This is a genomic window from Streptomyces ruber (assembly GCF_014648075.1).
GTDB lineage: Bacteria > Actinomycetota > Actinomycetes > Streptomycetales > Streptomycetaceae > Streptomyces > Streptomyces ruber.
On record NZ_BMQK01000010.1, the window covers coordinates 57,672 to 171,167 of the forward strand.

At 73.4% G+C, this 113,496-nt stretch carries 97 protein-coding genes and 6 pseudogenes (1 of these 103 cut by a window edge); 38 read left to right on the top strand and 65 right to left on the bottom strand.

The genetic code is table 11. The features are described from left to right. Nucleotides 1-400 precede the first annotated feature (400 nt). Together IEZ04_RS21220 and IEZ04_RS21230 are read left to right on the top strand one after the other, a co-directional pair. Nucleotides 401-1,402, top strand: coding sequence for a DUF1259 domain-containing protein (locus IEZ04_RS21220; protein ID WP_189218517.1), 1,002 nt, complete (start codon nt 401-403; stop codon nt 1,400-1,402). A 99-nt stretch (nt 1,403-1,501) separates the two neighbouring features. Next, nucleotides 1,502-2,174 (top strand): annotated as a pseudogene (locus IEZ04_RS21230) (sigma factor-like helix-turn-helix DNA-binding protein); the annotation flags it as partial. 26 nt (nt 2,175-2,200) lie between these two features. On the opposite strand, the gene IEZ04_RS21235 reads toward IEZ04_RS21230, so the two are convergent. The 4 genes from IEZ04_RS21235 to IEZ04_RS21245 form a co-directional block, all read right to left on the bottom strand. Then, on the bottom strand, nt 2,201-2,686 hold the full coding sequence (locus IEZ04_RS21235; protein ID WP_189218518.1) for a CAP domain-containing protein: 486 nt from the start codon (nt 2,684-2,686) through the stop codon (nt 2,201-2,203). Between the two features lie 366 nt (nt 2,687-3,052). Continuing rightward, nucleotides 3,053-3,913, bottom strand: a complete 861-nt coding sequence (locus IEZ04_RS34950) for a glycoside hydrolase family protein (RefSeq protein ID WP_229821155.1) — start codon at nt 3,911-3,913, stop codon at nt 3,053-3,055. Between the two features lie 18 nt (nt 3,914-3,931). Further along, nucleotides 3,932-4,753: a thaumatin family protein gene (locus IEZ04_RS34955; RefSeq protein WP_229821156.1), complete on the bottom strand. Its 822-nt coding sequence runs from the start codon at nt 4,751-4,753 to the stop codon at nt 3,932-3,934. Nucleotides 4,754-5,029: 276 nt separating this feature from the next. Next, entirely contained in the window at nt 5,030-5,638 is a 609-nt protein-coding gene (locus IEZ04_RS21245) for a deaminase (RefSeq protein WP_189218519.1), read from the bottom strand. A gap of 144 nt (nt 5,639-5,782) precedes the next feature. Here IEZ04_RS21245 and IEZ04_RS21250 point away from each other — a divergent pair, with 144 nt between their 5' ends. After that, nucleotides 5,783-6,526: an HAD family hydrolase gene (locus IEZ04_RS21250; RefSeq protein WP_189218520.1), complete on the top strand. Its 744-nt coding sequence runs from the start codon at nt 5,783-5,785 to the stop codon at nt 6,524-6,526. Between the two features lie 343 nt (nt 6,527-6,869). Further along, the gene (locus tag IEZ04_RS21255) at nt 6,870-8,270 is read left to right on the top strand and encodes an MFS transporter (RefSeq protein ID WP_189218521.1); all 1,401 of its coding nucleotides are present in this window, start codon (nt 6,870-6,872) and stop codon (nt 8,268-8,270) included. 439 nt (nt 8,271-8,709) lie between these two features. On the opposite strand, the gene IEZ04_RS34960 is transcribed toward IEZ04_RS21255, so the two are convergent. From IEZ04_RS34960 to IEZ04_RS21265, 3 genes and pseudogenes are all read right to left on the bottom strand, one after another. Continuing rightward, complete coding sequence (locus IEZ04_RS34960; protein ID WP_229821180.1) at nt 8,710-10,074, bottom strand: NAD(P)/FAD-dependent oxidoreductase; 1,365 nt, start codon at nt 10,072-10,074, stop codon at nt 8,710-8,712. Nucleotides 10,075-10,167: 93 nt separating this feature from the next. Then, nucleotides 10,168-11,115, bottom strand: a pseudogene (gene cydB / locus IEZ04_RS34965) (cytochrome d ubiquinol oxidase subunit II); the annotation flags it as partial. 23 nt (nt 11,116-11,138) lie between these two features. Further along, nucleotides 11,139-12,680, bottom strand: a complete 1,542-nt coding sequence (locus IEZ04_RS21265; RefSeq protein WP_189218523.1) for a cytochrome ubiquinol oxidase subunit I — start codon at nt 12,678-12,680, stop codon at nt 11,139-11,141. A 341-nt stretch (nt 12,681-13,021) separates the two neighbouring features. Between IEZ04_RS21265 and IEZ04_RS21270 the strand changes: the two genes are divergently transcribed. From IEZ04_RS21270 to IEZ04_RS21285, 4 genes are all read left to right on the top strand, one after another. Next, the gene (locus IEZ04_RS21270; protein ID WP_189218524.1) at nt 13,022-14,734 is read left to right on the top strand and encodes an NAD-dependent malic enzyme; all 1,713 of its coding nucleotides are present in this window, start codon (nt 13,022-13,024) and stop codon (nt 14,732-14,734) included. Between the two features lie 256 nt (nt 14,735-14,990). Beyond that, nucleotides 14,991-16,061, top strand: coding sequence for an AEC family transporter (locus IEZ04_RS21275; protein ID WP_189218525.1), 1,071 nt, complete (start codon nt 14,991-14,993; stop codon nt 16,059-16,061). Nucleotides 16,062-16,332: 271 nt separating this feature from the next. Next, a complete protein-coding gene (locus tag IEZ04_RS21280) occupies nt 16,333-18,060 on the top strand; it encodes an FUSC family protein (RefSeq protein ID WP_229821157.1) in 1,728 nt (575 codons plus the stop codon). A gap of 4 nt (nt 18,061-18,064) precedes the next feature. Continuing rightward, nucleotides 18,065-18,985 (top strand): LysR family transcriptional regulator, encoded by a 921-nt coding sequence (locus tag IEZ04_RS21285; protein WP_189218527.1) that lies wholly within the window; start codon nt 18,065-18,067, stop codon nt 18,983-18,985. 26 nt (nt 18,986-19,011) lie between these two features. Here the strand turns inward: IEZ04_RS21285 and IEZ04_RS21290 are convergent, their stop codons facing one another. From IEZ04_RS21290 to IEZ04_RS21305, 3 genes are all read right to left on the bottom strand, one after another. Then, nucleotides 19,012-19,482 (bottom strand): TetR/AcrR family transcriptional regulator C-terminal domain-containing protein, encoded by a 471-nt coding sequence (locus IEZ04_RS21290; RefSeq protein WP_308429819.1) that lies wholly within the window; start codon nt 19,480-19,482, stop codon nt 19,012-19,014. A 609-nt stretch (nt 19,483-20,091) separates the two neighbouring features. Further along, nucleotides 20,092-23,109, bottom strand: a complete 3,018-nt coding sequence (locus IEZ04_RS21300; RefSeq protein WP_189218529.1) for a 3-keto-alpha-glucoside-1,2-lyase-like domain-containing protein — start codon at nt 23,107-23,109, stop codon at nt 20,092-20,094. A 200-nt stretch (nt 23,110-23,309) separates the two neighbouring features. After that, nucleotides 23,310-23,846 carry a DUF488 domain-containing protein gene (locus IEZ04_RS21305; RefSeq protein WP_189218530.1) on the bottom strand — a complete coding sequence of 179 codons (537 nt, stop codon included), beginning with the start codon at nt 23,844-23,846 and terminating at the stop codon, nt 23,310-23,312. A gap of 213 nt (nt 23,847-24,059) precedes the next feature. Here IEZ04_RS21305 and IEZ04_RS21310 point away from each other — a divergent pair, with 213 nt between their 5' ends. Together IEZ04_RS21310 and IEZ04_RS21315 are read left to right on the top strand one after the other, a co-directional pair. After that, the gene (locus IEZ04_RS21310; RefSeq protein WP_229821158.1) at nt 24,060-26,381 is read left to right on the top strand and encodes an AbeC-like domain-containing protein; all 2,322 of its coding nucleotides are present in this window, start codon (nt 24,060-24,062) and stop codon (nt 26,379-26,381) included. 13 nt (nt 26,382-26,394) lie between these two features. Beyond that, a complete protein-coding gene (locus IEZ04_RS21315; RefSeq protein WP_189218532.1) occupies nt 26,395-26,784 on the top strand; it encodes a DUF5955 family protein in 390 nt (129 codons plus the stop codon). Between the two features lie 135 nt (nt 26,785-26,919). Here IEZ04_RS21315 and IEZ04_RS21320 read toward each other — a convergent pair whose 3' ends face one another. Together IEZ04_RS21320 and IEZ04_RS21325 are read right to left on the bottom strand one after the other, a co-directional pair. Beyond that, nucleotides 26,920-27,141, bottom strand: a complete 222-nt coding sequence (locus IEZ04_RS21320) for a hypothetical protein (RefSeq protein WP_229821159.1) — start codon at nt 27,139-27,141, stop codon at nt 26,920-26,922. Between the two features lie 830 nt (nt 27,142-27,971). Next, the gene (locus IEZ04_RS21325) at nt 27,972-28,652 is read right to left on the bottom strand and encodes a DUF899 family protein (protein WP_189218533.1); all 681 of its coding nucleotides are present in this window, start codon (nt 28,650-28,652) and stop codon (nt 27,972-27,974) included. Nucleotides 28,653-28,844: 192 nt separating this feature from the next. Between IEZ04_RS21325 and IEZ04_RS21330 the strand changes: the two genes are divergently transcribed. Next, nucleotides 28,845-29,045 (top strand): hypothetical protein, encoded by a 201-nt coding sequence (locus IEZ04_RS21330; RefSeq protein WP_189218534.1) that lies wholly within the window; start codon nt 28,845-28,847, stop codon nt 29,043-29,045. Nucleotides 29,046-29,053: 8 nt separating this feature from the next. On the opposite strand, the gene IEZ04_RS21335 is transcribed toward IEZ04_RS21330, so the two are convergent. The 12 genes from IEZ04_RS21335 to IEZ04_RS21390 form a co-directional block, all read right to left on the bottom strand. Further along, a complete protein-coding gene (locus IEZ04_RS21335; protein ID WP_189218535.1) occupies nt 29,054-29,869 on the bottom strand; it encodes a histidinol-phosphatase in 816 nt (271 codons plus the stop codon). A gap of 4 nt (nt 29,870-29,873) precedes the next feature. Beyond that, nucleotides 29,874-30,662, bottom strand: a complete 789-nt coding sequence (locus IEZ04_RS21340; protein WP_189218536.1) for an SDR family NAD(P)-dependent oxidoreductase — start codon at nt 30,660-30,662, stop codon at nt 29,874-29,876. Further along, a complete protein-coding gene (locus tag IEZ04_RS21345; RefSeq protein ID WP_189218537.1) occupies nt 30,659-31,660 on the bottom strand; it encodes a hypothetical protein in 1,002 nt (333 codons plus the stop codon). The genes IEZ04_RS21340 and IEZ04_RS21345 overlap by 4 nt, the downstream gene beginning before the upstream one ends. Further along, complete coding sequence (locus IEZ04_RS21350; protein WP_229821160.1) at nt 31,657-32,847, bottom strand: methionine adenosyltransferase; 1,191 nt, start codon at nt 32,845-32,847, stop codon at nt 31,657-31,659. The genes IEZ04_RS21345 and IEZ04_RS21350 overlap by 4 nt, the downstream gene beginning before the upstream one ends. Nucleotides 32,848-32,886: 39 nt before the next feature. Beyond that, complete coding sequence (locus tag IEZ04_RS21355; RefSeq protein WP_189218539.1) at nt 32,887-33,903, bottom strand: NAD-dependent epimerase/dehydratase family protein; 1,017 nt, start codon at nt 33,901-33,903, stop codon at nt 32,887-32,889. Then, the gene (locus IEZ04_RS21360) at nt 33,900-34,346 is read right to left on the bottom strand and encodes a type II toxin-antitoxin system RatA family toxin (protein ID WP_189218540.1); all 447 of its coding nucleotides are present in this window, start codon (nt 34,344-34,346) and stop codon (nt 33,900-33,902) included. Before IEZ04_RS21360 ends, IEZ04_RS21355 begins: the two co-directional genes overlap by 4 nt. 67 nt (nt 34,347-34,413) lie before the next feature. Continuing rightward, nucleotides 34,414-35,589 carry an acyl-CoA dehydrogenase family protein gene (locus IEZ04_RS21365; protein ID WP_189218541.1) on the bottom strand — a complete coding sequence of 392 codons (1,176 nt, stop codon included), beginning with the start codon at nt 35,587-35,589 and terminating at the stop codon, nt 34,414-34,416. Between the two features lie 189 nt (nt 35,590-35,778). Further along, complete coding sequence (locus tag IEZ04_RS21370; protein WP_189218542.1) at nt 35,779-36,432, bottom strand: HAD family hydrolase; 654 nt, start codon at nt 36,430-36,432, stop codon at nt 35,779-35,781. A 43-nt stretch (nt 36,433-36,475) separates the two neighbouring features. Further along, nucleotides 36,476-37,261: an ABC transporter permease gene (locus IEZ04_RS21375; RefSeq protein WP_189218543.1), complete on the bottom strand. Its 786-nt coding sequence runs from the start codon at nt 37,259-37,261 to the stop codon at nt 36,476-36,478. Next, on the bottom strand, nt 37,254-38,267 hold the full coding sequence (locus IEZ04_RS21380; RefSeq protein ID WP_189218544.1) for an ABC transporter ATP-binding protein: 1,014 nt from the start codon (nt 38,265-38,267) through the stop codon (nt 37,254-37,256). Before IEZ04_RS21380 ends, IEZ04_RS21375 begins: the two co-directional genes overlap by 8 nt. Continuing rightward, on the bottom strand, nt 38,257-38,817 hold the full coding sequence (locus tag IEZ04_RS21385) for a hypothetical protein (RefSeq protein WP_229821161.1): 561 nt from the start codon (nt 38,815-38,817) through the stop codon (nt 38,257-38,259). The genes IEZ04_RS21380 and IEZ04_RS21385 overlap by 11 nt, the downstream gene beginning before the upstream one ends. After that, the gene (locus IEZ04_RS21390; RefSeq protein ID WP_189218546.1) at nt 38,814-39,854 is read right to left on the bottom strand and encodes a hypothetical protein; all 1,041 of its coding nucleotides are present in this window, start codon (nt 39,852-39,854) and stop codon (nt 38,814-38,816) included. Before IEZ04_RS21390 ends, IEZ04_RS21385 begins: the two co-directional genes overlap by 4 nt. A 239-nt stretch (nt 39,855-40,093) precedes the next feature. Between IEZ04_RS21390 and IEZ04_RS34970 the strand changes: the two genes are divergently transcribed. Then, entirely contained in the window at nt 40,094-41,377 is a 1,284-nt protein-coding gene (locus tag IEZ04_RS34970) for an aspartate aminotransferase family protein (RefSeq protein WP_229821162.1), read from the top strand. Between the two features lie 68 nt (nt 41,378-41,445). Beyond that, nucleotides 41,446-42,387, top strand: coding sequence for a class I SAM-dependent methyltransferase (locus tag IEZ04_RS34975; RefSeq protein WP_229821163.1), 942 nt, complete (start codon nt 41,446-41,448; stop codon nt 42,385-42,387). Nucleotides 42,388-42,394: 7 nt separating this feature from the next. Here IEZ04_RS34975 and IEZ04_RS21400 read toward each other — a convergent pair whose 3' ends face one another. The 12 genes from IEZ04_RS21400 to rpmG form a co-directional block, all read right to left on the bottom strand. Next, nucleotides 42,395-43,123 carry a helix-turn-helix domain-containing protein gene (locus tag IEZ04_RS21400; RefSeq protein WP_229821164.1) on the bottom strand — a complete coding sequence of 243 codons (729 nt, stop codon included), beginning with the start codon at nt 43,121-43,123 and terminating at the stop codon, nt 42,395-42,397. Nucleotides 43,124-43,225: 102 nt separating this feature from the next. Then, complete coding sequence (locus IEZ04_RS21405) at nt 43,226-44,512, bottom strand: DegT/DnrJ/EryC1/StrS family aminotransferase (RefSeq protein WP_189218547.1); 1,287 nt, start codon at nt 44,510-44,512, stop codon at nt 43,226-43,228. Next, entirely contained in the window at nt 44,509-45,036 is a 528-nt protein-coding gene (locus IEZ04_RS21410) for a P-loop NTPase family protein (protein WP_189218548.1), read from the bottom strand. The genes IEZ04_RS21405 and IEZ04_RS21410 overlap by 4 nt, the downstream gene beginning before the upstream one ends. After that, on the bottom strand, nt 45,033-46,025 hold the full coding sequence (locus IEZ04_RS21415; RefSeq protein ID WP_189218549.1) for a phosphoenolpyruvate carboxykinase (ATP): 993 nt from the start codon (nt 46,023-46,025) through the stop codon (nt 45,033-45,035). The genes IEZ04_RS21410 and IEZ04_RS21415 overlap by 4 nt, the downstream gene beginning before the upstream one ends. Further along, a complete protein-coding gene (locus tag IEZ04_RS21420) occupies nt 46,022-47,056 on the bottom strand; it encodes a phosphotransferase enzyme family protein (protein WP_189218550.1) in 1,035 nt (344 codons plus the stop codon). Before IEZ04_RS21420 ends, IEZ04_RS21415 begins: the two co-directional genes overlap by 4 nt. After that, nucleotides 47,049-48,161, bottom strand: a complete 1,113-nt coding sequence (locus IEZ04_RS21425; protein WP_189218551.1) for an inositol-3-phosphate synthase — start codon at nt 48,159-48,161, stop codon at nt 47,049-47,051. The genes IEZ04_RS21420 and IEZ04_RS21425 overlap by 8 nt, the downstream gene beginning before the upstream one ends. A 581-nt stretch (nt 48,162-48,742) precedes the next feature. Next, the gene (locus IEZ04_RS21430) at nt 48,743-49,522 is read right to left on the bottom strand and encodes an SDR family NAD(P)-dependent oxidoreductase (protein WP_189218552.1); all 780 of its coding nucleotides are present in this window, start codon (nt 49,520-49,522) and stop codon (nt 48,743-48,745) included. Between the two features lie 24 nt (nt 49,523-49,546). Beyond that, nucleotides 49,547-50,029: an NUDIX hydrolase gene (locus IEZ04_RS21435; protein WP_189218553.1), complete on the bottom strand. Its 483-nt coding sequence runs from the start codon at nt 50,027-50,029 to the stop codon at nt 49,547-49,549. Further along, nucleotides 50,026-51,120 carry a hypothetical protein gene (locus tag IEZ04_RS21440; protein ID WP_189218554.1) on the bottom strand — a complete coding sequence of 365 codons (1,095 nt, stop codon included), beginning with the start codon at nt 51,118-51,120 and terminating at the stop codon, nt 50,026-50,028. The genes IEZ04_RS21435 and IEZ04_RS21440 overlap by 4 nt, the downstream gene beginning before the upstream one ends. A gap of 397 nt (nt 51,121-51,517) precedes the next feature. Next, complete coding sequence (locus IEZ04_RS21445) at nt 51,518-51,820, bottom strand: hypothetical protein (protein WP_189218555.1); 303 nt, start codon at nt 51,818-51,820, stop codon at nt 51,518-51,520. Nucleotides 51,821-51,931: 111 nt separating this feature from the next. After that, nucleotides 51,932-52,054, bottom strand: a complete 123-nt coding sequence (ykgO, locus tag IEZ04_RS21450; protein ID WP_189218556.1) for a type B 50S ribosomal protein L36 — start codon at nt 52,052-52,054, stop codon at nt 51,932-51,934. Between the two features lie 31 nt (nt 52,055-52,085). Continuing rightward, complete coding sequence (gene rpmG / locus IEZ04_RS21455; protein ID WP_189218557.1) at nt 52,086-52,250, bottom strand: 50S ribosomal protein L33; 165 nt, start codon at nt 52,248-52,250, stop codon at nt 52,086-52,088. 527 nt (nt 52,251-52,777) lie between these two features. Here rpmG and IEZ04_RS21460 point away from each other — a divergent pair. From IEZ04_RS21460 to IEZ04_RS21480, 5 genes are all read left to right on the top strand, one after another. After that, nucleotides 52,778-53,425, top strand: a complete 648-nt coding sequence (locus IEZ04_RS21460) for an HD domain-containing protein (protein ID WP_189218558.1) — start codon at nt 52,778-52,780, stop codon at nt 53,423-53,425. Between the two features lie 735 nt (nt 53,426-54,160). Beyond that, nucleotides 54,161-54,547 (top strand): TOBE domain-containing protein, encoded by a 387-nt coding sequence (locus tag IEZ04_RS21465; RefSeq protein ID WP_189218559.1) that lies wholly within the window; start codon nt 54,161-54,163, stop codon nt 54,545-54,547. A gap of 53 nt (nt 54,548-54,600) precedes the next feature. Beyond that, nucleotides 54,601-55,425: a molybdate ABC transporter substrate-binding protein gene (gene modA / locus IEZ04_RS21470; protein ID WP_189218560.1), complete on the top strand. Its 825-nt coding sequence runs from the start codon at nt 54,601-54,603 to the stop codon at nt 55,423-55,425. Beyond that, nucleotides 55,422-56,243, top strand: coding sequence for an ABC transporter permease (locus IEZ04_RS21475; protein WP_189218561.1), 822 nt, complete (start codon nt 55,422-55,424; stop codon nt 56,241-56,243). Before modA ends, IEZ04_RS21475 begins: the two co-directional genes overlap by 4 nt. Beyond that, nucleotides 56,240-57,376, top strand: a complete 1,137-nt coding sequence (locus tag IEZ04_RS21480) for an ABC transporter ATP-binding protein (RefSeq protein WP_189218562.1) — start codon at nt 56,240-56,242, stop codon at nt 57,374-57,376. Before IEZ04_RS21475 ends, IEZ04_RS21480 begins: the two co-directional genes overlap by 4 nt. A gap of 198 nt (nt 57,377-57,574) precedes the next feature. On the opposite strand, the gene IEZ04_RS21485 is transcribed toward IEZ04_RS21480, so the two are convergent. Together IEZ04_RS21485 and IEZ04_RS21490 are read right to left on the bottom strand one after the other, a co-directional pair. Next, a complete protein-coding gene (locus tag IEZ04_RS21485) occupies nt 57,575-58,114 on the bottom strand; it encodes a GrpB family protein (RefSeq protein WP_189218563.1) in 540 nt (179 codons plus the stop codon). A 7-nt stretch (nt 58,115-58,121) separates the two neighbouring features. Continuing rightward, nucleotides 58,122-58,856, bottom strand: coding sequence for an SDR family oxidoreductase (locus IEZ04_RS21490; protein WP_189218564.1), 735 nt, complete (start codon nt 58,854-58,856; stop codon nt 58,122-58,124). Nucleotides 58,857-59,038: 182 nt separating this feature from the next. On the opposite strand from IEZ04_RS21490, the gene IEZ04_RS21495 reads away from it, so the two are divergent. Further along, a complete protein-coding gene (locus IEZ04_RS21495; RefSeq protein ID WP_189218646.1) occupies nt 59,039-60,484 on the top strand; it encodes an FAD-binding oxidoreductase in 1,446 nt (481 codons plus the stop codon). Between the two features lie 111 nt (nt 60,485-60,595). Continuing rightward, entirely contained in the window at nt 60,596-61,021 is a 426-nt protein-coding gene (locus IEZ04_RS21500) for an SRPBCC family protein (protein WP_189218565.1), read from the top strand. A gap of 52 nt (nt 61,022-61,073) precedes the next feature. On the opposite strand, the gene IEZ04_RS21505 is transcribed toward IEZ04_RS21500, so the two are convergent. The 3 genes from IEZ04_RS21505 to IEZ04_RS21515 all read right to left on the bottom strand — a co-directional run bounded on the left by IEZ04_RS21505 (nt 61,074) and on the right by IEZ04_RS21515 (nt 65,307). Then, nucleotides 61,074-62,501: a Gfo/Idh/MocA family protein gene (locus IEZ04_RS21505; RefSeq protein WP_189218566.1), complete on the bottom strand. Its 1,428-nt coding sequence runs from the start codon at nt 62,499-62,501 to the stop codon at nt 61,074-61,076. A 172-nt stretch (nt 62,502-62,673) separates the two neighbouring features. Further along, the gene (locus IEZ04_RS21510; protein ID WP_189218567.1) at nt 62,674-63,501 is read right to left on the bottom strand and encodes a siderophore-interacting protein; all 828 of its coding nucleotides are present in this window, start codon (nt 63,499-63,501) and stop codon (nt 62,674-62,676) included. A gap of 36 nt (nt 63,502-63,537) precedes the next feature. Further along, the gene (locus IEZ04_RS21515) at nt 63,538-65,307 is read right to left on the bottom strand and encodes an NAD-dependent epimerase/dehydratase family protein (RefSeq protein ID WP_189218568.1); all 1,770 of its coding nucleotides are present in this window, start codon (nt 65,305-65,307) and stop codon (nt 63,538-63,540) included. 204 nt (nt 65,308-65,511) lie between these two features. On the opposite strand from IEZ04_RS21515, the gene IEZ04_RS21520 reads away from it, so the two are divergent. From IEZ04_RS21520 to IEZ04_RS21530, 3 genes are read left to right on the top strand one after another with little or no spacing between them, the layout of a single operon-like run. Next, nucleotides 65,512-66,669, top strand: coding sequence for an NAD-dependent epimerase/dehydratase family protein (locus tag IEZ04_RS21520; RefSeq protein ID WP_189218569.1), 1,158 nt, complete (start codon nt 65,512-65,514; stop codon nt 66,667-66,669). Continuing rightward, complete coding sequence (locus IEZ04_RS21525) at nt 66,666-67,247, top strand: NUDIX domain-containing protein (protein ID WP_229821165.1); 582 nt, start codon at nt 66,666-66,668, stop codon at nt 67,245-67,247. The genes IEZ04_RS21520 and IEZ04_RS21525 overlap by 4 nt, the downstream gene beginning before the upstream one ends. Continuing rightward, the gene (locus IEZ04_RS21530) at nt 67,244-68,263 is read left to right on the top strand and encodes a GHMP family kinase ATP-binding protein (RefSeq protein ID WP_189218570.1); all 1,020 of its coding nucleotides are present in this window, start codon (nt 67,244-67,246) and stop codon (nt 68,261-68,263) included. The genes IEZ04_RS21525 and IEZ04_RS21530 overlap by 4 nt, the downstream gene beginning before the upstream one ends. Here IEZ04_RS21530 and IEZ04_RS21535 read toward each other — a convergent pair. The 4 genes from IEZ04_RS21535 to IEZ04_RS21550 all read right to left on the bottom strand — a co-directional run bounded on the left by IEZ04_RS21535 (nt 68,260) and on the right by IEZ04_RS21550 (nt 72,565). Further along, a complete protein-coding gene (locus IEZ04_RS21535; RefSeq protein ID WP_189218648.1) occupies nt 68,260-69,354 on the bottom strand; it encodes a radical SAM protein in 1,095 nt (364 codons plus the stop codon). The genes IEZ04_RS21530 and IEZ04_RS21535 overlap by 4 nt on opposite strands. A gap of 46 nt (nt 69,355-69,400) precedes the next feature. Then, entirely contained in the window at nt 69,401-70,237 is an 837-nt protein-coding gene (locus IEZ04_RS21540) for a carbohydrate ABC transporter permease (RefSeq protein WP_308429820.1), read from the bottom strand. Beyond that, the gene (locus IEZ04_RS21545) at nt 70,234-71,199 is read right to left on the bottom strand and encodes a carbohydrate ABC transporter permease (protein WP_189218571.1); all 966 of its coding nucleotides are present in this window, start codon (nt 71,197-71,199) and stop codon (nt 70,234-70,236) included. Before IEZ04_RS21545 ends, IEZ04_RS21540 begins: the two co-directional genes overlap by 4 nt. A 73-nt stretch (nt 71,200-71,272) precedes the next feature. Continuing rightward, nucleotides 71,273-72,565 (bottom strand): extracellular solute-binding protein, encoded by a 1,293-nt coding sequence (locus IEZ04_RS21550; RefSeq protein WP_189218572.1) that lies wholly within the window; start codon nt 72,563-72,565, stop codon nt 71,273-71,275. Between the two features lie 237 nt (nt 72,566-72,802). Here IEZ04_RS21550 and IEZ04_RS21555 point away from each other — a divergent pair, with 237 nt between their 5' ends. Then, nucleotides 72,803-73,966, top strand: a complete 1,164-nt coding sequence (locus IEZ04_RS21555) for a serine/threonine protein kinase (protein WP_189218573.1) — start codon at nt 72,803-72,805, stop codon at nt 73,964-73,966. A gap of 15 nt (nt 73,967-73,981) precedes the next feature. Continuing rightward, nucleotides 73,982-74,704, top strand: coding sequence for an HAD family hydrolase (locus tag IEZ04_RS21560; RefSeq protein ID WP_189218574.1), 723 nt, complete (start codon nt 73,982-73,984; stop codon nt 74,702-74,704). Here the strand turns inward: IEZ04_RS21560 and IEZ04_RS21565 are convergent. Next, a complete protein-coding gene (locus tag IEZ04_RS21565) occupies nt 74,688-76,154 on the bottom strand; it encodes a N,N-dimethylformamidase beta subunit family domain-containing protein (protein ID WP_189218575.1) in 1,467 nt (488 codons plus the stop codon). The two genes, IEZ04_RS21560 and IEZ04_RS21565, sit on opposite strands and share 17 nt — an antisense overlap. Before the next feature lie 26 nt (nt 76,155-76,180). On the opposite strand from IEZ04_RS21565, the gene IEZ04_RS21570 reads away from it, so the two are divergent. After that, the gene (locus tag IEZ04_RS21570; protein ID WP_189218576.1) at nt 76,181-77,026 is read left to right on the top strand and encodes a class I SAM-dependent methyltransferase; all 846 of its coding nucleotides are present in this window, start codon (nt 76,181-76,183) and stop codon (nt 77,024-77,026) included. Then, nucleotides 77,017-77,805, top strand: coding sequence for an N-acetyltransferase (locus IEZ04_RS21575; protein WP_189218577.1), 789 nt, complete (start codon nt 77,017-77,019; stop codon nt 77,803-77,805). Before IEZ04_RS21570 ends, IEZ04_RS21575 begins: the two co-directional genes overlap by 10 nt. Here the strand turns inward: IEZ04_RS21575 and IEZ04_RS21580 are convergent. The 6 genes from IEZ04_RS21580 to IEZ04_RS21605 all read right to left on the bottom strand — a co-directional run bounded on the left by IEZ04_RS21580 (nt 77,744) and on the right by IEZ04_RS21605 (nt 86,036). Continuing rightward, the gene (locus IEZ04_RS21580) at nt 77,744-78,874 is read right to left on the bottom strand and encodes a hypothetical protein (protein WP_189218578.1); all 1,131 of its coding nucleotides are present in this window, start codon (nt 78,872-78,874) and stop codon (nt 77,744-77,746) included. The genes IEZ04_RS21575 and IEZ04_RS21580 overlap by 62 nt on opposite strands. Before the next feature lie 50 nt (nt 78,875-78,924). Further along, the gene (locus IEZ04_RS21585) at nt 78,925-80,559 is read right to left on the bottom strand and encodes an ABC transporter ATP-binding protein (RefSeq protein ID WP_189218579.1); all 1,635 of its coding nucleotides are present in this window, start codon (nt 80,557-80,559) and stop codon (nt 78,925-78,927) included. After that, nucleotides 80,556-81,476: an ABC transporter permease gene (locus tag IEZ04_RS21590; RefSeq protein WP_189218580.1), complete on the bottom strand. Its 921-nt coding sequence runs from the start codon at nt 81,474-81,476 to the stop codon at nt 80,556-80,558. Before IEZ04_RS21590 ends, IEZ04_RS21585 begins: the two co-directional genes overlap by 4 nt. Then, entirely contained in the window at nt 81,473-82,429 is a 957-nt protein-coding gene (locus tag IEZ04_RS21595; RefSeq protein WP_189218581.1) for an ABC transporter permease, read from the bottom strand. The genes IEZ04_RS21590 and IEZ04_RS21595 overlap by 4 nt, the downstream gene beginning before the upstream one ends. A gap of 5 nt (nt 82,430-82,434) precedes the next feature. Next, nucleotides 82,435-84,072, bottom strand: a complete 1,638-nt coding sequence (locus IEZ04_RS21600) for an ABC transporter substrate-binding protein (RefSeq protein WP_229821166.1) — start codon at nt 84,070-84,072, stop codon at nt 82,435-82,437. Nucleotides 84,073-84,206: 134 nt separating this feature from the next. Continuing rightward, nucleotides 84,207-86,036, bottom strand: coding sequence for a gamma-glutamyltransferase family protein (locus IEZ04_RS21605; RefSeq protein ID WP_189218582.1), 1,830 nt, complete (start codon nt 86,034-86,036; stop codon nt 84,207-84,209). A 132-nt stretch (nt 86,037-86,168) separates the two neighbouring features. Between IEZ04_RS21605 and IEZ04_RS21610 the strand changes: the two genes are divergently transcribed. Further along, nucleotides 86,169-87,071: a LysR family transcriptional regulator gene (locus tag IEZ04_RS21610; protein ID WP_189218583.1), complete on the top strand. Its 903-nt coding sequence runs from the start codon at nt 86,169-86,171 to the stop codon at nt 87,069-87,071. Nucleotides 87,072-87,201: 130 nt separating this feature from the next. Here IEZ04_RS21610 and IEZ04_RS21615 read toward each other — a convergent pair whose 3' ends face one another. Next, nucleotides 87,202-88,278 carry an Lrp/AsnC family transcriptional regulator gene (locus IEZ04_RS21615; protein ID WP_189218584.1) on the bottom strand — a complete coding sequence of 359 codons (1,077 nt, stop codon included), beginning with the start codon at nt 88,276-88,278 and terminating at the stop codon, nt 87,202-87,204. A gap of 194 nt (nt 88,279-88,472) precedes the next feature. On the opposite strand from IEZ04_RS21615, the gene IEZ04_RS21620 reads away from it, so the two are divergent. The 4 genes and pseudogenes from IEZ04_RS21620 to IEZ04_RS21635 all read left to right on the top strand — a co-directional run bounded on the left by IEZ04_RS21620 (nt 88,473) and on the right by IEZ04_RS21635 (nt 94,136). Continuing rightward, a complete protein-coding gene (locus IEZ04_RS21620; RefSeq protein ID WP_189218585.1) occupies nt 88,473-89,375 on the top strand; it encodes a polysaccharide deacetylase family protein in 903 nt (300 codons plus the stop codon). A gap of 203 nt (nt 89,376-89,578) precedes the next feature. Beyond that, a complete protein-coding gene (locus IEZ04_RS21625) occupies nt 89,579-90,883 on the top strand; it encodes an MFS transporter (RefSeq protein WP_189218586.1) in 1,305 nt (434 codons plus the stop codon). After that, nucleotides 90,883-91,668 (top strand): annotated as a pseudogene (locus IEZ04_RS21630) (SDR family NAD(P)-dependent oxidoreductase); the annotation flags it as partial. The gene IEZ04_RS21625 and the pseudogene IEZ04_RS21630, both read left to right, overlap by 1 nt. Nucleotides 91,669-91,886: 218 nt before the next feature. Next, nucleotides 91,887-94,136 carry a 2-dehydropantoate 2-reductase gene (locus IEZ04_RS21635; RefSeq protein ID WP_189218588.1) on the top strand — a complete coding sequence of 750 codons (2,250 nt, stop codon included), beginning with the start codon at nt 91,887-91,889 and terminating at the stop codon, nt 94,134-94,136. 114 nt (nt 94,137-94,250) lie between these two features. On the opposite strand, the pseudogene IEZ04_RS36250 reads toward IEZ04_RS21635, so the two are convergent. Further along, nucleotides 94,251-94,397: pseudogene (locus IEZ04_RS36250) on the bottom strand (ABC transporter ATP-binding protein); the annotation flags it as partial. Between the two features lie 16 nt (nt 94,398-94,413). Next, complete coding sequence (locus IEZ04_RS21640; protein WP_189218589.1) at nt 94,414-95,466, bottom strand: enoyl-CoA hydratase/isomerase family protein; 1,053 nt, start codon at nt 95,464-95,466, stop codon at nt 94,414-94,416. Between the two features lie 124 nt (nt 95,467-95,590). Between IEZ04_RS21640 and IEZ04_RS21645 the strand changes: the two genes are divergently transcribed. From IEZ04_RS21645 to IEZ04_RS36000, 4 genes and pseudogenes are all read left to right on the top strand, one after another. Next, the gene (locus IEZ04_RS21645) at nt 95,591-97,402 is read left to right on the top strand and encodes a methylmalonyl-CoA mutase family protein (protein ID WP_189218590.1); all 1,812 of its coding nucleotides are present in this window, start codon (nt 95,591-95,593) and stop codon (nt 97,400-97,402) included. Beyond that, nucleotides 97,403-99,580, top strand: coding sequence for a methylmalonyl-CoA mutase (scpA, locus tag IEZ04_RS21650; protein ID WP_189218591.1), 2,178 nt, complete (start codon nt 97,403-97,405; stop codon nt 99,578-99,580). Nucleotides 99,581-99,593: 13 nt separating this feature from the next. Continuing rightward, nucleotides 99,594-100,580, top strand: coding sequence for a methylmalonyl Co-A mutase-associated GTPase MeaB (meaB, locus tag IEZ04_RS21655; protein WP_189218651.1), 987 nt, complete (start codon nt 99,594-99,596; stop codon nt 100,578-100,580). Between the two features lie 129 nt (nt 100,581-100,709). Next, nucleotides 100,710-101,060, top strand: a pseudogene (locus IEZ04_RS36000) (aldehyde dehydrogenase family protein); the annotation flags it as partial. A gap of 193 nt (nt 101,061-101,253) precedes the next feature. On the opposite strand, the gene IEZ04_RS21665 reads toward IEZ04_RS36000, so the two are convergent. From IEZ04_RS21665 to IEZ04_RS21680, 4 genes are read right to left on the bottom strand one after another with little or no spacing between them, the layout of a single operon-like run. After that, entirely contained in the window at nt 101,254-102,411 is a 1,158-nt protein-coding gene (locus tag IEZ04_RS21665; RefSeq protein ID WP_189218592.1) for an XdhC family protein, read from the bottom strand. Next, the gene (locus tag IEZ04_RS21670; RefSeq protein ID WP_189218593.1) at nt 102,404-104,572 is read right to left on the bottom strand and encodes a xanthine dehydrogenase family protein molybdopterin-binding subunit; all 2,169 of its coding nucleotides are present in this window, start codon (nt 104,570-104,572) and stop codon (nt 102,404-102,406) included. The genes IEZ04_RS21665 and IEZ04_RS21670 overlap by 8 nt, the downstream gene beginning before the upstream one ends. After that, nucleotides 104,569-105,588 (bottom strand): FAD binding domain-containing protein, encoded by a 1,020-nt coding sequence (locus IEZ04_RS21675; RefSeq protein ID WP_189218594.1) that lies wholly within the window; start codon nt 105,586-105,588, stop codon nt 104,569-104,571. The genes IEZ04_RS21670 and IEZ04_RS21675 overlap by 4 nt, the downstream gene beginning before the upstream one ends. Next, nucleotides 105,585-106,181 (bottom strand): (2Fe-2S)-binding protein, encoded by a 597-nt coding sequence (locus IEZ04_RS21680; protein ID WP_189218595.1) that lies wholly within the window; start codon nt 106,179-106,181, stop codon nt 105,585-105,587. The genes IEZ04_RS21675 and IEZ04_RS21680 overlap by 4 nt, the downstream gene beginning before the upstream one ends. A 291-nt stretch (nt 106,182-106,472) precedes the next feature. Here IEZ04_RS21680 and IEZ04_RS21685 point away from each other — a divergent pair, with 291 nt between their 5' ends. Next, complete coding sequence (locus IEZ04_RS21685) at nt 106,473-107,042, top strand: TetR/AcrR family transcriptional regulator (protein ID WP_189218596.1); 570 nt, start codon at nt 106,473-106,475, stop codon at nt 107,040-107,042. A 448-nt stretch (nt 107,043-107,490) separates the two neighbouring features. Here IEZ04_RS21685 and IEZ04_RS21690 read toward each other — a convergent pair whose 3' ends face one another. Further along, a complete protein-coding gene (locus tag IEZ04_RS21690) occupies nt 107,491-109,812 on the bottom strand; it encodes a M4 family metallopeptidase (protein ID WP_229821167.1) in 2,322 nt (773 codons plus the stop codon). Between the two features lie 274 nt (nt 109,813-110,086). Here IEZ04_RS21690 and IEZ04_RS21695 point away from each other — a divergent pair, with 274 nt between their 5' ends. After that, nucleotides 110,087-111,361 (top strand): amidohydrolase, encoded by a 1,275-nt coding sequence (locus IEZ04_RS21695; protein ID WP_189218597.1) that lies wholly within the window; start codon nt 110,087-110,089, stop codon nt 111,359-111,361. Here the strand turns inward: IEZ04_RS21695 and IEZ04_RS21700 are convergent. The 5 genes and pseudogenes from IEZ04_RS21700 to IEZ04_RS21715 all read right to left on the bottom strand — a co-directional run. After that, on the bottom strand, nt 111,358-112,194 hold the full coding sequence (locus IEZ04_RS21700; protein ID WP_189218598.1) for an alpha/beta fold hydrolase: 837 nt from the start codon (nt 112,192-112,194) through the stop codon (nt 111,358-111,360). The genes IEZ04_RS21695 and IEZ04_RS21700 overlap by 4 nt on opposite strands. 66 nt (nt 112,195-112,260) lie before the next feature. Then, nucleotides 112,261-112,539, bottom strand: coding sequence for a sialidase family protein (locus tag IEZ04_RS21705; protein WP_189218599.1), 279 nt, complete (start codon nt 112,537-112,539; stop codon nt 112,261-112,263). Continuing rightward, on the bottom strand, nt 112,436-112,753 hold the full coding sequence (locus IEZ04_RS34995; RefSeq protein ID WP_308429822.1) for an exo-alpha-sialidase: 318 nt from the start codon (nt 112,751-112,753) through the stop codon (nt 112,436-112,438). The genes IEZ04_RS21705 and IEZ04_RS34995 overlap by 104 nt, the downstream gene beginning before the upstream one ends. A gap of 73 nt (nt 112,754-112,826) precedes the next feature. Continuing rightward, nucleotides 112,827-113,024 (bottom strand): annotated as a pseudogene (locus IEZ04_RS35000) (ABC transporter substrate-binding protein); the annotation flags it as partial. 268 nt (nt 113,025-113,292) lie between these two features. Next, nucleotides 113,293-113,496: the final stretch of an Nramp family divalent metal transporter gene (locus IEZ04_RS21715; protein WP_189218600.1), read on the bottom strand. Its footprint extends 1,218 nt past the window's final position; only the last 204 of its 1,422 coding nucleotides appear in the window; the start codon falls outside the window, past its right edge — the gene reads right to left on this strand; its stop codon occupies nt 113,293-113,295.

A 113,496-nucleotide genomic window follows, 5' to 3' on the forward strand; every position in this document is an offset into this window, starting at 1 on the left:
TGGGTGGAGGGGAGGCGCGAACGGCGCCCCGGCCCGGCGGACGTGATCCGGCGGACCCGCCCGGCCTCCGGCGCGTGGGCACGGGATGCGGGCACGGAACGCGGGCATGAAAAGGACCCGGATGCCGACGGGGGATGCAGCATCCGGGCCTGATCATTAGCTTAGCGCCAGCAGGGTGGACGACCACAACACCGCGCGCGAAAGTGCCCGGAAGAGGCCGGAAAAGGTGGGGAAGGAACCGAGGCCGACAGCAGTCCGCCGCGCGCCGGCCGGCGCCGGCCGGCTCATGGGCTCTGTGGTCCACATGGTGGTATGTGACGGCGTGGATCGTCGGCCCACGCGATTCCAGGGCGGTTCCCCACGGCTCCCCGTGCTTCGATCGCGCCAGGAGGTACGTGACATGGCTGACGAGCGACCGCAGGAGCACCGCCCCCGGTTCACCGCGTCCCGGCGCCGCGTGCTGGCCGCGGCGGCCCTGGCACCGGTGTCCACCGGGACGCCCGCCGACGCCCGGGCCCTCCCCGCCGGGCCGGAGGGCCGCACCCCGGTGGAACCGGTGAGGACCCGGTCGGCGGACTGGGCGGAGGTGGCCGAGGCCCTCGGCCGGCCAGGCGACATGAGGCGGTTCATGTACCACACGGCCCTCCCCCGCCGGGACCTCACGGTCTTCTCCCACGGCGTCCGGATCGACCCCGCCCTCGCCCTGGGCACGCACCTGGCCTTCGTCCGGTACGCCGACCGCAGCACGCTCCTGATGGGCGACGCGGTGGTCACCGAACGGGAACTGCAGTCCTTCGTCGACGTCGCGCAGGAACACGGCATCCGGCAGACCGCCGTCCACAAGCACCTGCTCGCCCACCGGCCGGACGTCTGGTGGGTCCATCTGCACGCCCACGGCCACGATCCGGTCGCCCTCGCCCACGGACTGCGCGCCGCGTTCGACCGCACCGGCACGCCGCCGCCCGGCCGGCCCTCCCGCCGGGCTCGGCCCGTCGCCCTGGACACCGCCGCCATCGACGCCGCCATGGGCGTCGAGGGCGTCCATGACGGTGAGGTCTACAAGTCCACCTACGTCCGCCGGGAGACCGTCACCGACGGCCGTCTGGCCCTGCCCGCGGGGCTGGGCTCCACCACCTCCGCCAGCTTCCAGCCGCTCGGCGGCGGACGGGCCGCCCTCAGCGGTGACCTGGCGATGACCGCCGACGAGGTCCATCCGGCCCTCGTGGCGCTGCGGCGCGGCGACATCGACCTCGTCGAGGTCCACCATCACCACCTGACGGACGAACCACGCCTGTTCTTCGTCCACTTCTGGGCCGTCGGCGACGCCGTCGGGCTCGCCGGGGCAGTCCGCCGCGCCGTGGACACCACCGACGTCGTCCCCATGCCGGGAGCGACCGGCTGACGACCGCGGCCGGCGAGAACCGCGCGCCGCGGCGCTCGTGGAGTGACGTGCCCCCACACGCTGTCACAGCGCTCGGCCGAGCGGTGTCCTGGGACCGGGCCCCTCCCGCTGCTCACCGCACCGGACGTGGCCCAGGACGTCGAGCTCGCCGAGAGTGTGTCGATGGCGCTGGTGCTCGTCCTCGAGACACTGCCGCCGACCGAACGCGCCGTCTTGGTGCTGCGCGAGGTGTTCGACGGCGGCCACGACGACATCGTGGCCGCCGTCGGCAGGAGCCCCGCGGCCGTCCGCCAGATCGCCCGCCGCGCCCGGCAGCACGTCGAGGCCCGCCGCCCCGGGAGGTGGTCTCCGCGAGCCGGGCCCGGGCGGCCGTGGACGCGTTCCGGCGCACGCTGGAGACCCGGGACCCGCAGGGCCTCCTCGACGTACTCGCCCCCGAGGTCGTCCTCGTGAACGACGGCGGCGGTGTCGGGCGGGCCGCGCTGCGGCCGATCGTCGGCACCGACAAGGTGGTCCGGTACATCATCGGCGGCACCGGCAGGACGAGAGCCACGCTCGCCCTCCCCCCACCGTGGCCAACGGCGGCCCGGCGCTCGTCGTACGGCTGGACGGCTGGACGGCTGGACGGCTGGACGGCTGGACGGCTGGACGGCGAGATCGACGCATCATGACGTTCCGGGTCGAGGACGACCGCATCACCGGCGTCTGCTGCGTCCGCAACGCCGAGAAGCTGACCCGCGTCGGCTCCGGGACCCCGCTCGCCCCGCGGTGAGCGACGTCCCGGAGCCGAGCCGGTCCTCACCTCGTGCCGAAGTCCTGCGTCCAGTAGTGGCCGTAGGTGGTGCCCGCTCCGTACGCGTAGCCGACGCCTATGTGCTTGAGCGAACAATCGAGGATGTTCGCCCGGTGGCCCGGGGAGTCCATCCAGCCCCGCACCACGTCGGCGGCGGTCGGCCGGCCCGCGGCCACGTTCTCCGCGAGCGCCCGCCAGCCGGTGTAGCCGGCCGCCTCGGCCCTGCTCACCATGGTGCTGCCGTCGGAGCCGTCGTGCCCGAAGAAGTCGTGGTCCGCCATGTCCTGCGCGTGCCGCTGCGCGGCCGTGTCGAGGGCGGGGCTGCCCTGGAGCGCCGGACAGCCCGCCCTGGACCGTTCGGCGTTGGTCAGACTGATCACGGCCGCGCGCATCTCGGCGGGGGTGGCCGCCGACGCGGGCGCGGCCGTGAGCGTCACCGCCGAGGCGGCGGCGCCGACCAGGACCGCCGTCAGACGCCGGGTGAGTGTCATGTCGTGTCCTTTCGTCTCGTCCCGGTGGGCCGCGCCGCCCTCGGCGCGTCGTGCGGGCGGGTCACATCCGGTCCGTGTGACCGCCGGCCGCTCGCGTCACGGCAGCGCTTCCCCGGTCATCTCGATGTGTCCCTGGTCGGGGTCGATGACCCCGCCGAGCCGCTAAGAGCGCCGTCGGTCAGGGCGAGGCACTCGGGCACCTCCGGGATGTGCTGGAAGGTGCCGCTGTCGTCGACGCGGACGACCGGGGAAGCGCGGTGACGCCGACGGCCAGGCGGGCGAGGGGGAGCGTACGGAACATGTCGCTGATGCCTTTTCGGGTGTCGGGTGCCGGGGAGCTCCCGGGGGGAGGGGGACGGCCGGGGCTCAGCCCACCGTGCGGTAGGCGGCGCCCACCTGCGTGGCGGTCGTGCCGTCGTACAGACCGGTGCCGTCGCCGCGGCTGGTGGAGAGCGTGAACCAGGCGTACCGCTCGACGTACGGCAGTGACTGGAGCATGGCGGTCGACTGCTGGACGAACGCCGCCTGCTGGGTCTGGGTGGGATACCTCGCCGTGCCGGACGACCAGTCGATCAGCGCGTACTCGGTGAGCCAGAGCGGCTTGCGGTGGCGGTCGTAGGTGGCCTGGAGGTAGCCGCGCAGCTGGCTGGTGGCCCGCGTGGCGTCGAAGTCGGCGCCGTACCAGTGCACGGGGATGAAGTCGACCCGGTGGCCGCGGGCGGCGGCGCCCTGCAGGAAGCGGTCGAGCCAGCTCCCGGCGCGGTCCGCCCCGGTGGCCACTCCGGGCGCGCCGAGCCGCAGGCCGGTCGACTGCAGCCGGGGCCACAGGTCGAGCGCGTGCTCCACGGTCATGGTCGCCTGCCCCGGGTGGTCGGGCTCGTTGAAGCCGAGGAGGGTGGTGCCCTGCTGCCTGGCCCGGTTCAGCTCGGTGTCGGTCACCGAGGCCGGTCCCCAGATCATGGGGACGAACTCGACGCCGGCCGGCGCGGTGATCCCGAACCGGTCGGAGGACCAGGTGTAGAACCAGCCGGACCGGGAGTCGGCGAGCGCCTGGCCGACCCCGCTGAAGCTCCAGGCGCTGACGCCCTTCTTCCGCACGGCGGCGGCGCCGGTTGCGGGCGTGGCCGCCGCGGCGCCGGTCGCCGGCGTGGCCGCCGCGGCCCGGCCCACGGCCGTGAGCGCGGCCGGTGCCGCCAGCAGTGCGGTGAGTACGTTCCTCCTGCGCATGGTGTGTACCCCGTCCGTTCAGGAGCCGCGGTGGAAGGTGACGGTGAAGCCGCTGCAGCGGCTGCACTGCTGCATGACCTGGTTGCCCGGCTCGGTGTCGTGCTTCGACCAGCCGTACGCCTTCGGGCAGTTGGCGGCGATCATGTCGCTGTAGGGCGTCCTGGCGTCCCGGTTCGGGTTGGTGCACAGCTTCGGCGTGCCGTCGGCCCATCGCGTCAGGTTGCCGGCGGGGCACAGGGGCAGCAGGTTCCGGCTGCAGCCCATGGTGCCGCAGCCGCCGCCGGAGCCGGTCACGCCGGTGGGGACGATGGTGATCGGCACCGAGAAGGCGTTGACGTGGCTCACGTTGTACCAGGTGGCCAGGGCGTCCCTGCTGTCGAAGTTGAACTCCGCGAGGCTGACCGGCTGTTCGCCGGTGTTCGGGGCGCAGTGGTCGGCGAACGCACCGCAGTCGCCGAGCTCGCAGTGGAAGGTGCTGCCGGAGACTCCGCTGCACCCCATGCGCGCGAAGAACTTGCCGCGCCAGTGACCGGGGTCCGCCGTCTCGGGGATGGTGATCGTCGCCGAGCGGCCGGGCTCGAGGATCGGCAGGGAGCCGAAGTTCCTGGAGCCGTCGGCGTTGACGGTGCTGCCGACCCAGATCTTCCTGCCGGTGTCGTTGACGAACGTCACCGTGTGGTCGACCGCGCTCGCCGCGGCCGGTACGGCGTCGTCGAGCGTCGCGCTCGTGACCGTGACCGTGTCGGTCCGGGGCCGCGCGTCGGTCTGCGGCGCGATCAGTGCCGGCAGGGCCGCCGCGACGGCGGTCACGGCGGCCAGAGCGGACAGGATTCTGCGCACAACTCCTCCGTCGGCTGCGTGGTGGGGGGTGAGGGGTTGAGGTGGGGGGTGAGGGGTTGAGGTGGGGGAAGGGACCCGCGTCGGCGTCACGCCCTGCCTCCCGGAGGAAGCGCCTTCACACCGAGAATGGACTGAGCATGACAAGCCTGTTCCGGCGCTCGACCGCTTTCCGAGAGCGCTCTCGCCAAGCGACGGCCATATATGACAGCGACCCTGGTGCGACTGTCAATGGTCTGCACCAAGTGGGGATCGTTTCCGGCCAGTACGTCCCGCGTCTCAGGAGCCACCCGCCCCCCGCCACAGCCGGGCCAGCTCCTCGTACAGGGGGTCGGTGAGGTCCGCGCGTACACCGCGCGCCACAGCGGGCCGGGGTCCCACCGACGACCGGCGCGCGACCGACTCGAAGGACAAGTCGATCTGCGGCACCCCCAGGGCCGTCAGCCGGGCGCCGGCCGTTCCGAACGCGACGGCGGGAACACCGGCCCACAGCAGGGCGCCCGCGCACATCGGGCAGGGCTCGGCCGTGCTGACCACCGCGTGGTCCCGCAACCGCACGCCCCTCGCCGCGGCCTCCCGCAGGAGGTTCATCTCCGCGTGGGCCGTCATGTCCCCGTCCTCCGCGCTGTTGGCGGCGCCCGCCGCCACCGCTCCGCCGTCCAGGGCGACCAGCACCGCCCCGAACGGCCATCTGGCCGCCCGCGCCCACGCCACCGCCTCGGGCATGGCGCGCACCACCGCCGCCCTCGACTCCCGCGTCCACGGGCCGCTCCACTCCCGCCCTTCCGGATGCCTCTGGGAACCGGCCCTGTCCGTGACGGCCGGCCCGGTCACCGCACCCGCCGCCACGGACAGGAGCCACCGCCGTGAAGAGGAGATCGCGTCCATCCCGCTGCTCTGTCACGGAGTGACGCCCCGACCGCCGAAGGTGACGGCGGGTCCGGTGATCGGCCGGGGAGGCCGGCGGGGCTCGTCCGGCTGAGCCGGCACCACGCCGGGCCGGGCCGCCGATCACTGTGCCAAGCTCGGGCCATGACGGTTACCGGGCCCGGTGAGAGGCCCTTCGACGCGGTGCTGTGCGACCTCGACAACGTCATCCGGTTCTACGACCTGACGCTGCTGACGGCGCTGGAGCGCGAGGCGGGACTGGCCGAGGGGACGACCACGAGGGTGGCCTACACGCCGGAGACCGACCTGCCGCTGCTCCTCGGTCTGATCGGCAAGGAGGAGTGGGTGGAGGCCGTCGCGCTGGAACTCGGACGCCTCGGCGACCTCGGCGAGCCGGTAGCGGAGCCCCGGGCCCGCGAGCTGGCGACGGCTCTGGCCGAGGCGCCGTCCCGGGCCGACGCCGTGGTGGTCGCCCTGCTGCGCCGGATACGGGAGCACATGCCGCTCGTCCTGGTGACCAACGCGCCGCTGTGGGTGGAGAGCGACCTGGAGTCACTGGGGCTGACCGGTCTCGCGCACCATGTCGTCAGCAGTGCGCGGGTGGGGGTGGCCAAGCCGGACCCCGCGATCTACGAGATCGCTGCCGCGCGCGCGGGGACCGACGCCGAGCGGTGCCTGTTCGTCGACGACCGGACGGAGAACGTCGAGGCCGCCGTCGCCCTGGGGATGACCGGCGTGCACTATCGCGGCCCCGAGGATCTGCGGAGGGTGTGGGACTCCGCGGCCGTCGGTCGGCCGAGCCGGTCCCCGGCGACGGAGAGCGCGACCTCACGGTGCGCGTCGCGCTCGGCGAGCCCGACGGCGACGGACGCCCGTACGTCGTCGTAGGCGTCCGGCCCCAGGGGCAGGCGCAGCGGCGCGGCCCCGCAGCCGACGAGGCCGTTCATCGCCTCGTGGCCTTCTCCGGATCGTCGGGCACAGGGGAGGCACCGGCTGCTGCGAGACGGTGGCCCGCGAGACCGGCGCCGGTCATGCCGGAGCACGAGGGCACCCCGGCGGGCGAGGTGCGGCGACGCGGTCGTCGCGGTGGACGGGAAGGCCAGCTCGTACAGTGGGGCGGCCGCCACCGGCTGTCTCACATACCGGAATGAACTTTCCGGGAAATAAGATGCTTGAGATTGTTACCGTGCCAGTACAGTTCGCACACTCTTTCGGCGAGGAAGACCGAGCAATGTCCGCACCAGCCCCAGCCCCAGCCACCGGCCCAGCCCAGGCACCCGTCAACTCGCGGTCCCGCGTCCTCATCGCCAGCCTCATCGGCACGACGATCGAGTTCTACGACTTCTACATCTACGCGACCGCCGCCGTCCTGGTCTTCCCCAATCTGTTCTTCCCGAGCGGCGACCCGACCACGGCCCTGCTGTCGTCGTTCGCGGTGTTCGGCGCCGCGATGGTCGCCCGCCCGATCGGGGCCGTGGTCTTCGGGCACCTCGGCGACCGGCTCGGCCGCAAGCGGACCCTGGTGGTCTCGCTGCTGACCATGGGCATCGCCACGTTCCTCATCGGCGTCCTGCCCACCTACGCGCAGGTCGGCTGGGTCGCCACCGCCCTGCTCGTGCTGATGCGGCTCGCGCAGGGCTTCGCGCTCGGCGGCGAGTGGAGCGGTGCCGCGCTGGTCGCCACCGAGAACGCCCCCAAGGGCAAGCGCGCCCTGTACGGCACCTTCCCGCAGCTCGGCGCCCCGCTGGGCTTCATCATCGGCAACGGCCTGTTCCTGATCATCGGAGCGCTGCTGCCGTCCGGGGCGGGCGCCGACCCCACGCAGCCCTCCGACGCCTTCACCAGCTGGGGCTGGCGCATCCCGTTCCTGTTCTCCGCCGTGATGGTCGTCATCGGCCTGTGGGTGCGGTCGCGGCTCGTGGAGTCCGCGGTCTTCGCCAAGACCCAGGAGACCGGGAAGGTGCGGAAGCTGCCGCTGGCCACCGTGGTCCGCAGCCACTGGAGGCAGCTGGTCCTCGGCACCTTCTTCATGCTGGCGACGTACGTGCTCTTCTACCTCATGACCACGTTCTCGCTGAGCTACGGACGCACCGCGAAGGACGCCGACGTGCCCGGCCTGGGCTACAGCTACACCACCTTCGTCCTCATGATGATCTTCGGCGTGCTGTTCTTCGCCGTGTTCACCCTCGTCTCCGGTCCGCTCGCCGACAAGTACGGGCGGCGCACCACCCTGATCTGGATCACCGCCGCGATCCTGGTCTTCGGACTGGTGTGGGTGCCCCTGATCGGTCTGGGCACGCTCGGCGTGGTGCTGTGGCTGGTGCTCGGCTTCACCCTGATGGGCATGACGTTCGGGCCGATGGGCGCGCTGCTGCCCGAGCTCTTCCCGACGAGCGTGCGCTACACCGGGTCCGGCATCTCGTACAACGTCAGCTCGATCCTCGGGGCGGCGGTCGCCCCGTTCATCGCGGTGGCGCTGTGGGAGGCCGGTGACGGCTCACCGTGGCTGGTCGGCGTGTACCTCTCCGCGATGGCCGTACTGACGCTGGCCGCGCTCCTCCTCGGCAAGGAGACCAAGGACGTCTCCCTGGACGACGGCGAGGCCGCTCCCGCCTCGGCCAACGCCTCCTGATCAGGCCGGCATCCGCGACCACCGGACGCCGGGTCCCCGGCGCCTGTGGGCCGCCCCGTCACGGGGCGGCCCACAGGCGCCGCCGCCGTTGTCGCCCTCGGCTGACTTGTCACTCCGCCGGGGCCCCAGGGGAGGACGCCGCAGGCGAGGAGTTGCACATGGACGCGCAGGACGCACCGGACACCCGGAGCACGCAGGACGCGCAGGACACCGCCGGAGACTGCGGGCGGTCATCGGCGAGTTGTCGGACCGCTTCTACGAGCGGGCCGACGTGGTGCGGACGCTGCTGGTGACGCCTGGAGGCCCTGGGCGACAACCTCCGTCTCGTCGAGGACCTCACCGACGTCCACTCCGCCGCCGACCTCTTCCGCGTGATCTGACACCGTGCGCGGGAGTTCGGGGCCGTACGGCTGCGCACGGCCCCGTACCGCTGTGTCGATCACACGGTGGGACGTGCGGCCCCCGTGGCGGGCACGCCCGCAGACGGCGCGGCCGCCTCGGTGAACGGGTCGCGGGGGCTCTCCAGCTCGATCAGACCGACGGTCTCCCGCTTGAGGAGGGACGCCAGGGTCCAGTCCGCGAACACCCGGACCTTGCGGTTCAGGGTCGGGACCCGGCTGCCGTGGTACAGCCGGTGGAACCACCAGGCCGTACGGCCCTTGAGCTTGACCCTGCCGAAGAGGATCGCCACGCCCTTGTGCAGGCCGAGGCCGGCCACCGCGCCGAGGTTCTTGTGCCGGTACTCCTTCAGCGGCCTGCCGCGCAGCGCGGCGAGCACGTTGTCGGCGAGGACCGGCGCCTGGCGCACGGCGTGCTGCGCGTTCGGCGCGCACCAGGCGCCCTCCCCCACGGCGAGGTCGGGTACCTGGGCGTTGTCGCCCGCCGCCCAGACGTGCTCGAACCCGGCGACCTGGAGCGTGGGCAGGGTGTCGACGTGACCGCGCGGCCCCAGCGGCAGACCGAAGTGGGCCAGGGCCGGGCTGGGGCGCACCCCGGCCGTCCACACGATGGTGGAGGCGTCCGTCCGGACCCCGTTCGCCAGCACCACGTGCTGGTCGACGCACGACGTCATCGAGGTCTCCAGGTACACCTCGATGCCGCGCTGCTGCAGCTTCTCCATGGTCCACCCGCCGAGGTCGGGGCCCATCTCGGGGAGGATGCGGCCGGCGGCCTCGACCAGGACGAAGCGCATGTCCTCGCGGTCGACGTGGGCGTAGGTCCGTGCGGCGTCCCGGGCCATGTCCTCGACCTCGGCGACGGTCTCGACACCGGCGAAGCCGCCACCGACGAAGACGAAGGTGAGGGCTTTGCGCTTGACGGCCTCGTCGGAGGTGGAGTCGGCGCGGTCGAGCTGCGCCATGACGTGGTTGCGCAGGCTGATGGCCTCCTCCACGGACTTCATGCCGATGCCGTGCTCGGCCAGACCGGGGATCGGGAAGGTGCGGGAGACGGACCCGAGCGCGACGACGAGCTGGTCGAAGTCCAGCTCGAAGGTGTCGCCCGCCGCCGTGCGCACGTGGGCGGTCTTCTCCGCCTGGTCCACCGAGATCACGTGGCCGGTCACCACCTCCGCGCCCGCAAGGACGGGGCGCAGCGGCGCGACCAGGTTGCGCGGGGCCACGTTGCCGGCGGCCGCCTCGGGCAGGAACGGCAGGTAGGTCATGTACGGGCGCGGGTCCACGACGGTGACGGTGGCCTCGCCGTGGCGCAGCTTCTTCAGCAGGCGCATCGCGGTGTAGAGGCCCACGTAGCCGCCACCGGCGACGAGGATGCGGGGACGGTCGGGGGCGGGGGCGACAGGCATGGCGGTTTCTTCGGTGTGATCGGGGTGAGTGTGCCCGTGGGAGGTGGACGGCGGGATGTGGTGGGTGCCGAGGCGCCGGCGGAACACCCAGTACGTCCACGCCTGGTAGGCGACGACCAGCGGAGCGAAGAAGGCGCTCATCCAGGTCATGATCCCCAGCGTGTACGCGGAGGACGACGCGCCTGTGACCGTCAGGCTGAACGCCGGGTTCGTCGTGGACGGCATGACGTCGGGGTACAGGGTCAGGAAGAGCGTCGCCGCGGTCGCCGCGACGGTGACGGCGGAGCAGGTGAACGCCCAGCCCTCGCGGCCCGCCCTGGTGCAGGCCAGGGCGGTGAGCCAGGCGGCCAGGGCGATGACCACGGTGATCAGGCTGCGGGCGTTGCCGCGGTCCGCCTGGGTCCAGATGAGGAAGGCGGCCGCGGGCAGCGCGGCCACCAGCCCGAGCCGGACGGCGAGGGTGCGGGCCCGGGCGCGGATGTCACCGGTCGTCTTCAGCGCGGCGAAGACCGCGCCGTGCACGGTGAAGACGATCAGCAGGGTCAGCGCGCCGAGCAGGGCGTAGCCGTGGAAGAGCCCCGCGAGGCCGCCGGTGTAGACGTGCCGGTGGTCGATGGCGACACCGTGCACGATGTTGGCGAAGACCACGCCCCACAGCAGCGGGGTGAGCAGGGAGGTCCAGAAAATGGCGTGCTCCCAGTTGCGCTTCCAGCGGGCGCCGTCGCGCTTGGCGCGGTACTCGAAGGCCACCGCCCGGACGATCAGGCAGACCAGGATGGCGAACAGCACCAGGTCGAAGCCGCTGAACAGGGTGGCGTACCAGCCGGGGAAGGCGGCGAAGGTGGCGGCACCGGCCGCGATCATCCACACCTCGTTGGCGTCCCAGACGGGACCGATGGTGTTGATGAGCACCCGGCGCTCGCGCTCGTCGCGGGCCAGCAGCCGGGTGAGCACGCCGACGCCGAAGTCGAAGCCCTCCAGGACGAAGTAGCCCGTCCAGAAGAAGGCGATGAGCAGGAACCAGAAATCGTTCAGATGCATGACGGATACGTCCCTACAGCCGGTCAGTAGGCGAAGGTGAGGGTCTTGTCGTCGTCCTCGGCGGCGGACGGGCCGCGCAGCCTCGGGTCACGCCCGGGCGGCTGCTCCTCGAGGTGCGGCCCGGCCTTGGCGTAGGTGACCATCAGTCCGACCTCGATGACGGCGAGGACCGCGTAGAGCGCGGTGAAGCCGATCAGTGTGGTGAGCATCGTGGCGGCGGACACCCCCGGCGACACCGCGTCCGAGGTGCGCAGCAGTCCGTAGACCACCCAGGGCTGGCGGCCCGTCTCGGTGAAGATCCAGCCGAAGGAGTTGGAGACCAGCGGGAAGAGCATCGTCAGGATCATGACGCGCCAGGCCCACCTGGTGAGGAACGGGCCGAGGGGCCGGTTCGGCGTCAGCATCAGGTGCGGCACCTCCTCCGGCTCCGTCACATGGGCCGGGTTGATCATCCGGCGGTTGCGGGTGAGCCACAGTCCGGCCACGCCCACCGCGAAGGAGGTCATCCCGAACAGGATCATGGCGCGGTAGGACCAGTACGTGAGCGTGATGTTCGGCAGGTAGTCGCCGGCCGTGCCGCCGTACTGCGCCGCCATCGCCGAGGCCGCGTCGTTGATGCCGGTCACGGGAGCGGTGAGGCTGTGGTGCGCCAGGAACGACAGCACGTACGGGATGTCGAGGTCGACGACGTTGGTGTGCTTGGCCGCGTCCATGAGGGCGAAGACCGAGAACGGCGCGTTGGCCACCGTGTTCCACAGCCCCTCCCCCGCGGCCATCTTCAGCGGCTGTTCGTCGATCAGCAGCTGGCCGAGGCTGTCCGCGTCGATGAGGGTGGCGAGGCCGGCCACCGCGAGGACGCCGAGGCCGACCCGCAGCGAGGTCCGCATCACCGCGACCCGCTTGCGGTCCACAACGGTCACCGTGCCCGCGTTCTCCCTGCGCCGGGCGCGCAGCAGGTGCCAGGCGGAGATGCCGGTCACGAGCGCACCGCCGGTGATGAACGAGGCCGTGACCGCGTGCAGGCCGGCCAGCACCTGCAGGGGCTGGAACAGCACCGCGGGGAAGTCGGTCAGCCGCGCCCGGCCGTGGTCCAGCACGTAACCGACCGGGTGCTGCATCCAGGAGTTGGCGGCCAGGATGAAGTACGCCGACAGGATCGTGCCGAGGGACACCATCCAGATGCAGAAGCAGTGCACGCGGCGCGGGAGCCGGTCCCAGCCGAAGATCCACAGGCCGATGAACGTGGACTCGAAGAAGAAGGCGATGATCGCCTCCATGGCCAGCGGGACGCCGAAGACGTCGCCCACGAAGCGGGAGTAGGCGGACCAGTCCATGCCGAACTGGAACTCCTGGACGATGCCGGTGACCACGCCCATCGCCATGTTGATCAGGAAGAGCTTCCCCCAGAACTTCGTGGCGTGGAAGTACTTCTCCTTCCGCGTGCGCACCCACGCGGTCTCCAGGCCGGCGGTGATGCCGGCGAGGCTGATCGTCAAGGGCACGAACAGGTAGTGGTAGACGGTCGTGATCCCGAACTGCCAGCGGGCGATCGTCTCGGGAGACATGACGAGCACTTCCCTTCTTGTGAATGTGAACACATTCACGAAGTAAAGTTATGGGGAACGCCGAGCGAGCCGACATCCGGGAGCCTCGCAGGCGAAAAGGCCATGTGTCCAATGCCTTGTTGGATTGGCGAACATGCGCGGAGGTAATGCCAGGACTTCAATCTGCGAGCTCTGTCACACCGCCGACCGGCGGATTTTTGCTCATTTTGGCAAAAGGCGCAGGTCATCGATATTCGATGACCCGCATTCATGAAAACTGTGTAACTGAGGCATTGGAATCATGCCTGGCCGCGGCCGACCCTGATCACTTGGAATTCACGGAGACCAGACAGGAGTCGGTGATGGAGACCAAGTGGAACCCCGCGGAGGGGCGGCTGGAGACGAGGGCCCGGGGACGCGCCGTGCTGGCCGATCCCCTCCTGAACCGCGGCACCGCCTTCACCCAGGAGGAGCGGCGGGCACTCGGTCTCACCGGTCTCGTGCCGCCGCAGGTGCTCACCCAGGACCAGCAGGCGGCGCGCGCCTACCAGCAGTACCGGGCGCAGCCCACCGACCTGGCCAAGAACGTCTACCTCACGGCTCTGCACGACCGCAACCGCGTCCTGTTCTACCGGCTGCTCGGTGAGCACCTCGCCGAGATGCTGCCCATCGTCTACACCCCCACCGTCGGCACCGCGATCGAGCGTTACAGCTACGAGTACCGCCGCCCCGCCGGTGTCTACCTGTCGGTCGACGCGCCCGAGGACATCGAGCGCTCCCTGCTCGCCACCGGTCTGGGCCCGGACGACGTGGACCTCGTCGTCGTCACCGACGGCGAGGCGCTCCTCGGCATCGGTGACTGGGGCGTGGGCGGCATCGACATCGCGGTCGGCAAGCTCGCCGTCTACACCGCGGCCGCCGGCATCGACCCGAGCCGCACCCTCGCGGTCATGCTGGACGTCGGCACCAACCGCAAGGAGCTCCTCGACGACCCGCTGTACCTGGGCAACCATCACGAGCGCGTCGACCAGGTCACGTACGACTCCTTCATCGAGTCGTACATCGGCATCACCAGCCGGCTGTTCCCGAAGGCCCTGCTGCACTGGGAGGACCTCGGTCCGGCCAACGCCCGCCGCATCCTGGACGCCTACCGCGACAAGGTCTTCACCTGGAACGACGACATCCAGGGCACCGGCGCCGTGAACCTCGCCGCCGTCCTGGGCGGCGTCCGGGCCACCGGCGTCCCGCTGACCGACCACCGCATCGTGATCTTCGGTGCCGGCACCGCCGGCATCGGCGTCGCCGACCAGCTCCGCGACGCGCTCGTCATCGAGGGCCTCTCCCCCGAGGAGGCCACCGCCCGGGTCTGGGCCGTCGACCGGCACGGCCTGCTCACCCAGGGCCAGCAGGGCATGCGTGACTTCCAGATCCGCTACGCCCGCCCCGCCGCCGAGGTCGCGGACTGGCGTCACGACGACGAGGTCGGCGGCATCCCGCTCGCCGAGGTCGTCAAGCAGGCCCGCCCCACCATCCTGATCGGCACCTCCGGCCAGGGCGGCTCCTTCACCGAGGAGATCGTCCGGACCATGGCCGCGGACACCGAGCGCCCGATCATCATGGCCATGTCGAACCCGACCCGGCTGGCCGAGGCGGTCCCCGCCGACCTGCTCGCCTGGACCGACGGCCGCGCCCTGATCGCCACCGGCAGCCCCTTCGAGCCGGTCGAGCACGAGGGCACCACCTACACGATCGCGCAGGCCAACAACGCCCTCGTCTTCCCCGGCCTGGGCCTCGGCGCCATCGTCGCCGGCGCCGACCGCATCACCGACGGCATGCTCTCCGCCGTCGCGCACGCCGTCGCCCGGCACACCGACGCCAGTGTCCCCGGCGCGCCCATCCTGCCGCCCATCGCCCGGCTGCGGGAGACCACGGTGGACGTGGCGGTCGCCGTCGCCCGCGCCGCCGTCCAGGACGGCGTCGCCCGTGAACAGCCCGACGGCACGGACGCCACCGTCGAGGAGCGCGTCCGCGCCGCCATGTGGCACCCGGTCTACCCCCCGATCGAGGCCGTCTGACCGCCTCGTTGCGGTAAGGGCCGGCAGGCCCACCGGAGCAGCACTCCCCCACGACACCTCTCGGCGGCCGACCAGGACGACGGCAGCCGCCGAGCCCGCTCGACCGCGTCGTCCGTCCGTGCCGCCGATGCCACGACGCCGAGCCGGATCCGGGGGTGCGACAGCCCCGATCCGGCTCGACGGCTGACAGACCGACCGACAGCGGGCCACGGCCGAGCCACCTTCACCAGCTCAGCTCTAAAGAATTGACATAGTTGTGAGTTTCTCCCATATCGTCACCATCGTGGTGCCGGTCTTCGTCATCATCCTGGTCGGTTACGGCACCGGACGGCTCAGGCTGTTCGACGCGAGCGGGACTCAGGCGCTGCGCGACCTGACCATGCAGCTCGCGCTGCCCGCCTCCCTGCTGCTGAGCATCTGGAGGACGCCGCGCCACACCCTGGTCGAGAAGCTGCCCCTGGCGGGCCTGCTGGCGCTGGGCTTCCTCGCCGTGTACGCCGTGCTGTTCGCCGTCCTCCGCTACGCGGCCCGCACTCCCCTCAAGCGCGCCGCCCTGCTCGCGCTGGCCTGTGTGCAGCCGCAGTACGCCTTCATGGGCACCTCGATCCTCACCGGTCTCTTCGGCGCCGCGCAGGCCGCCATCCCGATCGCCGTCGGCGGCATCCTCGTCAACGTCATCCTCGACCCGGTCGTCCTCGTCATGCTCGGCCTGCCGGACCGCACGGCGCTGCGCACCGAGGCGCGGTCGCTGTCCGCCGGCGCCACGAGGCCCAAGCACGCGATGGCCACCGCGGGCGGCGGGGGCACGGCCGTGGCGGTCGCCCCCGCGGTCACGACGGCCGACGACCTCCCCGAGCCGCCCCGGACCTCGGCCCTGCAGACCGTCCTGCACCAGCTGCGCGAGCCCTTCGTCTGGGGTCCGCTGCTCGGTCTGGTCCTCTCCGTCACCGGTGTCGGTGTCCCGGAGGTCGTCGGCTCCTCGCTGACCCTGCTGGCCGGCGCCGCCTCCTCGGCCGCGCTGCTCTACGTCGGACTCTCCGTCGCGAAGGTCGGCCGCCCGCGCCTGCACCCGCGCGTCTGGGTCATCTCGCTCATCAGCGTGGTGGTCCTGCCCCTGCTGCTCTACTCCGTGGGCAAGGCCCTGACCTCCTCGGAGGCCGCCGCGCAGGCCGCGCTGATCCTCGCCTTCCCGGTCTCCCCCGTGCCGCTGATGTTCGCCTCCAAGTACGGCGACAAGGCGGACGAGGAGACCATCGGCTCCGCCGTCGTCGTCAGTCTGATCCTGTCGTTCATCACCCTCCCGGTGATCATCAACCTGGTCGGCTGATCCCGTCACCCGCCCGACACCGCCTGCCGCGGGGCCCCGGCCCCGTCGGCAGGCGTACGGGCGTCCGGACCGCGACCCTGGAACCCCGGAGCCGTTCCGTCGTCGCACCACCTCGTCGCACCACCTCGTCGCACCACCTCGTCGCACCACCTCGTCGCACCCCGTCATCGCACCGTGGAAGGCAGACAGCCGTATGACATCGGCAGCGCACGGTCGCCCGGACCGTGAACGGGAAGGGCCCGCGCCCGCACCGCCGCACCGCCTGCGCCGGTTGCGTGACACCGTCCGGCCCCGGCTCCTCGCGCTGCCCTGGGCGGCCGCGCTGCGCGGGGCCGCCGCGCTCACCGTGCCGCTCCTCGCCGGCATGCTCACCGGGTGGGTGACCCTCTCCGTCATCGCGGCGATCGGCGCGCTGTGGGGGGTGGGCCAGGACGGCTCCGACCCCTACCGGGCCCGGGTGCGGCGGTTCGCCGCGCTGGGCCTGGCGGCCGCGCTCGGCCTGGCCGCCGGCGAGGTCGCCCTGCGCAGCGGGCACGCCTCGGCCGTGACGCTCTGCCTGGTCGTGGCCGCGCTGGCCGGCGGCGTGGTCAGCCTGCGCGGACGGGTGTGGTCGGTGGCCGGTATGCACCTCCTGCTCGGCGTCACGATCGGCGGCGGCATTCCGGTACCGGGTCCCTGGTGGCACGCCCCGCTCGCCCTCCTCGCCGGGGTCGCCCTCCTCCTCGTCCTGTCCGCGACCCCCTGGCTGTGGCGTCGGCACCACGTCGAGCGGGCCGCCCTGCTGACCGTGTACCGTGCCGCGTCCGCGGCGCTGGCGGCGGCCGGTACGCCCGGTGCCACCGACGCCCGGCGACGGCTCACGGACGCCCTCGACAGCGCCCACCAGATGATGGGCCGCTACCTGGGCCCCGGCCGCCGGGGAGAGCCGGACCCGCAGGTCGGCGGTCTGCTCAGGGCGTTCGGCGTCGCCGTCCGGCTGGCCGAGGCGGTGACCACACTGCTGTGGGAGGCGCGCCCGCTCCCCGCGGCCGTGACGGACGTACCGCTGTCGATGGCCGCACGCCTGCTGCCGGAGCGCGACGCCGGGACCGCGCCCGGCCCGCCCGTCCCCACCGGTCCGGAGCCGGACACTTCGGGCCTGCGCGCCCTCGCCCACGTGTGCGCGACGGCCGCCGACGCGGAACGGATCGACGACGTCGCCCTGCACGTCCCGGCCCCAACGGGACCGGGCCGGCCGGCCCGGCTCCGGTACGCCGTCCTGCTCGCGGTCTGCGTACTCGCCGCGCAGGCGTGCGCCGAGATCCTGCACGGACCGCGCAGCTACTGGCTGCCCATGACCGTGGCCTTCGTGTACAAGCCGGACTTCGGTCCGGTGTTCGGCCGGGCGCTGCACCGCTGCACCGGCACGGTGGCCGGCGTGGCCGCCATGGCCGCGGTGTCGCTGGCGGTGCACGGCACGTACGCCCTGATCGGCGTCGTGGCGGTCTTCGGCGCGCTGATGGCCGTCGGCGTGCGCCACCACTACGCGCTGGCCACGACGGGGCTGACCGCCGTCGTGTTCGTCCTCGTCGAGCTGCTCGGTGACGACCGGGCGCTGTACCTGCCGCGCGTCCTGGACACCGCGCTCGCCGCCGCCATCGTCCTCGTGGTCCACTTCGCGGTCTGGCCGGACTCCGCCGGCAGCCGCGCCACCGTCCAGACCGAGGCGGCGGTGGCCGCCGCCCTCCGCTACCGCGACCTCTCCCCCGGCGTCACCGCCGCACAGCGCCAGGCCCTGCGCCGCACCGCCTACCGGCAGCTGGCCGAGGCGCGCAGGGCCGCCGCCCACGCCCGCCGCGAACCGGGCGCGCCGGGCCGGCGGCTGCCGGACTGGGAGGAGACCGTCACCACGGCGGAACAGCTGTGCGACGCCGTGACGGCGCGGGCTCTCGGCGCCGTCTCCCCCGCGGCCGCGCACGCCGCGTCCGCAAGCCCGTCGACCCGTGCGAAGCGAGAGTAGAAGAATGGACCTGCAGGTGCTCCGGTCGTTCCAGGCCGTGGCCGAGGGAGCCACGGTGACCGATGCCGCGGCGGAAGCCGGCATCACCCAGCCCGCCCTGTCGCGGGCCCTGAACCGGCTGGAGGAGGAGGTCGGCGCGGAGCTCTTCCAGCGCGTCGGCCGGGTCCTCCGGCTCAATCCGGCGGGACGGGTGTTCAAGGAGTACGTCGACGCCGTGCTCGACAGCTACGACCGCGGGCTGCGGGCCGTGGCCGAGGTCGTCGACCCGGACGCGGGCGTCGTCTCCCTGGCCTTCCTGCACACCCTGGGCACCTGGCTCGTGCCCAGGCTGGTCACCGACTTCCGGGAGTCCTCACCACAGGTCCGGTTCGACCTCCACCAGGCGGGCGAGATCGGTCTGGCCCAGCACCTGCTCGACTCCACCGCGGACCTCATCATCACCAGCAAGGACCCCGGTCACCCCCTGATCACCTGGCGCCGGCTGCTGGTGGAACCCCTGTGGCTCGCCGTCCCCACCCGCCATCACATGGCCCGGCGCCGCCGGGTCCGCCTGGCCGAGGTCGCCGAGGAGCCGTTCATCGTGCTCAAACCGGGCTACGGCCTCCGCAACGTCACCGAGACGCTGTGCCACCAGGCGGGCTTCTCCCCGCTGGTCGGCTTCGAGGGCGAGGAGGTCGAGACCCTGCGCGGCCTGGTCGCGGCCGGCCTCGGGGTCTCCCTGATCCCCGCCTCGTCCCGCGCCACGGACCCGGAGGCCGGCCCGGACCTCCCCGTCCGCTACCTCCAGATGACCGACGTCCACGCCACCCGCGACATCGGCATCGCCTGGCTCGCCTCCCGCACCCTGCCACCGGCACCCCAGCAGTTCATGGAACGCGCCCTGAAGGTCACGGCCGAGAGCCGGGAGCCGGGAGCCGCCCGGTAGGGCCGCCCGGCTCCCGGCTCCCTCCGTCACCGCTGCCGGCCGGGGATCACGGTCAGTCCGTACTCGAAGCGCCCGTCGAAGGAGCCGGGGGCCAGGTGGTCGCGGACGCGGTGGAGGGCGGGGTGGGCCGTGCCCGTGACCGCGTCCGCCAGGCGGTCGCCGAGGGGCTGGTGGGCCGCCGCCCGTTCCTCCTGGGTGAGGCCGAAGGTGAAGTACAGGAGCGTCCACGTGGTCCGGGCGGCGTCGCGCTCGCTCAGCCCGGTCTCCAGGAGCGCGGTGACGAGCGTCTCCGAGAAGCGCGGGGTGTGGGGTTCGGCGACGTGGGTGCCGACGACGAGTGCGGCGCCGTCGCGGTGGGCAGCAGGGCACGGCGCACCCGGCGGGCCAGTTCGCGGGCGCGCTCGGCCGGCGCGGAGGGCAGGTCGTCCAGCGGGACCTCGCCGAGGACCGCGTCGGCCATGAGCTCCAGCATCCGGGCCTTGGTCTTCACGTGCCACAGCACCGTGTTCATCCGTACGCCGAGCCGGGCGGCGACCGCCCGGGGGGACAGCGCCTCCAGACCCTTCTCGTCCAGGCGTTCCAGCGCGGCCCGGATCACGGTGCCCGGTTCGAGACGGTCGGCCGTTCGCTTGTTGGTCACTGCCCGACCACGTGCCCGTCGGGGCGGATCAGGGCGGTGCGCAGTCCGCCCCAGACGGCCGGGGGCCGGGCCGGCGTGCCGGTGTGGACGGCAGGCCCCGGCAGCGTGCGGTCGCCGAGGCCCGGGCCGGGACCGGCCGGGACCCGCTGCCGCTGCCGCTGCCCGTGCCGGTGGGCGACGGGTCCTGATGCCGGCCCCCGGCCCTCAGGGAGCCTCCTCAGCAAGCCGAACGGAACGTGCAGCGGCCGGAGCCCACCGCGTACACGGCCTCGTCCCCGTCGACGCGCGGCTTCCGCGCCCCTTCGGGTGCCGGGGCCGCACCGCCGACCAGCGGCAGGTGCGCCTCGGCCGTGCTGCCGGCCGGTACGTCCACGGTCGGCCGGAGGCGCCCGGCCTACCGCTGCCGGCCGGAGTCCGGCACCCTCTGGGTGCCGGACCCGGACATGTGCCATGACCAGGGGTCAGCTCACGTCAGCGGCTGTACCTGGATGTTGCGGAAGCGGACCTTGTTCCCGTGGTCCTGCAACCGGATCGCTCCCGCGGCCGGTGTCTCGGACCGGCCGGACGCGGTGGGGCCGTCGAGGGCGATGTCGTCGTGGACCTTCTTGCCGTTCCACACCACCGTCACCCGGGCGTCGGCCGTCTTGTTGCCACTGTCGTCGTAGCGGGCCGCGCGGAAGACGATGTCGTACGTCTGCCAGGTCTCCGGCGCCCTCGCCGCGTTGACGTCGGGCGCCTTCTTCAGGTAGATCGCCCCGGCCTCGTTGGTGTCCAGGGTGGTGTCACCGTAGGAGTCGAGGATCTGGAGCTCGTAGCGGTCCTGGAGGAAGATGCCGCTGTTGCCGCGGTCCTGCCCGGTCACCTCCGGGGGCAGCAGCGGGACGCGGAACTCCACGTGCAGCCTGAAGTCCTGGTAGGCCTCCTTGGTACGGATGTCACCGCAGCACACCTCCATCGACTTCGCGTCGGCGAGCGGCCACGTCACGCGCCGCCCGTCCGTGTGCTGCCACTGAGCCTGCGAGGCCCCGGTCCCGTCGAACAGGGCGACCCGCGCGCCGCGGGGACGGACGGTGATCAGGTCGAGGTTGACGTGACCGGTGTCGCCGGGGTCGTACCGGTAGGAGATGGTGTTGTGCCCGGCGCGCAGGGTCAGGCGCTCGGTCCGGGTGGACCAGGTCTCCCAGTCGCCGGTGGAGGGGAGATGTGTCTGCCGGAGCTTCTTCCCGTTGGCGTACAGGGAGAGAGACTTGGTGCCCTGGAACGGGTCCGGCCCGTTGGAGTAGCGGAGGTTCACGTCGTAGGTGCCCGGCTTCGGCACCGTCACGTCGAACGTCGTGCCCACCTCGCCCTCGGTCGCGTACCGGTCGACGAACCCGCTGCCGGAGTAGCCGGTGTGGTCGGTGTCGACCCCGGCCGTTCCGGTCAGGCGCGCCTCCTCGGCCTCGTACAGGGTCGCGGCGGGCGGCTGCTTGCCGGGCATCTCGTTGAGCGTGTACCAGGCCTCGGTGTTCCACAGCGTCTCACCGGAGGCGGACTCGAAGGGGCGCGGGGAGCGCACGTGCACCACGCGGTCCGGCTTCAGGCCGTCCAGCCGCAGCCGGACGGTGCGGCCGTCCTTCGAGAGCGTCGCCGAGCGCACGGCGAGCTGCTCCTGCGCGATCTTCGGACCTCCGTAGTCGGCGGTCGGTGTGTAGCGCCACTGTTCGGCCCGGTAGCGCTCGGCGAGCTGCGCGGCGGTCTCCTCGGAGACCGGCTGCGTGTACGTCAGGTCGAAGCCGCCCGGTACGGCGCGCATGGTCCTGATGTCGAAGGTGTTGCCACCGTTGGGTGTCAGCTTCTGCAGGCCGTACTTGAGCTTGCCCTCCTGACCCCAGTTGCCGTCGGCGCCGAGGCCGCCCGCGTAGATCGCGCCGTCGGGGCCGAGGGAGATGCGGTTGACACCGGCCTCCAGGCCCTGCGTGTGCCGGAAGACGGCGCCCTGGTACTGCCCCTTCACCTTCTCCAGGTAGGCGCGCTGGAGACCGCCGTAGGTGACGTCACCGATCAGCATCTGCCCCGCGAACTGTCCCTTCTCCAGGAGCAGCGGGGTGGAGGGGGAGTTGCCGATCTCGTTCTGCGGCAGCCACAGCACCGGTTCGGTGACGGGGCGGTCGTCGAAGGTTCCCGCGGGCTCCGTGTAGTGGTTGAAGAAGCGGTCCTGCTTGATCTGCACGAGCTTCGACGAGGGGAGCCAGCCGCCCTGGTTGTCGGTGGCGAAGAGGCTGCCGTCCGGTCCCCAGCCGATGCCGTTGGGGGTCCGCAGTCCGCCCGCGATCGGGCTGATCTTCCCGGTCTTCCGGTTCACCTTGTACGTGACGCCGCGGCCGGGCGCGGGCTGCGGGGTGGTGGTCGCGCCGCCGAGGTCGATGGCGACGGAGAGGTTCACGTAGAAGTGGCCGTCGCGGTAGAGCAGGCCGAACGCGAACTCGTGGAAGTTCCCGCTGTACGGCCAGGTGGCGACCGTGCGGTACTCGTCGGTCACCTCGTCGCCGTCCCGGTCGACGAGCCGGGTCAGCTCGTGCTTCTGCGAGACGTACAGGGAACCGTCGACGTACTTGATGCCCATCGGCTCGCGCAGCCCGCTCGCCACCTTCTTGACGGTGACCTTGTCCCGGCTGGTCGCGCCGGTGACGTTGTCGAGCAGGTACACCTCTCCGGCAACGTTGTCGGTGCCGCCCCACGTGCTGATCGCGAGCCGCCCGTCGGGCAGCCAGTCCATGCCGCTGACCTGCGGCTGGAAACCGTCAGGACGCAGGTCGGTGAGGGTGAGGTCGGGGCGTACGTCGGTCAGCGGCAGCCCGTCGCCCGGGGTGTCGCCGCTCGCCTCGCACTCCTTGCGGCCCGGTGCCGTCACCCGGACGACACCGGCGTCGGTGCTCAGTGCCTCCTGCGGTACGACGGTGAAGCCGCTCTCGCCGGGCGGCCGCCAGGAGAGCTGCAGCTGCTGCCCGCCGTCGCGTTCGAAGTGGTCGATGCGCAGCGGGTGCGAGCCCGCGGTGAGGTGGACCGTACCGTCCTTGGGCTCCGCGCCGTGCAGCCCGTCGTGGTCGATCACCGTGGTGCCGTCGATGGTCAGGCGTGAGCCGTCGTCGCTGGTCAGGCGGAACACGTAGCTGCCGTCGCGCGGCGCGACCAGGTAGCCGGACGCCTCCGCCACGAAGTGGTCGTCGAATCCGCCGAAGTCCTCGGACGTCGACCAGTCGACCGTCGGCCTCAGCGCGTCGTGGTTGGGGGTCTGCCCCGGCTTCAGGGTGCACAGCTTGTCCAACGGCGTCTGCACGTCGAACACGCGCAGGGTGATGCCGGGCTCCTGGGGAGGGATGTCCTGCGCGTCGGCGGGAGCGGCCGAGACCGCCGGGGCGGCCCAGAGGCCGCCGGTGAGGATGCTCGACGCCAGCAGGACGACGAGGTGTCTTCGGGCACGCGAGAACAGGCGTTGGTGCATTGGTCCTCCGGGTCGTGGGGACCGGACCGTGCCGGATATCGCTCCGGTCTCGTGCGGGTGACCGCGGTTCCGCCGGTGTGGCCGCCGGTTCCGCCGGTATGGCTGTTAGTTCCGCCGTCAAGGTAGGGGACTTCCGCTTGACATGTCCATACTTTGTCATCGGAGAGTTCAAAGTGCGTGTCGGTTCAGTGCGGGCGAGTTCAGCGTGCGGGCGCGGCGTCGTAGACGAGGAGCCCGTCCTCGCGCAGTCGCGCACCGACGGTCGGCACATGGGAGACGACCCGGCCGTCGTGCATCAGGTGACAGGCCGGCACCCCGCGGGCGAGCACCGCGTAGTCCGCGACGAGGCGCCGGTGGCAGCGCCACCGGACCGCTTCGCTGCACATGACCGCCGTACGGGCGCGCGCCGCCTCCGCCAGCAGTTGCCGCATCGCGGTGACGAACTCCGGGGAACGGGTGTGACCGGCGTAGCCGCGGAAGGAGTCGTTGCGCCAGAAGGTGTCCGGGCTGCCGGCGGCCGGCCTGCGGAACCCGCCGAGCGCGGGTTCCCACCGGTAGGCGATCCCGCTGTCCGGCAGCCACCCGGCCAGCCGGTCCCGCAGCATGTCGGGGTCGCGGCGGCTCCCCGGGGCGGTGCGCACGTCCACGACCGCCTCGACACCGGCGTCCCGCAGCAGGCCGACGATCCGCTCGCGGGCCGCGGTGCCGTGTCCGAAGGTGTGCAGGAGTGTTTCCACCTGCTGGTTCCTTACCGCGCCGCTGCGTGGCGGGCGCCAGGATCACCCCACGGCCCGTACCGCCCCGCACCGGAACGCTGACCGCACTTTGGGCGGGAGTTGTGGATGTGTCCGGATCGGCGCTCGTGGTGTGCGGTGGTGTCGTCGTACAGTGCGGCCACTGATGCAGCGTTCCGGGGACGGGGGACCCCAATGTTGTCTTCACATCGCGGCGTGCCACGCGCGTCAGCGGCCTCACGCGGCAGCTTCGTGCTGCTGGCGCTGCTGGTCGTCGTGGGCAGCCCCTGGGTGCAGCGGCTCCTTTTCGACTACTACCTCGACCACCACACCTGGCTCTTCTCCGACGAGAAGACGGCCATGTTCGTCCGGGCGACGTTCATGCCCTCATGGCAGTACTCCCCCCGGTACTACGACGGCGTCCACCACCTGGTCGCCGCCGACCTCATGACCTTGCTGCTGTTCGCGGGGATCGTCCTCCTCCCGTCGCGGCTGCCGGCCCGCGTGCCGAGGTGGCTCCGCTGCGTCCTCGGCGGTGTGCTGGCGTCGGTGCTCGTGAACCTGCTGTTGTGGGCCGCGCCCGACCTGGTCGATCCCGACGCCGCGGACTGGAGGTTCTCCGGCGAGGTGCTGGGACCCCTCGTGCGGTCGGCTCTCGTCTTCGGCCTGGCCGTCGGCCTGCTGCTCGCGCTGCTCACCGCCGGAGCCGGCCGGAACGGCCGGACCGCGCGCCGCCACGTCCGTCCACAGGGCCACGGCCTCGTCGCACCGCAGGAGAGGGGGAGGATCGGCATGCAGACCGTACCGACCACCGTACAGAGACCCATGCCGGTCGGGAGCGCACCGGGTGACGTCACCCGCTATCTGTGCGCCGCGGCCTACACCGACGAGGGCTTCGCCGACCGCGTGGTCGAGGAGGTCCTGGCCGACGAGGCCGGCGCCGTCGCCCCCTCACCCGGCGTCGACCTGAAGGCGGTGGTGGACCACTGCCTGAACGCCCGGGAGATCCGGCACCGGCGCGATCTGCACCTGACGGGGGCCTTCGTCCTCCTGGCCCTCACCGCACCGCTGTGGCTCGTCCTCGCCATGGTGCTCCTCAACATCACCCGGAGCGCCGGCGTGCGGCCGAGCCTGGCCGTGCGCGGCCGGACCCACCCCGAACGCAGGGCCCTGGTGAAGACCGGGATCACGGCCGGGTTCGCGGTGCTGCTCGCCTTCTACATCGGCGCCGTCGTCTCGTCGGTGCCCATGCCCGCCTTCGTGAGCTGGCTGTTCGGCGCCTACCTGGCCGGCGTACCGGCCGCGCTCGCCGCCCTCTGCGCGCTGGCGTTCGCGTACGCCACGGTCGTGCGCCACGACCTCGGCATCGACCGGCTGCTGCGCACCACCCTGACCCGCGGGACGTTCGGCCGGATGCGGTCGGCCCGCCCCGGTCGGCCCCGCCCGCAGTGGATCGCCGACCGGATCGCGGCCGTCGCCGAGGCGCAGGAGGGGAACGTCACGGTCTACAGCGGATACACCCCCTGGATCGGCTACTCGGAGACCCGCTCCAAGTGGCTGCTCACCGTGCCCCTGCTGCCGGCCGACGATCCCGTCGGCACGAAGGCCCGCCCGGCCGCGCCGCGGCCCTTCACCGTCACCGAACTCGTCGGCCACGTACGCGAGCGACTCCAGGCGGCGGCCGCCCACGGTGCCGCCGGCGACACGGCCGAGGCCGGTGCGGGGGCCCTCGGCTCCCTCGTCGTCGAGGACCGGATCTTCGTGAACGGCACGACCGTCAAGGGCGACGAGCGGTTCGCCGGCACCTCACGGCGCACCCCGGCCGTCCGGCTGTCCGCCGAGACGGTCGAGCAGATCATGCTCCGCCCGACCGGCACGGCCCGCCACTGTCTGGCCGTTCACGTGCCGCTGTGGGGCGGTGACGTGGTGCCCAGTGTGCTCCTGCACTTCGCGACCACCGGCAGGACGCTGCACCTGCACATCGACGTGCATGTGCTCGGCCCCGTCCATGGCGCCTACCATTCCGTGGACCGGTTGCGCGGCGACCTCACCCCGGAGGCCAGGCGAGGGCTGCTGATGGACGCTCTCGGCCACACGGGCAGGGCGCTCTTCGGCGCACCGTTCCGGGTCCGCCGCCACGCGAGCCTCGACGCCCGCCACCGCCGGAGGACGGTGGACGAGCTCAAGGCCATGCGGCAGGACCCGCTCTACGACCACGGCGCCCGGGTGAGCATCCGGGAGATGGCGCTGAGTCCCGAGTACCACAACTACTTCCAGGTCGTGGACGCCGACGAGATCACGTTGATGGTGGAGCGCCACACCCTGGCCGCCATGCGCGAGTTCCTCGACTCGCACGGCTACGACACCGCCGACTTCCGCGCCCAGCAGCAGACCATCCTCAACCAGGGTGTCATCCAGCAGGGCGGGACGAGCATCATCGGCAACCAGGCGATCGGCACGGGCGCGACCGCCACGCAGAACCTCCCGCAGCAGTCCGGAGCGGCCGCCCCGAGCCCGGCCGGCGGTTCCACCACGTGAAGGGACATCCACCATGCGCGACGACGGGCGACAGGACCCTCCGGTCAACAACGGGATCATGATCAGCGGAGGCACCCACTACGTGGGCAACCAGGCGGTCGGAGATCGGGCTCAGGCGTTCTCCGGATCGGTCTCCTTCCAGCCCCGGGACAACGAGCGGACGGCCGAACTCATCGGGCGCGTCGAGCAGTTGCTGGACGCGCACCGCGCGGAGCTCGGCGATCCCGAGGGCACGGCGCAGGAGCTGAGCCGCCTGCGCGAGGAACTCGCGGCCCCCGCGACACCGCCCACGGTGCTGCAGCGCACCCTGGAGCGGCTCACTGCCCTCGTCGAGCCGGTGGCCCCGCTCGTCACCGCGGTCGGACAGCTCGCCCAGTCGGTACAGGGCCTCCCCGGACTGTGAGGACCGGACCCGGCCGGATGCGGGGCCGGCCGGACACCTACGGCGGGCACGCCCACCCGACCGGGGACACGTCCGGACGCCACGTACACGCGCGCCGCCAAGGGGGCCGCCGCCGTGCTCTTCCGCGGTGCCGGGTCAGTTCCGCGCGCCGTTCCGTCGCCGGGACACGATCGAGGACTCGGCCAGGTCCAGCACGCCGAGGAGCACCAGCACGAGCCCGAGGGGCCCTCCGCGGAACCACAGGAACTCCAGGTCCCGGAAGAACAGGGCGAGCACCGCCCCGACGGCGACCAAGGTGATCCCCAGCAGTGTCCTGAAAGACCTGAAGGACTTGAAGGACAGTGCCCTGAAGGACATGACTCCACGCTCCGTACCCATCGCGCTCCCCCTGGGCCGTTCCGCCCCGGCTGTCACGCCAACGACACCACGCGGCCCCGGGACGGCACATCGTCGCACCGGGCGATGTCGTCGCCGGTCCTGTCCGTCGAAGGATGTAGTGACGGCAGCAGGATGCGGCGGCGAAGGCCTCACTCCGGCACGTCCACCGTGGTGAACAGGCCGTCCTCCGTCGGGAAGCGACGGTGGATCGCGCCTGTCCCGGCACCGCTGCGGCGGGCCGCGCCCGCGCCGCAACGCCCGCGGAGGCCGCCGGAGCGGGTGACCGGGAACTGCCGGCGTCCCGCTCGCAGCCCTCCGGCAGTTCCCGGCCGCCGATCCGGCCGGCGAGACCGTGCCTCACACCGTCAACTACTGCCCGTCGCGGCGCGACGGGTGACGAGCGCACTGCCCTGCCGGTCGCCGGCGACAGCCTCCGGGCCAAGGCGTCCGCCGCGGACCCGATCGGCCGGCCCGCTGTCGACACGGCCGGTGTCGGTCCCCTGAGCGGGAGCCTGCGGTTCGAGCCGGAGACGTTCGCCCCCGCGGTGCCGTACTCCGCCGGCCCCGACGCCTGCAGGTCCGGCAGAGCCGAAGCCGCCGAGGCGTTCCGATCCGGCCGCGCCCCGATGGGCGAGAACTCCCGGGACCCCGGTGCGCCACTGCCCGCACGCCGGCTCCGCGCCCTGCCCGACGAGACGCCCCGCGTGCCCACCGCCGGCCGCGTGACGCCCTGAGGCCGAGGCCGGCCACAGCCCTCGGCCGTGGTCGGTGTGGGGTCCGGCAGGCCGGGCCCCACCCGGAGACGGTGCCTAGTAGCTCAGCGCCGCGTTCCAGTCGCCACGGCCCCGGCGGGTGAGGTCGAGGATGTGCCACACCGGGGTGAGCAGGTCGATGCCCCGCTGACCGATGTCCTCGGACATCCTCGGGTGCGCCGAGTAGAAGTGGCGCACCGGTCCGTCGCCGTCCCGGGTGAACACCGACACCGTCGAGTCCTGGTTGCCCTCGGCGTCCTCGCTGCCCAGGTCGTACTTGAAGGTGCTCGCTCCGGCGCTGAGCAGGCGCAGGTTGGTCCACCCCCGGTCCCGGGCGTGCGCGCGGAGTGCGGGCGGGTCGGCCGCGGCGACGATCACGAGGTCCACGTTCTGGGCCACGTGCCGGGCGATGCCGTTGAAACCGTCGATCCACATCGTGCACATGGGGCAGGGACGGGTCTGCCGCTTGCCGTACATGAAGTGGTAGACGACCAGATCGCGCTCGGGCCGGGTGAACAGCTCGCTCAGCCGGACGGTCCGTACCGGCTCGTCACCGGCGTCCAGGTCCGCGGGCCCTTCCTCGAACTCGTAGTCGTCGACGACGGGGCCCGGCGGCAGATGACGACGCAGATCGGCCACCCGTTCCCGATGGCGCATCAGCTCGATCTCGGCCTCGCGCAGCTCCTCGCGGGCCTTGACGTAGTCGGTCGACTCCCCGGCGAGACTGGTCTGACGCATCGCTGCCTCCTACGACGACCGGTAGGCGGTGGTGGCTGCCGCGCTGCCGTCATTGTCCGCTCCTGCGCGCGGGCTCGCCAGGGGCAAGGGGCCGGCCAAGTGGTGCGGTTCTGACGGGATCTGTTGGTTGCACGAGTGTGGCGTTGCGCGGAACCGCTCACTACGGTCCCGTGACCGACAGCTGCTGAAACGGTGCAGGTCTGTCGGAAGGGCGGTGCGCTGCGCCGGGCGGCCCTGACGGCACGTCAGGACGGCACCGTACGCCTGCGCACCGCCGCGCCGGTCGCCGTGCGCACGGGCGGGGGCGCTCCGCTCGCCGTGCGCCGCCCGGAGAGGGCGGTCGCCGTGTTCCGGGTCAGGGCGGACGGGGAGTACGTGGTCACCCCGGTCTGAGCCGGCGGTCAGGCCAGGGGGACGGTGCGGGGCGTGCCGCGGCGGAACACCGTCCAGGTGCGGAAGCCGATGTCGTGCAGCACGCGCACCACCTCCGGGTACTGGTCGCAGACGCGCTCGGGGACGTGCGCGTCGGAGGCGAAGGTGAGGGGCACGCCGAAGTGGTGGGCGCGCTCGAGGAGGTCGTGCTCCGGGTACCAGCCGCCGTGCGCCTTGGTGTTGCCCGAGGTGTTGACCTCCATCACGGCACCGGCGTCGCGGATCGCCCGGAGCATCTCGTCGGCCGCGGCCGGCGCGGGGACGGTGCCCAGCTTCGGGTGGTTGCCCTTGAGCGCGTCCACGTGCCCCATCACCTGGAAGAGCCCCGAGCGCGCGCACTCCGCCACCGCACGGAAGTACCGCCCCTTGACCGCGGCCAGTTCGGCCTCGCTGTCCTCGACGGTCTCCCAGCGGGTGGTGTCGAAGATGTCCCGGCCCTCGAACATGTGGACGGAGCCGATGACGTAGTCCAGCGGGTACCCGGCCAGTTCCCTGGAGTACGGGTCCATCCGGCCCCGGAAGAAGTCCGCCTCGGTGGAGACGAGGATCTCGATGCTGCGGGCGAACTCCTCCTTCAGCGCCAGGGCCTCGGCGATGTACGAGGGGAACTCCGACTTGGGCATCGCCACGGGGGGCAGCGCGTGGTCGGCCTCCTCCGCGAACATGGGCGTGTGGTCGGACAGGCCGAGCACCTTGACGCCCTTGTCGAGCGCCGCCGTGACGTAGTCGCGCAGCGAACCGGTGGCGTGCGCGCACCGTTCGTGGTGCGTGTGGAGGTCGATCACCGGTTCACACCGCCAGGTATCCGCCGTCGACGGGCAGGTCGGTGCCGGTGATGAAGCTCGCCTCGCCGGAGAGCAGGAACGCGATCGGCGCCGCGATCTCCTCGGGGTCGGCGAACCGCTTCAGCAGGAACTTGCCGCCGTGTTCGGGTGCCGCCTCGGCCGTCGCGCGGGTGAGGCCCAGGGCTTCGCGGTGGAAGCGCTCGTTGTTGGCGTTCCAGACGGTGCCCGGGCTGACCGAGTTGACGCGGATGCCGCGCGGGGCCAGTTCCTCGGCCGTGCACCGGGTGAAGCCGAGCACGGCGGCCTTCCCCGTGTTGTACGTCAGGTAGCCGCTCTGCGAGATGTGCGCCGAGATCGAGGCCATGTTGACGACGGCCGCGTCGGCGTCGCGCTCCGGCAGGCCCGCCACGAACTCGCGGGTGACGAGCGAGAGTCCGACGATCGTCGGGTCGAGCGCGCCGCGCCAGTCCTCGGCGGTCGCCTCCAGGCCCTTGAAGACGAACCCGGCGGCCAGGTTGACCAGCAGGGTCGGCCGGTCCCAGTCCTCGGGGAGGTCCGCGAGGGCGGCCCTGACGGCCGCGGTGTCCATGACGTCGCCCACCGCGAGCCGGACCCGGTACCCCTCGGCGGTCCACTTCGCGACCGCGGCCCGGCCGTGCTCCTCGCTCCTGTCGTAGACCAGGACCCGGCAGCCCTCGGAGCACAGGCGCTCGACGACCGCGGCCCCGATGCCCTGTGCGCCGCCGGTCACCATCGCGGTGCGTCCGGCGAGTCCACGTTCCCGGCCCCTCATCCTGCCAACTCCCTCTTCGTGGTCCACTCCGCGACGAGGCGGACGACCTCTTCGCGGTCCAGGTTCTCGGTGGCTCCGTGCGGTGACAGCGTCCGCCCGGTGCCGTCGGTGACGCCGGGGTCGGTGGCGAGCGCGGCCGCCGCCTCCAGGTCCACGCCCGCCCGGGCCAGGGTGCGCCCCAGGGGCGTACGGTCCAGGCCGTCGCCGTCCTTGGCCGCGAAGTACCGCCAGTTCTGGAACATGCCCTCCAGGTGTCCCGCGGACAGGTGCACGGCGTTGCGCCCCTCGGAGAGGACGGTGCCGTGCTCGCGGGCGAGGGCCCCCAGGGTGCCGCGCAGGGAACCGGGTGCGGCGCGGAACGGGTGCAGTTCGCCGAGGACCTCGTCGCGCAGCTCCGCCACGGGGCGTCCGCTGTGGCACTCCAGGAGGCCGACCAGGGCGTCCGGGGTGCGGTAGCCCTGGTCCAGCGCCGGGAGGAAGCCGTTGAGGACCACCGCCGGCCGGCCGCCCACCTCGGTGACGGAGGCGTACGAGCCGGAGCCGAGCTTGTGGATGCCCGCCTCCCGGCAGCGGTCCTCCAGCGCGCGCGGCGACAGGTCGCCGTGGGCCATCGCCACGTAGGCCGGGAGGACGTCGCGGACGCCCGTGCGGTCCCGCAGCGCGTCGAGTGCGCCGCGGGCACCGGAGGTCAGCGCGGCGACGCCGTCGGCGGCCACCCGGTGCAGGCGGGGGTAGTGCAGCAGCAGGTCGCCGCGGGCGGCGAAGTCCGCGGCCGGGACCACCGCGCAGCGCAGGACGGACACCCCCTGGCGGCCGAGGGCCCCGACCGCCGCCGCCAGCATGCCGGCGGCGTGCGGGGCCGTCATGACCTCGGGCTTGACGACGACGGCCACGTGACTGCCGCCCTCGGGCGCCGGTGCCGGGGGCCGGCCGCTGTCGGCGCGGCGCCGGGTGTCCAGCGCCGCGGCCGGCAGGGCACGTACCTCTTCGGGTGTCACCACAGGGTGATGCCCGTCTCGATCAGTTCCGCCGTCAGGTCGCCGGAGCTCGCGACCGTCTTGTCCACCAGCTCCTTCAGCGCGGTCTCGTCCGCGTCCGGGGAGGTGACGACGACCTCGTCCGGGGCCTCCAGCGGGGCTTCCTTCGAGGTGAAGATGTGCACCTGGGAGGGGCCGCCGAACTGCTCGTGGACCTCCCGGGCCAGCCGCATGGCCATCACGTTGTAGATCTTGCCGGTGTGGTCGAGCGGGTTCTTGCCTGCGGGCGCCTCGATGCTCATCGGGCGCATCGGGGTGATGAGGCCGTTGACACGGTTGCCGCGGCCGACGACACCGACGTCACCGGTGTCGGCGACGGAGCCGATCGCGGTGAGGTACGGGCGGCCGTTGCGGTCGGTGGCGTTCATCAGCATCTGGACGTCCTGGATGCCGAGCGAGGCCACGTACGCCTCCAGCTCCTGCTGGATGACGGACTTGCGGGCCCAGTACTGGTCCATCGTCTCGATGTGGGCCGCGAGGAACGGCATGTTGACGACGAGGCTGAACGTGTTGTGGCGGCGGCTGCCGAAGACCTTGACGTCCCAGCCGGTGTCGGCGTGGCGCTTCTTGAAGTCGGCGCCGTTGACGAGGTTCTCCAGGCCGAGCACCACTGTCTCCAGCCGCGACAGCGGGGCGTAGCCGTGCAGCAGGTTGGTGTCGTTGGAGACGAGTCCGGGGGCGCGCAGCGGCACCAGGTCGGCGGCGGAGGCCGGCTGGTAGCGGGAGACGCCGCGGCCCGAGCCCTGGTGGTCCACGATGCCGAGCTCGATCACCAGGTGACGCTCGGGATCGAAGCCGGTGGTGACCTCGGAGAGGACGTCGGCGGCGGCGCGGAACATGATGTCGTGCACCGGTATCTCGGTGGAGCCGACGCGGTAGGCGCCCTTGCCGAACACCTTGACGCGGTACGGGGAGGTGATCTCGCCCCGCCCGAAGTCGACGTCGGCGCCGCCGCCGTACAGCGTGACCTTGTCGAACCAGTGGTGGGCGACGCCGCCGAACTCCTTCAGGCAGTGCTGGGAGTAGTAGCGGGACATGCGCTCCGCCATGGCGTCGCACATGGTGTCGGGGTGGCCCACACCCTTGCGCTCGACCAGCTCGTAGGGGAGGTCCTCGACGGTGCGGGAGTCTCGTTCGATCGACAGCATGGCCATCTCTTCCTGATTGACCTGATGGAGGGGAGCGGGTCAGGCGCGCCAGGGGCGCGGCACCCGGCGGGCGGAGGCCTCGTGGGTCTCGGCCCAGCGCCGGATCGACCGGTACAGCACGTCCCGCGTGTCCGGGACCTGGACGGTGATGTCGAAGGGGTCGGTCACCGACAGGTAGCCCTGGTAGGCGCGGAAGGCGGTCACCTTCAGCAGCTGCGCCCGGTCCAGGTACTCCTCGGCGAACGGCAGGTAGAAGCGGTTCCACTGCTGGGGGGTCACGTAGGGCAGCCGGTCCAGCGGGGTCACGTCGTGCTCGGCGCGCCAGTCGTTCAGGGCCTCGAGGACGGTGTCGAAGGCGTCGCCGACCCGCTGGGCGCCGTCGCCCCGGCCGAGCACGGACAGCCGGTGCCCGTCCGGCGGTCCCGAGGCGAGCAGCCGGGCCACGTGCCCGGCGACGTCGTCGGTGCTGACCATGTCCAGCAGGCCCTTCTCCTCCGCGACGAGCGCGGGCACGGCGCCGTTGCACATGGCGGCGGGCAGCCAGAAGAAGCCGCTGTAGCGGTCGAGCGCGCCGTCCGCCCGGGCGCCCATGACGATCGGGAAGCGCACGATGTCGGCGCCGTCCCGTTCGGCGTGGACGATGCGCTCGGCGTGCGCCTTGGACCACTCGTAGGAGTTGCGGTAGGCGTCGCGCGAGGGCGAGGTGATGTCGCCCTCCAGGCCCGTGACGAAGGACGAGGAGAGGTGGACGAAGTGCGTGCCGGGGCCGGCCAGGGCGAGCACCGCGCGCAGCGGGACCACGTTGGCGCCCTCGGCCTCCTCGTCGGGGAGGTTCCAGCGGGTGTCGGCGGCGCAGTGGACGACGGCGTCCCAGGGGCCGCGCAGCTCCGGCGGCGGGTCCTCCGCGCCGATGTGCCAGGCGGAGTGGCCGGTGCCCTCGCCGCCGCGGCGGCTGACGCCGTGCGGCGTGTGGCCGGCCGCCCGCAGCGCACGCATGACCGCGCTGCCGACGGCTCCCGTGGCGCCGGTGACCAGGATCCTCGCGGGCGCGGTCACGAGACCGCCGTGATCCGCCGCTCGATGGCGTGCAGCATGTGCTCGGCGTTCTCCCGCAGGGCCTTGGTGGCGACGGGGTTGAGCATGTCGGCGAGGAGCGGGATGCCGATCTCGAAGTCGACGACGAAGGTGACGACCGAGGTGCCGTCGCCGGTGTCCTCGACCCGCCAGTACCCGTTGAAGACGTCGAGGTCCCCGGAGACCTGGTCGAAGGACATGACCCTGTTGTCGTGGTCGAGGGTGTCGGCCTCGATCCACTCCAGGACCGAGCCCTTGAGCAGGACGGACCACTCACTGGTGCGGGCCCCGGTGTCGGTCTCGCCGATCACGGTGACCGACTCGACGTTCTCCATGTAGGCGGCGTAGTCCTCGAGGCGGGTGACGGCCGTCCAGGCCTCGGCCGCCGGGGCCTTGATCGGCAGGTTGACCTCGACATGCGGCATGGTGGTGTGTCTCCTTGTGTGGTGCCCGCGGGCGGGTTCCGGTGGCGCCCGGCGGCAGGGGCGGGGCTCAGTCGGCCGGGTCGAAGGTGATCTCGCGCCCCGTGCCGAAGCTGCCGACGACCTCGTCGCAGACCAGGAGGGACGGCGGGTGGTGGTGGGCGGCGAGCGAGTCGAGCGCGAGCCCGGCCGCCTCCTGTCCGCGCCCGTACAGGCGGCTGCCGACGACCGGGGTGAGGAGGGACACCACCCGGTCGCGGGTGTCGCTGAGGGTGGCGCGCAGGCCCACCGCGGCGGCCATGGCCGCCTCTCCGCCGAGGGCGCCGCTGTCGATGTCCGCGGCGAGCTGGCGGCAGGCGCTGCCGAGGGTGAGCAGTTCGCGGGTGGCGCGGCCGAGCAGGGCGGTGCGCGGGCCGAAGCGCCGCGAGACGGTGACACCGTGGTAGGCCGTGTCCAGCAGGCCGCTGAGGACACCGTGGTACGTGGCGGTCAGCAGCACCGAGAACCAGGCCATGCCGGAGGTGACGTTCTCGTCGATGACGTCGGCGGGGCCGCGGTGGAAGACGAGCCGGTCGTCGACCTCGACGTCCCGCAGGACCAGCCGGGCGGTGTCGGACTCCCGCATGCCGAGCGAGGGCCACTCCCCCTCGGCGTCCAGACCGGGCGAACTGCTCGGGATCAGGGCGAGGATGGTCTCGTCGGTGCCGGTGACGCGGGCCGTCAGGCAGACCAGGGTGGCCGTGGTGGCCAGCGAGCAGGGGTACTTGACGCCGCTGACGCGGTAGCCCTTCCCGGTCTGCACGGCCTCGGAGCGGCTGGTCATGAAGTTGGGGCTGCCGCCGGGCTCCGCGAACGCGGACGCCACCAGGGCGCCGGAGCGTGCGATGCCCTCCAGCAGCATCCAGGTGGTGTCGCGGTGCCGCTTGAAGTAGTCGACCATCAGGCCCACCGTGAAGGCGTGCATGTTCAGGGCGACCGCGGCGGAGGGGTCGACCCTGCCGAGCGCGCGCTGCGCGGCGGCCGTCCCGGCCAGGTCCGCGCCGGCGCCGCCGAGGTCCTCGGGGATCGGCAGCGCGGCGTATCCGCCGGCGGCGAGGTCCCTGATGCGTTCGGTGCCGGTGGCTCCCTCGCGGGGCCGGGGCGGCGTCCACGCCGTGCTCCAGCCGGCGTCCAGCAGAGCCCGGTGCGGCGGCACGCCGCCGTCGTCGTCGGGGTGTCCTGCCGTGTCCTCGGCAGCCGTGCCCATGCTTCTCCCTTCGCCCGTCACGGACCGGCCGGCCCGGTGGTCCGCGTGCCCGGCGCGACGTGACGGATCGACTCTAGGCAGCGCGGACGGCCTTGTTCAGCGGGTGTTTCTTTGTGCGGAACGCGAGATCGCGCGGGTGCGGCCGTGCCGGTCGTCACCGGTCCGGCACGAGGCTCGCCCCGCCCGTCGTCACAGGTCGAGCAGGGTGAAGAAGGCGTCCGGCACGGGGGCGCCCGGCGTCACGCGGACGGTGTCCCAGCCGAGGGCCGCGGCGGGTACGAGGTCGAGTTCGGCCGAGTCGCCGACCATCACCCGGCGCTCGAAGTCGCCCTCCCCGATCCGCTGGAACGCGCGGACGTCGGGCTTCTTCGGGCCGCCGTCGGCGGTGAACAGTCCCCGGTCGAAGACCTCGGGCGCCCCGGTCCGGCGCAGCAGGTCCCACATCAGGTTGCCGGGCAGGTAGCAGTTGGACAGCAGCCGGAGCGTGTGGCCCGCCGCGTGGGCCCGGCGCGCGGCCTCCGCGACCGGCGCGCACAGGACGTACTGGTCGGGGTCGGCGCAGCCGAGGGCCCGCCACAGGGCCCCCTCCACCGCCGTCCGCTCCCGGACGGCGCCCCGGGCGCGCAGCGCGCCCTCCATCAGGTCCAGGGTCGCGGGCTGCGGGGCGCCGGGGTCGGTCATGACCTCGAACAAGGTGCCGTACACGGTGTGCACGACCGCGCCCGCGGACCTGGTGTCCAGCTCGAGTGCGTCGGCGAGGACCACGGTGAACTGCTCGGGACCCGGCAGCGGCCGGGAGGTGACCAGGGTGTCGAAACAGTCGAAGACGACGAGCGCGGACATGGGTGTCCTCTCTGATGGCGTCCGGGATCCGGCGGCGTACCGCTCAGGACCAGGAGAGTTTGCGGTGGTCGGCCCGGAAGAAGACGAGGGTGACGACGGTGAGGCCGGCCGCGAAGAGGCAGAGGACACCCGCCGGGAGCAGGACGTCCGCGACCCCGCCGCCACGGAGGATGACCTCGTTGAAGCCGCGCATCGCCCAGTAGCTGGGTACGGCGGGGGCGAGGGGTCCCGCCCAGTCCGGCATCGCCGACTGGGGGGTCAGCGCGCCGCCGAGTCCCGCGAAGACCAGGGCCAGGATGTTGGCGATGACGCTGAGCTGGGAGATCGTACGGCACAGCGCGACCAGCGCCATGCCCACCATGACCACGCAGAGCGCCAGCGGCAGCGCCACCACCACCAGGGCGAGGGGGGAACCCGTCACCCGCAGGTCGAACAGTGCTCCCCCGGCCCCGAAGATGACGGCGAGCTGGAGCACCGCGGCGGCCAGCGGCACGACGATGCGCGCGGCCAGCAGCTCGACCGGGCGGGCGGTGCTCGCGCGCAGCCGGTCCCAGGTGTTCCAGCCGTGCTCGCGGAACATGGCGAAGCCGACGACGTTCACCAGGAAGAAGAGGAACATCACCGCCATGCCGGGGACGCCCTGTTCGGCGCCGTTGGCGTCGGTGGCCTCGCCGCCGGCCCGCAGGGCGGCGCGGAACAGCGGCTGCATGAAGCCCATGATGAGCAGCGGCATGACCGTGCGGACCACCAGGGGCGCGGGGTCGCGCAGCAGCAGCCGGACGTCCTGCCGGACGAGGGCGGTGATCCGTACCAGTGCCCCGTCACGCATGCTGTCCCGCCTCGGTCCTGTCCGTGATCCCGTCCGTGCTTGCGCTGTCCTCCCCCTTGTCGCCGTGCTGCCCCCCGGTGAGCCTCAGGAAGACGCTGTCCAGGCTGGGCCGGACGACGCGCAGGGTGGACAGCCGGGCGGCGGCGTCACCCAGGGCGGCCAGCACTTGGGCCGTGACCAGGTGGGGCTGTGCCACCCGGACGAGGAGCGTGTCGCCCTGCCGGGTCACCGGCCAGGGCAGGTCGAGTGCGGGGGGCTCGCCGGAGAAGACCAGTTCCACGGCGCTGTCGCCGTGCCGCCGGACCAGTTCGTCGACGGAGCCGCGGGCGATGACGCGCCCCCGGTGCAGAACGGCCACGTCCGCGCCGAGGTCCTCGATCTCGGGGAGGTAGTGCGTGGAGTAGCAGACGGCGGTGCCCTGCGCGGCCAGCTCCCGTACGTGGGCGACGAGGCGGGCCCGGGTCTCCACGTCGACACCCGCGGTGGGCTCGTCGAGGAGGACCAGCCTCGGCCGGTGGATCAGCGCCATCGCGGTGTGCACGCGGCGCTGCTGGCCGCCGGAGAGCCGGGATGCGGGGCGGTCCATCAGTCCGGTGAGCGCGAGGGGCTCGGCGACCTCCTCGGTGCGCCGCCGGGCCTCCTTGCCGCGCAGACCGGCCAGCTCGGCGAAGAACCGCAGGTTCTGACGTACCGTCAGCGGTGGGTAGACACCCAGTTCCTGCGGTGCCAGGCCGAGTTCGCGGCGGGCCCGGCGCGGATGCCGCGTCACGGAGTGGCCCAGCACCTCGATCTCCCCGGCGTCCGGCCGCAGCAGGCCCGCGACCAGGGACATCAGCGTGGTCTTGCCCGCGCCGTTGTGGCCCAGCAGGCCCACGATCGTGCCCTGGGCGATCTCCAGGTCGACGTGGTCGAGCGCGATCGTACCGCCGTAGCTCTTGCCGGCCCCGCGTACGGAGAGGGCCGGTGGCCGGTCCGGGTCGCGGACCGGCCGTGGTTCAGTCGGCACGGCGCGTCCAGGCGTCCGGCAGCAGCGGGGGAAGGCCCACGCGGTCCAGCAACGGCTGCCAGGTACGGGCGAGTCTGAAGCCCTTCATCATGCCGCTGCCGGACCGGACGTCGGGCAGCGGTTCGGTGTACCCGAGCTGTGCCTCGGTCTCCGCGAGGTGGTCGCGCAGCCGCTGGAGCCACTTCTCGCCGCGTTCGCCGGCCGCGTCCAGGCCCTCGGCGGCGAGCGCGTTCGCGGCCTCGGCCTCCTCGGCGGGCAGCCCGGCGAACGGGTCGAAGGCGGCCTCGTCGTGGCCGTACATCAGCTCGCCGCCGGTGCGCAGCCCGCGGATCGACAGCGACAGCTGGAGCAGGTCGTACGCCATGAGGACGGCGACCTCGCTCTGTCCGCCGGCGACGGCGCCCTCGACGTCCTCCAGGCGGGCCCGGCAGCCCAGCAGGAGGCGGGCGGCGCCGTGGCCGCGGAAGGTGAGCAGCCGACGCAGGTCGGCGGGGTCGTCGGCGGGACCGGTGGCCGTCCGGCCGGTCACGGTCGTGGGGGAATGCGTCACGCGGGAACCTCCGGAGCCGGGTGGGCGACACCGAGCCACACCATGTTGTGCACGAAGAGCGGAAGCAGATCCTCGGGGGGCGGGGTGCCGGCCGGCCCCGACCAGACGACGCCGTCGCCGCCGGCGGGCGGCAGGCCGAGCCGCCGTACCTCCAGGGCCCGCAGCTGCCAGCGGTCCACGACCGTGCGGTCGTCCAGCTCCATGGTCCCGGCGCCGGTGGCCCAGCGCAGCACGGTGTGCAGCGGCGCGGCGGGGCCGACGAGCCGTTCGACGGCGTCGAGGCAGAACGGCACCCGCTCGCGGGGATCGGCGGGCGTGAGGACGGTGCGGAGCAGCCGCAGGTTCTCGTGGTCGCCGAGCACCTTGAGCTTCTCGCCCGCCCACTTGGCGGCGAAGTACAGCTGACCGCCCTCGGCCGCGCGGGCGTTCAGGGCGGCGACGACCGCCTCGCGGGCCCGGATCGCGGCCGTCAGCGGCTTGGCGCCGAGCAGCCAGCGGGCGGCCTGTGCGAGCCGGTGGGCCTCCACGACCCACCACTCGCGCAGGACGTCCTGGAGCCACGGTCCGCGCAGCCCCGCATGCCACTCGTCCCAGGGCTCGACGACCGCGAGGGGCAGTCCGAGGGCGAGCCGGGATGCGGTGCTGAGGGTGCGGCGCCGGTGGTTCCAGGCGTCCTCGGTGACGCTCTCGAAGCGCGGCCACGGTTTCGCGGTCAGCGCGGCGGTGCTGTCCCGGACGGTGCTCGCCCGGCGGATGCCGACGTCGATCAGTGTGCCGTGCTCGTGGGACTGGATGGGGAAGCGCTTGAGGTTCTCGTTCTCGACGAGCACCAGGAGGTCGAGGTCGCTGCGCACGTTGCCGAAGCCCGCGAGCACCGACCCGGCGGCCACCGCGAGGGCCGGCGTCCCCATGCCCTGGTCGGCCTCCTTGAGCACGGCGTCCTTGCTCAGCCCGCGCAGGTCGAGGAAGGCGGCGAGGCGCCGGTCCAGGACGTCCGGTTCGGGGAACGCCACAGCGCCCGGGGAAGTGGTCTCCATGCGTCGGTGCACCTTTCGGATACGGACGGCGACGCTGGTCACCCTGTCAAGCACGCCGTTCCGGTTCAACGCGCGTTCCGGCAGCCGGAACACCGCTTCCCGGCGGCGTGCGCGGGAGACTAGAACCGTGTCCCGACAGCTGCGGACCGTCCGCCCCGCCGGCCGGCGGCACTCCCGCCGAGGGCACCGCGTCGTGCGGTCCGCGACCGCCGGACCACGGAAGAGGACGGCCCCGACACATGACCGCGAACACCGGCGACGGACCGGACGGGACAGCCCGCCGGACGCTCACCGCGATCCGCCGGCACCTCTCGCCGCAGCTGGCCCTCGTCTACGGCATGAACGGCTCCGGCGCCGTGGAGACGCGGGGCGAGGGCGCGCGGGTGCACCTGTCCGACGGCCGCACCGCGCTCGACTTCGGCAGTTACGCGGTGACCCTGCTGGGCCAGCGCCACCCGGCCGTGGTGGCGGCGGTGCGCGACGAGCTGGACGCGATGCCGGTGTCCAGCCGGGTCCTCGGCAACCGGGCCACCGCCGCGCTCGCCGGGGCACTGGCCGGCTGGGCCGACCCGGGCCGCCTGACCAAGGTGTGGCTGGGGCTGAACGGCAGCGACGCGGTGGAGGCGGCCCTGAAGCTGGCCCGCCGGGCCACCGGCCGCCACCGGGTGATCGCCGTCGAGGGCGCCTACCACGGCAAGTCCATGGGCGCGCTGGCCGCGACCTGGAACGCCCGCTACCGCGAGTTCCTGGAGCCGCTCCTCGGCGGGGTGACCCACATCCCCGCGGACGTCTCGGCGGTACCGGGCGCCTTCGAGGGCGAGGAGGTGGCCGCCGTCCTGGTCGAGCCCGTGCAGGGCGAGGGCGGCGTACGGCCCCTGGACCCCGCGTTCCTGCGGGCACTGGCCGGCGCGGCCCGCGCGCACGGTGCGTTCGTGATCGCCGACGAGATCCAGACCGGACTGCGCCGCTGCGGCCCCCGGCTGGTCAGCACCGGCCTCGGGATCGAGCCGGACGCCGTACTGCTCGGCAAGGCGCTGGGCGGCGGGGTGCAGCCGGTGTCCGCCATGGTGGCGACACCGGAGCTGTACGCGCCGCTGGCCGCGGACCCGTTCGTGCACACGACCACCTTCTCCGGGCACCCGCTCGGTGCCGCCGCCGGTGTGGCGGCGCTGCGGGCGGTGGAGGAGCTCGCCCCGCGCGGCGAACGCCTGGCGGAGCTCTTCGGCGCCGGCCTGACCCGGCTGGCGGACCGCCACTCCGGCCTGGTCACCACGGTGCGCGGCCGAGGGCTGCTGTGGGGCGTGGAGTTCGCGACGCGGGCCGCGGCGGGCGAGGTACTGATGGAGCTCGGCCGCCGGGGCCTGGTGGTCTCCCCCTGTCTGGGCCGCCCCGAGGTGCTGCGGCTGCTGCCGCCGCTGGTCGCCACGGACGAGGACGCCGAGGAGGCGCTGGCCCTCCTGGACGCCGTCTGCGCGGCGGTGCCCGACGAGTTCCGCACACCGGCCGCCGCGGCCCGGCCCTGACCCTCCGGCCCGGCTCCGCGATCGTCCGGGCCGGGCCCCAGCAGCAACGCGAACGCGAGGAGTACGAGATGAGCGCGGAGCCCGGCGCCCCGGCCGGAAGCGAGACACACAGGACGCGGGAGACGCACGGGACGCCCGACCAGACCGGCGTCCAGTACCGCTACCACCGCGACCTGTTCCCGGCGCTGCACGACTGGGAGAACACCGAGCGGGCCATCGTGGAGTTCACCGGCGAGGAGGGGCCCGACGGGCTCCTGGGCCTGGACCAGATGGGCCACTTCGGCCCGCAGGGCTGCGACGCGGTGGTCCGCGCCGTCGTCGCCCGCCTCGGCTCCGGCCGTGCGGTGGACCTGTGCGAGCTGGGCAGCGGCTTCGGCGGCGCGCTGCGCTACACCGTGGACAGGCTCGCCGCCGCGGGCGTCGAGGTGCGGCGCTCCTACGGCGTGGATCTCGTCGCCGAGCACTGCGCGGTCAGCGCCCGGATCAGCCGCGCGCAGGGCCGCACCACGATGACGGAGCTGTGCGCCTCCGCCACCGCGGTGCCCCTCCCCGCCGCCTCGCTCGACCTGGTGCTGGTCACGGGCTCGATGCCGCACTTCCCCGACCCGGGCGCCGTGCTGCGCGAGGCGGCGCGGCTGCTGCGGCCGGACGGCCTGCTGGTGCTCACCGAGGAGGTGAGCCTCACGCCGGACGGCGCGGAGCCCTCGGAGGCGTTCCGCGCGGTGCATCCGCGCGGCGTCTTCTTCACCACGCCGCTGGCCGCCCGGACGGACCAGCTGACCCGGGCCGGCTTCGCGGACGTGCGGCGGGAGGACCTGACCGACTGGGCCGTGGCACTGCTCGCCGACCGGCTGAAGGTGGTGCGCATCTTCCGCGGGAGCGTCGCGAACATCTACGGCGGTACGTCGGCGGACCTGATCCGGGACACCCTGACCGCGGCCCGGGAGGAGTACCTCGCGGGCAGGCTGCTGCCCTCGCTGTTCGTCGCCAGGAGGGCCGACGGCGACTGACGTGCTGTCAGAAAGCCGGTACCGGTTCGGGGTTGCGCCGCAGGGCGCGGGAGACGGCGGCGCACGCGGCCTTGAGGTGCGCGGCGGCCAGGCCCACGTCGAGCCCGGCCTGCGGCCCCGCGACGGCCAGGGCCCCGGCGGCCGCGCCGGCCGCCGTCGGCACCGGGGCGGCGACCCCGACCACGCCGGTCACGCCGCGGACGACCGCGAAGCCCTGCTGCCGCACACGGGCCGGCTCGGCCTCCCGGACCCGCACGTCGCGGTGGGCCGTGGTGTCCTCCTCGGCGCCGAAGGCGCGGAAGACCCTGGTGGCGGCCCGGTCGGCGACCCGGGTCTCCTCCATGCCCAGCCCGCGGCCGGGTCCGTGGGCGCGCCGCACGGCGTCCACGAGGGCGGCGTCCGTCCCGGTGGGGTCGGCGAGGAAGACGAACGCGCTGCCGTGGGTGAGGCGGTGCAGCTGTTCGGCGTGCGGGAAGGCGACGGTGCGGAGCATGAGCTGGCGAGGTACCCGGGCCCCCAGCATGAACAGGCCCATGCCGAGCCTGAGTCCCTTCTCGCCGCGCTCCAGCATGCCCTCCTTGACCAGTTCGGTGATGATGCGGTGGGCCGTCGCCTTGGGCATGTCGGCCCGGCGGGCGATCTCGGAGAGCGGGAGTTCCGGCTCGCCGGGCCGGAAGGCGCGGAGGACACCGAGACCGCGCGCGAGCATGGAGCGGGAGCTGTGATCGACGGACAAGAGAACTTCCTCCATGTCGGGGCGGTGCGTGGAGCGGTGGTGCGTGCCGGCCCGGTACGCGGTCGGGCGTACCGGGCCGGCGCGGGCCCTGAGACCGAGCCGCTACCCGGCGAGGGCGCCGGCGGCGTGCCGGTCGCGCAGTTCCTCGGCGTGGGTGACGACCTTGCGGATGCCCTCGGCCCAGGCGTCCATCAGGCCGGGGCGCTCGTCGGAGTACGTGGGCAGCCGCAGCGCGCGGGCGATGTAGGCGTCGACGCCCGGGAACTCGTCGCCCCGGTAGACGCGGTAGGTGTTGTCCCCGGGGTGATACGTGCCGGAGTGCCAGTCGGGGCTGCGGAAGGCGGCCTCGCGGTGCAGCGGGGGCGAGGTGGGCCGGGTCAGCGGCACGCCCTCGGCCCTGACGGCGGCCGTGAAGACGTCGATCGGGAGACCGCCGAGCTCCTCGGCGACGTAGAGGGGCTGGTAGCTGACGTAGTGGGCGACGCGGTCGACGTGCTTCTGCCGCACCGGCGGGGTGATGCCGGGGATGTCCTCCAGGAGGGCGCCGAGCCGGCCGTAGTTCCGCTCGCGGCCGGTGAGCACGGTGTCGAGCCGGGAGAGGGCCCCCCGGGCGAGGGCCGCGCCGACGGGGTGGATGCGGTAGTTGAGGCCGAAGCCGGTCCGGCCGTAGGCGCCGTACTCCTCGCTGGTGACGTCCTCCTCGCCGCGGTCGATGCAGTGGCCGAGCATCACCGCGCGCTCGTAGATCCTGCGGTCGTCGGTGACGAGGACGCCGCCCTCACCCGCCGCGACCTGCTTCTTGGCCTGGAGGCTGAAGGCGGCGACATCGCCGTGGCGGCCGACCGGCCGCCCCGAGCACTCCGCGCCGTGCGCCTGGGAGCAGTCCTCGACGACCGCGAGGCCGTGCTCGCGGGCGAAGGCGGTGATGCGCTCCATGTCGGCGGGGAAGCCCATGAGGTGGGTGACCACGACGGCCCTGGTGCGCGGCGTCAGGTGGGCGGCGAGCCCGTCCGGGTCGAGGATGCCGGTGTCGGGGTCCACGTCGGCGAGGACGGGGACGCCGTTGCAGGTGAAGACCGGCATGGCGGTGGCGAGGAAGGTGTAGGCCGGGGCGATGACCTCGTCGCCGGGGCGCAGGTCCAGGCCGAAGAAGGCCGAGTGCAGGGCGGAGGTGCCCGAGTTGACGGCGAGGGCGTGGGCCGCGCCGAGGCGCTCCCGGTAGCCGTTCTCCAGGGCCTGGACCTCGCCCTCGCTGCCGTTGTAGGTGATCTCCCCGCGCCGGAGCAGCGCGGTGACCGCCTCGATGTCCTCCTCGGTGATGTGCGGCCACCTGGGCCGCTCGGCCGGGGTCAGCAGGGGCTCTCCGCCGAGGAGCGCCAGTCGCGTCATGCCTGTTCCTTCCTGAGCAGTTCCTGGATGTCTTGCGGGGTCCGCAGCCGCAGGCACGGCACGGCGCGGGCCTGCATGCGGGCGAACAGTGCGGTGTTGGTGCGCCGGACCACGGGGAACTCCCGGTGGGCCCAGAGCAGGAGCTGCACGGCGCTGCCGGGGCGTTCGCGGTTGCCGTTCCACAGCTCCTCCCGGGTGCGCAGCCGTCGCAGGGTGCGGCGCAGCAGCCGGGCCGTGGTGGCGCTCCGCGGCGGGTCGACCCAGACGACGGTGTCGGCGAGCTCCTCCAGCACCGGGTGGGCCGCGCCGTACTGGCCGTCGGCGATCCAGCCGGCGGTACGGTCCAGGGCGGCGACGTCGGCGAGGAACTCGCCCTCGGGGCGCCGCCGCCAGCCCGCGGCCCAGAACATGGCGTCCAGCTCGTAGTGCGGGAGGCCCCGCGCCTCGGCGAGGGCGCGGGCGACGGTGCTCTTGCCCGCGCCCGAGGGGCCGACCACCCACACCCTGCTGCCGGTCGTGCTCACGTGCCTCGCCTTTCGACTGGTGCGGCTGGTGCGGTTGGTGCCGGTGATACGGAGGGTTCGTCGTCCAGGAGCCGGGTCAGCGCGGCGGCTCCCTCGTGCAGCGCGGAGAAGTCCTGCCGCAGTTCGAAACCGGGCACCTCCGCCGCCATGCGGGCGAGGAGGCCCTGCCGGACGGACGACGGGACGGGGTCGAAGAACGGCAGCAGGAAGTCGACGTGCTTGACCGCGGTGGACAGCTCGTTGGCCGCGAGCCGGGCCAGGGTCTCCTCGGGGCGGAGGGGCACGACACCGGGTTCGGGGTGGAACCGGGGGAAGACCAGGGCCCGTACCGGCGCCTCGGCCAGCAGCGGGGGGCCGCCCGTGAGGTCGCGCAGTTCCGCCGGGTGCAGCAGGCGGCCGGTGTCGCCGGGCAGTCCGACGGCGGCGAAGGTGTCGCCGCGCACGGAGACCCGGCGGGGCCAGCCGCGCCCGGTCCACCCTCCGGCGCCGGCGGCCGCACGGACGGAGACGTCGTCGTTGCCGACGAAGCTCAGCCCGTGGCGCAGGGCGGACAGGACGGTGGAGGTCTTCCCCGCCCGTTTCGCGCCCAGCACGAGCGCGCCGCGTCCGTCGTCCCGGGCGACCAGCCCCGCGTGCAGGAAGACCTCCGGGTCCTCCGTGTGCGCCAGCCGCAGCAGGATGCGGGTGAACCGGACCAGGTTGTGCCACAGGAAGTCGCGCGGCATCGCCGGGTCGAACAGCACCTCGCGGGCCGTTCCGTCGTACCGGAGCCGGGTGGGGGGTTCGGTGGCGCTGGTGATGACCACCTCCTCCCCCGCCGGCCGCTCCCGGTCCGCGATCCCGATCCGCCAGCGGGCGGCGTCGGGTCCGCCGGGCGCGGGAGCGACCCGGACGTACGGGGCGAGCAGCTCCCGGACGTACGCGGCGGCGTCGGGACCGACGTCCAGGGCCACCGCGTGCCCGGAGGTGCGGCACACGTACCGCGTCATCGTGGGGTTCCCTGCGGGGCCGTGGCGACGACGTCGGAGAGGATGCCGCGGACCGCTGCGGCGCCCTCGGCCCGCCAGCCGAGGTACCACTCCAGGATGCCCGGAGCGCGTCGGGCGACCTGCCGGAGGTAGCCGGGTGACGGGACGAAGTTCAGCTCCAGCACCGGGACGAGGGAGCCGAGTTCGGCCGGTGTGAGCGGCTCGTGCGCCGTCGCGGCGGCGAGGACGGCCCGGGCCCGGTCGGGCAGGACCTGGAAGCTGCCGCGGGCCTTGCGGGGCAGGAACAGCAGCGCCCGGGCCACGTCGTAGACGCGGGAGCGCAGTTGCAGCGCGTCCCAGTCGAGGACGCAGGTCAGCTCCCCGCCGTCGGAGTACAGCAGGTTGGATCCCGCGACCTCGCCGTGGGTGAGGACCTCGGGGAGGTCGCCGTACCCGGCGAGTTCGGTGCGGGCCCGGCGCAGCACCGCCGCGTAGGCGCGCCGGGCGTCGGCGCGCACGGCGGCGCTGACGTACGGGGCGGCGATCTCGTCGACCTCGTCCAGTGCCGCGTGCGGGGGCCGCTCGGTGGTGAGCCAGAACTCCAGGTTGCGGGTGGAGCTCTGGCCGTCCGCGGGCAGTCCCTCGACCGGGACGCGGTGCAGCGCCGACAGGAAGGCACCGGCCTGTTCGATGTCGCCCGGCCGGGCCGAGTCGAAGGCCCGGCCCTCCCGCCAGGGCCGCAGTTGCCAGACGGAGCCGTCCTGGACGGCCGAGCTGCCTCCCTCCACCGTCGGCACGGGAGCCGCGACCGGGATGCCCGCGGCGGCCAGCCGGGGCAGGGCCGCGTGTTCGAAGGCCAGCCACTGCGGGGCGACGTCCCGCCCGAGCCGCTTGAGCGCGTACTCCCCGTGCGAAGTGGTCACGCGCCACACGGTGTTGACGCTCTCCCGGTTCAGGAACCACGCCCGGTGGGTGCCGAGACCGTAGCTTCCGTCGAGGACGCGGGCGACGGCGGGGTCGTGCTCGGGCAGCCAGGTGGCGGGGTCAGGCATTCCCGTCGACCGCCTGCAGGGCGTGGTGCTCGCCCGCCTTGCGCACGAAGGCCTGGAAGTCGTGCAGCGCCTCGGACTCCCTGGCCCCCGCCTTCGGGCTCTTGAACAGGAAGGCGCAGACGGGGTCGATGATGCCGACCATGCCCTGGCGGGCGGCGCTGTGCGCGGTGCGGACGGCGTTGGCCAGCACGGCGGCGGCGTTGGGGCTGTCCTCGACCTCCAGGCGTATCTCCATGTGCACGGGGGCGCCGATGATGCTCTCGCCCTCGATGCGCAGGAAGCACACCTTGCGGTCGCCGAGGTGCTTGACGAAGCCGTTGGGGCCCGCGGCGACCTCGCGGGAGTCGATGCCGGCGTTGGCGAGGGCCTTGCGCTTGGAGACCTGCTTCGAGCGGGACCTGGCCGGGTCGGAGAGGTTCAGGAAGTCGGTGTTGCCGCCGACGTTGAGCTGGTAGTTGTCCTTGACCTCGACACCGCGGCTCTGGAAGAGCTCGATCAGGGCGGTGTGCAGGGTGGTGGCGCCGAGGTGGCTGCGCAGGTCGTCGCCGAGGAGTGCGGCGCCGCGCTCGGCGAACAGGGCGGCCAGGACGGGGTCGTTGGCGACCGGTTCGGGGGTGGCGTTGACGAAGCTCGCGCCCGCCTCGGCGGCGGCCCTGGCGTACGTCTGGACGGCCTCGGTGGAGCCGGTGGGCAGCAGGCAGACCACGACGTCGGGCCGCGTGGCGGCCAGGGCGGCGGCCAGCGACTCCGGGGTCGCGCCGGCGGTGTCGGCGTGGGCGCCGACGGCGTCGCCGAGCGCGCCGTCGAGTCCGTCGAGCAGCGGGCCGGCCTGGACGGTGACGCCCAGGTGCGGCACGTCCACGTGGCGGACGGCGGCGGTGCGGCCCGCGTACACGGCCTCGGAGAGGTCCAGGCCCACCTTCAGACCGTCGACGTCGAAGGCCGCGACGAACTCCACGTCGCCGAGGCGGTGACCACCGATGTACTCGTGCATCACACCGTTGGCGGGGCCGGGCCGTTCCCGGTCCAGGACCACGGACTGCACGAAACTGGAGGCGCAGGAACCGACGCCGGCCAGCGCGACCCTGATCGCGTTGTTACTCAAGGGTATCCCTCCGGACGTATACCTGACGGTCGATACGAATTACTCGGCTTACTCGGCGTGCTGAGGCATCTCACGCAGCGTTGAGGCAGCTCACGCGGCCGGGGATCGGCGCGAACAGTGGAACTGAGCCAGCAATGTTCGCCCGGTTGCAGGCAAACGTATATCAGGGGACTTCGTTTATCCACCGCTCAGTATCGCCGAGTTTCACTGACGGCCACATCGGCGCGCGTGACACCTTTTTACACTTGCTTTACGGCACCGAATCCGGACGTCTCGCGCATGTCCGCGAAAATACGCAGGGAAAGGAGCCGAGGAAAGGAAAGCGCGGGAAGCGGCGCGCATGCCGACGGACCTGTTCACCGCTCGCACGGCGAACAGGCAGCACGAAAAAGTCCCGCACAAAGAAAAGCTTCGGCAAAAATGGGAGACGGCCGTCGGACAGCCGGGGCTTTACTGAATCTTTGACAGCGGGGACGCCGGAAACGGCGGGGCGAGGAAAAGGCCGCGTCCGCAACGGAGGCGGCCCCGCGCGACGGGCGCGACACGGTGCCGTGGAGGGTCCCCTCCACGGCACGGCGGTGTCACATCGCGGTGAGCCCGGCGTCGACCATGAGGTTCTCACCGGTCACGAATCCGGCCTCCGAGGAGAGCAGGAAGGCGACGGTGGAGGCGATCTCCTCCGGGTCGGCGGTGCGGTGCAGCATGTGCCGGCCGCCGATGTCCGGGCGGGCGTCCGCCTCCTCGCGCGACACGCCGTACTTCTCCTGGTAGCGGCGCGCGAGGTTGTCGCTCCAGACCGTCCCCGGGCTCACCGCGTTCACCCGGATCCCCGCACCGGCCAGGTCGGTGGCCATGCACCGGGTCATGCCGATGATGGCGGCCTTGGTGGCGCTGTAGGTGACGGACCGGGGCTGTGCGATGTGCGCGGAGATCGAGGAGACGTTGACGACGCTCCCGCCGCCCGCGGCCTCCATCAGGGGCGCGGTGTGTTTGACCATCAGGGCGTGACCCATGATGTTGACGTCCGTGACGCGCCGCCACTCCTCGACGGTGGCCTCGATCCCGCGCGTGATGAACGCGGCGGCGCAGTTCACGAGCAGTTCGACGCCGCCGAACGCGGCCCGCGCCGCCTCCACCGCGGCCACCACGTCGTCCTCGTCGGAGATGTCGCCGCGCACGAAGCCGATGTGCCCGGCCCCCGCGCGCCGCGCCAGTTCCGCGGCCGTGGACGTTCCGAGCTCCTCGTTCGTGTCCATGATCATGACTCGGGCGCCCTCCTCGGCGAGGCGCTCGGCGACCGCCCTGCCGATGCCCTGGGCGCCGCCGGTCACCAGGGCGGGACGTCCTCGAAGTCCCTTCATGTGCCGGTACCTCCGCTTCCGTGCTCAGGCACCGACGACGTCGGGCTCTGCGGGGGCACCGTCGGTGAGCACGGCGCGCAGCCGGGGCGCCAGGTCGGCCGGTACCAGCCGGTCCGTGGTGGCGTCCAGCTCGTCCAGCGTCCACCAGCGGTGACCGGAGACGGTGTCGATCTCGCCCTGGCTGAAGCCGCTGGTGTCGATCCGGAAGTGGGAGACGCGGCAGAGGTAGATCCGCTCGCGGCAGTCGTAGGTGTTGCCTCCCCAGGAGGCGATGGCCTTCCGGTACCAGATCTGGGGGCCGATCTCGAACTCCGTGCGGCCGGTCTCCTCCTCGACCTCCCGGCGCAGGGCCTCCTCGGGGGTCTCCCCGTCCTTGATGCCGCCGCCCACCGGATACCAGAACGTTTCGCCGTTGTCGTCGTCCACGCTGGAGAACAGCAGGAGCCTGCCGTCCTCGTCCAGCAGCAGCGCCCGGGCACTGTGACGGATCTGCGGGGTGGTCGTCACGAGGGGTCTCCTGTCGTCTCGGCACCGGCGCGTGGGGCGAGCCAGGCCGCCAGAACGTCTCTGCCATAGGTGGCCGGTGTCCACGCGCCCCGGCGGGCGGGCACGGCGGCGGCCAGTTCACCGATCCTGCCCTTGACGTCACCGGCCGGTTCGGGACTCGGGTCGGCGGACAGCCACCGGCCGCGGTACGCCGTGTCGGGTACGAGGATGTGCTCGGCCAGAGCGGCGACGGCGTCCGCGCCGGGGACCGGGCTGGAGTGGGGTGCGTCGGCGCCGGTGTTCTCGAGCAGCACCAGCCCGTCGATGCGCGCGGAGGCCACGAACTCGACGCCGGCCAGGCGCCGCATCTCCTCGTTGCTGAGCGAGATCTTGTTCTTGGGGTCCGGTCTGCGGACGGCCGCCTCGCCGTGTCTGATGAGCCGGCTCTTCTCGCCGGGCTCGATACCGAGGCCGGCCGCCGCCTCCTGGGTGAGGCGGGTGGACAGGGGCAGCCCGACCACGACCCATGCCGGGCCGTCGGCCAGCAGCAGGCACCGGTCGGTGGCGACGCAGTAGCCGCCCGAGCGGGCGAGCTGGACGGAGGCCGAGGTCTTGCCGGCGCCGGAGGGACCGGCGAGGACCACCCCGGTCCCGTCGGGCAGGACGGCCGCCGCGCCGTGCAGCATGAGTGCACCGCGACGGACGAAATGTTCGCGCACCAGTTCCCGCATGGTGCGGGTGACGACGAGGCCCAGCTCGTGCTCGTGCGCGGCGATGATCTCCCAGGCGAGGAAGTCCGCGGTGATCAGGGCGTGCGAGAACTCGTGCCCCTCCCCCGAGACGAGGACGAACGCTCCGTCCTCCCGCCGATGGCAGCCGTACCACCAGCCCGCGTAGGACTCACGGTGCTCGGTCGCCGGCCGCGCGGCGAGTTCCCCGAGCCGGGACGGGGAGCTGACGGCTGCGATGTCGATCCGCGTGCCGGCCGGGCCCGGCTCCGCACGGGCGAGCCGGTGCTGGCTCTCGACGTAGTCGAGGACCCCGTGGTCCTCGGCACGCACCCGGAACTCCAGGTCGTGCCAGGTTATCCGCGTTAAGCTGGGTAATGCCAAGATAAACGCCCTCCATGACACAGAAGAGGTGATCGTGCTTCGCCGGCCCGCGGAATTCCTATCTCTCCCGCGTACCGAAACCGAAGGCGGTCACGATCGGCCCTCCCGCGGTGGGGACGACCGCCACGGGAGCTGCTTCTGCGCCGGAGCGCGCTTTCTTCAGCATTCATAGGTTCTTTCTGTTGCGACAGACGGCGGATCACCTCAGCGGTCATCCGCTTCGATATCTGTCTTCATGTCCCGTCAAAAGCGTGCCGCGTCACCAGGTCGCCGTTCAGCCACTGGGCAAAGAGTGAACCGGCTGGTAAGTTACCGACCCGTTGGCCTTCGGGTCCCGCTTGCCGACCCCGTGGGGTTTCCCGACTGCAAGCGATCTTCTCAAACTTCATTGAAACTATCAACACTCGAGTTTCCCCGAGCCAGTTGGGCGGTTTTCCGGAAGCGGACGCGTACCGGACGCGTACCGGACGCAGAGGCCGTCGGCGACGGTGCGGCCGGTGAGCACGGAGCCCCGGAGGGGCGGGGGCGCCGCGACCGTTCCGGCGGCCCGGCCCGCGGAGAAGTCCGGGGTGACGCCGGCGGGGACGGCGGCGCCGGTCACTCGGACACCGGTCAGGGCCGGCAGCGCGAGCGCGGCGGCGGCCGCGACAGCGGCACAGATCCGGCGCAGCGACTTCCTCATGGCGTGCGTGTGGTGCACGGGGTGTCCACGAACAGCTCGCGGGGCGCCGTGCTCACCGGAGGCCGAACGCCGGACGGCCCGGCACCGCGGGTGCGGTACCGGGCCGTCCGGGCGTGGTCGGGCGGCGCGTCAGCCCTGGCGGGCCTTGAAGCGCGGGTCCTTCTTGTTGATCACATACGTGACGCCGCGCCGGCGCACCACCTGGGCACCGGGCCTGGCCTTCAACGAGCGCACCGACGTGCGCACCTTCATCGTGATCTCCTCTGGGGGGGTCAGCGAACGGTCATCGCTCTTCGCGGAAGAGGACGTGCTCGCCGGCCACCGGGTCGTACTTGCGCAGGACGAGCCGGTCGGGGTCGTTCAGGCGGTTCTTGCGGGTCACGTAGGTGACTCCGGTGCCGGCCGTCGACCTCATCCTGACGACGGGGCGTGTGGTGCTGCGTGCCATGAGGTGCTCCTTCCGTCACGGCCGCCCGGGTCGTCGACCCGGGCACTCCGGACGTGGTGTGCAACAAGGCCGCCCGGTGCGGCATTCCCGGCATCCCCGGTGGCTCAGTACCGCCCGTGCGCCCCGCGGCGGCGGCCAGTACGGTACGTGCTCGGAGCCGCCGTACCCGAGACCCGTCGCCACTGAGACCCGGCCCTGGGAGATCAGATGACTCCGGTCGTGCACCACCGCACCGTCGGCGCCGACGGACAGAGTGCCTTCCACCGGGAGGCCGGACCGGACGGCGCACCGGCCGTCCCGCTCCTGCACGGCTTCCCGACCGGCTCGCCCGTGTTCCGCAGCCTCGTCCCGGCCCTGGCGGACCGCTACCACGTGATCGCCCCGGCGCGAGGCACGCACCCTGGGGAGCACCCGCCGGCAGTACCCGAACGGCGTCGTGGACCGCACGCTCACCAGCCCCGGCGACCGGCAGGGCGGCGACCGGACGAGCAGGACGAGAAGGACGAGCAGGACGAGAAGGGAGTGACATGGCCACCACCGAACCGACCGTGGCGGGCGTCCGCGTTCCCGACACCGGAATCGCCCGCGCGGCCACCGAGCTGATCCGGGACACGACGCCGGACCTGATCTACCACCACTCGCGCCGTGTCTTCTGGTTCGGCAGCCTCCTGGGGCGGAACCGGGGGCTGAGCTTCGACCCGGAACTCCTCTACGTCGGCGCGATGTTCCACGACGTGGGGCTGGGCGAACCGTACCGCTCCAGCGGCAGGCGCTTCGAAGTGGACGGCGCGGACGAGGCACGCCGGTTCCTGCGGAGCCACGACGTCCCCGAGGACAGCGTCCGGCGAGTCTGGACGTCCATCGCGCTGCACACCACCCGGGGCGTCACCGAGTTCATGGAGCCGGAGGTCGCGCTCGTCCACACCGGGGTCGTGTACGACGTCCTGGGCCTCGGGTACGACGACATCGGCGAGGCCGAGAGGGCCGAGATCATCCGGCTGCATCCGCGGCCGGACTTCAAGAAGAACATCCTCCGGGCCTTCACCGAGGGCATGGCCCCCCGGCCGGAGACGACCTACGGGACCATCAACGCCGACGTGCTGGAGCGCTTCTCCCAGGGGTTCCGCCGGGACGACTTCGTCGACGCCGTCGAGCACTCGGCGTGGCCGGAGTGACGACGTGAGGTGACGCGGGACACCACGCGCGGCGTCCCGCGTCGGGCGTGCGGGGTCACGGTGCGGTGAGCGGTCCGGCCGGCGAGTACACCGTGGCCGTCAGCGGGCCGGCGGCCGGACCGGCCGCCGGCGCCGCCCGCAGGAAGGACCGCACCCGGTCGTCGGGCAGTGCCCGGGACCCGCCCCTCACGTACCTGCGGGGCGGTGAAGCGGTCGTACCCCGCGAAGGCGAGCGGCGCCGGCTTCTCGGCGGTCGCGGGCCGGCCGTTGCGGTGCACCGCGAAGAACGTCATGAGGCCGCGGTGACCACCGTGCGGCAGATCCGCGCCGCGCTGGACGCGGGTCTGACCACCGGGGTGATCCGCAAGGTGCTGCCGTGCGCCCGTGGCGAGCAGCCGGGGTTCGACCGGTGCGCGGATGTGCGGTCCGTCCCGGAGCGGGAGAAGGCGGCCGTGGAGCGGCGCATGCGCGAGCTGGACCTCACAGTCGCCGGGCCATCGCCGGCCACCTCGGTCGGTACGGAACCCGGTCCGCCGCGGGGTGGCCGCCGTCCCTTCGTATCGCGTCGCAGCCGTCCCGAGGCAGCGCCGACCGTGCGCCGGCGCGGTCGAGCGGGGAGCCGGGCGGGGACCGCCTCATGGGCGAACGCACATGCCAGAACATCGCACGAATATCCTGGCCGATGCGATGTGACAGGGTCGGTCCTCCTCGCAACTGCGGCAGTATGATCAGCGCATGCACACCTATCGGATGAGGGACGCGGCCGCTCTGCTCGGCATCAGCGCCGACACCGTGAGGCGCCTGGTCGACGGCGGGAGGCTCGCCGCCGAGCGCGACGAGCAGGGACACCGGATCATCCCCGGCCCGGCGCTCGCCGACTACGCCCGGCAGCTGCACCGCACGGAGCGGGAGAAGGGCGTGTCCTCGGCCCGCAACCGGCTCACCGGCATCGTCACCGAGGTCGTCCTCGGTGATGTGTCGGCGCAGGTGGAGATCCAGGCCGGACCGTTCCGCGTGGTGTCCCTGATCAGCCGCGAGTCGGCGGAGGAACTGAAGCTGGAGCCCGGTGTCCCGGCGGTCGCCGTGATCAAGTCGACCAACGTGGTCGTCGAGCGGCCGTAGCGCCGCAGGTCTTCGCACGTGTTCGTACGACGCAGAGGAGTCACAGCCCCGTGATGACCCGTCACATCCGCCGGACCCGCCGCACCGTCCCGGTGGCCGCTGCGGGGGCGGCCGCACTGCTGGCCCTGACCGCCTGCTCCTCCTCGGACTCCGGCGGCCTCTCGTCCGGCTCCTCCGCCTCGGCGTCCTCCTCCCGTGAGCCGTCCGGCACGGTCACCGTGTTCGCCGCGGCCTCGCTGGAGGAGAGCTTCACGACGCTGGGCGAGGAGTTCGAGGAGCGGCACCCGGGCACGGAGGTGACCTTCAACTTCGGCGGCAGCGACTCCCTCGCCTCCGGCATCACGAGCGGCGCCCCCGCCGACGTGTTCGCCGCGGCCAGCACCAGGACGATGAAGATCGTCACGGACGCGGGGCTGGCGGACGGCACCCCCGCCGCCTTCGTCCGCAACGAGCTGGAGATCGCCACCCTGCCGGGCAACCCGGACGGCATCTCCTCCCTGAAGGACCTCACCGGCTCCGGCCTGAAGGTCGTGCTGTGCGACGAGAAGGTGCCGTGCGGCGCGGCCGCGCAGAAGGCGCTGGAGGCCGGCGGCCTGGAGCTCACCCCGGTCTCCTACGAGCAGGACGTCAAAAGCGCCCTGACGAAGGTGGAGCTGAAGGAGGCCGACGCGGCGGTGGTCTACAGGACCGACGTGCGCGCGGCGGGTGACAAGGTGGCGGGCGTCACGTTCCCCGAGTCGGCCGACGCCGTCAACGACTACCCGATCACCCTGCTCAAGGACGCCCCCAACACCGCGGCGGCCAAGGCGTTCATCGAGCTGGTGCGGTCCGACGAGGGCCAGAGGGTGCTGACCGAGGCCGGGTTCCGCAAGCCGTGACCGCCCCGCACCTCACACCCCGCGCCCGGAGGAGAGCCGGCCGCGGCGCGCCGCTCCCGCTGCTCGTTCCCGCCCTGCTGGGGCTGGCGTTCCTGGTGCTGCCGCTGGTCGCCCTGCTGATCCGGACCCCCTGGGGCGACCTCCCGGACCAGCTCACCAGCCCGGAGGTCTGGCAGGCGCTCCGGCTCTCCCTGGTCTGCGCCACGGCCGCCACCGCCGTGAGCCTGGTCCTCGGGATTCCGCTGGCCTGGCTGCTCGCCCGCGTGGAGTTCCCCGGCCGCGGCCTCGTCCGGGCCCTCGTCACCCTGCCGCTCGTCCTGCCGCCGGTGGTGGGCGGTGTGGCGCTGCTGATGGCGCTCGGCCGCAACGGCGTCGTCGGCCAGTGGCTGGACTCCTGGTTCGGCATCACCATCCCGTTCACCACGGCGGGGGTCGTCCTGGCCGAGGCGTTCGTCGCCATGCCGTTCCTGGTCATCAGCGTCGAGGGCACGCTGCGCGCCGCCGACCCGCGGTACGAGGAGGCGGCCACCACCCTGGGCGCCTCCCGTCTCACCGCGTTCCGCCGGGTCACGCTGCCGCTGATCGCGCCCGGCATCGCCGCGGGCGCCGTCCTGGCCTGGGCCCGCGCGCTCGGCGAGTTCGGGGCCACGATCACCTTCGCCGGCAACTTCCCCGGCCGTACCCAGACCATGCCGCTCGCCGTCTACCTCGCCCTGCAGAGCGACCCCGAGGCGGCCATCGCCCTCAGCCTGGTGCTGCTGACCGTGTCGATCGCGGTCCTCGCGGGGCTGCGCGACCGTTGGATGACCGCCTCATGACCCACACCGGGAAGACCCCACCCGACGGCACCGTCCCCGGCACTGCCGCCGGGGGGACCCCGGCCGCCGAGGGCCTCGACGCACACCTCGTCGTGGACCGCGGCGCCTTCCGTCTCGACGTGGCCCTGAGGGCCGCGCCCGGTGACGTGGTGGCGCTGCTCGGCCCCAACGGCGCCGGGAAGACCACGGCCCTGCGCGCGCTCGCCGGGCTCGTCCCGCTCGACGGCGGCCGCCTGGGGCTCGACGGCCGTCTGCTGGACCGCACGCCGCCCGAGTCCCGTCCGGTCGGCGTGGTCTTCCAGGACTACCTGCTCTTCCCGCACCTGAGCGCCCTCGACAACGTGGCCTTCGGACCGCGCTGCCACGGCGCGACCAAGGCGGAGGCCCGCGCCCTGGCCGCCGCGCTGCTGGAGCGCATGGGCCTCGCCGACCACGCGGGCGCCAAGCCCCGGAAGCTCTCCGGCGGCCAGGCGCAGCGCGTCGCCCTGGCCCGCGCCCTGGCCACCCGGCCCAGGCTGCTGCTCCTGGACGAGCCGCTGGCCGCCCTCGACGCCCGTACCCGCCTCGACGTACGCGCGCAGCTCCGCCGCCACCTGGCCGACTTCGAGGCCGTCGCGGTCCTCGTCACGCACGACCCCCTGGACGCCATGGTGCTGGCCGACCGCCTCGTCGTGATCGAGCACGGCCACGTCGTCCAGGAGGGCACCCCGGGCGACGTCGCCCGCCGCCCGCGCACCGACTACATCGCCCACCTGGTCGGGCTGAACCTCTACCAGGGCCGGGCCGACGGCCACACGGTCCACGTCGACGGCTCGGACGACGGCACCGGTACCGGCACCGGTCCCGTGATCGTGACCACCGAGGACCTCACGGGCCCGGTCTTCGTCGCGTTCCCGCCGGGCGCCGTGACCCTGCACCGCGAACGCCCGGCCGCCTCCAGCGCCCGCAACCAGTGGCGGTGCGAGGTGACCGGGATGGAGGCGCACGGCGACCAGATCCGCGCCGATCTCACCGGCGGGCTGCGCCTCACCGCGGACCTGACGACGGTGGCCGCGGCCGAACTCGGCCTCCACCCGGGAGCCGAGGTGTGGGCGACGGTCAAGGCGGCCCAGACACACGCGTACCCGGCCTGAGGCGGGCCGCCGGACCGGCGTGGTACGCGTGGGACGTCTCCCGTGGCTCCATCGGCTCCGTAGCAGGAAGGTGGGTCCCATGTCCGCCGGCCTCCGCCCCGGCGCACGTTCCTGCTGGAGACCGTGCGGGAGGAGGCCCGGGACCGGATCACCGCGGGTGCCGCCCGCCGGGGCGGTCCGACCGCGGCGGGCGGCAGCTCACTTCTCCCGGACGGGCACCGGCGGCAGGCCCAGCCGTGAACGGGCGCGGTCGGTGAGCTCCTGGATCAGCCCGGTCTTGGCACGCGAGTAGTCAGCGGGCGCGGTGCCGGCCGCGACGAGGGCCCGCTTCAGTTCGGCGTACCGGGCCGCGTCCCGTGGGTGCGCACGCAGGTGGTCCCGCAGGATGCGCTGGTTGCGGAGGGGCCGGCTCTCCGCGGTGACCACGTGCAGGATGTGCGTCCGGCGGCCGCCGGCCTCACGGACGTACAGCAGCCGGTCGGTCATGCCGTCGAGGTGCCGCCGGTAGCCCAGGCCGGTCAGCGTCCCTTCCCGGGCCTCCGCCACGGCGAGTTCGCCGGCCGCCGCCATCAGGTCGATGACCGGCTTGGCCGCCAGGCCGGTCACCGCGGTGGAGCCGATGTGCTCGATGTCCCCCAGGACTTCGGGCAGCGCGTCCAGCAGCTCCGTGATCGCGGCCTCGGCACGGGACGGCCACGCGGGGTCGTAGTCGGCTATTTCCACGACCACTCCGGACATCAGCGGTTCACTGGGCGCTCGCGGCCGGGCGTACGACGATCTCGTTGACGTCGACCTCGGCCGGCTGGGACACCGCGTAGGCGATGGCGTCCGCGATGGCGGAGGCGGGCAGCGCCACGGCGCGGTAGGTCCTCATGGCCTCCTGGGCGGCAGGGTCGGAGATGCTGTCGGCCAGCTCGGACTCGGTCACCCCGGGCGAGACGAGACTGACGCGGATGTCGCCGCCGGACTCCTGGCGCAGCCCCTCCGATATCGCGCGGACCGCGAACTTGGTGGCGCAGTAGACGGCGGCGGTCGGGGACACCTCGTACGCCCCGACGGAGGCGATGTTGACGAAGTGCCCGCCGCCCTGGGCCCGCATGACGGGCAGCGCGGCGGCGATGCCGTGCAGCACGCCCCGCACGTTCACGTCGAGCATGCGGTCCCATTCGTCGGTCCTCAGCGCCTCCAGCGGCGAGAGCGGCATCACCCCGGCGTTGTTGACGAGGACGTCCACCCGGCCGTAGCGCTGCTGGGTGTCGGAGACGAAGGCCCGGACGTCGGCCGCGTCCGTGACGTCCAGCCGGCGGTACGCCGCGGTGCCGCCCGCCGCGGTGATCTCCTCGGTGAGCGCTCCGAGGCGGTCGGTGCGCCGGGCGCCGAGGAGCAGCCGGTGGCCGTCGGCGGCGAGCCGGCGCGCGGTCGCCTCCCCGATGCCGCTGCTCGCGCCGGTGATGGCCACCACTTTGTTCGTGTTCGTCATGATCTCTGTTCCTCCCGGTGGAGCACAAGGTGATCGCGGAGCCCGGAGAACCCGGCCCGCGGCAACGAGTCTCGGCGGCTCGCGGGCCGGGTGCCAGGACGGGTGAATCCTGGGTGCGCTGCACCCACCTGTCCGCCCGCATACCGGACAGTTAGTCTCGGGGAGGAAGAAGGAGGGACGCCATCACGACCGCCGCCGACACCCGGGAAGCCCTGGCCGCAGCGCTTCCGGACAGCACGCTGATCACCGATCCCGACGTTCTGGCCGCCCTCGGCGCCGACGACGCCGAGTGGGCCCCGGCCGGCCGCGCGCTCGCCGCGCTGCGCGCCACGTCCACCGCGGAGGTGCAGGCCGCCGTCCGCGCGTGCGCCGCGCTCGGCGTTCCCGTGGTGCCCCGCGGCGCCGGCACCGGCCTGTCCGGCGGCGCCAACGCCATCGACGGCTGCCTCGTCCTGGACCTCTCCAGGATGAACCGCGTCCTGGAGATCGACACCGAGAACCTGACCGCCGTCGTCCAGCCCGGTGTGGTCAACAACGACCTCAAGGCCGCGGTCGCCGAGCACGGCCTGTGGTACCCGCCGGACCCGGCCAGCGCCCCCTGGTCGACCATCGGCGGCAACGTGTCGACGAACGCGGGCGGCCTGTGCTGCCTGAAGTACGGCGTCACCCGCGACTACGTGCTCGGCCTGGAGGTCGTGATGGGCGGCCCCGCGGGCCCGTACGGCACGGCCGTCCGGGTCGGCCGGCGCACGACCAAGGGGGTCAGCGGGTACGACCTGACGGGGCTGGTGGTCGGCGCCGAGGGCACGCTCGGCGTGGTCACCGAGATCACCCTGCGGCTGCGGCCCGCCCCGCGCACCACCCCGCACACGGTCGTCGGCGCCTTCGACAGCCTGGTGGCCGCCGGAGAGGCCGTCGCCCTGTGCACCCGGCGCGGCCTCACCCCCGTCGCCCTGGAACTGCTCGACCGGGCGTGCCTCGAAGCGGTGGAGAACTGGAAGCACCTCGGCATCGAGGCCGGCACCGCCGCGCTGCTCCTGGCGCGCCTGGACGCGCCCGGGCAGGCCGGGGAGGACGAGGCCGCCGCGGTGGCCGAGGTGTTCGCCGAGGCCGGCGCGGTGTGGGCGGAGCGGTCCACCGACGCGGCCGAGGCGGAGGCGCTGTTCGAGGCGCGGCGGCTGGCGTACCCGGCGCTCGAACGGCTCGGTCCGGTCCTCACCGAGGACGTGTGCGTGCCGCGTTCCGCGGTGCCCGCCATGCTCGCCCGCACAGAGGAGATCGGCCGGCGGCACGGCGTACGGATCGCCACCATCGCGCACGCCGGTGACGGCAACCTGCACCCGCTGCTGATCACACCGCCCGGCGACGAGGAGGCCCGGGTGGCCGCCCAGGCGGCGTTCGAGGAGCTGCTGGTCGAGGCCGTCGCGCTGGGGGGCACGGTGACCGGCGAGCACGGTGTCGGTCTGCTCAAGCGCGCCGGCATGGAGCGTGAACTCGGACCCGCGGTCTGCGCGGTGCAGCGGGCCGTCAAGGACACCCTCGACCCGCTCTGGCTGTTCAACCCGGGCAAGGTCGTGGGCGGACGCGGCGACGGGGGTGCCGCCGGGACGGACACCGCTTCCGTGTGACGACGCCGGACACGAGCGCACCGTGTGCGCCGTGTGCGCCGTCGAGGCGGGGGTATCCGCTTTCCACCACCGGTCGGAGAGGACCGGGAAACGTTAGGAAAGGGGTACCACGTGTCCGCATCCCTCGTGGAGACCGTCGACATCGAGGCGCCCGTGGCCGTCGCCTGGAACCTCTGGAGCGATGTGACGCGCTGGCCGTCCTTCCTGAGCCACGTGCGCCTGGTGGAGAGGATGGACGACCGGCGCTTCGCCTGGCAGCTGCAACTGCCGGGCGCGGACAAGAACTTCGTCGCCGAGCTCACCGAGGTCGTCCCGGAGAACCGCATCGCCTGGCGCACCGTGGAGGGCGTCGACCACGCGGGTGTGGTCACCTTCCACCGGCTGAGCGACACGGCGAGCCGGGTGACGCTGCAGATCGAGTACGACCCCAAGGGCTTCGTCGAGCGCCTCGGCGCGCTCACCAACCTGGACTCGACGCTCGCCAACTACGACCTCGGCGAGTTCCAGAAGCTGGCGGAGAAGACCGCGGCGTCCTGATCACGGCGTCCTGATGACGGCGTCCTGAGCCGACCGTGTCGGGCGTCCGGCGTCATCCGGCGGGCGGCGGCATCTCGGTGCCCGGCGAGTCGAGCCCGGGCCTGTGCTCGCGCCAGTCGCCCCGGGTGAAGTCGGGCACCTCGACCGGCCGGCCGCCCGCGGCGAGGGACGCGGCGCTCAACGGGACCGGAGCGCACCACGTCGCCGAGTCGTAGACGTCGATGTCCGGTACCAGCCCGGCGCGCATCGACTGGACCGTACGCCATTGCAGGACGTAGTCCATGCCGCCGTGGCCGCCGTTGCCCGCCGCGTCGTCGCCGACCTTCCGCCACAGCCAGTGGTCGTGCTCCTGGCGGTAGCGGCCGAAGTCGTGCCAGGTGTGCCCGGTGTGGTCGGGTTCGAGGTAGACGCGGGCGCCGGTCGGCCCGGTGCCCGCGTAGTCCTCGACGATGCCCCGGCTGCCGGCGAGGGTGTTGATCCGGCTGTAGGGCCGGGGCGCGCTCACGTCGTGCTCCGCGCGGATGGTGCGGCCCTTCGCCGTCTCGATCAGACAGGTGACGAGGTCGCCGTTGATGTAGGTCTCCCGCCACGAGGTATGGTCCCCGGGGACGAAGCGCTCCCGGTAGTCGGCCAGTCCTCTGGGGGCGGTCGCGGTGGCGCGCAGGGTGGTCAGCCGGTCGCCGCGGTTGATGTCCATGGCCGCCGCGATCGGCGCCAGCCCGTGCATGGGGTAGAGCGACGCCGTGCTGCGGGTGTGCCAGAGCCTGCGCCAGGAGTCGGTGTAGTACGTGTCGGAGAAGAGCAGTTCGCGCAGGTCGTGGAGGTAGCCGCCGTGGCCGTCGGTGAGGTCGCCGAACAGGCCGGCGTGTGCCATCCGCAGCATCGCCAGCTCGTTGCGGCCGTAGGAGCAGTTCTCGGCGAGCATCAGGTGCCTGCGGGTGCGCTCGGAGGTGTCGACGAGGTCCCACAGTTCGCGCAGCTCGGTCGCGACGGGGAGTTCCACCATGGCGTGCCGGCCGCTCAGCAGCGCCGCCCGGCCGTGCCGGTGGTGGAACTCCCAGGGCGTGGCGACGTACACCAGGTCGATGTCGTCGTGCCGCAGCATCCGCCGGTAGGAGCCGGCGGAGCCGCCGAACTCGCGCGGCCGGGGCGCGCCCTTGCCGACCAGCAGGTCGGCGGCGCGCCGGGCGCGGTCGGCGCGGACGTCGCACACGGCCGTCACCGTGCAGCCCGGCACGGCCGCCCAGCCGGTGAGCATGCCCATGCCCCGGTTGCCGAGTCCGATCACACCGACGCGGACGGTCCTGTGGACGTCGAACGGCACACCGGTCATCGGCCTCTGGCCCGGTTCGCGGCGCGGCACCCGTCCGGCCGCCGCCGGCGCGGCGCCCGCCGGCCCGGCGGCACCGGCCGCCAGCGCCCCGGAGGCGACGGCTCCGCCCAGGAGCGAACGGCGTGAGACGGCGGGGAGTTCGGACATGGCGGCGACGCTCCTCGATGGACGGCCGACGGCACTGTCGGTCCTCGACTCTGCGCGCACTGTCATACGCATGTCAATACTTGTTCATTATGTCGCCGTTCCGATCAACATTGCGCAGGTTTCCGGGCGATGGGCGGGGAGCGGGCGGCGGACGGCGGGCCGTGTTCCCGGGTCAGGCGGGCTGCAGGGCTTCGTGCCTCTCGTGCTTCCAGAAGCCGGAGAAGGTGATGCGGTCCTTCGCCAGGCCTATCCGGTTCAGGTGCCGGCGTCCCTCCGTGGCCAGGGTGGACTCCCCGACGACGAAGGCGTAACCGGACGCGTCGGCACGGGTGTGCCGACGCAGCTCGCGCAGCGCCGCGACGCCGGGGACGGAGTCCCTGTCCTCGCGCACGACCCAGGTGACGCTCACACCGGGCGGTGCGTCGAGGTCGCGCCGGTCGTCGGCCGTGGGCACCTCCTGGATGAGCCGGCCCACCGTGCCGCGCGGCAGGGAGCGCATGATGCCGGCGGTGGCCGGGAGACCGGTCTCGTCGGCCACGACCAGGACCTCGGAGGCGTCCTGGGGGCAGTCGAACAGGATGCCCTGGTCCAGCACGGCGAGCAGGTCACCGGGGCGGGCACGGCACGCCCAGATCGCGGCCCTGCCCTCGAGCTCGCCCGTGGGCCCGCGGTGCACGACGAAGTCGATGTCCATCTCCGCCGCCTCCGGGCGGAAGTCGGCGACCGTGTAGTTCGCGCAGTGCGGCCGCTCCCCGTCGGGGATGGCCAGGAAGGGATGCCACCAGCGGGACCCGGTGAACTCGGGAAGCCGCAGGCGACGTTGGTGGGGCAGCCGCAGGAACAGCCGGAACCAGTGGTCGTAGCCCCGCCACGGGAAGTCGGCGAGCTCCGCCCCGGTGACGGTGAGGCGCTGTATGGAGGGAGAGACACGTCCGGTGCGCAGGACCTCGGCGCGGAACATGCGCGGGTCCTGCGGCATGAGCCGGTGATTCTTCGCCATGGGAGAAAGATAACGCCTCAGTAAGGCGAGGCTAACCTACCCCCCTGAACTCCCTGACATGCCTCCCTCGTCCCCGTCGTCCGGAGCCAGCCGGACGCCTTCGTACGCCAGCCACTGGGCGAACGTGTGCAGGCCGAAGAGCAGCCCGGTGGCGGGGCGCCAGCCGGGCAGCGGGGGCGCGGCCGGTTCCGGGACCACGGGCCCGGGGGACGCCGCCGGTGCCCGCCCGGCCTCGACGGGTACCGGCCGGACGGCCTTCCGTACCGCCTCCGCCAGTTCGGCGGGCGTGCGGGGCGCGGAGCCGAGGAACAGGGCGCGCTCCCGGGGCGGTGTCCGCAACACCTGTGACACGGCGTCCGCGAGGTCGTTCACGTGCAGCGGACGCACCGGCCCGGCGGGCCGGTCCCCGAGGACCAGCGGGCGGCCGCGCAGCGCCTCCCAGACCATGCGGCCGATGCGCGAGTCACGCGGACAGCCGGGGCCGTACACGTCACCGACGTACAGGGTGCGGGCGCCGCCGGCGGTCCGCGGTACGCCGTCGGCGCCGTCCCGGATGCGCACGGCCGGACCACCGCCCGTCGTACGGCCCACGAGGCCTCCCAGGTCGACCACGGCGTCGAGTCCCGCGGGCACGCGGGGTACCGGGCCGCCGAGGGCGGTGACCCGGTGTCCGCGGTCCGTCAGGCCCCGCACGAGATGTTCCCCGAGGGGCGTCGCACCGTGCAGCACCCCGACGCGGCGGGACCGGGGACGGCGGCCCGCGCGCCGGCGGACGGCCGCTTCCCGGCCCGCTTCGACCCCCGCGTGGGCGATCCGGGCCAGTTCCGCACGGCGCTGCGCGATCCGCTCCTCGGTACAGGTGTGGCTGATGCCGCCGGGCCCCACCGTCGCCAGGCATTCGGCGAGCACCGCCGGGTCGGGCGGAGCGGCGCCGTCCGCGTACGGGGAGCCGCGGAGCCGCGCCTCACGCTCGTGCACGAGGCCCATGGTGAAGGCGGTCAGCCAGGTCCCCCGGGCGGCACCGGGTTCCGCGGCTTCGGCCAATCGCACGATGGCCGGTCGGCCGCTTCCGGCGCGTACGCCCTCCCCGTCGAGGTACCGCTCGCAGTCGAGGTGCAGCCAGCGGCGTGGTCCGGGCCCCGGGTGGCGGACGGCGCACTGGGCGACACCGTGTTTGAAGAACGGGACCACCCGCAGGCCCGTCAGCCTGGCGTCCTCCCGGCCGGGCGGGTCCGAGGAGAGGAAACACACCGAACGGCGCGGCCCGCGGAACCCGTTGCCCGAGATGCTCCCGTGGTCCTCGTGCTCGGCGAGACTGGGGACCGAGACATAGGCCGGAACTCCCCGGTCGCTCAGATAGCGGTACATCAGAATGTCGTCGGGCCAGCCGTCGAGCCGGCGCCTTCCGTATTCCACGAATCCGGCGGCGACATGACGCGGAAGAACAATGGCGACGCAGGGGAAATACTCGTTGACGGCACCCACCCAGCGCGCTCCGCTCAGCGCGCCGAGACGAACCGCCGCGCCATTACGGGAGTCCCACAGGGCGAACAGCGCCAATGCCGCATCGGGCATTTCCCCGATCGCCTCCAGCACCCGCTCGAAGAACGTCCCGGACAGCCTCATGTCGTCCTGGACGACCAGGTGATGGGTGGCGCCCTCCTCGACGGCCGACCATGCCGCCAGCGCGGTACGCAGGACGGACGGCCGTCCGGCGGGGTCCGGGTCCATGACGACCCGCAGCGCCCCCTCGGGCGCGCCCGCCGCCAGTTCCTCCGCGGCCCGGAGGCGTTTCGGATGGGTCATCACGGCGCCGCTCAGCCGATGACGGAACACAGGACCTCCGCGGAGTCGGGTTGTCCGGGCAATGACGGCCTCGTGCGGAACCGGACAGTACGGCGGCCGTGTCCGTGCCGCAAGACCGCCGGAAAAAGGCTCTGGTGCCGTCGCGCCGCCGTCGACATGCTGGTCCCCGGGCGCGGGTGTTCGCACGAACACGGGGAGGAACCCATGTCTGAGGCCCCGCATCTCGTCGGCGTCGAACCCGACGACAGGACGGCCTTTCCCTCGGATCTTCTTTCGGATTTCCCTTCGGATCCCCTTTCGCATTCCCGTTCCGCGCACGCCGATCCCCGCGCGGAGACCGATCGCCGGCTGGCGGAACTGCGCGACGCCCGGGTCGTGGTCACCGGGGGCGGCGGCCTCGTCGGCAGCCGGCTCACGGCGCTGCTGTGCCGCGCCGGGGCCGCGGTCACCGTCCTGGACCGGATGGACGCGTACCCGGAGGCGGCACACACCCTGTTCGGGGTCGACCGGCTCGGCGCGGACCTGGTGGTGGACGACGTCTGCGAGCGCGACGTGGTGCGCCGGCTCCTCGGCGGCGCGGACTACGTGGTGCACCTGGCGGCGTGCGCCGACGTGGCCGCGTGCACCAGGAGGCCCGGCGAGGCCTTCCGGTCCAACCTCCAGGGCACGCAGGTGGTACTGGAGGAGACCGCCGCCTCCCGGGTCCGGCGGCTGGTGTTCGCGTCCTCGGCGGCGGTGTACGGCGACGGCCGCCCGGGCGCGGAGGGCCCGCAGGAGTTCCACGAGGACCAGCCGCTGCGCCCGTTGTCCGTGTACGCCAACTCCAAGCTCTGGGCGGAGCACCAGACCCGGCTGCTGCTGGGCGGGCCGGGCGGACCCGAGCACGCCGTGCTGCGGTACTTCTCGGTGTACGGCGCCCCGCAGGTACCCAAGCCCGGCAGCCATTCGTGGATGGTGGCCTGGCTGTCCATGCAGGCCCGGCTCGGCCGGCCGATGCGGCTGAACGGCGGTGGCGTCCAGGTCCGTGACCTGGTGCACGTGGACGACGTGGCCGCCGCGACCGCCCTGGCGCTGGTCGAGGAGCGGATGGCCGGCCGGACCGTCAACGTCGGTACCGGCACGCCGACCTCGGTGCGGGAGGTGGCCGGACTCGTCGCCGCGCACTTCCCCGAGGCCCGCTGCATCACCGGCGACCGCCCCGAGGGCGACCCGCTCGGCGGCTACGCCGCGACGGACCGGTCCCGGGAACTCCTGCGGTGGACACCGCGCATCGGGGTCCGTGAGGGCGTGACGCAGTACGTGCGCTGGCTGGCCGCCACGCCGCGGGCCCTGCCGAGCTGGCTGGCCGAGTCCGCCGCGTGACAGCCTGGGCCGCGGGCGGGCCGGTGCCGCGGGCGGCCCCGGTGCCGTACGACGGGGCTCGTGCCGCGAAGGGTGAGGTGCAGGTGGGTTACGTCGGGTCGTACGTCTGGTCGCTGCGCCGGGTCGTGGGCAGCCGGCTGCTGCTCGTCCCGGGTGCCCAGGTGCTGCTGCGGGACGACGAAGGCCGCGTCCTCTTCCAGCAGCGGGCCGACTCGGGGGTGTGGGAACTGCCCGCCGGTGCGTGCGAGGAGGACGGTGACTTCGCCGACGCGGCGGTGCGGGAGCTCGCGGAGGAGACCGGGCTGCGGGTCGACCGCGCCGACCTGACCGCGTTCGGTTCCCTCTCGGACCCCGGCGTCCACACGCTCACCTACCCCAACGGGGACGTCACCCACTGCTTCGCCCTGTGCTTCACGGCCGGCCGCTGGTCCGGGGAGCTCTCCCCGGACCGGGACGAGGTGGTGCGGGCGGCCTTCCACGGCATCGACGACCCGCCCCGGCCGCTGCACCCGCCCACCTCCGCGGTCCTCGCGATGTTCCGGGAGTACCGCGCCACCGGACGGTTCCAGGCGAGGTGAGCGCCACGGGGGGCGTCCGTGCGGTCGTGCCCTGCCGGGCCTGCCTGTCGGGCGAGGACCTGGACTGGCTGGGGGGACGGTCGGTCGGTGTCGCGCTGGACCTGACGACCACCGTGACGGTCCCGCCGCCCGCCGCCCGGCGCCCGGACGGCGCCGCCGCCCCGGGTGACTGGCCCGCCGCCGTCTGGGCCTTCCTGCGCGGGCGGCTGCCCGGCCTCGCCGTGACGCCGCCCGCCGTGACGGTGCGCAGCGACGTCCCCGCCGCGAGCGGCCTGTCGTCCTCGACGGCCCTGATCGTGGGGCTGTTCCGGGCGTTCACCGACGCGTGCGTCCCGGCGCCGGGCGTTCCGGCGCACACCCTCGCACAGTGGGCTTACGAGTTCGAGTTCGCCCGCTTCCACGGCGGCGGTATGGACCAGCTCGCCGTCCTCGCGGGCGAGGCGCTGCTGCTGCGGGGACGCCCCGTGGGGCTGCCGGGTGTCCTGGAGCGGCGGGTGTTCCCCCGTGACTGGTGCGTCGTGGTGGTCGACTCGGCCACGCGGAAGGACACCCGCGGCCACATCCGCGCCCTACGCGCGCGGGTGGCCGCCGGCGATCCGCGGCCGGCCGCGTACCGGGTACGGGCCGACGCGGCGTCGGCGGCGGTGTGGCAGGCCCTGTGCGCGCACGACCTGCCGGCGCTGCGTGCCGCGATGAGCCGGGCCCACGCCGCCATGCGGGACCTGCAGGGCATGTCCACTCCCCTGCTAGAGGCGCTGCGGGAGCGGGCCCTGCGCTCCGTCGGCCTGCCCCTGAAACTGAGCGGCGCGGGCGGGGGCGGCGCGCTGGTCGGCGTGTGCCCGGCGGCCGGACGGCACGAGCTCGCCCGGAGGCTGCGGCTCGCCCTCCGCTCCGACTTCCCCGGCGCCCGGGTGATCCTCACCCGGGCGGCCACGGGCCCCGCCCCGGAGACGGCCGTGCCGGAACCGGCCGGCTCGTACTCCGGTGGCGCGCCGCCCCGCCCGCCGGAGCGCTAGATGAAGGGGTCGTAGTCGTCTTCGGACGGCGCCGCCGTGTCCGGGCCGATCCGGTGCAGGGCCAGGTTGGAGGGGTGGCGCGCGCAGTGGAAGGGGCAGTCCCGGCTCGGGTCGACGATGCCCCGGTCCGAGGTGCGCCAGATGTCCGCCAGCCCGTCGGTCACCGCGTCACCGAGCCGGGCGGCCGGGTCGCCCCGGTGGTACGCGCAGACGTACACCCCGGAGGGGGTCACCAGGGTGCGCAGTTCCGCCACCCGGCAGCGGTGGTACTCCTTCGGCTGGACGGGGCCGACGTGGGAGCGCAGCGCCGTCAGCGTCGAGGAGTCCACGATCTCGAAGGTGTCGTCCGCCCACCGGGCCGCCTCGCGCAGCTGGGCGTCGACCGAGGCCAGGACCGTCTCCGGCACCTGCACGATGTGGTGCCGGTCGTCGAACATGGCCTTGGTCTCGAAGTAGTCGCAGCCGATGTCGCGGGCCAGTTCCGCGCCCCGCAGCACCTCGTGGTGGTTGCTCAGGACGCGGCCGTCGGGTTCCTGCCGCGTCATCACCAGGAAGGAGTAGCCGAGGGCGCCCCGTTTCGCCTCGGCCAGCAGGCGCATGTTCCCGATGACCTTGTCGAAGACGCTGCGGCCCCTGCGGTCGGGCCGGAAGAGCCGGTACGTCTCGCTGGTGGCGGCGTCCACGGAGACGCGCACCCACGTGGCGTACTCCGCCAGCTCCTCGAGGCTCTCCCTGATCAGGGTGCCGTTGCTGACGACGCCGATGGCGATGCCCGCCTCGCCCAGGACGCGCAGCACCGTGCGGGTGCCCCGGTGGGCCAGCGGCTCGCCGCCGCCGATGAGCACCACGCCCCGGACGGACATGTCCACCAGTTCCGCGGCGAGCCCGGCCAGCCGCTCCGGCGTGAACCGCCCCTGGTTCAGCAGCTTGCCGCTGATGCACTCGGGGCAGGCCAGGTCGCAGAAGGTGGTGGGGTCGAGGTCCACCACCAGGGGGCCGCCGGAGGGCGTTCCCGAGGCCGCTTCGAGCACCCTCGGCCATCCCGAGGGCTGGTACAGCTTGGACACCAGATCCATACGGTCGTGCACCACAGTGACCTCCTGCATCGTACGAGGACGACGTGTCCGGTCCGGGTGATCACCCCTTCACGGCTCCGGCCGCGAGCCCCGCGGCCACCTTGCGCTGGACGAGGACGAAGAAGACCACGACGGGCAGCGCGGTGAGCGTGGCCCCCGCCATCAGGCCGCCGTAGTCGGTGCCGAAACCGGTCTGGAAGGACACGAGCCAGACGCTGAGCGTCTGCTTGTCGTTGCTGGACAGCAGTACGTAGGCGAGGACGTACTCGTTCCACGCCTGCACCAGGGCGTACAGGGAGGTGGCCACCAGGCCGGGGGCGAGGAGGGGGAGGCCGACCCGCCGGAAGGCGCCGAGCCGGGTGCACCCGTCGACCATCGCCGCCTCCTCCAGCTCCACCGGGATCCCGGCGACGAAGCTCCGCAGCAGCCAGACCGTGAACGGCAGGGTGAAGACCAGGTAGGTGAGGATCACACCGGTCAGGCTGTCCGTGAGGCCGACGTCGCTGAGCAGCAGGTACACCGGGATGATCAGGCCGACGAGGGGGAGCATCTGGACGCACAGCACCGTGACCACGAAGACCCTGCGGCCGGTGAAGGAGAACCGCGCGACGGCATACGCGGCGAGGGTGCCGATGAGCAGGGCGAGCACCACGGTGCCGGCGCCCACGAGGGCGCTGGCGCGGACGCTGGACCAGAAGGCCGGCGTCTCGACGGCCCGGCGGAAGTGTTCCAGGGTGAGGTGTCCGGGCCAGAGGGCCGGGGGGCTGCGGTGGATCTCCGTGGCCGGGCGGAAGGCGGTGAGGAGCATCCAGTACACGGGGAAGGCCATCACCGCGCTGAAGAGCAGCCCGAGCGCGTGGGCCGTGCGGCGCCCGCGGACGGGCCGCGCGGCGGTCACTCGATCTCCCCGAGGGCGCGGAGCCGCCGTACGTACACCACCGCGCCGCCCAGCAGCAGCAGTACCGTGATCACGGAGATGGCCGCCCCGGTGCTGTAGCGGTTGACGGCGAAGGACTCGATGAACGAGTAGACGCCGAGCAGGTAGTAGTCGGACTCGGGCCGGCCGCCGCGCAGCAGCCATATCTCGTTGAACACGCCGGTGCATCCGATCGCGAGCAGGGCCGTCACCAGCACCAGGGCCGGCCTGATCACGGGGAGGGTGACGTGCCGGAACAGCTGGCGGGCGTTCGCGCCGTCCAGCACGGCAGCCTCCGCCAGTTCCCGGGGCACCTGGGTGAGCGCCGCCTCCAGGGTGAGGACGGCGAACGGCAGCGCGCCCCACACGACGACGCCCGCGATGACGGCGAAGCCCTGCCAGGGGTCGTAGAACCAGTTGTGCTTGTCGAGGTCCACCCCGGGCAGCAGGCCGAGGAGCCAGTTGAGGACGCCGTCGTCCGCGTCGGACAGCCAGCGGAAGACGGACGCCGCCACCATGACCGGCATGGCCCACACCGCCACCAGCACCCCGGCCATGACCGCCCGCAGCCACGGGTCCACCCGGCGCATCAGCAGGGCGACGGGCACGGCCAGCGCCATGGTGACGCCCACGCAGACGAGCGTGAACAGCAGGGTGCGGGCGAGGACCTCCCAGAAGAACCCGTCGGTGAGGACGGTCCGGTAGTTGTCCGCACCCGCCCAGGGCGGTGCGGCGCCGCTGAACAGCTCCCTGCGGGTCATGTCCTGGAAGGACAGCAGGAGGAGACCGGCGAGCGGGTAGCCGAGCACGACGGCGAGGGCGAGCACGGTGGGGGCGATCAGCAGGTAGGGCAGGACCGGCCGCCGGGACGCGGGTGCGCCGCGCCGCGCGTCCGCGGCCGTGGTCCGCGGCGGTGCGCTGTCCCGCGCGGGTGCGGTGTCCATGGCGGCGACTCCCTCGGTTCGGTCCACTCCCGCGCGTACGGCGTGCGGGGCCGCCCGGTGCCGGGCGCGGCTGTCAGTTCCGCTGGATCACGGCGTCGATCCTGCGGTCCGCGTCCCGGGCGGCCCGGTCCACCGGCTGCTTCCCGAGCGCGATGTCCTGGAGCATCTCCTGGAGGACACCGGTCTTCTCCACGGCCGCCCAGCCGGGGGCGGGCGGGGTGACCCAGCCCCGTCCGGCGGCCCGCGCGGCCGGGCCGTTGATGCCGTCCGCCGGGACGTCGCGCAGCTGGACGGTGTTGTTGGGCAGGGTGTCGGCGGCGATGAGCCGCCGCTGCGAGACGCGGTCGGTGAAGACGGCGATCCACTGGGCCGCCAGCTCCTGCCGGCGGGACCTGACGGGGACGGCGAGCGTGGAGCCGCCGAGGAACGGGGGCAGCGGCCGGCCCGACGGCCCGGGGAAGACGAAGGTGCCGAAGCGGCCGCGGAGGGCGGGATTGCCGCCGGACCGGGGATCGGTGGCCGCCTCGGCCTCCCACGTGTTGCCGTAGAACATGCCCGCGCGGCCCTGGCCCGCCACCGCGGGCTGGTCGGCGTTGTCCTTGGAACGGTCGTCCACGTAGTAGGTGTCGACCAGGTGCTTCCAGGTCTTCAGACCGGCGACGGAGCGGGGCGAGGACAGCGTGCCGTGCCAGCGGCCGTTCCGCTCGGCCGCGAGCTCGCCGCCCGCGTCCTTCACGAAGGCCATCGCCGTGTACCAGTCGCGGCCCGGCAGGTAGAGGGCGGAGAAACGCTTGTCCGCGGTGCCGAACTCCTTCTTCAGCCGGTCCAGGTCGGCGATCAGTTCGGGGTAGCTGCGGGGCGCGTGGTCGCTGCCGGCCTTCTCCAGCAGGTCCGTGCGGTAGATGCCCACCCGGGCGCCCGCGTAGTAGGGGACGCAGTACGTCCTGCCGTCCGCCCGGCAGGGCGCCGCGAGCGCGTCGAGCCACTCCCCGGAGCGGTCGAACGCGCGCGGGTCCAGGGGAGCGAAAGCGCCGTTGACGATGTAGTTGGTGACTTCACTGTTCCCCATCTCCACCACGTCGGGCGCGTCGTCGCCCGCGAGCGCGGCGTCCAGTTTCTGGTTCTTGCTGCCCCACTGCTGGTACTGGATCCGCACCTCGGTGCCGGGGAACCGCTCGGCGAAACGCGCGTCGGCCGACTCCACCAGACCGGGCCAGCTCTCCCGCGCGTCCACGGTGAGCCAGACCGTCAGACCGTCCGCTCCCGCGCGTCCGTCCCCCCGGCCGCCCGGGCCGCAGGCGGCCGTCACCGCCAGCAGGACGACCACTCCGAGGGCCGCGGAGAAACGTGGCAGAAGCTCCACCATGGTCGCCCTCCGTCCACGGCGAACGGACCGTCTGGAACAGAGTTCCTTACCTCTGTACCAGACGGCTACCGGGCGGCGGGAAGAGCGACCATCCGTAAGTATTCCTTTCGGCCAGCGGGACGGCCGGGGAATTGACGCGAACGAATGCGACGCACCGGCGGCGCCCCTTGACGGCGCCGTCCCGCCGCCCCACGCTCGCCCGGATGGCCCGCATCCCCCAGCGAAGGGTGTGGCCGCATGGCCAGGAACGGGAAGACGGCTGCGGAATCCGGCGCGCGGCCCGTGAAGGTGAATGCGTGGAACGGCTGGGACCCGCTGCGGCACGTCATCGTGGGCCGGGCGACCGGGACGGTGGTCCAGGCGCCCGAGCCCGCGGTGCGGCGGGACTTCCCCGACGACGGTTTCCCCCTCGGGACGTACGGCCCCATGCCGGCCGGCATGACCGCCGAGGCGGACGCGCAACTGGACGACTTCGCCGAGCTGCTGCGCGGACGGGGCATCCGGGTCGACCGCCCGACGCCCCTGGACTTCACCCGGGAGGTGGCGACACCCGACTGGACGCACCCCTCGATGTCGGGCTGCATGCCGCCCCGGGACCTGCTCCTCACGGTCGGCAACGAGATCCTCGAAGCCACCATGTCGTACCGCAGCCGGTGGTTCGAGTACCTGTGCTACCGGCCGGTCCTGCAGGCGCTGTTCGACGCGGACGAGGACATGCGCTGGGAGGCGGCGCCCAAACCGCGCCTCACGGACGCCAGTTACCACGCCGGCTTCTGGGACACCTATCCCACGCTGAGCACCGAGGAGCAGCTCGCGCGCGTGCGCGCCCACGACCTCGTGCTGACCGAGGCCGAGCCGCTGTTCGACGCGGCCGATGTCGCCCGCTTCGGCAGGGACCTCTTCGTCCAGCTGTCGTTCGTCACCAACCGCAGCGGTCACCGGTGGCTGAAGCGCCACTTCCCGGAACACCGGGTGCACGCGGTGACCTCGACCAACACCCACCCCCTGCACATCGACGCCACCTGGGTGCCGCTGCGGCCCGGCCTGGTGCTGCACTGCGGTGAACGGCTCGCCGACGCCGAGCTGATGGAGTTCTTCCGGCGGAACGACTGGGAGATCGTCGAGGCGGTGCAGCCCGCCAGCTGGGACCACCCGCCGAAGCTGTCGTACTGCAGTCCCTGGCTGGCGGGGAACGTGCTCAACCTGGACCCGCGCACCCTGTGCGTCGAGGAGAAGGAGGTCAGGCTCGCCGACCAGCTCGTCTCCCTCGGGTTCGAGGTGGTGCCCGTGCCGTTCCGCGCGGTGGGACCGTTCGGCGGCGGCCTGCACTGTGCCACCGTCGACATCGAACGCGAGGGCACGCTGGAGGACTACTTCCCCCGCCGTCACGGGCGTTACTGAGGAGGGCCGGGCGGCATGACGCCACGGTGTCCGGACGGCGTCCGGGGCGTGGTCCTCGACTTCTACGGCACGCTCGTGCGGATGGTGCCGCCCTGGCCGCCCAGCCACCGGTCGGTCCTCCTCCGCCGGGGCCTCACCGAGGCCGCCGCACGGTGGGGCGACCAGTGGGCCGCCGGTCCGCCGGACGGCGCGCTGCACCTCGCCCACTCCGGCAGCGAGCGGGCGTACCGGGCCTGGGAGCTGGACCGGCTCCGGCGCCGGGCGCGGGCCTGCGGTGTTCCGGAGGAGGAGGTTAACGGTGTCGCCGTGGAGCTGGACCGGGTGTCCAAGGACCTCCGCCTGGCGCTCTTCGAGGACGTGCCCGACGCCCTCGGCGCGCTGCGCGGGCGGGGTCTGGTGGTGGCCGTGTGCTCCAACTGGTTCTGGGACCTGGAGGACGTCGTCGGGCGGGTCGGTCTGGCCGGTGCGGTGGACGTGGTGGTCGGCTCGGCCCGCGCCGGGGCGCGCAAGCCCCACCCCCGGATCTACCGGACGGTGCTGGACCGCTGCGGGCTGCGGCCGGAACAGGCGCTGTTCGTGGGCGACATGTGGGAGACGGACGTGGCCGGCCCCGTGCGCGCGGGGATGCGGGCCGCGCACCTGCGGCGTCCCGACCGCGCCGTCGACGGCCCGGCCCCGCCCCTGCCGGAGGGCGTCGTACGGATCGCGACGCTGCGGGCCCTCACCGGTCTGCTGTAGTGCGGTGCGCGAGCCGGTCGAGCACGTTGCGGGTCACGCGGACGACCCCGGCGTCCAGCTCCCGGCCGCACACCACCGGCCAGTCGGTCGTACCGGCCGTGAACACGGTGCCGCCCGCCGTGTGGATGCCCATGGTGGCGGCGCGGGGGCTGGTGACGGCCGGTTCGCGGGCCGGGCAGTTCCAGTGTCCCGGCAGCGGGTGGTGGAGGTCCTCGTGCACCGGTTCCAGGAAGTGGAGGCCGAGGATGAGGAAGGACTCCGGGGTGCCGTCCACGCCGGTGGCGTACGCCGTGCCCGCGGCGTCACGGGCGAAGGCGGCGCCGTCGCACTCGTACCCGACGAGCGGCGTCCCGGCGCCGAGGGCGTCCGGGGTGCCGCCGTGCGTCCCGTCGCGCAGGCCGGTGCCCTCGTAGACCCAGTGGCCGGCGTGCTGCACCGTGTACCCGCCCAGCGGCCGGTCCCCCGGCCAGGGCCCGGGCCACATGCCGCCGTTCCTGAAGCTCACTCCGGTCAGGGTGTTCTCGGGTTCGCCGACGCCGTCGGGCGGGGCCGGCCACCACAGGTCGGTCGCGGGCAGATGGGGGTACGTCTCCCCCACCCGGTGGTCGGTGTCCGAGACGAACGCGGTGTCGCCGTCGGTGAGGTGGATCCGCCACCAGCAGGTGTTCGCGCTGAGGAAGGCCACGTTCCCGCCGCCGCGCACGAAGGCGGCCACGTGGGCGCGCATCGCCGCGCTCCAGTACTCGTCGTGGCCGACGCTGAGCAGCAGGTGGTACGGATCGAGCAGGCCCGGGTCGGCGTGCAGGTCGAGGTCGGTGCAGTACTCGACGTCGTATCCGTTCCGCTCCAGCCAGGCGATGAACGGCGCGTCCCAGTACGCGAGGTCGATGACACCGCCCGGCCGGTGCATGCTCAGCCGGTGGCCCGCGCGCTGTCCGTCCCGCGCCTCCTGGTGGACGGGGTGGTCGTACAGGCTGCTGGCCCGCTCCAGGTCCGCTCGGTCGGACCGGTTGTAGGCGTGCCGTGTGAACGTCGACTTCTTGTACAGGATGCGGGCCCGCCGGCCGGGGTCCCGCGGCCTGACGACGAAGAACTCCCGTTCGTACCCCTCGATGCCGGCCGCGTCCAGCAGCGGTACCGGTTCGGTGCGACGGCCTCCGCATTCGACGAGGTGCGCGAGATACACCCCCGGCGGCCAGTCCCGCGGAATCCGTACCTCGTACGCGGGCCAGTTCCAGTCCACGGCGGGCGACGCGTGGGCGGCGACACCGTCGGGGTGCGGTGGCGCGGAGCCGGGAACTCCGGGAAACGGCGGTGTCCGGGCCATGAAGGTCAGCTCCCGGCCCAGCCGGTGGAAACGCACGCGGAAAGCGGGGGCGTCGGTCGAGACGTGCAGGGTCAGTACCCGGCCCGCCGTGACGCTCTCCCGGCCCAGATATCCCTCTATCACGCAGTCCACTCTCCACGAGGTGACCGATGAACGGTGAATTCCGGGTGCGGGAACTGGTCCTGGGCATCGAGGGCCTGGCACTGCTGCGGCACGCCCTGCACGGGGAGGGGAAGTTCCTGACGGAGAGGGTGGCCGAGATCCGTGAGTTCGCCTCGGGGCGGGGCGGAGCGCTGCCCGACGAAGGGGCGGCCGTGCGCGAGGTCGGTCCGCGGGACGGGTACGCGGCGTGGTCCGCCGGTTACGACTCCCTGCCGAGCGCCTTCATCGAGGTCGAGGAGCCGGTCGTGCACGCGCTGCTCGACCGGGGACCGGTGGGCACCGCCCTCGACGCGGCCTGCGGCACGGGACGGCAGACGGCGGCCCTGACCGCACGCGGCCACCGCACCGTCGGCGTGGACCAGTCCCCCGAGATGCTCGCGCACGCCCGCCGGAACGCCCCCGACGCCGAGTACCGCGAGGGCCGGCTGGAGGAGCTGCCGCTCGACGACGACTCCGTCGACCTCGCCGTCTGCTCCCTCGCGCTGACCCATCTGCCCGACCTGTCGCCGCCCATCGGCGAACTGGCGCGGGTCGTCCGCCCGGGCGGCCGGGTCGTCGTCTCGGACATGCACCCCTTCGTGGTCCTGCTGCAGGGCCAGTGCCTCTTCGCGGACGGCCCCGGCCGGCTGGCGTTCGTGCGCAACCACGTGCACCTGCCCGGCCGGTACGTCGACGCCTTCGCCGCGGCCGGACTGACCGTACGGGCCTGCCACGAGCCCGTCTTCAACGGGCGGCTGGCGCCCGGGGGTTACGAGGAGTACGTCGCCGACGCCGCGCGTGCCGCGTGGGACGGCGTACCGCTCGTGATCGTGTGGGAGGCCGCATGTCCGTGACCGTGGTGCGCCACTCCGAACGGCCCGCGCTGTGGGACCGCGTGCCCGAGGTGTTCGCCGGGGTGGTACCGGAGTACAACCTGCACGGCGACGTCAACAGCGCTTACTGGACACGGCTGTTCGAGGAGTTCCCGGACCACCAGTTCGCCCTGTACGACGAGGAGGCGGACGACATCCTCGGCGCGGGCCGCTCCGTCCCGCGCCCCTGGGACGGCACGCCCGGGGGCCTGGGCGCCGGACTCGACGACTCGATGGCGCGGGCCTTCCGCGCGCACGACGCCGGGACCCCGCCGGACGCGCTGTGCGCCCTCGGCATCGAGATCCCCCGCGCGCACCAGGGCAGGGGGCTCTCCCGTGTGCTCCTGCGCCAGATGACGGCACTGGCGCGCGCCGGCGGTCTGTCGCACGTGATCGTGCCGGTCCGTCCCACCCGCAAGGACCGGTACCCCCTCGTTCCCATCGAGCGGTACGCGACGTGGACCCGGGCCGACGGCTCCCCCTTCGACCCGTGGGTCCGCGTCCAGGTGGGCTGCGGCGGCGTCGTCGCGGCCGCGGTCGCGCGCTCGTCACGGATCACCGGCACGGTGGCCGACTGGGAGGCGTGGACCGGCATGGCGTTCCCCGACGACGGGGCGTACGTCTTCCCCGGCGGGCTCGCCACCGTGCACATCGACCACGGCCGGGACCGGGGTTCCTACTGGGAGCCGGCCGTCTGGGTCACGCACGACGTGCGCGACGGGGGACGTGGGCCGGACCGGGCGCCGGAAGCGCGCGGCTGACCGCGCTCCCGGCGTACGCCGCCAGCAGTTCCGCCTGAGCCGGGCCCACCTCGGGGCGCCGCTCGGGCGGCAGGCCCGCGGGCCCCACGGTGGACAGGGCGGCGGCCCGCAGCCGCTGGTGGACCCGCTCGGCCCCGGCCGCCTCGCCCGCCGCGTACGGCCGGGTGACGTCCGCGGCCCGCCGGCCCAGCAGCAGGCAGTGGGTCCACAGCTCGGCGGCGAAGTCCTGTCCGAACAGCCGCCCGACCTCGGCCGCGGCAGCCGCCGGGCGGTGGCGCCGCGCCGCGCCGCGCACCTGCGCCTCGGTGAGGCCGGTGCCGGGCAGCGCCTCCCGCCAGCCGTGCGGGCGCCGCGGATCGGGGGCGTGCTCCTGCCCGGCCGGCCGCACGCAGCCCACTCCGTCGCGCAGGTGCGGCAGCCAGCCCCACTCCTCCAGCACCCACCCGTGGCGGAGCAGCGGGCGGGCGTCCGCCAGGTCCGCCGGGCAGGCGGCCCGCCGGACGCCCTGGGTGGTGTGCCCGTTGATGCTGCTGGTGCCGATGTGCTCCACGACGCCCGGGACGGCCAGCAGGGCCGCCCGGCCCTCCCGGCGGAGGAAGGCGGCCATGACCTCGTCGTCGTGGCGTTCCGAACGGCGGCCCCGGGCGTACCGCCGGAACGCGGCCGCCCGGCCGGCCGGCAGACAGACCGCCAGCGTCGGCGTGAACTCCTCCGGTACGGCCCGCGCCCAGCCGGCCCCCGCCAGCGCGGCGAGCCGGGACAGGGCGCCGTTGCGTGCGTGCCAGTTCGTGTAGAAGACCAGGACCTCGTCCGGGAACCGGGCCGCACAGTCGGTCACGAGGCCGAGCAGGCCCTCGGGCGCGGCCACGTCGTCCTGGACCACGAGGTGGTGGGTGGCCCAGGACGGCACGGCGGCCCAGGCCACCAGCGCCGTCCGCAGCACCGAGGGGGCGGCGTCCGGGTCCGGGTCCACCGACAGGCCGCCGAGGCCGAGCCGGGCCGCCAGCGCCTCGGCCTGCCTCCTGCGCAGCGGATGGGTCATGACGGTCGAACTGACGCGTACGGTCATCGCGGCGCTCCTTCTCTGCGGACACCGGTACGGCCATCGTGTGCGCCCCCCTACGACACTCCCACCGTCGCTCCCGGAACGGCACCCGACAACTTCCGCGTGTAAGGGTGTTCCGGTGCGCCGAGCACCTTCTCCACCGCCCCCTGCTCGACCACCCGCCCCTCCTTCATCACGACCACCTCGTGGGCGACCTCCCGGACCACGGCGAGGTCGTGGGAGATGAAGAGGTAACTGACGCCCAGGTCGTCCTGCAGGGTGCGGAGGAGGGTGAGGACCTGCTGCTGGACGAGGACGTCGAGGGCGGAGACGGGCTCGTCGCAGACGACCAGGGACGGGGAGAGCGCCAGGGCCCGGGCGATGGCGACGCGCTGCCGCTGCCCACCGGAGAGCTCGTTCGGGTGGCGGTGAGCCGTGTCGGCGGGGAGGGCCACCTGGTCCAGGAGGTCCGTCACCCGGGAGCGCCGTGCGGCCGCGTCGCCCACGCCGAAGACCGTCAGGGGTTCGGCGATGAGTTGCTCGACCGTGAACATCGGGTCCAGGGAGGCGTACGGGTCCTGGAAGACCGGCTGCATGGCGCGGCGGACCGCCCGGCGGCCGGAGCCCCGGACCGCCCCGGGACCCGCGACCGGTGTGCCGTCCAGGGTGATGGCGCCGCCGGTCGGCGGGAGCAGGCCCAGGACCATGCGGGCCGTCGTCGTCTTGCCCGAGCCGGACTCGCCCACCACCGCGGTGGTACGGCCCCTGGCCACCGTGAACGAGACGCCGTCCACCGCCTTGAAGGGGGCGGCGCCCCGCTTGAGCCGGTACTCCTTGGTCACCCCCTCGACCTGGAGGAGGGGCTCCGCGGCCGGGGCGGGCGTGCGGGGGCGGAACTCGGCGCGGAGGGACGGGGCCGCCGCCACCAGCCGGCGGGTGTACTCGTGGGCGGGGTCGGTGAGGACCCGGCGGGCGGGCCCGGACTCGGCCACCTCGCCCTGTGACATCACCAGGACCCGGTCGGCCCGTTCGGCGGCCAGGCCCAGGTCGTGGGTGATGAGCAGGAGGGCGGTGCCCAGTTCGTCGGTGAGGGTCTGGAGGTGGTCGAGGATCTGCTGCTGGACCGTCACGTCCAGCGCCGAGGTCGGCTCGTCCGCGATCAGCAGGTGCGGGCGGCAGGCCAGGCCGATCGCGATCAGTACGCGCTGGCGCTGGCCGCCGGAGAGTTCGTGCGGGTACTGCCGGGCGCGCCGCTCCGGCTCGGGCAGGCCCGCCTGGGCGAGGAGTTCCACGGCGCGGGCGGCGGCCGTGCGGCGGTCGGCCAGGCCGTGGGTGCGGAGGGTCTCGGCGACCTGGCGGCCCACCTTGGCGACCGGGTTGAGGTTGGTCATGGGGTCCTGCGGAACGAGGCCGACCACGCGCCCGCGCAGGTCCCGCAGCCGCTTCTCGGGGGCGTGCGTGATGTCCTCGCCGGCGAGCCGGATCGTGCCGTCCGTGATGCGGGCGGAGCCGGGCAGCAGCCCCATGACGGCGTGGGCGAGGGTCGACTTGCCGGAGCCGGACTGGCCGACCACGGCCACGCGTTCGCCCGGCGCGACGGTGAGGTCGGCGCCGCGTACGGCGGGGTTGCCGCCGAAGGCCACGTGCAGGTTCTCGATGTGCAGCAGCGGGCCGGCCGCCTCGTCGGCGGGTGCGGGCGTCGTCGTCATCGGCGGCCTCCGGAAGGCTTCGTGCGGGGGTCGAGGGCGTCGCGCAGGGCGTCGCCGAAGAGGTTGAAGCCCAGGCAGATCAGGGCGATCGCGATGCCGGGGAAGACGCCGGGCCACGGGGTGCGCATCAGGTAGTTCTGGGCGTCGGAGAGCATGATGCCGAGGCTCGGGTCGGGCGGCTGGATGCCGAGGCCGAGGAAGGAGAGGACCGCCTCGCCGAGCACCGCCGCGGGCATGATGACCGTCGCCTGGACGATGATCGCGGGCAGCGCGTTGGGCAGGACGTGCCGGCCGAGGACACGGACCGGCCCGGCGTCCATGGCGTGTGCGGCGAGCACGAAGTCGGCGTCGGCCAGCCGCAGCGTCTCGGCGCGGACGACGCGGATCATGGCGGGGATGTGGGCGATGCCGATGGCGACGGCCGCGTTGGCCAGGCCGCCGCCGTTGATGGCGGCGAGGCCGACGGCGAGGATCAGGAACGGGAAGGCGAGCATCAGGTCGGCGAGCCGGGACACCAGGGCGTCCAGCCACCGCCAGTACCCGGCGAGCAGTCCGAGCGGCACGCCGACCGCCACGGCCAGCAGCACCGCCAGCGCGCCCACCTGGAGCGAGGCGCGGGCGCCGTGCAGCACGCGGGAGAGGATGTCGCGGCCGAGGTCGTCGGTGCCCAGCGCGAAGCCGACGGTGGCGGGCTGCTGGAACGGGGTGCGGAAGTGCACCTCGGTGGGCGGGTACGGCGCGAGCCACGGGGCGAACACCCCGGCGACCAGCACGATCAGCAGGAGCACGGCGCCGGCGACGCCCATCGGGTCGCGGAGCAGCCTGCGCGGGACGCGGCCGCGCGACCGGCCGTGCACGGCGGGGGCCGTGGTGGTGCCGCCCGGGGTGAGCGGTTCTTGTGTCGTCGCGGTGGTCATCGGGTGCCCCCTGAGACTCGTATGCGCGGGTCGATCAGCGTGTAGAGGACGTCGACGAGCAGGTTGATGACGATGTAGGCGCCGGTGATCACCAGGACCACGGCCTGGACGACCGGGTAGTCGCGGGTGAACACCGCGTCGAGGGTGAGCTTGCCGACGCCGGGCAGCGTGAAGATCCGCTCGGTGACGACGGCGCCGCCGATCAGGCCGCCCAGTTCCAGGCCGACGACGGTCACGACGACGACCAGGCTGTTGCGCAGCCCGTACCGGAAGACGACCGCGCGCCCGCCGAGGCCCTTGGCGCGGGCGGTGCGCACGAAGTCGGCGGTGAGGGTGCCGACCATGGATCCCCGGGTCTGGCGCTGGACGACGGCGGAGTGCGCGAGCCCCAGGATCAGCGCGGGCAGGGTGAGGTGGTGCAGGCCGCGCAGCGGGTCGTCGAGCGGGGAGACGTAACCGGAGGCGGGGAACCAGCCGAGGTGCACCGCCAGGTAGAGGACGGCGAGGATGCCGAGCCAGAAGGTCGGCACGGACAGGGCGGTGAGGGAGAAGGCGTTCGCGGCCCACTCCGGCCAGCGCCCGCGGAAGACGGCGGCCAGCACGCCGCCCGTCGTGCCGAGCAGGACGGCTATGGCCATGGCGTACAGGGCGAGCTGGACGGTCACCGGCAGGGTGGCGCCGATCAGGTCGGCGACGGGCGTACCGGTGCGCACGGAGTCGCCGAAGTCCCCGGTCAGTGCGCTGGTGAGGAACTTCCCGTACTGCACCACCAGCGGCTGGTCCAGGCCGAGTTCGGCGCGGACGGCCGCGACGGTGGCGGGGTCGGCCTCCTCGCCCGCCATGGTGGTCGCCGGGTCGCCGGGCAGCGCGCGGACGCCGCCGAAGACGACGACGGAGGCGAGCAGGAGGGTGAGGGCCGACTGCCAGAGCCGGTTCCCCAGGTAGCGGAGCATGCGGGTCAGTCCTCCGTTCCGGACGCGCGGTACGCGGCCCTGCCGAGCCGGACGACGCCGTCGGAGTAGACCTGGACGCCGGCCACGGAGGTGGAGACGGCGGTCAGGTAGCGCTGGCGGTAGGTGTAGACGATGGGGTTCTCGCGCTGGATCACCTCGACGGCCCGGCCGTACAGGTCGCCGCGTTCGGCGGCGTCGGTGCTGCGGGAGGCGCGGGCGAGCAGGTCGTCCAGCTCCTTCGAGGAGAAGCCGCCGTAGTTGGCCGAGGAGCCGGTGGCCAGGAAGCGGGAGGTGTTGGCGTCCGGGTCGATGCGGCCGGACCAGCCGAGCAGCAGCACCTCGAAGGTGCCGCGCTTCTGGATGTCGAGGAGGGTCGCGTACTCGACGGGCACGATGCGCAGGTCGAAGCCGCCCTCGGCGACGCTGGCCCGCAGGGCCTGCGCGTAGCGGAGCTGGTCCTGGGAGTTGGCGACCTGCATCGTGACGCGGTACGGGGTGTCCACGCCCGCCTCGGCGAGGAGGCGGCGGGAGCGGGCGGGGTCGTACGCGGGACAGTGACCGCTCGCGTCGGAGGCGTACGTGCTCTGCGGGGCGACCGGTGAGCAGGCCGTCTCGAACCAGTTGTTGAAGGCCGTGTCGGCGAGGGTCTTCCGGTCCACGGCGGCGGCGAAGGCCTCCCGTACCCTGCGGTCGCTCGCGATGGGGGTGTCGATGCGCCCGGTGGGCTCGCCCACGCCGTCGACGTTGCCGGTGTTGATGGTGACGCCGGTGTGGCCGAGCGAGCCGGACTGGAGCAGGGTGAGGTCCTTCTCCTTCCGCAGGGCGTCCACGTCCTGCGGTGAGATGGCGTCGGCGACCTGGATGTCACCGGACCGCAGGTTGGCGGCGCGGATGTTGGCGTCCGTCATGATCCGGTAGGTGATGCCGTCGAGGCGGACGTCGTCGGCGTCGTAGTAGAGCGGGTCACGGGTGACCGTGATGGAGGTCTGGGGGACGCGCTCGACGAACTTGAACGGGCCGACGCACACCGGGTGGTCGCCGAAGTCCTCGCCCGCCGCGGCCAGCGCCTTCGGCGACATGATCATGCCGGCGCGGTCGGCGAGGGCGGCGGTCAGGGGCGCGAAGGGCGTCTCGTGACGGATCACGACCGTACGCGCGTCGGGCGCCTCGACACTGCTGACCGGGCCCATCTCGGAGGAGCGCTGCGAGGCGGGGAGGGTGAGGTGGCGCTCCAGGCTGGTGCGGACGGCGGCGGCGTCGAACGGGGTGCCGTCCGCGAAGGTGATCCCGGTGCGGACCGGGATGGTCACGGTGCGGCCGTCGGCGCTGATGTCCGGGAGGGCGGCGGCCAGTTGGGGGACGATGCGGCCCCCGGCGTCGATGTCGTACAGCTTCTCGCAGACCGCGCTCATCACGTAGCGGGTGTAGAGGGAGCTGGAGGTGGTGGGGTCGAGGCGGTCCGGTTCGGAGGACAGCCCCATCGTCAGCCGGCCGCCGGAGCGGACCGGCTGGTCCCCGACCGGTGTGCCGTAGGCGTCGGCGCGGCGGTCGGCCTGGGTGACGGTCTGGACGGGGACGCATCCCGTAAGGACGGCGGCGGCCAGGAGGGCGGACACGATATTCAGGCACTTCGACAACTTCACGGGGGCTCCAATTCGGCGCACGACTCCTTCGCCAGGATTTCCCGTACGCTATCCCAGAAGCCCCCGTGAACTATTTCGCCCGCATTAATACATGGGCATTGGATTGTTTCCGCCGGCTCCGCCGGTTCCGCCGACTACCGTCCGACGGCATATCCCTGCATCATGCGCGGATTCGCCGCGGCCGACAGCACACCCGTCTCCGGGTCCCGGGCCACCGCGCACAGCCGCCCCTCCGACCAGGCATCTCCGACCGTGACACGATGCCCGCGGCGGCGCAGTTCCGCGACCACCCGCTCACCGATACGGGATTCCACAGTGATCGCCCCGGGATTCATGGCGCGCGGGTAAAAGGAGGAGGGAAATCCTTCCGTGTGCCAGTTCGGGGCGTCGATCGCACCCTGCAGGTCGTAACCGCCGCGGAATTTCTCGCGCAGCGCCACGGCGAGCAGGAAATGCAGGCTCCACTGGTCCTGCTGATCGCCGCCGGGAGTGCCGAAGGCGAGGACGGGAACCCCGTCGCGCAGCGCCAGGGAGGGGGTCAGGGTGGTGCGCGGCCGGCGGCCGGGGCTGAGGGAGTTCGGCAGACCGGGCTCCAGCCAGGTCATCTGCAGCCGGGTGCCCAGCGGGAAGCCGAGGCCGGGTATGACGGGGTTGGACTGGAGCCAGCCGCCGCTGGGCGTCGCGGAGATCATGTTGCCCCAGCGGTCCACGACGTCGAGGTGGCAGGTGTCGCCACGGGTGGCGCCGTCCCGGGCCACGGTCGGCTCCCCCGCTCCCGGGGCCGCGGGCACGGTCGTGTCCCCCTCCCCCGAGGCGGCCTTGGGCAGCCGGGGCGTACGCCCGTCGGGGCTGCCGGGCCGCAGGACGTACGACGCGCGCCCGGCGTCGACCAGGTCGCGCCGCTGAGCGTTGTACTGCGGCGACAGCAGGGTCCGCAGCGGTACGTCGGCGTCCTCGGCGTCGCCGTACCAGGCCTCGCGGTCGGCCATCGCGAGCTTGGTGCCCTCCACGAGGGTGTGCACGTAGTCGGCGCCCCCGTACTCCGTCCCGCTGCCCGGCGTCCCGAAGTCGTCGTCCAGCAGGGCGAGTTGCTGGAGCAGGGCCGGGCCCTGGCTCCAGGGTCCCGCCTTGGCCACGGTCCAGCCGTTCCACTCGTGGGTGACCGGTTCCTCGTAGTGCGCGGCGTACCCGGCGAGGTCGTCGCCGGTGAGGGTGCCCGCGTGCCGTTCGCCGGAGGTGTCCATGACGGGCCGGGCGGCGAAGCCGGCGAGCGCCTCGGCTATGAAGCCCTCCCGCCACACCCGGCGCGCGGCCTCGATCTCCGCCTCCCGGCGCCCCGTACCGGCGCCGTCGGGGACGGCGGCCCGCGCCTCGGCGAGCAGCCGCTGCCAGGTCGCCGCCAGCGCGGGATTCCGCAGGAGGGAGCCGGGTGCCGGGGAGCGGCCGCCGGGGAGGTAGACCTCGGCCGAGGTGGTCCACTCCGTCTCGAACAGTTCCCGGACCGTCTCGACCGTGCCGCCGACCCGCTCGACCACCGGGTGCCCGTGCTCGGCGTAGCCGACGGCGTACTTCAGGACGTCGGCCAGGGACTTGGTGCCGTGGTCGCGCAGCAGCAGCATCCAGGCGTCGAACGCGCCGGGCACGGCGGCGGCCAGCGGTCCGGTGCCGGGGACGAGCTCCAGGCCGAGCGAGGTGTAGTGGGCGATGTCCGCCCCGGCCGGCGCCGGTCCCTGTCCGCACAGGACCCGCGGCCCGGCCCCGGCCGGGGCGAGGATGATCGGCACCTCGCCCGCGGGGCCGTTGAGGTGCGGTTCCACGACGTGCAGCACGAAGGCCGCCGCCACGGCCGCGTCGAAGGCGTTGCCGTCGTCCTCCAGGACGGCCATGGCGGCGGAGGAGGCCAGCCAGTGGGTGGACGATGCCATGCCGAAGGTGCCCTGCAGCGTGGGCCGAGTGGTGAACATGGCGCGAGTAAACCGGACCGGGCTCGGTGCGTCCAAGACATGTATGACACCGTTCAGATAGCGAGCGGCTATGAGTACGGCTGCGAGTTCGTCTATGAGTGACCGTCAGTGGAACCGTCGGGGGGACAGCGCATGGAACGCCGCCAGCTCGAGTACTTCGTGGCGATCGTCGAGCACGGCGGCTTCACCGCCGCCGCCCGGGCGCTGCGCGTCGCCCAGCCCTCGCTCTCCCGGGCGGTCGGCAACCTGGAGCGCGACCTCGGCGTCACCCTCTTCCACCGGGTGGGCCGCCGGGCCGTGCCCAGCGCCGCGGGCGAGGCGCTGGCGGAGCGGGCACGGCTGGTCCTGCGGGACCTCCAGGCGCTGCGCGCGGCGGCCCGCGCGCTCGGCGAGGGGCCGGTCGGCCGGGTCGACGTCGCGGCCACCTCGTCCTCCGGTCTGCAGCCGGTCGTGGGCATCGTCGCCGAGCTGCGGGAGAGGCATCCCGGGGTCACGGTCAGCGTCTCCTCGGCCGCGTCGGCGGCCGAGGTGGTCGCCATGGTGGCGCAGGGCCGCTGCGAGGCGGGCGTCTGCGGCAGCGCCGCCCGGCCCACCGGGCACGGGCTGACCGCCCACTACCTGCGGGACGAGGAGTTCCTGCTGGTGTCCCCGCCGGGCACGGGACCGGCCGGCGGCGGGACCGTGCGGCCGGAGGAACTGCGCGGGATGCGCTTCGTCACCACCGGGCCGAACACGGCCGTACGGGACCTGTTCGAGCGCCTGTCGGCCACCGTCGGGGAGCTGACGGTGGCCGCCGAGGTGGCGGACCGCGGCATCGTCCTGCCGATGGTGCTCGAAGGCGTCGGCGCGGCGCTGATGCCGGACGGCTGGGCCGGCCTCGCGCGGCGCGCGGGCGCCGCCGTCCACCGCTTCGCCCCGCCGGAGCGGATCGCCCAGTGGCTGGTCCACCGCGGGGGTCCGCTCACCTCCGCCGGCCAGGCGTTCGTCGACACGACGCTCGCCCGGACGGCGGACCGGGCGCCCGGCGCGGAGTGAACACCGCGCCGCCCGATGCGGTCTGACGGAGTGTCAGGCGGTGGCCGCCCGCGGCACCTCCCGGTCGCGTCGCAGAGCGGCGAGCAGGAAGAGCCATGCCTTCCGTACGTGCCGGGCCCGTCGGCCGTGGTCAGGTGACGGACGGCTCCGGCAGATCGCACCAGGGGTCGATGGGCACGCACTCCCTGCGGCGCCCCAGCCCGTCCAGGATCCAGCCCTGCCGCTTCACCGTGCGCAGGACGATGCCGTGCTCGGCGATCTCCAGCTCCGGGCACTCCGCGCCGATCCGGTCCTCCAGGTCGAGGACGCTGTCGACGGAGTGCAGCCACGCCGAGAGGAACACGTTCGTCTCGCCGCTCGTCGCGGTCAGCAGCCGTACGTCCGGCATCCGCCCCAGCCGTTCGCAGACCTGGCGGCGCCGGGCGACCGGGACCCGCCCCCACAGGAGCGATGTCACCGGCCACCCCGTGAGGTGCTGGGCGATCTCGCTGCGGAAGGCCACCGCGCCCGACCGCTCCAGCCGGGCCAGACGGCGGCGCACCGAGGTCTGACTGGTGCCGAGGCGCTCGGCCAGGTCCGTGACGGGGAGCCGGCCGTCCACCGCGAGGGCCAGCAGCAGCTCCCGGTCCGGCTGCCCCAGCGGGCCGGGGACGGCCGTGCGCGGCGCGGTCCCGTCGGCCAGTGACTGCAGACGCGACTGCTGCGCGCGGGACAGCGCGTCCAGCCGCCAGTCGTTCCCCGCGGTCAGGATGCGGGTGTTGACCTGGGTGTTGACCCGTACGACGCCAGGCAGGCCGCTCACGTGCCCGAGAACGAACCGGGACAGCGCCGGCAGGTCGTGGGCGATGACGTTGACGTGGATGTCCCGCCCGCCGGCCACCTCCATCACGGACTTCGTCCGCGGGTCCCGGGCCAGGGCCAGGGCGACCCGGCCCCGCTCCGCGGGCTCGCAGTCGACGTCGACGAACGCGTTGCACAGCGAGCGCCACAGGGCGGGACTGCCCGTGGCCGTCACCCAGGCCGTCCCCCGCTGCGAGATCCGCCCCCAGCGGCGGGCGGCCGTCACCGCGCTGAGGCCCAGCACCTCGCCCACCGCCGTCCAGGAGGCGCGTGGCGCGATCTGGAGGGCGTGGGCGATCGCCAGGTCCGTTTCGTCGAGCTCATCGGCGGAATCCTTCACACCGATGCCGTCTGTGGCGTTATCCATCGATTCCCCGGCTAGGTGAACGGGAGATGGCCACTATTGACCACCACCGCCCGGCCACACAAGACCGGCCAGTACACGGGCGGTGCCGCCCGGCGCGGCGCGTGAGCGACGGAGCCCCCGCCCGGAGCACGGCTTCCTCACGGACCTCAAGGACCTCACAGACCTCACGGACCTCACGGAAAGGACGAACCTCGATGACGCACGGCGAACAGCAACCGTGGGAGTGGGACGAACAGACCTGGCGCGGACACGTCGGCCGGGTGCGGGCCGGCCGCTCCCTGGCACCGGACAGCTGGCCGGGCGGCGCCCGCTGCGCGGTGGCGGTGTCCTTCGACTCGGACCACGAGACGCCCGCCCTGCGCGACGGCCGGACCAGCCCGGCGCAGATGGCCCAAGGCGAGTACGGAGCCCGGGTGGCCGTGCCGAAGATCCTGGACCTGCTGGCGCACCACCGCGTCCCGGCCAGCTTCTTCATGCCCGCGGTGTGCGCGCTGCTGCGCCCGCAGGAGGCCAGGGCGTACACGGCGGCCGGGCACGAGCTGGCCGTCCACGGCTGGATCCACGAGCGCAACACCCAGCTCGGCGCGGACACCGAGCGCGAGCTCCAGCTCCGCTCCGCCGACACCCTGGAGCGGATCAGCGGCGTACGTCCCGTCGGCATCCGCACCCCCAGCTGGGACTTCTCGCCGCACACCCTCTCCATCACCCGGGAGATGGGGCTGCTCTACGACTCCTCGCTGATGGCCGACGACGAGCCGTACGAGCTGGTCGAGAACGGTGAGGCGACGGGTGTGGTGGAGATCCCGGTGGAGTGGATCCGCGACGACGCGCCGTACTTCATGATGGAGCGCTTCGGCTCCCTCCGCCCGTACATCGCGCCGCGGGACGTGCTGCGCATCTGGCAGGACGAGTTCGCCGCCGCGTACGCCGCGGGCGGGCTGTTCCAGCTCACGCTGCACCCGCACATCATCGGGCACCGCTCCCGGCTGACCGTCCTCGACGAGCTGCTCGGGCACATCGCCGGGCACGAGGGTGTGTGGTTCGCCACCCATCGCGACATCGCCGAGCACTGCCGCGCGCAGCTCGCCGCGAACTGATCACCGCGAACTGATCACCGCGGCCCGACGGCGCCCGCGCTCGGGCGCCCGGCCGCTCCCCCTTCCTCGTACGCCCGCACCCGGGCGCTTCTCCGGCGGCCGCACCGCACCCCCGCGCCGCGCCTTCCCCCTTCCCCACCGCCGGCCCCGCACGCCGTGGTCCGTTCCCGTCCCCTGCTCTCCAGGAAGCGAGGAGTCCCCTCGTGAAGACAGCCACCGCCGCATCCGACACGGCACCGTCCCACAAGCTGACGCCCGGCCAGCGCAAGGCCATCATCGCCGGCACCGTGGGCAACACCGTCGAGTGGGTCGACTGGGCGCTCTACTCCATCTTCGCGGCGATCATCGCCGACGTGTTCTTCCCGAAGAGCGACGGCGCCGCCGCCCTGCTCTCCACCCTCGCCGTCTTCGCCGTCGGCTTCGTGATGCGGCCGGTGGGCGCCGCGGTCCTCGGCGCCTATGCCGACCGCAAGGGCCGCAAGAAGGGACTGACCCTCACCATCGGCCTGATGGCCGGTGCCGGCTTCCTCATCGCCTTCACCCCCGGCTACGACACGATCGGCCTCGCAGCACCGGCGATCCTGCTGGTCGCGCGGCTCATCCAGGGCTTCTCGGCGGGCGGCGAGTTCGGTTCGTCCTCGGCGTTCCTGGTCGAGTCGGCCGCCTCCGGACGGCGGGCCTTCGCCGGTTCCTGGCAGCAGGTGTCCGTGGCGGGCGGCGTGCTGATCGCCTCCCTGCTCGGCACGGTGTTCACCTCGCTGCTCGGCGAGGACGCCCTGCACGCGTGGGGCTGGCGGGTCGCCTTCGTCGTCGGCGGGCTGCTCGGCCTGGTCGGGCTGTGGCTGCGGGTCAGCGTCGAGGACACCGCGTCGTTCACCGAGACCAAGGCCGCGGGCAGGGCGCCGAGGAACCCGCTCGTCGCCATGTTCCGCGAGCACCCCGCCGCCGCGCTGCGTGTCGCCGGCATCACGGTCGCGGGCACGCTGACCTACTACATCTGGGTCAACTACCTCCCCACGTACGCCAACCTCACCACGGGCATCCCGCTGGAGAAGGCGCTCCTCTCCCAGACCCTGTGTCTCGTCGTCTTCGTCGTGCTGCTGCCCTTCGCGGGCCTGCTCTCCGACCGGCTGGGACGCAGACCCACCATGGCCGGGTTCGCGATCGGCTTCGTCCTGCTGGCCTGGCCGATGCTGCACCTGCTGAACGACAGCTTCGCCGTCCTGTTCCTCGTCCAGCTCACCGGCATGCTGCTGATCCTCGGCTACTCCGCCAACTGCGCCGTCATCATGGCCGAGCAGTTCCCGCCGGAGGTACGGGCCACCGGCATCGCGCTGCCGTACGCGCTGGCCGTTGCCCTCTTCGGCGGCACGGCCCCCTACGTGACGACCTGGATGAGCGACGCCGGGCACGCCGACAAGCTCTGGCTGTACGTCTCCGGGGCCGCGCTGCTCTCGCTGGTCGTCTACCTGACCATGCCCGAGACGAAGGACAAGGAGTTCGCCTGATGACCTCGACGGCACACGCGGCAGACACGGCACACGCGGTGGTCACCGGCGCCGCGAGCGGCATCGGACGCGCCGTCGCCGAGCACTTCGCCCGGGCGGGGGCCCGGCTGACGCTGGTGGACGTCGACGGCGACCGGCTCGCGGCGGTCGCGGACACCCTCGGCGCACGGCACCTCGTCCTCGACCTGTCCTGCGCCGACGGCCCGGCGGCCGCCGTGGCGGACAGCTGGCGCGCGCACGGGCCGGTGGACGTCCTGGTGAACGCGGCGGGCATCTACCCGTCGCTGGACATGGCCGACGTCACGGCCGCCGCCTGGGACCGGGTCCTCGCGCTCAACACCCGCGCCCCGGTCCTCGCGACGGCCGCACTGGCCCGTCTCGCGACCGCGGCCGGGCGGCCCGCCTCCGTGGTCAACATCTCCTCGGGCGCCGCGCTGCGCGCCCGGCCCGGAGGCGGCCCGTACGCCGCGTCCAAGGCGGCGCTGGAGATGGCCACCCGGGCGGCGGCGCTGGAGTTCGGGCCGCTCGGCATCCGCGTCAACGCCGTCAGCCCCGGCTTCGTCGCGGTGGACAGCGACTGCAACCCGGTCAGCGACACCTACGCCGCCGCCGTCTCCGTCAATCCCCTCGGCCGCCCGGGCACCCCGGCGGACATCGCGCGGGCGGTGCTGTGGATCGCGGGTCCGGAGGCGTCCTGGGTGACCGGGGAGGTCCTCCGGGTGGACGGCGGCAGCGGCACCGGAGCGGCACACCTGCCACGGCTGTGGCCGCCGGACACCTCCGCGGCCGGGACGTCCGGCGCGGACGGTGATGCGGACAGCACAACGCGACTGAACAGCAGTGTTGCGCACACGCGCGCGAATGTCGCGGAGAACGGCACAGGCGGCGCGGACACCCGCGGCACGGCCGCCGCGGACACCGGCACAGCCGCGGGCGCGGCCGCTCACGGCCCCTCCCCCCACACCCCGGGCACACACCCGGACCGCACGAAGGGACACACCTCATGAAGGGCGACGCCTACACCGTGGTCGGCGCCGGAGCGATCGGCGGCACCCTGGCCCACGCCCTCGCGGCGGCCGGGCACCCGGTGACCGTCGTCGACACCGACGCGGACCACGTGGCCGCGATCCGGGCCGGCGGGCTGACCATCCTGCGCGGCGGGGAACGCGACAGCGTGCGCCTCGACGCGACGACGCCCGACGGCTTCCGGGGGCCGCCGCCGCGCCGCGTACTGCTCAGCGTCAAGGCGCAGGCGACCGAGGCGGCCATGCGCTGGATCGCGCCCCGTCTCGCCCCGGACGGCTACGTCGTCTCGGTGCAGAACGGCTTCAACGAGGAGCTGATCGCGCGGCACGTCGGCGCGGACCGGACCGTCGCCGCGTTCGTCAACATCTTCGCCGACGTCGTCGGACCCGGGGTGGTGCGCGACGGCGGCCCCGGGGCGTTCGTCATCGGCGAACCGGGCGGCGCCCCGGTCTCCGAACGGGTCCGGGATCTCGTCGCCGACCTCCGGGCGTGGGGGCCCGCGCGGGTCTCCGGCAACGTCGAGGGGTACCTGTGGGCCAAGGCCGCCTTCGGCGCGATGCTCTCCGCGACCGCGCTGGCCGACGCGCCCATGGCCGACCTGATCGACCGGCACCGGGCCGCCATGTACGCGCTGGCCGCCGAGGTGTACGCCGCGGCCGACGCGGAGGGCGTACGGCTCGAGGCGTTCGACGCCTTCGACGCGCCCGCGTTCCGGCCCGGCGACCCGGCGGCGCGCGACGCCGCGTGCGACCGGCTGACCGCCTGGCTCCGCACCCAGCCGAAGGACCGCAGCGGCATCTGGCGGGACCTGGCCGTGCGCCGCCGTCCGGTGGAGGTGACGACGCACTACGCACCGGTCGTCGAGCGGTCGCTGCGGGCGGGTCTCGACACCCCCGTGCTGCGCGCCGTACTGGCCGGCCTGCGGGAGCTGGAGCGCGACCCGTCGGGCATGTCCGAGGCCCGGCTGGACGCGCTGGACGCCCTGGCCGCCGCGGGCACGGCGCCCGCGGCGGACGGCGGACCCGGGGCACTGCCCACCGGCCCCGCGCTCACCGGCGCCCAGGCCGTCGCCGTCCGCGACTGGCTGGCGGACCACCGCGACGCGATGGCCGCCGACCTGGCCGCCTACACGTCACTGGAGAGCTCCAGCGACGACAAGGCCCGCCTCACCGCCTGCCTCGGCTGGGTGCGCGACTGGCTGGACGCCGCGCTCGGCGCTCCCGCGAGCGAGGAGGTACGCGAACGGGACTGCGCCGGCGACATCCTGATCCGCCGTTACGCCGGCACCAGCCCGTCGACCGCCGCCCCCGTGCTGCTCGTCGGCCACTACGACACCGTCTGGTCCACCGGGACGCTGCAGGAGTGGCCGTACCGGCGCGAGGGCGACCGCATCAGCGGCCCGGGGGTCTTCGACATGAAGGCGGGGCTCGTCCAGGCGGTGTGGGCGTTGCGCGCGCTGACGGCACTGGGACTGCCCGTCCCCGCCTGCACCCTGCTGCTCAACGGCGACGAGGAGACCGGCAGCCGGGCGTCCAGCGACGACATCGTGGCGGAGGCCCGGACGTCCCGGGCGGCGCTGGTCTTCGAGGCGAGTGCCGACGGCGCGGTGAAGACGACCCGCAAGGGCGTCGGGCTGTTCTCGCTGACCGTGCGGGGCGAGGAGGCCCACGCGGGTCTCGACCCGGCCCGCGGGGCGAGCGCGGTCAACGAGATGGCCCGGCAGGTGCTCGCGCTGGAGGCGCTGGCCGCGCCGGCGGCCGGGACGACCGTCAACGTCGGCGTGCTGCGCGGCGGTACCCGCCCCAACGTCACGGCCGGTGAGGCGGTGGCCCACCTGGACGTCCGGGTCGCGACCGGCGCCGAACGCGACCGGATCGACGCCGCGCTGGCCGCCCTCGCCCCGGTCGACACCCGGACCGTCCTGAAGCTGGACGGCGGCTGGAACCGCCCGGTCTTCGAACGCACGGAGGGCGTCGGACAGCTCTTCGCCGTCGCCCGCGCCTGTGCCGCGCCGCTCGGTCTCGACCTGCGGGAGACCGCCGTGGGCGGTGCCAGCGACGGCAACTTCATCCTCGCCGCGGGCACTCCGGTGCTCGACGGACTCGGCGCGGTGGGCGGCGGCGCGCACGCCCGCGACGAGCACGTGACGCTGAGCGGCATGGTCGAGCGGTCCGCGCTGGCGGCGGGCGTGCTCGCCGCCTTCGCACGTCACCCCGGCGCTCAGTAGCCCCTGTGCGCGCGGCGGCCGGGCGGCCGCGACGCCCCACGGCAGGCGCGGTCCGGCCCGGTGGAGGAGGTCGGTGCGGGACAGGGCCGCGGGGGCGGGGCCGGTGTGCAGGCCGGAGGCGGCGAAGAGCCGGTCGTCCGGGGCCTGCACGACGAGCCGCACGGTCGCGCGCAGCCGGGTGAGGCCCCTGCGGTCGTACGCGACCGGCCGGCCCTCGGCCTCCGGGGGGCCGGTGTGCGGGGGCAGTCCGCCGCTGAGCAGGCTGCCGCGCGGAGGCTCAGGGGGTCCCGAGGCCGAGTTCGCGCTCCCCGAGGGGCGCGAAGAAGCGCTCGACGTCCGCGTCGGTGACCTCGGCCAGGGTGGCGGGCGACCAGCGCGGGGCGCGGTCCTTGTCGACGAGCTGGGCGCGCACGCCCTCCACCAGGTCGGCCGTGGCCAGCGCCGCGCACGAGATCCGGTACTCCTGGTCGAGGACCGCCTCCAGGGTGCCGAGCCGCCGGGCGCGGCGGAGCGCGGTCAGGGTGACCTTCAGCGCGGTGGGCGACCTGCCGAGCAGGGTCTCGGCGGCCTCCTTCGCGGCCGGGTCGCCGTGGCTGAGCAGCCGTTGGACGGTCTCCTCGACCGTGCCGGCCGTGTAGCAGGCGTCGATCCACTCCCGCTGCCCGGCCAGTTCTCCGGCGGGCGGCGGCTGCGCGTGGCGGCGGAGGGCCTCCGGTACGGGCAGGTCGGCGAGGTCGGCGACGAAGCGCGGGAGGGAGGCGCTCGGCAGGTGGTGGTCGGCGAGGCCGCACAGCAGGGCGTCGGCGGCGCCGATCTGCGCGCCCGTCAGCGCGAGGTGGGTGCCCAGTTCGCCGGGGGCCCGGCCGAGCAGGTGGGTGCCGCCGACGTCGGGGACGAAGCCGATGCCGGTCTCGGGCATGGCGATCCGGGACCGCTCGGTGACGACGCGGACGCCGCCGTGCGCGGAGAGGCCGACCCCGCCGCCCATCACGATGCCGTCCATCACGGCGACGTACGGCTTGGGGTACCGGGCGATACGGGCATTGAGGCGGTACTCGTCGCGCCAGAACGCGGCGGAGGCGGTGCCGTCGCCGTCGCGGACGTCGTCGTGGACGGCCCGCATGTCGCCGCCCGCGCACAGCCCGCGCTCGCCCGCGCCGGTGAGGACGACGGTCCCGACGGCCGGGTCCCGCTCCCAGGCGGTGAGCGCCGCGTCGATACGGCGGACCATCTCGTGGTTCAGGGCGTTGAGGGCCTTCGGGCGGTTGAGGACGATGTGGGCGGCGCGGCCCACGGTGTGCAGCAGGACGGGCTCGCCGTTGCCGGTCATCCGTACGTCTCCCTGTCTCGGACGATCATTCCGGATGCTGCCGTACCCAGAGGAGTCCGGAAGAGAACAAGGTCACAGCCCCACCCTCTGCTGCTCTTCGGTTGACCTGCCCTAACATCCGAGCATGACGGTCCCGCCCTCCGACGGACTCTCCCTGGCATCCGACTTCCCCGACGCGACGCATGAGCAGTGGCAACACCTGGTGGCGGGTGTGCTGCGCAGGTCCGGAAGGGAAGTTGCGGCCCCGGAGTCCGAGCACGCCCTGTCCACCGCGCTGGAGGACGGGTTGCGCACCCGTCCCCTGTACACCGCGCGGGACGGCGCTCCCGATCCCGGCCTGCCCGGCTTCGCGCCCTTCGTGCGCGGCGGCCGGGCCGAGGGGAACACAGTCGGCGGCTGGGACGTGCGCCAGCGCCACACGGTCGCGGACGCCGGCGCGGTCCTCGGCGACCTGGAGAACGGCGTCACCTCCCTGTGGCTGACCGTCGGCGCGTCCACCGGCATCCCCGTCCCGGAACTCGACCGCGCTCTCGAGGGCGTCCACCTCGACCTGGCCCCCGTCGTCCTGGACGCGGGCGAGGAGACCGAGGCGGCGGCGCGCCGGCTGCTGCGGCTGTACGAGGAGCGGGGCGTCGCCGCGGACGCGGTGCGCGGCAACCTGGGCGCCGACCCGCTGGGCCACGAGGCCCGCACCGGACGGCCGTACGACTTCGCGCCCGTGGCCGAGCTGGCCGGGCTGTGCGCCGAGCGGTACCCGGGGCTGCGGGCGCTGACCGTGGACGCCCTGCCGTACCACGAGGCCGGCGGTTCGGCGGCGCAGGAGCTGGGGTGCTCGCTGGCCACGGGGGTGGCCTGTCTGCGTGAGCTGACGGAGGCCGGGCTGGACGTCGAACGGGCCTGTGCGCAGCTGGAGTTCCGGTACGCGGCCACCGCCGACCAGTTCCTGACGATCGCCAAGCTGCGCGCGGCGCGCCGGCTGTGGGCCCGGGTCGCCGAGGCCTCGGGGGCGCCGCGGGCGGGCGCGCAGCTCCAGCACGCGGTGACCTCACCGGTGATGATGACGCGCCGCGACCCGTGGGTGAACATGCTGCGCACCACGGTCGCCACGCTGGCCGCCGGGGTGGGCGGCGCCGACGCCGTGACCGTGCTGCCGTTCGACCACGCGCTCGGGCTGCCGGACGCGTTCGCGCGCCGTATCGCGCGCAACACCTCCACCGTCCTCATCGAGGAGTCGCACCTGTCCCGGGTGATCGACCCGGCGGGCGGTTCCTGGTACGTGGAGCGGCTGACCGACGAACTCGCCCACGCCGCCTGGGCTTTCCTCCAGGAGATCGAGCGGGCGGGCGGACAGGCGGCGGCCCTGCGGTCCGGCGCGGTCCGCGAGCGGCTGGCCGAGACCTGGTCCGCGCGCAGCGCGAAGCTCGCGAGGCGGCGGGAGCCGGTCACCGGGGTCAGCGAGTTCCCGCACCTGGCCGAGAAGCCGGTGGTCCGCGAGCCCGCGCCCGAACCGCCGTCCGGGGGGCTGCCCCGGGTGCGGCGCGACGAGGCGTTCGAGGCGCTGCGCGCCCGCTCCGACGCCCACCTCGCCGCGACCGGCGCCCGGCCCCGGGTGTACCTGGCCGCGCTCGGCCCGGCCGCCGCCCACACCGCCCGCCTCGGCTTCGCCGCCAACCTCTTCCAGGCGGGCGGCGTCGAGCCCGTCACCGAGGGCACGTTCGAGGAGAGCGGCGCGCGGGAGGCGTGCCTGTGCTCCAGTGACACGGTGTACGAGGAGCAGGCCGAGGCCACCGTCCGGGCCCTGCGGGCGGCGGGCGCGAAGCACGTGTTCCTGGCCGGCCGCCCCGGGCCGTACGCGGATGTCGACACCTACGTCTTCGCGGGCTGCGACGCCGTGGGCGTCCTGACCGCCACGCTCGACCGCATGGGAGTGTCCTGAATGTCCATCCCCGACTTCTCGGCGATCGAGCTGGGGACCCCGGCCCCCGGTACCGGTGCCGACGAGTGGCGTGCGGCCCTGAAGCGGGCCGCCGGCGGTGACGACCTGCTCTGGGAGACGCCCGAGGGCATCACGGTCAAGCCGCTCTACACCGGGCAGGACCTGGAGGGCCTGGACTTCCTGGAGACCTATCCGGGCATCGCGCCGTACCTGCGCGGCCCGTACCCGACGATGTACGTCAACCAGCCGTGGACGATCCGGCAGTACGCGGGCTTCTCCACGGCGGAGGAGTCCAACGCCTTCTACCGCCGCAACCTGGCGGCCGGCCAGAAGGGCCTGTCGGTCGCCTTCGACCTGCCCACGCACCGCGGTTACGACAGCGACCACCCGCGGGTGACCGGTGACGTCGGCATGGCGGGCGTGGCCATCGACTCGATCCTCGACATGCGGCAGCTCTTCGACGGCATCCCGCTGGACCGGATGACGGTGTCGATGACGATGAACGGCGCCGTGCTGCCGGTGCTCGCGCTGTACATCGTGGCGGCCGAGGAGCAGGGCGTACCGCCGGAGAAGCTCGCCGGGACCATCCAGAACGACATCCTCAAGGAGTTCATGGTCCGCAACACCTACATCTACCCGCCGAAGCCGTCGATGCGGATCATCTCCGACATCTTCGCCTTCACCTCGCGGCGGATGCCCCGCTACAACTCCATCTCCATCTCCGGCTACCACATCCAGGAGGCGGGCGCGACGGCCGACCTGGAGCTGGCGTACACCCTCGCCGACGGCGTGGAGTACATCCGGGCCGGCCGGGACGCGGGGCTCGACGTGGACGCGTTCGCGCCGCGGCTGTCGTTCTTCTGGGCGATCGGCATGAACTTCTTCATGGAGATCGCCAAGCTGCGCGCGGCCCGGCTGCTGTGGGCGAAGCTGGTGAAGCAGTTCGACCCGCAGAACACCAAGTCGCTGTCGCTGCGCACCCATTCCCAGACCTCCGGCTGGTCGCTGACCGCGCAGGACGTGTTCAACAACGTCACGCGCACGTGTGTGGAGGCGATGGCGGCCACCCAGGGCCACACCCAGTCGCTGCACACCAACGCGCTCGACGAGGCGCTCGCGCTGCCCACCGACTTCTCCGCGCGCATCGCCCGCAACACCCAGCTGCTGATCCAGCAGGAGTCCGGCACGACCCGGGTGATCGACCCGTGGGGCGGCAGCGCGTACGTGGAGCGGCTGACGTACGACCTCGCGCGCCGCGCCTGGCAGCACATCCAGGAGGTCGAGCGGGCGGGCGGCATGGCGCAGGCCATCGACGCGGGCATCCCCAAGCTGCGCGTGGAGGAGGCCGCGGCCCGCACCCAGGCCCGTATCGACTCCGGACGGCAGCCGGTGATCGGCGTGAACAAGTACCGGGTCGACACCGACGAGCAGATCGAGGTGCTCAAGGTCGACAACTCCTCGGTGCGCGCGCAGCAGATCGAGAAGCTGCGGCGGCTGCGCGCCGAGCGGGACGAGACGGCCTGCCAGGACGCGCTCGACGCGCTGACCCGGGCGGCCGGCGGCGAGGGCAACCTGCTGGAGCTCGCGGTGGACGCGGCCCGGGCGAAGGCGACCGTCGGCGAGATCAGTCACGCCCTGGAGAAGGTGTACGGGCGGCACGCGGGCCAGATCCGTACGATCTCCGGTGTGTACCGCAACGAAGCAGGCGAGTCCCCGCACGTGGACCGCACCCGGACCCTGGTGGACGCGTTCGCCGAGGCCGAGGGCCGCCGGCCGCGCATCCTGGTCGCCAAGATGGGCCAGGACGGCCACGACCGCGGTCAGAAGGTGATCGCCACCGCCTTCGCCGACCTCGGCTTCGACGTGGACGTCGGCCCGCTGTTCCAGACCCCGGCCGAGGTGGCCCGGCAGGCGGTCGAGGCGGACGTGCACATCGTCGGGGTGTCGTCGCTGGCCGCCGGGCACCTCACCCTCGTGCCCGCGCTGCGCGAGGCGCTGGCCGAGGAGGGCCGCGAGGACGTGATGATCGTGGTCGGCGGCGTGATCCCGCCGCAGGACGTGCCGACGCTGCTGGAGATGGGCGCGACGGCGGTGTTCCCGCCCGGCACGGTGATCCCCGAGGCGGCGTACGACCTGGTGACGCGGCTGGCGGCCGATCTCGGCCACGACGCACTGTGAGCCGGTGACGTCCGTGGCCATCGATCTCGACACGTACGTCAAGGGCGTCCTCGACGGCAGGAGAGCGCTCGTCGCCCGCGCCATCACGCTGGTGGAGTCGACCCGGCCCCAGCACCGGGCGCTGGCGCAGGAGTTGCTGACCGAGCTGCTGCCGCACAGCGGGAAGGCCCGGCGGATCGGGGTCAGCGGTGTGCCGGGCGTGGGCAAGTCGACGTTCATCGACGCCTTCGGCACGATGCTGACCGGACTCGGGCACCGGGTGGCCGTCCTCGCCGTCGACCCGTCCTCCAGCCGGACCGGCGGTTCGATCCTCGGCGACAAGACCCGTATGGAGCGCCTCGCCGTCGACCCGGCGGCGTTCGTGCGCCCCTCCCCCACCGCCGGCACGCTCGGCGGTGTCACCAAGGCGACCCGTGAGTCGATCGTGGTGATGGAGGCCGCGGGTTACGACGTGGTGCTGGTGGAGACGGTGGGTGTCGGCCAGTCCGAGACGGCCGTCGCGAACATGGTCGACTCCTTCCTGCTGCTCTCCCTGGCCCGCACCGGGGACCAGTTGCAGGGCATCAAGAAGGGCGTCCTGGAGCTGGCCGACGTGATCGCCGTCAACAAGGCGGACGGCCCGCACGAACGCGACGCCCGCGCCGCCGCCCGTGAACTGGCGGGCGCGCTGCGGCTGATGCACGGCAAGGACGCCTTCTGGACGCCGCCCGTGCTCAGTTGCAGCGCCCGCGAGTCGACCGGCCTGGACACGGTCTGGGAGCGGCTGGAACAGCACCGCACGCTCCTGGACTCCAGCGGGCGCCTCGCCGAGCGGCGCCGCGAGCAGCAGGTCGACTGGACCTGGACCATGGTCCGCGACGAACTGCTGGGCCGCCTGCACGCCGACCCGGCGGTACGGTCCCTCACGCCCGGCCTGGAGCGACAGGTCAGGGACGGTGAGCTGACGGCCACGCTGGCGGCGGAGCGCATTCTGGACGCCTTCAGGGGGCAGCGGGGCTGATCCCCGGCCGTCACGGCCTTCCCACGGACGCCCGCGTCGTCTCCGGACGACGCGGGCGTCCGTCGTCTTTTCACGTCGTCTCTTCACTTCCGTGGAACATACGACTCTTCCCGCAACCAGAATTGCGGGATACCGGTTGACCTCGCTGATCGAGACCGGGCTGGCGGGCGGCGGCCGCCGGGTCACCGGTACGGAGCTGCCGTCACCGCTCACCCACGGCGCGCCGGCCGGCGGACGCCGGCCGGCGCCGACGCCTTCGACGCCGAGGCGGAGGCGATCGCCCGGGCCAACGCCACGGACTTCGGCCTGGCCGGCGCGGTGTGGACCGGCGACGTCTCCCGGGCCCACCACGTGGCGCGCTCGGTGCAGGCCGGCACCTTTTGGATCAACGCGTACAAGACCATCCACGTCGCGGTGCCCTTCGGCGGCTTCGGCGACTCCGGGCACGGCCGGTCCTCCGGGCCCGGGGTGCTGGACGAGTGCACGCAGACCCCCGCAGCGCGGAAGCAGACGCCCACGCCGTTGACGCGCCGGACGGCACGCCGAGACCGCCGACCTCCTGCTGGCGGACCGGCGCGAGGAGGCGGCGGAGCGGCTGCGCGAACACCTGCGGACGGTGGGGCACGAGAAGACCGCCGGGCGGTCGTCCTGAGACGGCCCGCCCGGCGGCTCGTCAGGCCGCCACGCCGCGGTTCCAGTTCTCCCTGCCGCCGGGGTGGATCGGGGTGGCCAGGCCCGTCAGCGGGGCCCCCGTGCCGCCCCGCCGGGCGGCGACGATCTCCGCCGCGATCGACAGGGCGGTCTCCTCGGGCGTACGGGCCCCGAGGTCGAGGCCGATCGGGGACCTGAGCCGCGCCAGCTCCCGTTCGGTCAGGCCCGCAGCGCGCAGCCGCCGGTCACGGTCCTCGTGGGTGCGGCGGGAGCCCATGGCGCCGACGAAGGCGACGGGCATCCGCAGGGCCGCCATCAGCAGAGGCACGTCGAACTTGACGTCGTGGGTCAGCACGCAGAGCACCGTGCGCGCGTCCGTCGCGGTGCGCAGCAGGTAGCGGTGCGGCCAGTCGACCACGATGTCGTCGGCCTCGGGGAAGCGGACCCGCGTGGCGAAGACGGGACGGGCGTCGCACACGGTCACGTGGTAACCGAGGAACTTGCCCGCGCGCACGAGCGCCGTCGCGAAGTCGATCGCCCCGAATACGATCATGCGGGGCGGTGGCACGTTCGACTCGACCAGCAGCGTGAGACCGCCGGGGCAGTGCGAACCGTCCTCCGACAGGTCCACCGTGCCGGTGCGGCCGGCCTCCAGCAGGGCCCGGGCCTCGGCCACCGCCGTCCGGTCCAGTTCCTCGTGGCCGCCGAGACCGTCCCCGCTCCCGCCCTCGTACGACCCGTCGGGGCGGACGAGCAGTCCCCTGCCCAGCAGTTCCGCCGGGCCGCGCACCACCCGGGCCACGGCCACCGCCTCGCCCCGGGCGGCGGAGGCCAGCGCGGCGGCCCACACCGGCCGTCCGGGGGCGTCCACGGCAACCGGAGTGACCATGACGTCGATGACGCCACCGCAGGTCAGACCCACCGCGAAGGCGTCCTCGTCGCTGTAGCCGAACCGTTCGACGACCGTCTCGCCGTCGCTGAGGGCCTGCACGCAGAGGTCGTACACCGCTCCCTCGACACAGCCGCCGGAGACCGAGCCGATGGCCGTGCCCTCGCTGTCGACGGCGAGGGCGGCGCCGGGGTCGCGCGGCGCGCTGCCCCCGACGGCGACGACGGTGGCGACGGCGAACGCGCGGCCCTCCTCCGCCCAGCGGTGCAGCTCCTCGGCGAGGTCAAGCATCCGCTCCTCCTCCCGTGTCCGTACCGGTCGCCGTGCCCGCCAGCAGGACGCGGTCGGGGCGGATCGGCAGGTGCCGGTGGCGTACCCCGGTCGCGTGCCACACGGCGTTCGCGATCGCCGCCGCGGCGCCCACGATGCCGACCTCCCCGATGCCCTTGATGCCGACCGGGTCCTCCGGGTCCGGGTCGTCGATCCAGTCCGCCTCGACGAGCGCCACGTCGGCGTTGGCGGCGACGTGGTAGCCCGCGAGGTCGGCGCCGACGAGACCGCCCGAGCCGCTGTCCCGGACCGCCTCCTCGTGCAGCGCCATGGAGATGCCCCAGATCATGCCGCCGACGAGCTGGCTGCGGGCGGTGAGCGGGTTGATGATCCGGCCCGCCGCGAAGATGCCGAGCATGCGCCGTACGCGCACCTCGCCGGTGGCCGGGTCCACGGCGACCTCGGCGAACTGGGCGCCGAAGGAGTGCCGTTCCTTCTGCGCGAGGGCGCGCACCGCCTCGGTGGTGTCGGACCGTACCGTGATGCCCTCGGGCGGGACGTCCCCGCTCAGGGCGAGCCGCTCGCGCAGTTCGCCGGCCGCGGCCGTGATGGCCCAGGCCCAGGAGCGGGTGCCCATCGAGCCGCCGGCGATCATCGCCGGCCCGAAGTCGCTGTCGCCGATGTGCATGCGGATGCGGTCCGCCGGCACGCCGAGCGCGTCGGCGGCGACCAGGGCGAGCGCCGTCCGGGCCCCGGTGCCCAGGTCGGAGGCGGCGATCCGCACCGTGAAGGTGCCGTCCGCCTCCGCCGTCACCCGCGCCGTGGACGGTCCGGCTCCCGCGAAGAAGGAGGCCGCCGCCGTGCCGGTGCCCAGCAGCCAGCGCCCGTCACGGCGCAGGCCGGGGCGCGGATCCCGGTCCGCCCAGCCGAACCTGCGCGCGCCCTCCCGGAAGCAGGCGACCAGGTTGCGGCCGGCGAAGGGCAGTCCGGACACCGGGCCGCGCTCGGGGTCGTTGCGCACGCGCAGCTCGATCGGGTCGATACCGCACTTCTCGGCGAGTTCGTCGAGCGCCGACTCCAGCGCGAACGACCCCGGCGCCTCGCCCGGCGCGCGCATCCACGTCGGGGTCGGCACGTCGAGCCGTACGACCCGGTTGACCGTGCGGTGGGCGTCGGCGTCGTACATCACCCGGGCCACTCCGGCGCTCGGCTCCACGTACTCGTGCACCGAGGAGGTGAGGTTGAGGGAGTCGTGCTCCAGCGCCCGCAGCCGCCCGTCCGCGTCGGCGCCGAGCCTGACCCGCTGCGTGGTGGGGCTGCGGTACCCGGCGAGCGAGAACATCTGACGGCGTGTCATGGTCACCCGGACGGGCCGCTGGAGGACCGTCGCGGCCATCACGGCGGCCACCTGGTGCGCGCGCAGGCCCTTGCTGCCGAAGCCGCCGCCGATGTGCTCGGAGCGGACGCGCACCGCGCCCGGGTCGAGGGAGAACAGCTTCGCGAGGTCGTTCTGCACCCAGGTGGCGCCCTGGTTGGAGTCGAGGACGTCGAGCCGGCCGCCGTCCCAGCGGGCGGTCGCCGCGTGCGGCTCCATCATGCTGTGGTGCTCTTCGGGCGTGGTGTACTCGGCGTCCACGACGACGGCGGACGCGGCGAGCTGCTCCTCCAGGTCGCCCTTCTCCGTCACCGCAGGCATGTGCCCGTCGAGGGCGTACGCGTCCGGGCGGGCGCCGGAGAAGTCGACGTCGTGCGGCTCCGCCTCGTAGTTCACGACGAGCGTCTCGGCGGCCTCACGAGCCTGTTCCGGCGTCTCGGCGACGACCAGCGCCACCGGCCAGCCCATGTGCGGCACCCGGTCGTCCTGGAAGAGGCCGGTGGTCGGGTCCGGCGGGACGCCCATCAGGCCGTTGAAGTCGCGGTCGACGCGCGGGGCGTTGCCGTGGTGCAGGACCTCCAGCACGCCCGGCATCTCCAGCACGGGAGCGGTCTCCACCGAGCTGACGCGGCCGCGGGCCACGGTGGACAGCACCAGCCAGCCGTACGCGAGGTCGGCGAAGGGGATGTCCCCCGCGTAACGGGCCGTGCCGGTGACCTTGTCCCGGCCCTCCACGCGGGTGTGGGCGGATCCGACGGAACCCTTCGGCTCCGCGGGTGTGCGGGTGCTCGTGGTCGTCGTGGTCATCGCGCGGCCTCCTGGGCGGGTCCGGCCGGTCGCGTCGGTCCGGCCAGTTCGGTCAGCACGGCCACGATGAGGTTGCGCATGAGGGTCACCTTGTATCCGTTGCGGGGCAGCGGCCTGGCCGCCGCGAGTTCGGCGTCCGCGGCGGCGCCGAAGGTCGCGGCGTCGGCCGCCGCGCCGGTCAGCACCCGCTCGGCCGCCCGGGCCCGCCAGGGCCGGGAGGCGACCGCGCCGAGGGCGAGGCGCGCGTCGCGGACGACACCGTCCCGGACGTCGAGCGCGGCGGCGACCGACCCGATGGCGAACGCGTAACTGGCGCGCTCGCGCACCTTCCGGTACCGCGAGTGGGCGGCGGCCGGGACGGGCGGCAGGGTGACGCCGGTGATCAGCGCGCCCGGCGGCAGGGCGGTCTCCCGGTGCGGGGTGTCGCCCACCGGCAGGTAGAAGTCGGCGAGCGGCAGTTCGCCCGGTCCGTCGGCGGTCTCGTACGAGACGACCGCGTCGAAGGCCGTCAGCGCCACGCCCATGTCCGAGGGGTGGACGGCCACGCAGTGGTCGGAGGCGCCCAGGATCGCGTGGTTGTGGTGCTCGCCCCGGGCGGCGGGGCAGCCGCTGCCGGGTTCGCGTTTGTTGCACGGGCCGGTCACGTCGGTGAAGTAGGCGCAGCGGGTGCGCTGCAGGAGGTTCCCGCCGACGGTGGCCATGTTGCGCAGCTGTCCGGAGGCGCCCGCCAGCACGGCCTGCGTCAGCGCCGGGTAACGGTGCCGGACCAGCGGGTGGGCGGCGAGGTCGCTGTTGGTGACGGTGGCGCCGATGCGCAGGCCGCCGTCGTCCGTCGGCTCGATCCGGTCCAGAGGTAAGGCCGTCACGTCGACGAGGCGGGCGGGCCGTTCGACGCCGCTCTTCATCAGGTCGACGAGGTTGGTGCCGCCACCGAGGAAGCGCGCGTGCGGATCGGCGTCGAGCAGGGCGACCGCGCCGGAGACGTCGGTGGCGCGCTGGTACCCGAACTCCCTCATGCGGCCGCCTCCGTGCTCTCGGCGCCCTCGGCCGGTCGTCCGGCTCCGGTCCCGGCCGCCCGGGCGACCGCCTGGACGATCGAGACGTACGCGCCGCACCGGCACAGGTTCCCGCTCATCCGCTCCCGGATCTCCTCGGCGGTCAGCGGCGGTGGCCCCGCCTCCGGCCGGACGTCCTCGGTGACGGCGCTCGGCCAGCCCGCCGCGTGCTCCTCGATCACGGCGACCGCGGAACATATCTGCCCCGGTGTGCAGTAGCCGCACTGGTAGCCGTCGAGGTCGAGGAAGGCCTGCTGCACCGGGTGCAGCCGGTCGTCCTCCGCCATGCCCTCGATGGTGGTGACCTCGCGCCCTTCCGCCGCCACGGCGAGCTGCAGACAGGAGACGGCCCGGCGCCCGTCGAGCAGGACGGTGCAGGCACCGCACTGTCCCTGGTCGCAGCCCTTCTTGGTACCGGTCAGATCGAGTCGCTCGCGCAGGGCGTCGAGCAGGGTGGTGCGGTGGTCGACGGACAGGGTGTGCTCCTCGCCGTTGACGCGCAGCGTGAGGGTGCTCCGCGTCGGCGTCGAGGAGGGAGAGGGGGATGGGGCCATGATCGCTTCTCTTTCGCGTATCCGTATCCGGAACGAGGTGGGGTGTGCGAGGAACGCAGGAAGTCGGTGCGGTGTGCCGTGTGCCGTGAACCGGTTCGGGGGATAGTCGGGGGAGGGTGCGTGGGCGCACCGGTCGCGGCCGGTGGCCGCCGACTGTCGTCGCCGGTTCCGGGTTCCGATACGATCAGCTCAACCGGACAGCTGTCCATTACGAGGAAACCTAACGGACAGTTGTCCGCTTAGCAACAAGCACTTCCGGCCACGGGTCCGGGAGGAGGGCGGGTGCAGCAGATGAACGACACACCCCTGCGCTCGGACGCGCAGCGCAACCGCGAGCGCATCCTGGAAGTGGCCCTGGCCGAACTCACCCGCTGCTCCCAGGCCCCGCTCAGCGTGATCGCCAGGAAGGCGGGCGTCGGGCAGGGCACGTTCTACCGCAACTTCCCCAACCGTGAGGCACTGGTCCTGGAGATCTACCGCCACGAGATGCAGCAGGTGGCCGACAGCGCGGCCCAGTTGCTGGAGTGCCGGGAGCCCGACCGGGCGCTGCGCGAGTGGATGGACCACCTCGCCCGGTTCGCCATGGCCAAGGCCGGTCTGGCGGACGCGATCCGCCAGGCCACCAGCGCGCCGGGGAGCCCGGCGAAACCGGGGCACACCCCGGTGATCGACGCGGCCGAACTCCTGCTCCGCGCCGCCGAGGAGGCCGGCACCATCCGTCCCGGAGTGACCGGGGACGACTTCCTCCTCGCCATCGGCGGCCTCTGGCAGATCGATCCGCGCGGCGACTGGGAGCCCGCCGCCACCCGCCTCCTCGACCTGATCATGGACGGTCTGCGAGCGGGGGCACCGGGGCGCTGACCGGCGCCCCGGCGGGTACTTGACGGGGCGTCGACCCGACGGCACGGACCGCGCGTCCCGCGGCAACCGTCCGTGGCCCGCCTCGCGGACGGCAGCCGGGGCAGCCGGTCGGACACCGGTGGTTCCCGTCGGCGGCCTCCGCCCACGACGCCCGGCACGGCGGTGCGCGGCACGCGGTGACGTGCCGCTTCGTGACAACGGCTTGCGGCCGACGAGTTCGCCGGCGGCTTCGGTCACCCCGCCGGCTGCGGCACACCCCCGGCGGGCGACGCGCCGCGCGGGCGCGGCTCCCGGCCCGGCGGCAGCGAGGAAAGGTGCCTCAACGACATCACCTGGCGCGCCGCCCCCGCGGCGCCCGCGCCGTGGTGCAGGCCCCGCACGGCGCCGGTCCGCCGCCGGGCGGGATGCCCGGCGGCGGACCGTGAACGTCCGAGTGCGTCGGAACGTGTCAGAACGTCAGCTTCCAGCTGTCGACGTAGCCGACGTCCAGTTTGTACACGTCCCGTACGCGCAGCTTCCACGTGCCGTCGGCCGGGGCCGACGAGGCGTCCACGGTGTACGTCGTGTGGATGTCGCCGGACGGGTCGGAGCCGTAGTCCCTCAGCCGGTACGTCGTGCCGTCCGGCGCGACCAGGTCGATCACCAGGTCGCCGCGGTAGGGGTGGACGATGTCCACGGTGACCTGGAGGTCGCTCGGCGCGTTGCCGGTGCGGCCGGTCACGATCAGCGGGACCTCCACCGGGTCGCCGGCGTCCGGGACGGGCACGTCCGCGGGGTTGACGAAGAAGTCGCCGCCGGAGGGGATGACGGTGTAGGAGAACGTCGCGGTGTTCGTGTCCGTCCGTCCCTCGACGCCCACCGTGACCGTGGGGGTGAAGTCGCCCTCCTCGGCCGGGATGCCGGAGATCACGCCGGTGGCGGCGTCGATGGACAGGCCGTCGGGCAGCCCGGTCGCCGAGTAGGTCAGGTCGGCGGCCCGGCTGGTGCTCGCGGTGATGCGGGCCGAGGCCGGCTGGCCGACGGCGGCCTCCTGGCCGCCCGGCGCGGTGAGCGCGATGTGGTTGACGAAGCGCGGGCCGACGTTCACGGCGGCCCAGGCGTTGCCCACGGACTCGTACACCTCGCTGGACCGGCCGAACAGGTCGGCGGCGGCCCGGAGGGTCGCCTCGCGGGCCCCGGCGTAGTCCGTGCTGGACGTCATGTACGTGCTCAGCGCCCGGAACCAGATGTCGGTGGCGTTCCCGATGCCGATGCCGGTCACGGGGAGGCCGTCGTAGGTCGGGCTGTCGTAGGCGACGCCGTTGACCGTCTTGGCCCCGCTGCCCTCGGCGAGCAGGTAGAAGAAGTGGTTCGCCACGCCGGAGGAGAAGTGGACGTCGACCTTGTCGGTGGTGGACGACCAGTAGTCCTGGGAGAACCCGTCCTTGGACGGCTGGTCCATGTACCGCAGCGGTGTGCCGTCGCCGTTGATGTCGATCCGCTCCCCGACCTCGTAGTCGGGGGTGTCGTTCGGGTTGCCGGCGAAGAACTCCACCGCCGCGGCCATGATGTCGCTGGTGGCCTCGTTCAGGCCGCCGGACTCACCGCTGTAGATGAGGTTCGCGGTGGCCTCGGTGACGCCGTGGGTCATCTCGTGGGCGGCGACGTCGAGGGCGGTCAGCGGGTTGGCGTTGTCCTCGCCGTCGCCGTAGGTCATGCAGAAGCAGCCCTGGTGGCCCCACAGGGCGTTGCCGTACTCGTCGCCGAAGTGGACACGGGAGTACGCCTGGCGGCCGTCGCCCGCGATGCCGTTGCGGCCGAACCGGTCGTGGTAGAAGTCCCAGGTCGTCTGGGCACCGTAGGCGGCGTCCACGGCGGCGGTCTGGGCGTGGCCGTGCGTGCCGTCGCCCCAGACGTCGTCGGCGTCGGTGACCGGGGTGCCGGTGCCGGTCGTCCTGTGCGCCAGGTCGTACGTCCTGTGGTTGCGCCCGGTGTCGTACAGCTCGTACCGGCCGGCGCGCCGGGTGGTGGCGATGTCGACCTCGCCGCTGAACCGGCCGTGGCCCACACCGGCCTTGACGTCGTCGAACTCGCGGAGCGTCTTGCCGCTGGCGGCGTCGGTGACGACGTGCAGCTCGCTCGGTGTGCCGTCCTCCAGGACGCCGGTGACGACGGACTCCCAGGCCAGGACGGGCGTTCCGGCGGCCGCCCAGACGATCAGCCGGGGCGCTCCCTCCGCCTCGGTCCTCAGCGTGCCCCCGGCGTCGGCGGTCCGCAGCGCGGACTTCTCGGCCGTCGCCGCCGGGACCGTGGCCTTGGTGGTGGGTACGGTGATCTCCGCGTCCGTCGCCTTCGTGACGGTCCGGGTCCCGGCGCGCTGGTGGACCACCAGGTCGCCGCCGACGACGGGGAGCCCGGCGTACGTGCGCTCGTACCGGGTGTGCACCGTGCCGTCCGCGTCCTTGACGACGTCCCGGGGCGTCAGCGTCTCCCGGGGGCCCAGGCCGAGCGCGTCGGCGGTGGCGCCGCGGGCGTTCGTCGCGGACCTCAGCAGGCCGTCGCGCTGGGCGGGGGTGAGCGGGGCGGGCATCGCCCCCGGTCTCGGCTCGGCGGTGATCCGCGCCGCGTCCGTCGCGTCGGCGTCCGGCCCGGCGTACGCGCCCTGGGCCGGGAGGACCGCCGCGAACAGCGCGGCGGTGACGGCCAGCGCGCCCGCCGCGGCGCGCCGGCGCCGCAGCGGGGTGCGGGCGGGGGATAACGAAGATCTGAGGGGGCGCCTGTCGCTCGTCACTCATGCTCCTTTGGCCACGGTGGGGGGTGAGCCGTGAGGTCGGTCGTGCGGTTCGTCGATGCTGACAGCCCCACGGAGGACTTGTCTCCGCTCGTCGCGATCAATGTCCGGAAGTGGGATCTTGCGCTTTCCGCGGCCCGCACGCGCACGGGTGATCACCTGCGTCTTTGCGCGACCGGTCCGGACGCGGCACACCCGCATCTTCGGCCACTCCGGCGTCATGACAGCATTTGTCCGCAAGAGCGGTGGATCAGCACAGAACGGAGCACACACGATGGCGGCACCCAGCACCGAGACGGACCTGCCCGGCCTGCCCGGCCTGCCCGGCCTCGCGTCGGTCTACCGCGACCTCCACTCCCACCCCGAACTCGCGTTCCAGGAGACCCGCACCGCCGCGCTCGTCGCCGGCCGGCTGCGCGCACTGGGGTACGACACCACCACCGCGGTCGGACGCACCGGCGTCGTGGGGGTGCTGCGCAACGGCGACGGGCCCACCGTCCTGCTGCGCGCCGACATGGACGCCCTGCCGGTGCAGGAGCGCACCGGCCTGCCCTACGCCAGCACCGCCCGCGGCACCGACGCCGACGGCGCGGAGGTGCCCCTCATGCACGCCTGCGGCCACGACATGCACGTCACCTGCCTCCTGGGCGCGGCCGCCGAACTGGCGGCGCACCGGTCCTCCTGGCGGGGCACCGCACTGCTGGTCTTCCAGCCGGCCGAGGAGACCGGCGACGGCGCCCGGGCCATGGTCGACGACGGCCTGTACGAACGCTTCGGCCGGCCCGACGTCGTCCTGGGCCAGCACGTCGCACCCCTGCCGGCCGGAACCCTCGGGCTGCACCCGGGGGCGGCCTTCGCGGCCTCCGACTCCCTGTCCGTCGTGCTCCACGGGCGGGGCGGGCACGGATCGCGTCCCGAGGCGACGGTCGACCCCGTCGTCATGGCGGCAGCCACCGTGATGCGGCTGCAGGGCATCGTCTCCCGCGAGGTGCCCGGCTCCTCCACGGCCGTTCTGACCGTGGGCTCCCTGCACGCCGGCACCCGCGGGAACGTCATCGCGGACCGGGCCGAACTGCGCCTGAGCGTCCGCACCTTCGACACGGTCGTACGGGAGACCGTCCTCGCCGCGGTCGAACGCGTCGTCCGGGCCGAGGCCGCGGCCTCGGCGGCGCCCCGCGACCCGGACATCACCCTCACCCAGTCCTTCCCCGCCGTGGTCAACGACCCCGAGGCCGCGGCCTTCGTCGCACGCGCCCTCACCGACGGCCCCGGCCCCGGGCTCCCGATCGTCGACCCCGGCCCCGTCACCGGCAGCGAGGACGTCGGCATCCTCGCCTCCGCCGCGGGCGCGCCCTGCGTCTACTGGCTCCTCGGCGGCGCCGACCCCCGGCCCTTCGCGGACGCCGGGAACGATCCCGCGGCTCTCGCGGACGTCACCCGCGGCCTGCCCTCGAACCACTCCCCCTCCTTCGCGCCCGTCGTCGAACCCACGCTCACCACCGGCGTCGGCGCCCTCGTCACCGCGGCCCGCGCCTACATGCCCCGCTAGGTCCTGTCCCGGGCACGGCCCCACAGGTCCCGCAGCGCGGCGTTGACCCGCTCCGGCTGCTGCGTGTGCGGGTAGTAGCCGGGCACCACCAGGTGAGCGGCGCCGATGACCTCGGCGATGTGACCCGCGCAGGCCACCAGCGGCTCGCCGGCGAGCTTCCGGTACGGCTCGGGCGCCCCCTCCCAGTCGCCCGAGACCATCAGCTTCGGGAAGGGCGCGTCGGCCAGCGGGCCGAGCGGGATGTCCGCGTCCCAGCAGGGGCGTTCGGCCATGGTGGTGGCCGCGGCGCGCAGCCGCGCCGGTGTCGGCTCCGGTACCGGCATCCCGACCGACCCGGTGGCGCCCCGCAGGAACTCCTCGGGCGTGAGGCCGGCGGGCAGCGCCGCGGTGGCCGCCCGGGCCCGTGCCAGCGCCTCCGCCACGACCGGGTGGCGTTCGGCCGGCCGCAGCGCGCCGGGCTGGATCAGGGTGAGCGAGCGGACCAGGTCGGGACGGCGCACGGCGGCCGCCATGGCACTGACCCCGCCGTACGCGTGTCCCACCAGGTGGGCGCCGGTGCCGAGGAGACCGATGACGTCCTCGGCGTCGGCCGACCAGTCGCTGCGCGCGACGTCCGGACTGCGCCCGTACCCCCTGCGGTCCATCACCAGCAGCCGGTACCGGTCCGCCAGCGGGCGCTGCGCCGCGAAGCCGTAGCGCTCGTCGTCGCCCCAGGTCAGGATTCCGTGGACCAGGACGACGGGCGGGGCCCCGGGAGCGCCGTCGTCCCACACGGTGACGTGCACCGGCCCGGCCCCGTCCGGGCCGCGATGCCTGAATGCGCCGTCCGTCATGGTTCCCCCGTTCCCTGCGTGCCGCACGATGGTGACCACCACTCTGCCTCGGCCGTCCCGTGCGTGTCAGCCCTCGGTCAGGTGCCGGTCCAGCCACTCCGGAGCGAGGCGGATGTGACGGATCGTCCGGCGGTGGTCGGTGTAGGCGATGTGCAGGGCACCGTCGGGGCTCCGGGTGAGCGTGGGGTAGGAGAGTTCGCGGTTGAGGCCCTCGCGGGAGTTGTTGGTGAGGCAGTGGCCGTCACCGGTGACCAGGTCGTGACGGACGGGCCAGGTGGCACCGGAGTCCGGGGAGAGGGACAGCGTGAGGGGGCGCGGGGGCGCCCCAGAAGGCGAGGTCGTCACCCGTGGCGGGGGCGGACCCCGCGGCGTCCTCGATCTCGTCGTGGAGGGAGGCGCGGCGCCCGGTCGCGTCGGCCGCGCTCGCGTGGTTGTGCACCATGGCGAGGCGGCCGTCGGGGAGGGGCACGTACTGGAGGGAGGAGTTGTTGTCGGGGGCGGTGGTCGGCCCGGGCACCGACCAGGTCTCGCCCTCGTCCCGGGAGACCGAGCGGTGCACCCGATCGGAGGATCGGCACGGGGCGCTCGGTGCGCAGCCGGAAGGTGCGCCCGTCCACCGGCTCCACCTCGGGGACCTCGGGGACCTCGGGGACCTCGGGGACCTCGGGGAACAGCCCCATCAGGAAGGAGCCGCTGACCTCGGCGTGCGTCCGCAGTGCGGTGCCGACGTCCTCGACGGTGACCGGCCGGCCGTCGGAGTGGCGCACGCCCTCGCGCAGGCGCACCGTCCAGGCGGTCGGCTCGGTCATCTCGAAGCGGTCGGCGAGCATCGGCTCGGGCCGCAGTCCGGGGCCGATGTACGTGAGCGCCTGCCGCACCGCGCGCTGCACGGTGACGGCGGCCTCGAACTGGTTGAGCTCGTTGCCGAGGCTGACCAGCGAGCGGTTCAGGCCGAGGGTGAGGGTGCCGGGCCCGGGGGTGCCGGTCGGGCCGGCGCAGGCGGGAGGGGGCCGAGGGCCGCTCCGGCCCCGGCGAGGGCGGTGCCGCGGAGCAGGGTGCGCCGGCTCGGTCCGGGTGAGTCTCGCTGGAGGAAACGGTTCATTCGGATGCCACCACTCCCAGCGTGTCGAGCACGCCGTACACGCCGACGCACAGGATGGCGACGCTGCTGACGACCAGCGCCACGGTCATCCAGGGGCTGGAGCGGAAACGCTCCGGCACGCCGGTGTAGCGCAGCTTCCACACGGCGACGACCACGGCCAGCAGGAAGATGCCGCCGCCGATGCCGCCGATCTGCACCAT

Bases quoted from the DNA above. Each gene is read 5' to 3' on its own strand.
- IEZ04_RS21220 (WP_189218517.1), top strand. From the start codon at position 401: ATGGCTGACGAGCGACCGCAGGAGCACCGCCCCCGGTTCACCGCGTCC.
- IEZ04_RS21235 (WP_189218518.1), bottom strand. From the start codon at position 2,686: ATGACACTCACCCGGCGTCTGACGGCGGTCCTGGTCGGCGCCGCCGCC.
- IEZ04_RS34950 (WP_229821155.1), bottom strand. From the start codon at position 3,913: ATGCGCAGGAGGAACGTACTCACCGCACTGCTGGCGGCACCGGCCGCG.
- IEZ04_RS21245 (WP_189218519.1), bottom strand. From the start codon at position 5,638: ATGGACGCGATCTCCTCTTCACGGCGGTGGCTCCTGTCCGTGGCGGCG.
- IEZ04_RS21250 (WP_189218520.1), top strand. From the start codon at position 5,783: ATGACGGTTACCGGGCCCGGTGAGAGGCCCTTCGACGCGGTGCTGTGC.
- IEZ04_RS21255 (WP_189218521.1), top strand. From the start codon at position 6,870: ATGTCCGCACCAGCCCCAGCCCCAGCCACCGGCCCAGCCCAGGCACCC.
- IEZ04_RS34960 (WP_229821180.1), bottom strand. From the start codon at position 10,074: ATGCCTGTCGCCCCCGCCCCCGACCGTCCCCGCATCCTCGTCGCCGGT.
- IEZ04_RS21265 (WP_189218523.1), bottom strand. From the start codon at position 12,680: ATGTCTCCCGAGACGATCGCCCGCTGGCAGTTCGGGATCACGACCGTC.
- IEZ04_RS21270 (WP_189218524.1), top strand. From the start codon at position 13,022: ATGGAGACCAAGTGGAACCCCGCGGAGGGGCGGCTGGAGACGAGGGCC.
- IEZ04_RS21285 (WP_189218527.1), top strand. From the start codon at position 18,065: ATGGACCTGCAGGTGCTCCGGTCGTTCCAGGCCGTGGCCGAGGGAGCC.
- IEZ04_RS21300 (WP_189218529.1), bottom strand. From the start codon at position 23,109: ATGCACCAACGCCTGTTCTCGCGTGCCCGAAGACACCTCGTCGTCCTG.
- IEZ04_RS21315 (WP_189218532.1), top strand. From the start codon at position 26,395: ATGCGCGACGACGGGCGACAGGACCCTCCGGTCAACAACGGGATCATG.
- IEZ04_RS21320 (WP_229821159.1), bottom strand. From the start codon at position 27,141: ATGTCCTTCAGGGCACTGTCCTTCAAGTCCTTCAGGTCTTTCAGGACA.
- IEZ04_RS21325 (WP_189218533.1), bottom strand. From the start codon at position 28,652: ATGCGTCAGACCAGTCTCGCCGGGGAGTCGACCGACTACGTCAAGGCC.
- IEZ04_RS21340 (WP_189218536.1), bottom strand. From the start codon at position 30,662: ATGAGGGGCCGGGAACGTGGACTCGCCGGACGCACCGCGATGGTGACC.
- IEZ04_RS21350 (WP_229821160.1), bottom strand. From the start codon at position 32,847: ATGCTGTCGATCGAACGAGACTCCCGCACCGTCGAGGACCTCCCCTAC.
- IEZ04_RS21360 (WP_189218540.1), bottom strand. From the start codon at position 34,346: ATGCCGCATGTCGAGGTCAACCTGCCGATCAAGGCCCCGGCGGCCGAG.
- IEZ04_RS21365 (WP_189218541.1), bottom strand. From the start codon at position 35,589: ATGGGCACGGCTGCCGAGGACACGGCAGGACACCCCGACGACGACGGC.
- IEZ04_RS21370 (WP_189218542.1), bottom strand. From the start codon at position 36,432: ATGTCCGCGCTCGTCGTCTTCGACTGTTTCGACACCCTGGTCACCTCC.
- IEZ04_RS21375 (WP_189218543.1), bottom strand. From the start codon at position 37,261: ATGCGTGACGGGGCACTGGTACGGATCACCGCCCTCGTCCGGCAGGAC.
- IEZ04_RS21390 (WP_189218546.1), bottom strand. From the start codon at position 39,854: ATGGAGACCACTTCCCCGGGCGCTGTGGCGTTCCCCGAACCGGACGTC.
- IEZ04_RS34970 (WP_229821162.1), top strand. From the start codon at position 40,094: ATGACCGCGAACACCGGCGACGGACCGGACGGGACAGCCCGCCGGACG.
- IEZ04_RS34975 (WP_229821163.1), top strand. From the start codon at position 41,446: ATGAGCGCGGAGCCCGGCGCCCCGGCCGGAAGCGAGACACACAGGACG.
- IEZ04_RS21405 (WP_189218547.1), bottom strand. From the start codon at position 44,512: ATGACGCGACTGGCGCTCCTCGGCGGAGAGCCCCTGCTGACCCCGGCC.
- IEZ04_RS21415 (WP_189218549.1), bottom strand. From the start codon at position 46,025: ATGACGCGGTACGTGTGCCGCACCTCCGGGCACGCGGTGGCCCTGGAC.
- IEZ04_RS21420 (WP_189218550.1), bottom strand. From the start codon at position 47,056: ATGCCTGACCCCGCCACCTGGCTGCCCGAGCACGACCCCGCCGTCGCC.
- IEZ04_RS21430 (WP_189218552.1), bottom strand. From the start codon at position 49,522: ATGAAGGGACTTCGAGGACGTCCCGCCCTGGTGACCGGCGGCGCCCAG.
- ykgO (WP_189218556.1), bottom strand. From the start codon at position 52,054: ATGAAGGTGCGCACGTCGGTGCGCTCGTTGAAGGCCAGGCCCGGTGCC.
- rpmG (WP_189218557.1), bottom strand. From the start codon at position 52,250: ATGGCACGCAGCACCACACGCCCCGTCGTCAGGATGAGGTCGACGGCC.
- IEZ04_RS21460 (WP_189218558.1), top strand. From the start codon at position 52,778: ATGGCCACCACCGAACCGACCGTGGCGGGCGTCCGCGTTCCCGACACC.
- IEZ04_RS21465 (WP_189218559.1), top strand. From the start codon at position 54,161: ATGCACACCTATCGGATGAGGGACGCGGCCGCTCTGCTCGGCATCAGC.
- modA (WP_189218560.1), top strand. From the start codon at position 54,601: ATGACCCGTCACATCCGCCGGACCCGCCGCACCGTCCCGGTGGCCGCT.
- IEZ04_RS21480 (WP_189218562.1), top strand. From the start codon at position 56,240: ATGACCCACACCGGGAAGACCCCACCCGACGGCACCGTCCCCGGCACT.
- IEZ04_RS21485 (WP_189218563.1), bottom strand. From the start codon at position 58,114: ATGTCCGGAGTGGTCGTGGAAATAGCCGACTACGACCCCGCGTGGCCG.
- IEZ04_RS21490 (WP_189218564.1), bottom strand. From the start codon at position 58,856: ATGACGAACACGAACAAAGTGGTGGCCATCACCGGCGCGAGCAGCGGC.
- IEZ04_RS21505 (WP_189218566.1), bottom strand. From the start codon at position 62,501: ATGTCCGAACTCCCCGCCGTCTCACGCCGTTCGCTCCTGGGCGGAGCC.
- IEZ04_RS21510 (WP_189218567.1), bottom strand. From the start codon at position 63,501: ATGGCGAAGAATCACCGGCTCATGCCGCAGGACCCGCGCATGTTCCGC.
- IEZ04_RS21515 (WP_189218568.1), bottom strand. From the start codon at position 65,307: ATGACCCATCCGAAACGCCTCCGGGCCGCGGAGGAACTGGCGGCGGGC.
- IEZ04_RS21520 (WP_189218569.1), top strand. From the start codon at position 65,512: ATGTCTGAGGCCCCGCATCTCGTCGGCGTCGAACCCGACGACAGGACG.
- IEZ04_RS21545 (WP_189218571.1), bottom strand. From the start codon at position 71,199: ATGGACACCGCACCCGCGCGGGACAGCGCACCGCCGCGGACCACGGCC.
- IEZ04_RS21550 (WP_189218572.1), bottom strand. From the start codon at position 72,565: ATGGTGGAGCTTCTGCCACGTTTCTCCGCGGCCCTCGGAGTGGTCGTC.
- IEZ04_RS21555 (WP_189218573.1), top strand. From the start codon at position 72,803: ATGGCCAGGAACGGGAAGACGGCTGCGGAATCCGGCGCGCGGCCCGTG.
- IEZ04_RS21560 (WP_189218574.1), top strand. From the start codon at position 73,982: ATGACGCCACGGTGTCCGGACGGCGTCCGGGGCGTGGTCCTCGACTTC.
- IEZ04_RS21570 (WP_189218576.1), top strand. From the start codon at position 76,181: ATGAACGGTGAATTCCGGGTGCGGGAACTGGTCCTGGGCATCGAGGGC.
- IEZ04_RS21575 (WP_189218577.1), top strand. From the start codon at position 77,017: ATGTCCGTGACCGTGGTGCGCCACTCCGAACGGCCCGCGCTGTGGGAC.
- IEZ04_RS21580 (WP_189218578.1), bottom strand. From the start codon at position 78,874: ATGACCGTACGCGTCAGTTCGACCGTCATGACCCATCCGCTGCGCAGG.
- IEZ04_RS21585 (WP_189218579.1), bottom strand. From the start codon at position 80,559: ATGACGACGACGCCCGCACCCGCCGACGAGGCGGCCGGCCCGCTGCTG.
- IEZ04_RS21590 (WP_189218580.1), bottom strand. From the start codon at position 81,476: ATGACCACCGCGACGACACAAGAACCGCTCACCCCGGGCGGCACCACC.
- IEZ04_RS21595 (WP_189218581.1), bottom strand. From the start codon at position 82,429: ATGCTCCGCTACCTGGGGAACCGGCTCTGGCAGTCGGCCCTCACCCTC.
- IEZ04_RS21605 (WP_189218582.1), bottom strand. From the start codon at position 86,036: ATGTTCACCACTCGGCCCACGCTGCAGGGCACCTTCGGCATGGCATCG.
- IEZ04_RS21610 (WP_189218583.1), top strand. From the start codon at position 86,169: ATGGAACGCCGCCAGCTCGAGTACTTCGTGGCGATCGTCGAGCACGGC.
- IEZ04_RS21615 (WP_189218584.1), bottom strand. From the start codon at position 88,278: ATGGATAACGCCACAGACGGCATCGGTGTGAAGGATTCCGCCGATGAG.
- IEZ04_RS21620 (WP_189218585.1), top strand. From the start codon at position 88,473: ATGACGCACGGCGAACAGCAACCGTGGGAGTGGGACGAACAGACCTGG.
- IEZ04_RS21635 (WP_189218588.1), top strand. From the start codon at position 91,887: ATGAAGGGCGACGCCTACACCGTGGTCGGCGCCGGAGCGATCGGCGGC.
- IEZ04_RS21640 (WP_189218589.1), bottom strand. From the start codon at position 95,466: ATGACCGGCAACGGCGAGCCCGTCCTGCTGCACACCGTGGGCCGCGCC.
- IEZ04_RS21645 (WP_189218590.1), top strand. From the start codon at position 95,591: ATGACGGTCCCGCCCTCCGACGGACTCTCCCTGGCATCCGACTTCCCC.
- scpA (WP_189218591.1), top strand. From the start codon at position 97,403: ATGTCCATCCCCGACTTCTCGGCGATCGAGCTGGGGACCCCGGCCCCC.
- IEZ04_RS21665 (WP_189218592.1), bottom strand. From the start codon at position 102,411: ATGCTTGACCTCGCCGAGGAGCTGCACCGCTGGGCGGAGGAGGGCCGC.
- IEZ04_RS21670 (WP_189218593.1), bottom strand. From the start codon at position 104,572: ATGACCACGACGACCACGAGCACCCGCACACCCGCGGAGCCGAAGGGT.
- IEZ04_RS21675 (WP_189218594.1), bottom strand. From the start codon at position 105,588: ATGAGGGAGTTCGGGTACCAGCGCGCCACCGACGTCTCCGGCGCGGTC.
- IEZ04_RS21680 (WP_189218595.1), bottom strand. From the start codon at position 106,181: ATGGCCCCATCCCCCTCTCCCTCCTCGACGCCGACGCGGAGCACCCTC.
- IEZ04_RS21685 (WP_189218596.1), top strand. From the start codon at position 106,473: ATGAACGACACACCCCTGCGCTCGGACGCGCAGCGCAACCGCGAGCGC.
- IEZ04_RS21695 (WP_189218597.1), top strand. From the start codon at position 110,087: ATGGCGGCACCCAGCACCGAGACGGACCTGCCCGGCCTGCCCGGCCTG.
- IEZ04_RS21700 (WP_189218598.1), bottom strand. From the start codon at position 112,194: ATGACGGACGGCGCATTCAGGCATCGCGGCCCGGACGGGGCCGGGCCG.